Origin of the sequence: Vitreoscilla sp. C1 (assembly GCF_002951955.2) — a bacterium.
Classification (GTDB): domain Bacteria; phylum Pseudomonadota; class Gammaproteobacteria; order Burkholderiales; family Neisseriaceae; genus Vitreoscilla; species Vitreoscilla stercoraria.
On the sequence record NZ_CP019644.2, the window covers coordinates 1,954,135 to 2,069,477 of the forward strand.

Sequence of the window (115,343 nt, forward strand, 5' to 3'; positions counted from 1 at the left end):
AATTCGCTGCCTGCCGACCCAATCCAGTATCAAAATCAGCCATCTACATTTCTCCTCAGTGTCGACTTGACGCGACTTTTTGTATTTGTGCTTACTTCATATCAATACTTGAAAAGGCCATTGCCTCATGCACAACGGCCTTTTTCTCCTTTGAGTCGACTTGGCGCGACTTTTTTTAACCTTATTTAATCAGGCTTGATGTGGCGTCCTGTAAAAACTTTTATAAGACAAAAGCTTCTACAAAACGATGGACTGCAGTTTGATTCAAAGTTTGAGCATCGGCACACAAATCAAAAATAGCATTTGAGCGTTGCGGCACAAAACGCGTTGCCAAATTGGCTTTGAATTTTGCCTCGAGCAATGGAATGCCTTCTTCACGGCGGCGGCGATGTCCAACTGGATATTCAATTTCCACTTGTTCTGTCGAAGTACCATCTTTAAAGAACACTTGCAAAGCATTGGCAATCGAACGCTTGTCACTTTCCAAATACTCGCGGCTGTAACGCTCGTCTTCGACAATTTCCATTTTCTCGCGCAACTCATCAATCAATGGATTCGCCGCATGGAAACCATCTTCGTAATGCTCAGCCACCAAATCACCAAAAATCAATGGCACAGCCGTCATGTATTGCAAGCAATGGTCACGGTCAGCTGGATTGGCCAAATCACCCACTTTAGAAATGATGCGAATGGCAGATTCGTGCGTGGTAATGACAATTTTTTCAATGTCGGCAATGCGGTCTTTGACTTGTGGATGCAAACGAACCGCTGCTTCGCAAGCCGTTTGCGAATGGAATTCCGCTGGGAACGAAATCTTGAACAAAATATTTTCCATCACATACGAATCGAAAGCTTGTGGCAATGAAAATTGACGCTCAGATTCAGATTTCAAAGCCAAATCTTTGTTGGTGTGGCTGAACAAAATGTCATAAAAACCCCATTGTGGCGCAGTCAATACGCCCGGAATACCCATTTCACCACGCAAAGCCACCAACGCTAAGAACACGCCACGACTGGTAGCATCGCCTGCTGCCCAAGATTTGCGTGAGCCAGCATTCGGTGCATGACGGTAAGTGCGCAAAGCCTGACCATCGACAAAGGCATGCGATACCGCCGACAACAATTGCTCACGAGTGGCGCCCAACATTTTGGCAGACACCGCAGTAGAAGCGACCTTCACCAACAAAACATGGTCCAAGCCCACACGATTGAACGAGTTTTCCAAAGCCAACACACCTTGAATTTCGTGGGCTTGAATCATGCCAATCAACACATCTTTCATCGTCAATGGCGCTTCGCCTTGAGCAATGCGTTGTTGTGACAAGTAGTCTGCCACTGCCAAAATCGCACCCAAATTGTCCGATGGATGACCCCATTCCGCTGCCAACCAAGTATCGTTGTAATCCAACCAGCGCACGATGCAACCAATATTCCAAGCGGCCTGAACAGGATCCAAGCAATATGGCGTACCTGGCACACGTGCACCATTTGGCACAAACGTACCCGGAATAATTGGGCCCAAATGTTTGGTACATTCAGGAAAGCGCAAAGCAAGCAAGCCACAGCCCAAAGTGTCCATCAAGCACAAGCGTGCTGTATTGAATGCTTCTTCAGAGAAATTCGGCTCTGCCAAAACATAATCCACGATGGTTTGAATCACGCTATCGTAATCAGGACGGTTATTGACATCGACATTGTGCGACAACAAATCAGCATTATTTGACACTTGCAACTCCTTCACGTTGGGCAATTGGGGTAACAGTACGTTGTTCAGGGCCGGTATATTCGGCACTAGGACGAATGATGCGATTGTCAGCACGTTGTTCAAACACATGCGCCATCCAACCTGTCACTCGTGAGCAAACAAAAATCGGGGTAAACAATGGGGTAGGAATATTCATGAAGTTGTATGCGCTGGCATGGAAAAAGTCTGCATTTGGAAACAGTTTTTTCTCATCCCACATCACTTGCGCAATCGCTTCTGAAATCGGGAACAAGGTTTCATCACCAGTATCCTCAGACAAACGTCGTGACCAAGCTTTGATGACTTCATTGCGAGGATCGAATTCTTTGTAAATGGCATGACCAAAACCCATGATCAAATCTTTATTGGCCAACATTTTCAAAGTGCCATCTACCGCGTCTTGAGGGTCTTTGAATTTGCTGATCATCGCCATCGCCGCTTCGTTCGCACCACCATGCAAAGGACCACGCAAAGAGCCGATTGCAGCAGTCACACAAGAATACAAATCAGACAAAGTCGATGCACAAACACGAGCGGTAAAGGTAGAAGCATTAAATTCATGTTCTGCATACAAAATCAACGACACATTCATCACTTTGGTATGCAATTCAGATGGTTTTTTATCCAACATCAAACGCAGAAAATGACCTGCTAATGTTTTTTCATCGGTTTGCGTATTGATGCGTTTGCCAAAATGGCTGTATTGATACCAATAACATAAAATCGCTGGCAAAATCGCCACCAAACGCACCGCAATGTCTTGTTGTTGGGTGAAAGAATGCTCAGGCTCCAAAGTGCCCAAAACGGAAACACCCGTACGCAAAACGTCCATCGGATGCGCACTCGCTGGCAATTGCTCCAAAGCCAAACGCAAAGCACGTGGCAATTCTCGTTGCAAACGCAATTGTTCTTGGTAATGATTCAATTGTGATTGGGTTGGCAACTCGCCTTTGAGCAGCAAATACGCCACCTCTTCAAACGAACAATGCTCTGCCAATTCACGCACATCGTAACCACGATACGTCAAGCCCGCACCTTCTTTACCCACTGTACACAAAGCGGTTTTGCCTGCCACTTGTCCACGCAAACCTGCACCTGATAAGACTTTTGCTTCTGCCATCTATTTCTCCTTTGTAACTTGTTTTTTGATTCAAAAGATACTTCTGAGACTGTCTAAATATGTGTCGTTTTGTTGTTGATTTTGGTATTAATGACTTGCTACGGGCGGCCTGTAAACCTTTACAGGACGCTTAAAATTGTTATTTGGCTTTGGCTGCAGCATACAGCTCATCTAGTTTGTTTTCATACGAATGGTAATTCAAATAATGGTATAAATCGGCACGCGATTGCATGATATCAATCACACCTTGTTGTGTGCCTTGCTCGCGAATTTCTTGATAAACTTTCAAAGCCGCCGCATTCATCGCACGGTACGCACCGCAACAATACAAAATGATGTCCACATCAGCAGACGCCAATTCATCCCGCGTGAACAAAGGCGTTTGACCAAACTCAGTGATGTTCGCCAAAATCGGCACACCCACCGCCTCACGCACTTTTTTATACATCGCCAAAGTATTAATCGCTTCAGGAAAAATCATGTCCGCCCCCGCTTCGACATACGCCTGACAACGCTCTATCATTTTTTCCAAACCTTCTGAAGCATACGCATCCGAACGCGCCATAATCACAAAACTCTCGTCTGTGCGTGCATCGACTGCGGCCTTAATGCGGTCAACCATTTCTTCTTTAGACACCACCGCTTTGTTCGGACGATGACCACAACGTTTGGTACCTGTTTGGTCCTCCATATGAACTGCCGCCACACCTGCTTTGATAAACGATTTAACCGTGCGAGCAATGTTAAACGCCCCACCCCAACCGGTATCAATGTCTACTAACACAGGCAAGTCCGTTGCATTGGTAATGCGATTGGCATCAATCAACACATCCTCCATCGTCGAAATGCCCAAGTCCGGCAAGCCCAAAGAATTGGCAGACACCGCACCACCTGAAACATACAAAGCTTTGTAACCCACAGCTTCAGCCATGCGTGCGGTATATGCGGTCAAAGTACCGACCACTTGCAAAGGTTGCTCTTCTTGCACAGCATTGCGGAAACGTTGACCTGGGGTAATGTGACTCATACTTGCTCCTCAATAGATGCTTCATTTTTAAAATGACTGGCCATGTTTTGTTTTGAAGCTTGAATGTGGCGGCGCATCAACAATTCTGCCAATTCGCCATCCTTGGCCGCCAATGCGTCCACAATCCGATAATGCTCTTGCAAAGCTTGTACAGGACGCTTAGGCGCGCTCGAAAATCGAATGCGATACATGCGTACCAATTGGTATAACTCATCACACAACATGGTTTTCAAAGTTTGGTTACCACTGGCGACAATGATGCGGTGGTGAAAATCATAATCGCCATCTTGTTCATAATAGGATTTTCCCGCTTGAAACTGTGGATCTTGTTCGTGTACTTTCAACACCGCATACAAGCCATCAATATCTGCTTGCGTCATATTTTCTGCCGCCAAACGACAAGCCATGCCTTCTAATTGAGCGCGCACATCATACAACTCTTCCAATTCACGCAAACTCAAAGACACCACTCGCGCGCCCACATGCGGCATGCGCACCAATAATTTTTGTCCTTCCAAACGGTTCAATGCTTCCCGCAATGGACCTCGACTGATGCCATAGGTATCTGCCAATTCTTGCTCCGATACCTTACTTCCCGGCTCAAGTTCGCCACGAATGATAGCGGCCTGTAACTGTAAAAATACTTGTTCTGCGCGTGTGGCGTTCATTTCTGTGCTTTTCGTCATATTGTTGACAATTTTTATTTTAATGACGCTAATTTACACATTAAATCCAATTTAAACAATATTTATTTTTAATATTGTCTACAATTTTTGATTTTCATCAGCAGATGTCTGTTTTCCAGACGCAAAAAAAGACACCTTTTACAAGGTGTCTTTCACTCGACTCAAAACGAAGATTATTTGTCTTCTTTTTTGTCTTTCACTTCTTCAAAATCAGCATCAACCACATCATCGGCAGCTGCTTTTTTAGGTTCAGCATCAGGCGCTTGACCTGCTTCAGCCTGTGCTTGAGCGTACATCATTTCGCCCAATTTTTGGCTCACAGTACCCAAAGCTTCTGCTTTGGCATCAATCGCTTCTTTGTCTTCACCTTGCAAAACTTCTTCGGTTTCTTTGATGGCTACTTCAATTTTTTCTTTTTCAGCAGCGTCCAATTTGTCACCGTACTCAGTCAAAGATTTTTTCACTGAATGAACCAAACCTTCCGCTTGATTGCGTGAAGCCACCAATTCGGTCAATTTTTTGTCTTCTTCGGCATTCGCTTCAGCATCTTTCACCATGCGCTCGATTTCTTCTTCGCTCAAACCGCTAGAAGCTTGAATGGTGATGTTGGCTTTTTTGCCTGTACCTTTGTCCAAAGCAGACACGTGTAAGATACCATTGGCATCAATATCAAACGTCACTTCAATTTGTGGCATGCCACGAGGAGCAGGAGCAATGTCGCCCAAGTTGAACTGGCCCAAAGATTTGTTAGCAGATGCACGGTCACGCTCACCTTGCAACACATGGATGGTCACAGCATTTTGGTTGTCTTCAGCAGTTGAGAACGTTTGGTTCGCTTTGGTTGGAATGGTGGTGTTTTTGGTGATCAATTTGGTCATCACACCGCCCATGGTCTCAATACCCAAAGACAATGGGGTTACATCCAACAACAACACGTCATTACGACCACCGCTCAACACTTCACCTTGAATCGCCGCGCCCACAGCCACCGCTTCATCAGGGTTCACGTCTTTGCGAGGTTCTTTACCGAAGAAGTCTTTGACAGCGTCCTGTACTTTAGGCATACGGGTTTGACCGCCTACCAAAATCACATCGTCGATGTCGTTCACGCTCAAGCCAGCGTCTTTAATCGCAGTACGGCAAGGCTCAATCGAACGCACGATTAAATCTTCTACCAAGCTTTCAAATTTCGCACGCGTCACTTTCAATGCCAAGTGTTTAGGACCTGTGGCATCCATGGTGATGTATGGCAAGTTGATGTCGGTTTGTTGGCCACTAGACAATTCGATTTTGGCTTTTTCAGCTGCTTCTTTCAAGCGTTGCAAAGCCATGACGTCTTTGGTCAAATCAATGCCTTGTTCTTTTTTGAACTCGTCAATGATGTAGTTAATCAAGCGTTGGTCAAAGTCTTCACCGCCCAAGAATGTGTCACCGTTGGTTGCCAACACTTCAAATTGTTTGTCGCCATCAACATCGGCAATTTCAATGATTGAAATGTCAAAAGTACCACCGCCCAAGTCGTAAACCGCAATTTTACGGTCGCCTGAAGCTGCTTTGTCCATACCGAACGCCAAAGCCGCAGCAGTTGGTTCATTGATGATGCGTTTCACTTCCAAACCAGCGATACGGCCAGCGTCTTTAGTGGCTTGGCGTTGGCTGTCATTGAAGTAAGCAGGAACAGTAATCACTGCTTCAGAAACGGTTTCGCCCAAATGGGCTTCAGCCGCTTGCTTCATTTTGCGCAAGATTTCAGCTGATACTTGTGGTGGCGACAATTCTTTGTCTTGTACTTTCACCCAAGCATCGCCATTAGATGCTTTTACGATTTCAAATGGCAATTTGTCGATGTCTTTTTGTACTTCAGCATCTTCAAAACGGCGACCAATCAAACGTTTTACTGCATAAATAGTGTTTTTAGGATTGGTCACGGCTTGGCGTTTGGCAGGCGCACCCACCAAAATTTCGCCGCCATCAACGTATGCCACCACTGAAGGTGTGGTGCGTGCGCCTTCTGCGTTTTCGATTACTTTGGTTTGGCCATTTTCTGAAATCGCCAAACAAGAGTTGGTTGTACCTAAGTCAATACCAATTACTTTAGCCATGTTTCGTTATCTCCAATACGATGGTCAAACCATCACAAAATCAAAATAAATATGAATTAATCTATGCTAGGAAAATGGGGCATCTGTGTCATATTTCAAGTGTTCAAAACCATTTTGTTTGTAACACCCACACTGCCTATTTCCTTCTTGAAAGACTAAATGGGAAACAAAATCTGAATTTCAAGAGCCTTAAGCAATATTTTTCCAAACCATGCTCTAAAGTCATATAAAAAGCGCCCTGTAAAGTTACAGGACGCTTGATGGGAACTGCCAATCATACCCATATCAAGATTAATTCGAATTTTCCATTAACCATTGCAAATCACGCAAAAATTGTTTGGTATTCTCAACTGGTGCCGATGAATGAGCACACGCCCATAATTCAGGATATGACTGCGTGTTTTGGCAAGTCACTTGTGGCAAAGCTTGCAATTTTTTCAGCAACGCAGGTTGCAAGAAACCACCCACACCGACAATGTTTTCACCTTGATTATAAGCAAACAAATAAGGTGTATTGTCCGCCTCTTCATCGCCATCAATCATATGGTAAGGACCATGAATCACTTGTGCAGGTTGTTTCCAATTGACATCATCCAAATCAAAACGGTTGTTTTTCAAAAACGCCATGCTGCGTTCTGGTGTGATGTTCGCTTGTGACAACAAAGTCACGGCATCTTGCTCCAAACGCTTCATACCAGCGTTGTTGATAATCTCAGCCGATGCCATCGCGCCCATACCCAGTAAAACCACGCTCAATATCATTTTTTTCATCATCGCACTTCAACCTATTTTGTTTGAATTATGATTGCAAACACATTTCACGCCACAACTTGTGGTATACCCCAGAATTGCTGGCACTGTATTTGGTCCATTCTCTGTTGCGACCATTATTGCTACCAATTTGTTGGTTGCCATTGATGTAAAACACCGAAGAATTCGCTATAAATTCTTTGGCATTGCAATCGGCACTGAACCAAACCGTTTCACGAGTGTAATACTTACCCGATGTGGTTTTGACAGGCTTGTCATAATCCAAACGATAATGGGCGCGAATGGTATTGTTCACTTCACGCGCAATGCTGCCAGAGCCACTTTCTTGATAAAACGTTACATTGCCTTGTTTCATCATTCGATCCCAAGTAGCCGCTTGGGCTTGCGCCGCTACCAATAATAACGCCACCATCAAACTTTGTTTCAACATCACTTAACCTCCTAAAAATGATTTGTAATGCTTGCAAATCGCACGCGCGGTAGTGGCATATGAGCCGCTGTCATCGCTGTCGTATTTATTCCAATCTTCATTTTTAGTGTTTTCTTTATGCACCAATTCTCTATTGATAAACCATCTAGGATTGGTGGCAGCATACGCGCCATGCAAACAATCCACTGCAATAGTTTCATTGAGCTGGTTATAGTATTTACCGCTCTTCAATTTTTTTGGTTCAACATAGGTACGGTTAATTGTCGTTTGCAAATAACGATTTTTGTATTCATCCACTTTTGGCTGAATACTGTTAGCGTCCATATACAATGTTACACTTTTGTTATTAAAACTAATTTTTTGCCACTGCGCTTCAGCCATCGCCAAAGTTGCAGTACCAGCCATTACCGCCGCAAGAATCATTGTTTGAACGCGATTCATTACTGTCTCTTAATAAAGTTTCACAAGTAATTAATTATACATTAATCAGATAGCATAAACATTCAAAATGCTTTATTTGCGGCGATTGCACCATAAAAAAGCGTCCTGTAAACCATTACAGGACGCTTTAAATATGCTGAAAAACTATTCAGCAGCTTTAGCCACGACAACCATCGCAGGACGCAACAAGCGACCTGATAAGCTATAACCTTTTTTCATCACAGACACGACAGTATTGGTTTCTTGTTCGCTTTCTACCGCTTGCATCGCTTGGTGTTTATGCGAATCCAATTTTTCACCTACGGCAGGATTGATTTCTTCGATTTGAGCTTTTTCAAAAGCTTTCACCAATTCAGCCAAAGTCATACTCACACCCATTTTCAAGGCATCAAAATTTTGGCTTTGATCGAGCAAAGCCATTTCCAAATAATCTTTGACCGTTAACAATTCAGTGGCAAATTTTTGGCTGGCAAATTTATGTGCGGCTTGAATTTCATCTTGATGGCGGCGAGTCAAATTTTGCACAGCAGCAGCAGAACGCAAACGCTCGTCTTGTAACTGACCTTGCAACTCAGCCACTTCCGCTTCCCAATCCGCCACAGTTTTCTCTACCGCCTCAGCTTCTGGTTGTGCATCTGTTGCATTGACATCCATATGGCCATTTTCTTCAACATTTGCTTTGTTTTCGTTATCCGTCATTTGACTTCCTTTCTCAAATAATTGGGTATGGATACACAATCCATGTTCGCTATTGAACGATAATTGCCTAAATTTGGGCATATCTGTGTAATTCAAGCCAAATACTGACTTCTATCTGAGAACTGCCATTTTGCTTACGTTGCATTGCAAAAAATAAGATAAGTAGATTAATCTTCCATTTCAATCAATAAAATAACAAAACCATCAGACTGAATACCAAGGGAGAAAGTTGTGAAATCTAGATTGACCAACACTCAAGCCAAAGCCATTGCCACCATGGTTTTGGAACACTTTAACCAACATGCCGCCTTATTTATCAACACCGACGAATATATTAAACCCATGTTTGAAGCAGCAAATTGGGAAGGCATCAAGCAAAATCAAACCATTCGAGTCCAAGCATACAAAGACAAAGTTATTCAAATAGCCACCAAGCTGCGCCAAGAAATCGGTGCCAATGCTTTATCCGATGAAGTTTGGCAGCAAGCCAAAGCCGAATACTGCAATTTATTACAACTACATTCTCAATCTGAATGGGCCAAAGCATATTTCAGCTCGGTCACAACTGAAATTTTAAAATGCCATTACTTTGACAATCCTTTTACCTTCAGTAAAACCCACTCATTAACAGAACAATTGGCAACACCATCCAGCATATTTGCCTTATCGAGCACCCATTCAAGCGACCTGAAACCGGTCTGGCACAATATATTGTCTTATTTTGATTGGCAAACCCCGTTTGCTCACCTCGAAACCACACTGACCAACATCATGCAAATGCTCAAGACACATTACCAAAAGCCATCTGTATCACCTACTGAACATTGGCATTTTCAAGTGTTGAATCATCCGATTTATCACAACCAACACGCTTATGTATTCGGTCAAATGATTCAAAATGAGCAACAGCAAACTTTTGCTTTGGTCATCACTCACGATGCCAACGCTTTATTGTGTATAGACACCATTTTATTAGAGCATGAGCAAATTGCTATTTTGTTTTCATCTTTGCAAACATATTTTCTAGCCGACTTGGATTTACCCTCTACTTATGTAGAATTTTTACACACCATGTCACCCAATCAATCCAAAGACGGCTGGTATGCTTTTTTAGAATTGCAAAAATAATGCTTTTTTAAAAGAGGCATAAAAATGGCCATTGATCTGCATTGAATGCCATCACAAAACATGCTCTATCAACACTCTCACCATCATCATTTATCAAGGATATAAAAATGGGACATCATTTTTTAGCAACCCTGCTTGAGACGCTTTGTATAAGCGTCTTTTTTATGCCAGTTTAATGTCCACTCACTCCAACCGAACCATAATCCCCTTTTTTTGCATCAAACCATGTTCAAAAAAAGACATCCAAATTTTTGTCACAATTTTGCAACGCAAAAAACTTTTTTTTCGACTTTTTTACACTAGGCCTAGTTTTTTATGCTTATTGCCACCTTGTGAGAGTGAAAAAATACGAACCAATACACCTGAAAACAATCGCTCACAATCGCACAAACTTTAAATTATGTTGATAGAACATAACAATTATCACCAATATATAACATATATAGTCATTTTTCGAAAACAATGTTCATATTCGCAACATTATGAAATTTAAAAACTTTTTTCAAAAATTGCTTTGCTTTTTCATAAAACACAGGTAAATTTGCTGCATCGCACCACCAAACAAGTGCGTTTCCAAAAACCGATCAGAACAAAGGAATAGTAAGATGACAACACGTGCAGAACGCATTGCAGCCATTGAAAAAGACTGGGCAGAAAATCCTCGCTGGAACGGCATCAAACGCGACTATACCGCAGCAGACGTAGAACGTTTACGTGGCTCTGTTCAAGTAGAACACACTTTGGCACGCAACGGCTCTGAAAAATTATGGAATTTGGTGAACAACGAAGATTTCATCAATTGCTTGGGTGCTTTGACTGGCGGTCAAGCCATGCAACAAGTGAAAGCTGGCATCAAAGCCATTTACTTGTCAGGTTGGCAAGTGGCAGCTGACAACAACAGCTACATGAGCATGTACCCAGACCAATCTTTGTACCCTGTAAACTCTGTTCCTTCAGTGGTTGAGCGCATCAACAACACCTTCACCCGTGCCGATGAAATCCAGCATTCTAAAGGCGTTGAAAAAGGTGACGAAGGCTACACAGATTACTTCGCTCCGATTGTTGCCGATGCTGAAGCAGGTTTTGGTGGTGTATTAAATGCGTTTGAATTGATGAAATCCATGATCAAAGCAGGCGCTGCAGGTGTGCATTTTGAAGACCAATTGGCTTCGGTGAAAAAATGCGGTCACATGGGCGGTAAAGTATTGGTACCGACTCAAGAAGCCGTACAAAAATTGGTTTCTGCACGTTTGGCTGCGGACGTTTTGGGCGTTCCAACCGTATTATTGGCGCGTACTGATGCCAATGCTGCTGACTTGTTGACCAGCGATTGTGATGAATATGACCGTCCATTTGTGACTGGCGAACGCACGGCTGAAGGTTTTTACAAAGTGAATGCTGGCATCGACCAAGCAATTGCACGTGGTTTGGCTTATGCACCTTACGCTGATTTGTTGTGGTGTGAAACTGCGACGCCAGATTTGGAAGAAGCTCGCAAATTTGCTGAAGCGATTCACGCTCAGTTCCCGGGTAAATTGTTGGCTTACAACTGCTCTCCATCATTCAACTGGAAGAAAAACTTGGACGATGCCACCATCGCCAAATTCCAACGCGAATTGGGTGCAATGGGTTACAAATACCAATTCATCACTTTGGCAGGCATTCACAGCATGTGGTACAACATGTTCGACTTGGCTCAAGACTATGCACAACGCGGCATGTCAGCTTATGTTGAAAAAGTACAAGAACCAGAATTTGCAGCCCGTGACCGTGGCTACACATTTGTGTCTCACCAACAAGAAGTGGGCACTGGCTACTTTGACGATGTGACTACTGTGATTCAAGGCGGCAAGTCTAGCGTAACCGCTTTGACTGGTTCTACTGAAGAAGAACAGTTCCACTAAGTCGCTCCTTCAAATCTATGTGTGTCGTTTTGGGCAACCTTCGGGTTGCCTTTTTTATTCCTAGTAAGTATTAAAAAATGCCACCAACATCAAAACAAAGTCAAATTCATTGACAAAATACAATATTAATCATAATGATTAACCATCTACTTCCCAATCAACGATGAAACTTGCATGAGTATTTATCTATTAAAACCTAAATTCCAAGCCTTATTGCGCCCAATTGTTCAAACATTGGCTGCTAAAAACATCACTGCCAACCAAATAACTTTATTGGCTTGCGCTGCCTCTATAATAGTGGGTCTCATTCTTGCCGTATGCATCAGCCAGCAAGCATGGTTAGGATTGTTGCTACTGCCTTTGTTTTTATTCATTCGTATGGCGATGAATGCGGTAGATGGAATGCTCGCACGAGAACACCAACAACAATCTGCTTTAGGTGGCTATTTAAATGAATTGACCGATGTGATTTCAGACAGCGCCCTGTATTTGCCTTTGATATTATTACCGCATACTCATGCTTGGCTGGTGTATTTGCTGGTGTTTCAGGCCGCTTTAACTGAGTTTGCAGGCGTTTTAGGACAAGTTCATGGCAACAGTCGCCGTTATGATGGTCCTATGGGAAAAAGTGATCGCGCTTTCACCATTGGTCTATTGGCCATTGTGGGTTTCTCTTTCCCTCATACTTTGGCTTATCAAAACATTGCCTTCATTCTGATTAATCTTGCTTTGGCTTATACCATTTATCGCCGCATTCACAATGGTTTGCCTCAAACACAGGAATCGACATGACTCAAGCCTCTGAATCTTTTTTTAGCAGCCATGATGGTGTTTCATTGTTTTACCGACATATTGCTGCCACAGCCTCGCATAACGAGTCTAAAGCTTTGATTTTGTTTCACCGTGGCCACGAACATTCAGGACGCATGATGCATGTGGCAAGCGAATTGGCTTTGGATGATTGTGATATTTTTGCTTGGGATGCGCGTGGCCATGGTCACAGCCCGGGAGACAGAGGAGATGCACCCAGCTTTGGTTCTCTGGTCGCAGATGTAGAAGCCTTTATTCAACATATACACCAGCAACACCATATTGCTATAGAAAATATGGTCGTGATTGCCCAAAGTGTGGGTGCGGTTGTGGTTGCCACTTGGTTACACGATTATGCTCCTCATATTCGTGGCGCGGTTTTGGCATCTCCTGCTTTCAAAGTCAAATTGTATGTGCCATTGGCCAAACATGGTTTGAAGCTGATGCAAACTGTTCGAGGCAATTTTTTTGTTCAAAGCTACGTCAAAGCCCATTATCTGAGCCATGACGAAGAGCGCATCCAAAGCTACGACACCGACCCATTGATTACCCGTGCTATTTCTGTGCGTATTTTATTGGGTTTGTATGAAGCTGCTAACCGTGCTGTCAATGATGCTGCCGCCATTACTACGCCCATACAATTATTGATTTCAGGTAGTGATTGGGTGGTACATCATGAACCACAACACCGCTTTTACAATCAACTGGGTTCCTATATCAAAGAACGCCATGTCTTTGAGGGTTTTTACCACGATACTTTAGGCGAAAAGGACCGCCATTTGGCGATAGATGCCATGCGAGGTTTCATTCAACGCCTGTACCAACAACCGCCTCAAACGGTCAATCTGCGTTCAGCCCATTTACACAGTGCCAGCCGCCAAGAATCTGACACCTTAGCCACACCTTTGTCTCTTTTTTCGCCACGTCGATGGTATTGGCAAAGTCAGCGCGCAGGCATTGCCTTGGGCGCACGTTGGTCTGAAGGGTTAAAACTGGGACAACAAACAGGTTTTGATTCAGGTTCAACCTTAGATTATGTCTATCGCAACACGCCTACAGGCCGCAATAAAATGGGTGTATTGATTGATCAAAATTATTTGAATGCCATTGGTTGGCGTGGCATACGTCAACGCAAAATACATTTGCAAATCTTGATTCAGGACGCTTGCCAACGTTTGCACCAAGAAAATCAAGCCATACATGTCTTAGATGTGGCTGCAGGTCATGGTCGTTATGTATTGGATGCATTAAATGGCGATATTTTGCCTGACTCGATACGTTTGCGTGATTACAGCGATGTGAATGTGCAAGCGGGTCAAACCTTAATCGCCTCCCGTCAATTACAACACATGGCTCAATTTGAAACTGCCAATGCTTATGACAGACATGCTTATCAAAATCTGCCCACGCCACCGAGCTTGGGGATTGTATCGGGTTTGTATGAATTGTTTCCTGACAATGATTTGGTCATGCAATCTTTACAAGGCTTCGGCGATGCCATTGCCAGCGGCCACTATCTGATTTACACCAACCAACCTTGGCATCCACAATTGGAAATGATTGCTCGCTGCTTGACCAGCCACAAACAAGGTGAAGCTTGGGTGATGCGCCGTCGCAGCCAAGCCGAAATGGATCAATTGGTTGCTGCGGCAGGCTTTGAAAAAATACGCCAATTGATTGATGAAGACGGTATTTTTACGGTATCGCTAGCACGTAAAAAATAAGCCAATCAGAGCATTTATAGGGTTTATGCACACTGACAACGGCACTCTGATATGTAGATTGTGTATGATGTATCCGTTTCATCCTCTTTTTCACTGCCATTCAATGACAAAAAGGTTGCCATGTCCACACCGAACGCTCGTCTACTTGCTCGATTCTTAGACACCCTATTGTGTTTTTTCACCTCTTTTTTAACAGGTGTCACCTCCAAATCCGCCAGTGATTTGACATTTGGTCCTAAGAATAAAATCTATTATGCCAATCACTCCAGTCATGGCGATTTTATATTGGTATGGATTTCATTACCCAAAAAATGGCGCATGCTCACCCAACCTGTTGCAGGCTCTGATTATTGGCTTAGCAGCAAACTGAAAACATTTATTGCCGAACAAGTCTTTCAAGTCTTGCTCATCGACCGTCAACACGCGCCCAAACAAGCCATTGCAGACATGAGTGCGGCTTTAGAACAAGGGCGATCGTTGATTTTATTTCCTGAAGGCACACGCAATACCACCGACGACCAAATCTTATTGCCATTTAAAAGCGGCCTGTATCATTTGGCTCAAACCAATGAGCATATCGAATTTGTCCCCGTTTGGATTAACAACATCAACCGAGTTTTACCCAAAGGTAAGATTTTGCCGATTCCATTATTGTGTGATGTGCGCATCGGCTCTGCGTTAACCAAATTGCCCGATGAAAGCAAACAAGCCTTTTTAGAACGTACACGCCAAGCTTTATTAGATTTGTCACCGAAGGAGCCAAAATGACTTTACCATTTTCATTGTGGTGGCTGTTTGGTGCCATTTTATTGATACTCGTTATTGCCAGCAGTATAGGCTATGTTTTAGCGCGCCGATATGGTTATCAAAACGCCACCATCAGCAATTTGAATGCTCGCATCAATGCGTGGTGGGTCATGACATTGGTCATCGTTGTGGCATTTCTCACTGGACATATTGGCTCTACCATTTTATTTTTTCTCATTTCATTTGCAGCCTTACGAGAATGTTTAAGCCTGATATACAGTCGACGAGGTGATTATGCGGTGTTGGTGGCTTGCTTTTACATCATCTTGCCCGTGCAATACTATTTTGTTTTAACCAATTGGTATGGCATGTTTGCCATTTTCATCCCTGTGTATGCTTTTTTATTGTTGCCGATTTTGGCAGGCTTATCAGGCGATGCTACCCGTTTTTTAGACCGCACTGCCAAAATTCAATGGGCTTTGATGGTCAGCGTATTTTGTATTTCCCACGTCCCTTTCATTTTGAATTTGGAGTTGAAAAATTTCGACCAAAATATTCTATTGGTCATTTTCTTATTGGCAGTGGTTCAAGCCAGTGATGTGTTGCAATATGTGTGGGGCAAATTATTGGGTAAACACAAAATCGCCCCAACCTTATCCCCTTCTAAAACCGTCGAAGGTTTTGTCGGTGGCGTATTGTCTGCCACGGCTTTGGCAGCCGCTTTGTGGTGGATTACGCCTTTTTCACCTTGGCAAGCGGCGATGATCGGCTTTTTAATTTGCTTAATGGGTTTTGCTGGCGGTTTGGTGATGTCGGCAGTGAAGCGTGATTTTGGCGTGAAAGACTGGGGACAAATGATCAAAGGTCATGGCGGCATGATGGACAGAGTAGATTCCATTTGCTTTGCAGCTCCAATTTTCTTTCATATTTTGCGTTATTACTGGACATAACATCCATCAAAAAGCGTCCTGTAAACTCATTACAGGACGCTTGTTCCATCATCACATTAAAAAATCATTGCGCGGCCAATACCGTTTGTACAGCTGGGTCTGACATCACACGCTCATACAAAGCATTCAAAGCCACCAAATCGCTCAAATCCAGTGCATGCATTTTGGCCCAATTCATGGTGACCGCCACATACACATCGGCAATCGTCAAAGCTTTCTGTGCTTGTGCCTGTAAATGCTGATCCCATAAAGCATACAATTGATGCAATTGTGCTTTGACATTGGCTTTTAAGGACGCTTGCGCTGCATCGGTTTCAACCCATTGAGCGGCCTTAAACAACACACTTATTTTGGAATGAATGTCTGAATTGGTGAACGCAAACCATTGCTGTACTTGCGTTTGCGCTTTGATATCACCACCACCAAACAATTTGGCTTCAGGATAAATCTGATTCAAATAATTCAAAATTGCCATGTTTTGTGTGATTAAAAAACCATTGTCATCCAATAATGGTACGACACCTTGTGGGTTCAAACTCAAATACTCAGGCGTTTTCGTCCCTGCAAAATCCAATTTCACCACTTCATGCTCAGCCTTAGCCCAAGTCAATGCAACTTGAGCCACAATCGAACCTGCATGAGGTAAGGTATAAAGCTTCATGGTCATTCCTTATTTACATTATGCAACTTGAAATTGTGACAAAATTTTACCCACAATTTCACCTGTGTCTTTAGACAAGCTCGCTTGCGCTTGAATACGTTGCAACTGTGCCAACATCAAATTTTGACGCTGCACATCCACACGATTCAAGACATTGAATGCTTGTACCAAACGTGCCGCCACTTGTGGATTATAAGCATCCAATTCAATGATTTTATCGGTTACAAACGCATAACCTATACCCGATTCATGGTGAAAATGACGAGTATTGCGTGTGAACGTGCCAATCAAAGAACGCACTTTATTCGGGTTTTCCATACTAAAACGCGGATGCTTCAAAGCGTCCTGTACACGTTCAAAAGCATCTTCTCGACTGCTGCTGGCCACCAAAGTAAAATATTTATCCATCACCAAAGCATCATGGTCAAATTTTTGAGCAAATTGCTGTAACATTTGGTCACGCAATGGGCTTGTTTCATGATTGATGGCTTGTAAAATACCCCACTCGTGCGTCATATTGAATGTGAGGTTTTCGTATTGTTGATTCAAATACACCAAAACTTCAGGCTGTGCACGCGCAGCATACGAACGTGTGGTACTGATCAGGCTACGCAATTTGGCCAATTCAGGATGGTAATCACGAATATTGGCAATACCACTTTTTTGCTCGGCTTCACGCGCTTTCAAACGCAAATCACTGATTTCTTTCAAACAGGTTTTGGCAATGCTCAACACCAACCATTCACGCGCTTGCCACAACAATACAGGATTCAAATGTTCGAAATCTTGATCCCAAATCTCTTGCTCACTTGGAATGGTCAACATCAAAGCCAACAAGGCAGGGTCTATTTCTTGCTGCATCAATTGCGATAAAGCCTGAATCAAGCCATCGATATTAGGCATCTCTTGCTCAGCACGCAAAGCACACACGGCTTGTTTCATCACGCGGCGGAACAAAGTTTGACCTGCTTCCCAACGTGCAAATGCATCGACATCATTCAGCATCAAAGTCATCAAATCTGCTTCAGAATACGCATATTCCAAATAAATAGGCGCACTGAATCCACGCAATAATGACAAAATAGGTACAGATGCCACTTGCTGAAATTCCCAAGTTTGCTCAAATGCAGTCAATACCAATACCGTTTCATCTGCTTGCTTGCCATCGATGACAAAAGTTTGTGCTTGTCCATCTTGCGTCAACATGCCTACTGTCATCGGAATCATCATGGCTTGTTTTGGCAAAGTGGTATCAGGCGTTGCTGGCAATGTCTGTTGTGCATGGATGCGCAAAACTTGGTTTTGAGCATCGTATTCACTGCGCAGCTTCACTTGCGGTGTACCCGCTTGGCTGTACCACAAAGCAAATTGGCTCAAATCATACGCATTGGCATCGGCCATCGCCAAACGAAAATCATCACATGTAACGGCTTGTCCATCATGACGTTGGAAATACAACTTCATGCCTTTTTGAAAACCTTCTTCACCCAACAAAGTGTGCAACATACGCACCACTTCAGAACCTTTTTCGTATATGGTCAAAGTATAGAAATTGTTCATTTCAGTATACGATGCAGGACGAATCGGATGTGCGGTAGGACCTGCATCTTCAGGGAATTGGTGGCCACGCAAAACCATCACATTTTCAATACGACGCACATCACGATTGGCCATGTCACCTGAAAATTCTTGGTCACGGAAAACCGTCAAACCTTCTTTCAATGACAATTGGAACCAATCACGACAAGTGACACGGTTGCCCGTCCAATTATGGAAATATTCATGACCAATGACCGCTTCAATGTGTTCGAAATCTTTGTCTGTGGCGGTTTGGGCATCGGCAAACACATATTTGGTATTGAAAATATTCAAACCTTTGTTTTCCATCGCACCCATATTAAAGTCGCCAACGGCCACCACCATAAAGATGTCTAAATCATATTCCAGCCCAAAGCGTTCTTCATCCCAACGCATTGAGCGTTTTAAGGCATCAATGGCATAAGGCACTTTGTGTTTGTCTTGCTCGGAAGTGTAAAAATGAATGGCGACCTTACGACCTGATTGAGTCATGAATTCGTCTTTGCTACATGCAAAATCGCCCGCCACCAAAGCAAACAAATAACTTGGCTTGCGAAATGGATCAATCCATTTCACATAATGACGTTTTTTATCAATGTCACCTGCTGCCACTTGATTGCCATTCGATAGCAAAACGGGATAACGTTTTTTATCCGCCACAATCGTCGTACTGAATTTGGTCATCACATCAGGACGGTCTAAATAATAAGTGATTTTACGAAAGCCTTCTGGCTCACATTGGGTATACAAATTGCCATTGGATGCATACAAACCCATCAAGCTTTTGTTTTGCTCAGGATAAACCTTGGTCGTGATTTCCAGCACAAAGCTTTCAACAGGCACATTGGGAATACGCAAGCATTCATCTTGTACTTGGTATACATCGCTGCCTAAAACCTCACCATCTAAAACCACACTCACCAACTGTGCCGAACCATCCAATACTAAAATCGAAGACTGCTCTTGTTTAGGCAATACGAGCATGCGTGCCTTCACTTGAGTATGGGTTTCTTGAATATCAAAGTGCAAGTCTAATTGCGTCACGGTAAATTCAGGACGCTTATAGTCTTTAAGATAATGAACAGTCTGCATTGGAACAGCTCCAAATTAAAGGTCAATCAATGAATGGCTGCATTTTACTGCCATTGAATCATTTTGTCGTTTACTATAATAACAGCATGAAACTTATTGCATAGCTTTACAAAATCCAAAATAAATTTCTAATATATTTTTTTAAAAATATCATGTGAATATAGTCTGGTTAGATTACAACATTTTTGATAAAAATAAATCTGCTGATAAACATGACACGCCAACACTCAATCAAAATAAAATTTCAATTTTTATATCTCATATAAGATATGCCATCATTGAAATAAGCATTCAAAATATCATGTGCATTGAATATCCATGACATGGCATACACCCTCAATCAATCTTTACTATACAATGGCTTCAATTGAATCAGGCCTCATCTAAAAAATGCTGACTTTGTTTCGCCAGATGAAATAAGAATATATCATAACATCAATAAAAAGAGCGTCCTGTAATATTTACAGGACGCTCTTTTTATTGGTATTTGAAACCACAGTTGACACGCCACTCAATCAAACCAATCATATACCTATGAAAACAACCACAGTCATCAAAATTTAACCTAATTACACCATCATATGATAAAAAAATATTAAGACTGCGCTATTACCTATGTATGACAAAATATTCAATCAGATGAAAAAGCCCGGTCTCAAAAAGACCGAGCATTCATGTAACAATTACTTTAGAAGTAGCGTGATTACAGAGTTAGGCAAATATTTTGCCTAACCTTCTTAAAAATAATCTTACAAGATATCAACGATGTTTTTAGCAGCACGCTTGGCATCTAAGAAAATCAAACCTAACTTAGCACCTTCTTTGGCAATCACCGTCAATACAGCATCGTGACCTGCATAACTCATCAAAATATAACCATTGCTACCTTTAACCATCACTTGGTCAAGATCACCACGATTCAATTCACGTGCAGTACGTTCACCCAAGGCCAACATCGCAGCTGCCATTGCACCAACACGATCTTCGTCTACATCTTGAGGTAACAAAGCTGCCATGGTCAAACCATCGGCAGAGATAATAGCAGATGCTTCGATATCTGCTGATGAGCCATTTAAATCACTCAGAATAGACTTGAGCATTTGTTCACGCATTTAAATTCTCCAACTTCTAAAATAAAAATTAAAAACCGTAACGTTGATATAAGATCTCGACCATTTTTACAAATGCATCTGATTGTAACTGGGGAGTGCCTGCAATCACCAATACAAATTTGTATTCACCAAAATACAATGGGTAAAAAGCCAAATGACTTTGTCCCGATGGATCACAAATACCCCATGCACTTTGGTTGATGTTCAAATTGTTACGAATCAATAATGCATGTTGCTCTGATAAACGTATTACTTCACCAGCCAGTGCCGAGATTTCCTCAGCAGACTCATGATGAAATCCTGACTCAGCAATATAGAGACCTGTATCATTGGCCAATAGTGCGCGACCCGTATCCGATAATTGTTTCAATAAGTCTGGCAACGTCGCTTCCATATTATTCGCAGAAACCAATTCAGGCTCTAAAGTGCCTGTAATAAACTCTAGCTTCTGTAAACGATACAAGATATTGACGGCAGACTCTAAATTGTCTGTTTGCCCCCATGCTTGCACTTTTTCAGCGGTCGCATTGATGGGCTTACGCTCTCCTAAAACATTACATAAGAAGGTGCGACTAGGATTTTCTGCATTACCCGAAACCGCAAAATAAGCACCAGCTGGTGTTAGCTTAGGATAAAGCTCTGACTGTAATGAGAATTGTGCTTGCATACGATTAAGCCTCTAAACCAGGGTCAATCGAAAATAATAAAGCCATCACCAAATTTTTAACGTCGTTCTCCTCACGAGCATCAATTTCAAATACTGGCGCATTGATTTTGTTCTCATGTAAATAATTACGATAGACATCCAAATTTGGTTTAGGTTGCAAATCCATTTTTGTCACACCAATCACCATCGGAGCAACCTCAATCAAATCTGCAAAGGCTTCCATAAAAAATGTTAGGTCTTTTAACGGATTAGAACGCGTATTGTCTAACATCAAAATCAAACCGATACTACCTTGGCTTAAAATTTCCCACATAAAGTCAAAACGCTCTTGACCCGGAGTACCATATAAATGCACCTTTGTTGACTCATCCAGACGAATCACACCATAGTCCATCGCCACAGTCGTATTGGCTTTACGTGATAAGGTCATATCAGATGCACGAGCATCTGTTTGAATGGGCGGTTCATCACTGATTGCAGCAATGGCAGTAGTTTTACCAACTCCAACAGGCCCTGTAAAAATAATTTTACTTTCAATCATCGAATCCTACCTTAAATTTTATTTACCTGTTAATTTTTTCAACAAACGCTGCAACATTGAGCTTGGTTGCTGCTTAGGACGTGCTGGCGACGCAACAGGAGCCGCTTGTGTAACCTGATTCTCATTTTCTGACACTTGCTGCGATGCAGAATGATTAGCAGTAGTATGTACAGTTTGTTGCTGACCTTGCGAGCCTAATCCAACTGTAGCTGATGCTGTAACTCCAGCTGATGTAGCAGATGTCATTCGAATCAAGTTTGTGACATGGCATGCAGAGATGAAATTTAGCAAATCTGTTAATTCAACCCGAATCATTTTATACGTCATAGGTAAACTAACTGGCGATTTGGTTAAAAAAGCAGATAAGCGCATCGCATCTGGTATATATGCCAGTCGAGTAATATTTGGCCAACTGTGTAATGAAATCGGCTGATTAACATTCAAATCATTAGGCAATCGACCCTGTGAAGTCCAGATAGCAAACTGCCACAAACACGAATCCATTTGTGCCTTAGCATGTTGTTTCCATTCTGGATGATCACCAATTTTTTTAACCTGAATCACAATATTAGCATCTTGACAAATTTGCTCTAAACGACTTGGAGCCACGGCCAACAATACTCGTTCAATATCAGCAAAATACATCAAAATAGGTTTGTTTTCTACAATCAAAGCCACATTTTCAGCCTGTTTGGCCGCTTGACGCAACGTTCCCAATAAACCTTGATGTGCATCAAATAATTGCAGCTGCTCAACAGGGAAACGCACATCACGCGGTGCCATAGTTGCCACAGGCTCATCAGATAGCGTATTTTTGTAATCTTTGGCTTGTTAAATGACAATCGGTCACGACCAGAACCTTGTTCACCGCCTTCTGTCGCCTTAAATGTCACCAACCCCGACAAAGCAGCTCTTAATACAGGAAATAAAGTTTCTATTTTGATGGGTTTAGGCAAATAAGCAACATCAAATTTAGGCTCCATAATAGATGAGTAGACTTTAGGAATACCTGCGTATTGAGCACAAGCTTTTTCCCATAATTCTTCTCCTCCCATACCATCAACATCAACTACCAAAACATCGGCCTGAGTATTACTTTCTGCCAATTGATAGTTGGTCGCTGAGTGCATTTTGAATGCCATGCTGAAAATTGCAGATTTTCGAGCATCTACCCCTAATAACATTACCTTCACTGAAGGCATATTAGACACTGAGTTCATGATTAGGCCACCATTCCAATATTATTATTTTTGAATTTTTGTACTAGCTTCGCCATCACCAAGATAACTTCCTCTGGTAAGTCATGCACATCGGTACGCAAACGTTTAGAGAATTCTTCTAGGCGCTCCCAACTTTCAGCACGCTCATACAATTCAAACAAATTGACATACAATTGAGGTTCATTTTTATGCAACTTAATACCTTGTTCAAGCGCTTGCATCGCCTCATCTAATTGGCCATACATCAAATAAGCATCGGCCTCTTGCAAAATACTATTTACATCTCGACCCAAGCTTTTCGCCAAGCTAGAACCTGTATCATCACTTACCAATGGTAAACTCATGCTGGCACTTTTAGGCTGCATTCGATAACCAAACTCACGACCAATATCACGTACTTCTTGCTCATTGCTAACCATAGCCAAACGATTTAATACTTCATGATTGCCTAAACTATAGCCCCAGCCTAACATTTTATCTTTAATATTTTGACCATTCTTGCCCAAAATATTATACAACTCCCATAAATGATGGGCGAATGCATCGATATTTTTATTTTGGTAATCCAAGCCCAATGCGTCCACCAATGCAGCTGCTGGATTTTTCAATTTAGACAATGAACGGTCAAATTTATGTGTAAAAGTAGTGTAATCGGCAAAGGTTCTCATCAATTTTACTGCGTGATCATTAGGTAACATCGCAGAAATCACTTGCAACTCTTCATGTGTTACCGGCTGTAAGGAACCATGTCCGACCACCAATTTACCTTCTTCGATGCCAGTAGCAGCACGAGCAACCATCTGAATATTAGAATCATGACTTGCCATACTCTCAGCTGGCATAGCCTGAGATTTTTCTGCAACAACTTGATTCTCATGCTGTTCAGTATGCAAAACCTGCGTATTAATGGTTTCAACATCCCAACTCAACACTTCATCCGCTAATACACGTAATTCTAGGTTATTAGCATCTTGCTCCAAACCAACACGAATGATTTCACCCACTTGCTCATTAGTGAATTCATTTTTGCTGGTTCTTACAAAATCACTCAACGCCTCGTAGTTTTCTAAGCTTAAATATAATGAAGACAATTCTAATAAAATATCTACATTTTTAACTTGGTGAGATTGAATATAAGCATGTAAGGACTCAGCTGCTTTATCCAAATAACCGAATTCTTTATAAACTTTGTATTCTGTTAAAGGATCGACCTCCTCTACAGATACCTTAACAGGTTGGCTCAAATTAATTTGAGTTAGCTGATCTTCAATGTTTTTAGAAGCTGAGTCACTTTCCTCGGTTTCAGAATTGGCATGCTCACCTTTAGCTTGCCTAGACTTATCTGATTTTTGAGCTTCGTTTTTATTTTTTTTCTTCAGCCCTGCTTTTTCAGATGCTTGACTGCCAGCGGCCTTAGATTGCTTTTCCTTCACAATCTTAAAGACCACTAACAAACCAATCAAAGCAACAATTAAAATAATGTGCATTGTTTCCAATTGAATCACCTTAATCAAATATCAATTTGGTATTTTTAACTTTTTAAAAGTTATCAAATATTTAAGATCGATGTTGATAATTATTATATGCCTCATACGCATATTGGTTATTTGCAGATTTTTCTACGCCATTCAAAACAGCACCTTTAACCACAACATTACTACTGTTAAATCGTGAAATAGTATTTTCAATATCTTGTTCGGTTGTCACGCCATAACGTGCCACAATCACAGTACTACCTGCTTGCTGACCCATGATTGCCGCGTCAGTAACTGCCATAATAGGAGGTACATCCAAAATAATATAATCGTATTGACTCATTGCTTCTTTGAGTACATGAGTTAAATCTGAGCTCATCAACAATTCAGCAGGATTATTTGGTAATTCGCCCCTCGTGATAATATCCAAACCATCTATTTCAGTTTTGCGAATAGCATCATTTACGGTACATTTACCAGATAGCACATCACTAAAACCAAAGTCTAATGGCTGTTTAAGCATGGCATGTAAATAGCCATTTCTCATATCTGCATCAACAATTAAAACTTTTTTAGACGATTGCGCCATCACAACAGCCAAGTTCACACTGACAAAGCTTTTACCCAAACCTGAAGTAGCGCCAGACACCATCAAAATATTATTTTTAGCTTCCATCACCATAAAGTAAACACTGGTACGCAATGCTCTAATAGCCTCTACCGTTGCATCAGTTGGCATTTCTTTAGCTAACAAGTAATCTGTACGAGTTGCTTTACTGTTGTTTTTACTTTTAAATAATGTATCTTTGTTTTTTTGCACTGTCGATAATGGAATGCTGGCTAACACATCCACACCCAATTTATTTAAACTCTGCGCTTCCGTAATCGTACGATTAAATAAAGATTTTAATACAAAATAGACAGAAGCCAAACCAGCGAAACCGATTGTTAACAAGAACAATATCAATGATTTTTTCGGTTTAATCGGCTCTTCTAAGGTAACTCCCTCATCTACTACGCGCACTTTACCAGAACTACTTGCCTGTAAAATTGAGAACTCTTGGCGCTTATTCAACAACTGCATATACACTGCCTGCTGTATTTCTACTTCACGACGCAAACGAATAATATCTTGTTGTAGCTGTGGCATAGTGGATACACGCTGCGTCAAACTATCTTTATTACTCATTAAAATTTTTCGTTGTTCCAACAAGGCTTGGTAGTTTGGATGATCTTTGGTAAACAATTCAGCCAACTCGGCTTCTTTAGTCGCCAACATAGTCAAGTCCGCCTCTATTTTCGTGAGGTTCTGTAAAATCGAGGCGGCCTCTACCGTCAGATCAATTGTCGCATTTTTTTCACGGAAAGCATTATATTCATCTTCAGCAATTTGCAAAGACTCTTTGGTTACAGGCAGCTGCTTATTAATAAAATCTAAGCTTTTTCCTGCAGAAGAAATACCAAACTCTTGATCTTGTACCACATAATTTGACACTACCTGATTCAAAATATTTTTAATCAGGGCTTTATCCGTACCCACATAAGAGAAAGCTAAAATACCGGTATCACGCCCAACGTCATTAACTGTTAAATTATTACGCATCGCTTCAATAGCTGCCAGGCGAGACTGTTTTGTTAATAGAAACTTCTGACCCTCTTTGGCGTCAATCTGACTCACAAAGAGTTCAATTCCCGAAGCTTTCAAAGAACTACCTACTTTACCCTCTATCGGATTAGAATCAGCGGCCTTACCATCAATATCTTCAGGTATATAAAGACGATAACTTTTACCATCAATATTTTCTAAAATAAACTCTCGGTTTCTAAGTTGATCGGATATATTAAATACTTTAACCCCTAAAGCTTTATTGGCAGCTATATTGTCACGTGATAATTGGCCTATCAAAGGTAATTCATCATATTGAATTTGCAGATCTATACCCAAATCATCCACAGTCTTGCCTAAAACCATACGGGATCTAGCTAAGTTGATTTCAATATCTGATTTATTACCACCACCACCACCTAACAAACTTGCAGCACCGCCTCCTCCAAGAATCGAATTATTTTGATTTGAACTAACTTGAATCAATGCAGAAGCTTTGTAAACAGGAGACGCCAACATCAAATACACCACTGCTAACAACAATCCTGCCCCTCCTGCTGCAATAATTTTATACTTATTAAAATTAATTACATCCCATAATTGATGTAAATCAATTTCATCATTTCGAGAATTGTTATTACGTGTATTTTCTGCATTAGCCATCAACAATAATCTTCCAAATTTAACCTAATTTTTGTGCCCAATATTTCGCTGCGTCATCAACTTTTTGATAAACCAATGCAAACATTTCATCACTTTTTTGATAAGGATCGGCAATATCTTTATCGCCACCAAGCCACTGGCCAAATAGCATAACCTTGCCTCGAGACATAGGACAAATACCATCAATCACATTAGCGTGCCCAGCTTCCATGACTAAAATCAAATCCGCCTCTTGACACATTTTTTGAGTCAACTGCTTGGCCTCATGCTTAGATAAATCAATATGATGTTCTGCTGCAATAGCTTGAGCTTGTGCATCAGCCTGACTCCCAACCAAAGCCTTGACCCCTGCTGAATCAATTTGACAACGAGTCACATATTTTTTCAACAATGCCTCACCAATAGGCGATCTACAGATATTCCCTACGCATACTACAAGTATTTTATTAAACATACTACCATCACCATGCTACTTATCTTTTTTAGAATTAAAAGCTACCAACCGAATTACTTACCGCCAATAAACTTGATACTGAAGGGAAAATATTAGATAAAACGCGATTCCAACGTGCCACAGGAGCCGCAGTTACATAAACCACATCATTAGGCTCTAGTTGAAACTGCGCTCCCAAGACATGAGCACTGGCATCAGATAAGTCCAGTTGGTAAATTTTACCTATTTTATTATTTGACATACCACTTTCAGCTCTAATCACAAAAACACCTTTGGCATTAGCAATATTATTATTCAAGCCATTGGCTGCACCTAAAGCAGCCGTTAATGTCATGCCAGCGGGTTCCATACGCAACGTTTTTTGCGCCTGTACTTCTCCTAAAATGTGCACTTTCATACGCTCATTATTAGGTACATAAACCACATCGCCATCTTTCAACAATAAGTTTTGGCTTAAATCACCGTGTTGCATCAAATCATACAAAGAAACTGCAAGATCTCGACCATCACGAGTGATTTTAATATTTTGGATGTCCGCATTTTCATTGTAACCGCCCACATTATTAATGGCATCTAACAAAGTTAAAGGAACATTCGTAATAGGCAATTGATTAGATGCCCTCACTGCACCAGAAACATACACTCGTTGCGAACGGTATTGAACCACATCAACTTCAACTTTAGGATTTTTAATATAGCCCGCCAAACGCTGAGTGACGATACGACGAATTTCAGTCGTGGTTTTACCTGCAACAGAAATAGCGCCCACATAAGGATAATAAATCCGACCATCTTCATGTATAACTTGACCAGCAGTTGTTGGCATATCTCTAGAAGATGACACAGGTACAACCCCAACTGGAGCCATCAACTGAGGATGATCCCAAACAGTCACTCTCAATACATCGCCAGCTTGTACACGATATTGGTATTTTTGCTTGGCTTGCAATAATGCAATATTTTCTTTTGAATGCAACGCAGGTTTTTGCAAACGCTGAACCAATAAAGGTGTAATAGGATAAATATCTACCAACTCATCAATACTGACGTGTTGATCTGATTGTGCTACAACATTTTTATTATTAATTTTGAGTGCAGAACCCGGAACCGTACAAGCAGCTAAGCTGGCTACCATGGAACTAATTAAAACAATATTCTTTACTGATTTCACTGTGCGTGTACCCAAAATTTTAAAATTAACATTCAATCGACATCAACCCACTCTACCAACATCACCATACCAAATATATAGTATATGAGCTATAGTCATTTCTGGTGTATGACGAACAAATGAAGAAGGCGTATCCTGTTGATTGATTTCCGACCAAAGATTTCAACCAACAAAAGGAATACGCCATGACTGATTCTAACCCAAATGCATTCGTACAACCACAGCAAACATTCAATGACCCATTGACCGATTTGCTGCGTCAGGGAGCCAGGGAGTTGATTGCCAAAGCAGTTGAAACCGAATTGCAGATTTTGCTGGAGCAACACTCACCCAAGAAACTTCCCGATGGTCGCCAAGCATTGGTCAGAAATGGTTATTTGCCGGAACGAACAGTGCAGACTGGCATTGGTGATGTACAGGTGAAAGTGCCGAAGGTACGAGATCGCAGTGGTGACGGTGTGTGTTTCAACAGTCAATTGTTGCCGCCTTATTTGAAACGTACCAAAAGCATCGAAGAATTGCTGCCATGGCTGTATTTGAAAGGCATTTCCACAGGTGACCACCAACAAGCTTTGGCGGCTGTATTGGGAGAGCAGGCCAAAGGCTTGTCAGCCAATACCATCAGTCGTTTGAAGCAACATTGGACGGACGAACATCGGCAATGGAGCCAGCGGGATTTAAAGGGCAAACGCTATGTGTATTGGTGGGCCGATGGCATTTACAGCAATGTGCGATTGGACGATAGACTGTGTTTGCTGGTCATCATTGGTGTGACTGATCAAGGACATAAAGAGTTGGTGGCGGTTGAAGATGGTTATCGGGAATCTGAAGTCAGTTGGTCAGAAGTGTTGATAGGCTTGCGTTTGAGGGGTTTGGAAACCAGTCCAAAATTGGCGGTCGGCGATGGTGCGTTGGGCTTTTGGAATGCCATGGCCAAGTCTTATCCAGACACCAAACATCAGCGCTGTTGGGTGCACAAAACGGCCAATGTGTTGGCAGCCGTACCCAAATCGGTACAAGGCAAATTGCGAGAGGCTTTGAAAGAAATTTGGATGGCCGAAACCAAAGAAAGTGCAGAACAAGCCTTCAAACAAACAGTGGCTCGCTTTGGTGACAAATACCCCAAAGCCATTAACAAACTGGTGAAGGATGAAGAAGAGTTATTGGCATTCTATGACTTTCCAAATGTGCATTGGACGCACATCCGCACCACCAACCCGATTGAATCCACGTTTGCTACCGTACGATTGCGTAGTAAGCGGGCTAAAAACTGCGGTTCCAGAGAAACCACTTTGGCGATGGTGTACAAATTATTGGAAACGGCCCAAAAGCGTTGGCGCCGGATTCAAGGATTCAACTTATTGACCTTGGTGGTCAACAACGTCATCTTCAAAGATGGCAAGCAGGAAGACGAGCAATCAACAGAGAAAGCGGCCTGAATGCCATACACCAGATTTGACAATAACTCATAGTATATATTGATTTGCATTAATTCTTAGTGGATCAAACAAACGTTTCACTATGGCTTATATATAACACTCACAGCAATGCCAATATTATAGATAGATATATTTATTTAGATTCTAACCGAAATTGCCATCAATGTAACTGTTAGATATCAATTAAGCACCATTACTAAGCCAAATTCCCAACATCTCATAAAAAAAGCGCCCTGTAAAATTACAGGACGCTTTCATTCAATTCAATTACAAAGTTAAGCCACCAGTGACTTCAATGGCTGCACCATTAATATAGCTGGCTTCATCTGACGCCAAGAATGCATATACATTCGCGATTTCACTTGGCTCAGCCAAACGTTTCATCGGAATGTTATCCGCCATACTTTGCAATACTTTTTCTGGCATGGCTTTCAAAATTGGCGTACCTACAAAACCTGGACAAACTGCATTGGCACGAATGCCTTTTTTACCCAATTCGCGCGCCCATGTTTTCACCATACCAATGACACCGAACTTCGTAGCAGCGTAATTGGTTTGGCCAAAGTTGCCGTACACGCCCACAACTGAGCTGGCATTCAAAATCACGCCAGAGCCTTGTGCCACCATAGTGTCTACCAAAGCGCGCGCCATGTTGTAAGAGCCTTTCAAATTGATATCGATGACTTTATCAAATTGGTCTTCAGTCATTTTAATCAATTGCGCATCCAATACGATGCCAGCATTATTAACCAAAATATCAATGCGACCTTTATCAGCTAACAACGCATCGCGCATCGCCGCAATTTGGTCTGTTTTGGTCACATCCAAAATGTAACCGACCGCTTGACCGCCAACAGCCTCAACTTCTTTGATGGCTGCATCAATGGCTTCTTGATTCAAATCACCAATGGCTACAAACGCACCTTCTTGTGCAAATTTGATGGCAGTTGCCAAGCCAATACCACTTGCACCACCCGTAATGATTGCAACTTTATCTTGTAAACGCATTTTATCAGTTTCCTTCTACGAAATTTAGTTTCATTTTTGCTCTGTAGTAGGCGTACCTTAACCGATTTTTTTGCAACGCACAACAAAAAATTTAAGCTGATTTTTTCTTTAACATAAAGCAACAATACTGCGATTCACACTGGTAAAAACCAAAGAAATAATCTATTTAACATACATCATTCCTATCTGGATGAGACATTAATCTCAATCTAACTTTTTTTCCGTGAGTATCAAATACGGTACACCGAAGCCACTCTTAGCTTTAACGCTGTTAACCACCATGCTCACCCAATATCACCAAAATGTTATTTCCAGTCATCTATAAGAATTATTTTCAGATGGTATTCAGATACTATAATCGTACTCAAATTAATCAATTTAAACGTTGCTGTTTTTGCCAAATCCAACCAACCAATGGGCAATACTCTATCACCACATCATAAACACCTTATAAATAAAACAGTTTTCCTCTCAAACACTGTGTATCTTTAACCAAACGCACATCTAATATAATTGTTGTAAATTTCTTACAATTATTCATAAAAAAGCCAATTCGCCTGAATCAATGCCCTCATTGACCAATACGCACCATAAATCCATTGAAAACCAAAGAAAAACGCCTGATATTCAGGCGTTGGGTTTAAGAGCGCTTTTTCTTAAAAAATGCCAGTAGCGCAGTGATGACCAGCATTAAAATTTTATTGTGCACAGTGTTCGGTGTTATAAAAGCGCGCCAAGTCTCTGGATTGACCTCACCCAATTGCCTCACTACCGATACATTGCCCAACAAAGAATGGGATGTTTTCTTACGCAAATGGCGGGCATATTGATTATTCAACATACGCAAGCGAATGATTTGTGCTTCTAACTCCAATAATTCTTTTTCTTCATCAGGTGTCATTTTTCCAACTCCTCAATATGAATGTCACCGTAATTTTTTTGCCCGCGAATATAGGCTAAGTCGTCCTGTAAATCATCCAGTGTGGTTTTTAAAAATGCTTGTTGACTTTGCAAAGCATTCAAAATCATGGCTGTCAAAGAGGCAACGACAATCAGAGCCAAGCCAACCAATCCAAAAAACACCCAAATTTTTGCCACTGGGCTCAATACAGCATTCAAAGCAAACAACAAACAAATAATACCTAGAAATGCGACCACTACCGCAGCAATGGCACACAAGATGATTTTTAACAACGCATCTTTGAAACCCAACAAATCTACCCGAGCCATTTTGGCGCGTATCAACAGCAAATCTAAACCGTCGCCGAGCAAATCTTTTAACAGTGAAAATTGACTTGGATGGTCTTTACTCACAAGCTTCTCCTTTCACATCAGATACAAACTGCCTCAGAATGATGCTCATCCTGAGGCAGACTATTGAGATTATTTCACTTGCGTGTCAACAACACACCCAATAACAAACCCGCAGCTGCCGCAATGCCCAATGCTTGATAAGGTTTTTCATGCACCAATACATCGGCCTGCTTGGCCGTTTCTTTGGCTTTGTCTGCCACAGTCGCTTCTAACGAAGCGTATTTGACCTTGGCATTGTCCAATTGATCTTTCAATTTAGACTTTAATTCTTGCGCTTCGGCAGATCCATCATCTACTGCCGATTTGTACAATGTTTCAGCCTCTTTCAAAACTTCGCGCACATCGTTCAACAATTCATTTTTGCGATTTTCAAATTCTTGTGACATCTTTCATTCCTCCAGAAGTAAACAATCAATCTGCGATGGCAATCAATAACTACACATTTATTGCACTCGCTATATCTTAAGCATACAACAAAAAGCGTCCTGTAAGTTTACAGGACGCTTTTATTTTCAAATCTACACAAACATTTCATTTATGTTGATTTTTATCAAGCCATTACTTAACCATGCCACGTGCTTTTAACACTTCCAACATGGTCGAACCCAACTCAGCAGGGCTACGAGTGTAAGCCATGCCTGCGCGTTCAAAAGCTGCGAATTTCTCATCAGCAGTACCTTTACCGCCAGAAATAATCGCACCAGCATGACCCATGCGTTTGCCTTTAGGCGCAGTCACACCCGCGATGTAACCAACAACAGGTTTGGTCACGTTAGATTGGATGTATTCGGCTGCTTCTTCTTCCGCAGTACCACCGATTTCACCAATCATGATGATTGCGTCAGTATCTGGATCGTTTTGGAACAATTCCAAAGCATCAATTTGGTTCATACCAGGAATCGGGTCACCACCGATACCGATACAAGTAGACTGACCCAAGCCCAATTTGGTGGTTTGCGCCACAGCTTCGTAAGTCAAAGTACCAGAACGAGAAATGATACCGATGCGACCTGGTGTATGAATGTGACCTGGCATAATACCAATTTTACATTCGCCTGGAGTGATCACGCCTGGGCAGTTAGGACCTACCAAACGTGTACCATTACCGTTGGTTTCCAAGTAACGCTTGGCTTTCAACATATCAATCGTTGGCACACCTTCAGTAATCACCACAATCAAGCCTACGCCTGAATCCACGGCTTCAACAATAGAATCCAAAACAAAAGGTGCTGGAACGTAAATTACAGAAGCATCTGCACCTGTTTCAGTAACCGCTTCACGCATGGTGTTGAATACTGGCAAGTTCAAGTGAGATTGACCACCTTTACCAGGAGTCACACCACCGACTACTTGAGTACCATAAGCCAAAGCTTGCTCAGAGTGAAAAGTACCGTTTTTACCGGTAAAACCTTGTACCAATACTTTGGTATTTTTATTGACTAAAACGCTCATTCATTCACTCCTTATTTAACAGCTTCAACGATTTTTTGAGCTGCGTCAGACAAGCCGTCAGCAGGGATCAACTGCAAACCAGAATCACGCAAAATTTGCGCGCCCAATTCTGCATTGTTGCCTTCCAAGCGCACAACCACTGGTACGGTTACGTTCACTTCTTTGACCGCAGCAATAATCGCTTCAGCAATCATGTCGCAACGTACAATACCACCGAAGATATTAACCAATACGCCTTGCACAGAAGGATCAGCCAAAATCAATTTGAACGCTTCAACCACGCGTTCTTTGGTCGCGCCACCACCAACATCCAAGAAGTTTGCAGGTTGGCCACCGTACAATTTGATGATGTCCATGGTTGCCATTGCCAAACCAGCACCGTTCACCATACAGCCGATGTTGCCTTCCAAAGCCACATAGTTCAAATCAAACTCAGAAGCTTTCAATTCACGCTCGTTCTCTTGAGATTTGTCACGTTGAGCAGCCACTTCTGGCAAACGGTACAAAGCATTAGAATCGATGCCGATTTTTGCATCCACACAAGCCAATTCGCCATTTTCACGCACAGACAATGGGTTGATTTCAAACAAAGCAAAATCGTTTTCAACAAAAGCTTGGTAAGAACCTGTCATCAATTTGACGAATTGATTGATTTGCTTGCCTTCCAAACCCAAAGCAAACGCCGTTTCACGCGCTTGGTTAGGCAACAAGCCTACCAATGGATCCACAGTCACTTTGATGATTTTTTCAGGTGTTTCTTCTGCTACTTTTTCAATTTCCACGCCACCTTCAGTTGATGCCATGAAAGTGATACGACGGCTAGAACGATCTACCACTGCACCCAAGTACAACTCACGCGCTACTGGATACATGTCTTCACAAATCAACACGCTGTTAACTGGCTGACCCGCAGCATCTGTTTGGTAAGTCACCAAATTGGTACCAATCAAGCTCTCAGCCACTTCTTTGGCTTCTTCACGGGTTTTAACCACTTTAACACCGCCAGCCTTACCACGACCACCAGCATGGACTTGTGCTTTAACGACCGCAAATTTACCACCCAATTCGTCAAACGCAGCCGCAGCTTCGTCACCATTGGTGGCCAAGATACCACCTTGTACTGGCAAACCGTAATTTGCTAACAAGGCTTTTGCTTGATATTCATGTAAATTCATCAGAGTTTCCTCTATCTAAGTTAAACGAATTGCTTACGCAATCATCAGTTAATACACTCAAAATTCATCATTCAAAGCCGTCTGTACCCAATTAATCAAAGCCATCAGTACAAATTACTATGCTCGATGCATCACTTTTTAACAAACCATACGTCATTAAGCAAGTATTTACATCTTATATCAGACGTTTTTTATTTGAAGGCGGCCTGTAAACCACTCAAAGATGCAGATACCTGCTGATATACCTGAACCAAACTTACTGTCATGACAATGTGGTTGCAAACATCCAATTGAAAATTTATTTACATATAAATAAAAACGCACCCGAAGGTGCGTTTGTTTATTTAGCCGTGCAATGCACGCTTGTCCGTCGCCAATGCGGCCTCATGTAATACTTCCGACAAACTCGGGTGCGCATGAACGATGCGACCGATGTCTTCAGCAGATGCCTTGAACTCCATGGCCATCACGCCTTCAGCAATCAATTCTGAAGCGTTAGGGCCAATGATGTGAACGCCTAATACACGATCGCTTTCAACATCTTTCAAGATTTTAACTGTACCTTGCGCAGAACCTAAGCCCAACGCACGACCATTGGCAGCAAAACCTGAAGTACCTTTGGCATATTTCACGCCTTCGGCTTTCAATTGTTCTTCAGTTTTACCAACCCAAGCCATTTCTGGATGGGTGTATACCACGAATGGAATGGTGTTGAAGTCTAGATGTGGTTTTTGACCCGCGATACGTTCAGCCACAGCCACACCTTCGTCGCTGGCTTTGTGTGCCAACATCGGGCCACGAACCACATCACCAATTGCCCATACATTAGGCAAGTTAGTACGGCAATCGCCATCCACAGTAATGAAACCACGTTCGTCTTTAGCCAAGCCCACTGCTTCAGCATTCAAACCGTTGGTGTTAGGAACGCGGCCAATGGCTACAATCAATTTGTCGAAAGTTTCAGATTTCGCTTCACCTTTGACTTCGTAGTTAACAGTGACATTATCGCCATTGTTCACCACTTCATTGATTTGCACGCCCAACTCGATTTTCATACCTTGTTCTTTGGTCAAAATCTTGAAGGCTTCTTTAGCGATTTGTTGGTCAGCATTGGCCATAAATGTTGGCATCGCTTCCAAAACAGTCACTTCTGAACCCAAACGATTCCAAACAGAACCCATTTCCAAACCAATCACGCCCGAACCAATCAAGCCCAATTTCGCAGGAACCGCAGTCACGTTCAACGCGCCTTCGTTGTCCAAGATGATTTTGTTGTCAACAGGAGCGATAGGCAATGGACGTGGGGTAGAACCGGTAGCGATAATCACATGCTTGGCTTCAACCACAGATTTTTCGCCTTGGTTGTCCACTTCTACTTGCCACAAATCACCGTTTTGCGCTTTTAAAGAACCCAAACCATGGATAGACTCAACTTTGTTCTTTTTGAACAAGAAGCCGATACCACCAGTCAATTTGGTCACGATTTCGTCTTTGCGAGCAATCATGGTTTCAGCGTTGAAGCTGTTAACAGTCACATCGATACCATGAGCTGCAAATTCTTCAGAAGCTTGATGGAAGTTTTCAGAAGATTGCAACAAAGCTTTAGATGGGATGCAACCCACGTTCAAGCAAGTACCGCCCAAAGCTGGCGCGTCACCTGCTTTATTGCGACCTGCATCGATACAAGCTGTTTTAAAACCTAATTGTGCGGCACGGATGGCTGCGATATAACCGCCAGGACCCGCACCAATCACTACTACATCATATTGAGTAGACATTTATTCATCCTTTTTACAGGACGCTTTAAGCGTCCTGTAAGCTTTCATTGTTTGAAATTTAACGACATTTAAATGGGCTGCCCTCAACAGGGATGCCTAAGCGGTTTTTCACCACTACCGAATGTGTATTGCGTTGAGACTGGCAAATCGTTTGTACTGCCAAATCTTGACCTTCTTTATTAAAAGAAAAATTGGTCTTTTTGCTGACTATTTGACCCTTGGCATTCATGGCTTCAGCCGAATAATGCTGCGTCACATGAGAGCCAGTTTGGCAAGCGGCCAACAAACCCAACACACTGGCACATAAAATAAATCGTTTCATCACAAAACCCTCTTTATATTATGGTCAGTCAGGCCACCGCAAGCGATGGCCCACATGCCATTAAATATCCAACAACAAACGTGCAGGATCTTCCAAAGCGTCTTTGATGGCTACCAAAGTCAATACCGCTTCACGACCATCAATCAAACGGTGGTCGTAAGACAATGCCAAGTACATCATTGGCAATGCAACCACTTGACCATTCACAATCATTGCACGCTCTTTAGTAGCATGCATGCCCAAAATCGCAGCTTGTGGTGGGTTGATGATAGGGGTAGACATCATAGAACCAAAAGTACCGCCATTGGTAATACTGAAAGTACCGCCAGTCAAATCTTCCAACGCCAATTTGCCATCTCGTGCTTTTACCGCAAATTCAGCAATTTGTTTTTCGATGTCAGCCAAAGACATTTGGTCAGCATTGCGCAAAATAGGCACTACCAAACCACGTGGGCTACCGATAGCCACACCAATGTCAAAGTAACCATGGTAAACCACGTCTTTGCCATCGATAGAAGCATTCACTACTGGGAATTTTTTCAATGCAGCCACTGCAGCTTTAACAAAGAAAGACATGAAGCCCAATTTAACGCCGTGCTCTTTTTCAAATTTTTCTTTGTATTTCGCGCGCAATTCCATCACAGGTTTCATGTTCAATTCATTGAACGTGGTCAAGATGGCATTTTCAGACTGTGATTGCAACAAGCGCTCAGCAATACGTTGACGCAAACGAGACATTGGTACGCGTTGTTCAGGACGGTCACCTGCAATTTGTACCGCAGGTGTTGGGCTAACAGCAGGCGCAGCAGCAGGAGCTGCAACAGGTGCTTGAGCAGCAGCAACGTCTTCTTTCAACACGCGACCATCACGGCCTGAACCTTGAACGGTAGACACGTCAATGCCTTTTTCAGCCGCTAATTTTGCAGCAGCAGGCATCGCAACACCCGCTTGTGCATTGCTTTGTGGAGCCGCTTCAACAGCAGCTGGCGCAGCCGCAGCAGGTGCAGCAGCAACGTCACCTGCTTTAGCAGCAGTGTCGATGCGAGCGATCAATTGACCAGAAACCACAGTCGCACCATCTTGTTCGATGATTTCAACCAATACACCTGCTTGAGGTGCTGGCAATTCCAACACAACTTTATCGGTTTCCAAATCAATGATGTTTTCATCACGTTCAACCTCATCGCCCACTTTTTTGTTCCAAGTCATCAATGTGGCTTCAGATACGCTCTCAGGCAATACTGGTACAGTAACTTCAATAATAGACATTACATTCTCCTAAATCAGGGGTTGGTCGCCCAATGTATATGGCGACCAAATCTTAGCGACTCATTATTACGCGTCTAAATTGCAAGCAGTTTCAACCAATGCTTTCAATTGTGCCGCATGTTTGCTCATATAACCTACAGCAGGAGACGCGCTGGTTGGGCGGCCTGCAAAAGTCACTTTTTGTTTGTCAGTTGACACAGACTCGATGCGGTGACGGATTTGGTACCATGCACCTTGGTTTTTCGGTTCTTCTTGTGCCCACATAATTTCTGTTGCATTGGTGTAACGGCTTAATTCCGCAGCCAACACTTCGTACGGGAATGGATACAATTGTTCCACACGCACGATAGCGATTTCTTCTTCCGAGCCACGTTCTTTACGACCTGCTACCAAATCATAGTAAACCTGACCTGCACACAATACCACGCGTTTCACATTGGCATCATCACGTTCATGCGCATCACCAATCACCGTACGAAAACCCGAACCTTCAGTGAATTGGCTCAAATCGCTCATAGAGTCTTTGAAACGCAACAAACGTTTAGACATGAAAATAATCAAAGGCTTGCGATATGGACGCAATACTTGACGACGCAACACGTGGAACATTTGCGATGCTTCAGACATCATCACCACTTGCATATTGTGCTCAGAACACAATTGCAACCAACGCTCTAAGCGGGCTGAAGAGTGCTCAGGACCTTGACCATCGTAACCATGTGGCATCAATACGGTCAAACCACACAAGCGACCCCATTTGGTTTCACCCGATGCGATAAATTGGTCAATCGCCACTTGTGCACCATTGGCAAAGTCACCAAATTGCGCTTCCCAAATCACCAATTGCTCAGGAGCCGAACACGCAAAACCATACTCATATGCCAATACCGCTTCTTCATTCAAAATAGAATCGATGACCATAAAGTTGGCTTGGTTTTCAGACATATTGCGCAATGGAATGTAAGCACCGGCATCCCATTTTTCACGACTTTGGTCATGGAATACTGCATGACGGTGTGAGAACGTACCGCGACCTGAATCTTCACCAGAAATGCGCACGCCATTGCCATTGGTCACCAAACTTGCATAAGCCAAGTTTTCTGCCATACCCCAATCAATAGGCATTTCACCAACGCCCATTTTCTTACGACTGTCTAACAATTTTTTAACAGTGTTGTGCAATTGGAAGTCAGCTGGCACTTGAGTCAATTTTTCAGACAAGCGTTGGATGTCAGCTGCAGGCAAAGCTGTTTCAGTCGGATGCGCCCAATGCGTACCCATATATTGCGACCAATCCAAAGCATGCTTGCGTTGGTAATCGGTCAACTTGGTTTGCTCAACGTGTTCGCCTTTGTCCAAAGCGGCACGGTAAGCCTTAATCAAGTTGTCGCTGTCTTCTGCTGAAACCACGCCTTCTTTGGCTAATTTTTCAGCGTAAATGGCGCGTGAACCTGGATGTTGTGCAATTTTTTTGTACATCATTGGTTGAGTCAAATAAGGATCATCGCCCTCGTTATGACCCAGTTTGCGGTAACAAACCAAATCCACAACCACGTCTTTTTTGAACTTCATGCGGTAATCAATGGCCGCCTGCATCACATAGCAAACTGCTTCTGGATCATCACCGTTCACGTGGAAAATCGGTGCATCCACCATTTTGGCAATGTCAGTACAGTACACAGTTGAACGGGTATCGCGTGTGTCTGAAGTGGTAAAACCAATTTGGTTGTTGATAACGATATGCACAGTACCACCAGTGGTATAACCACGGGTTTGTGACAAGTTGAACGTACCTTGGTTAACACCCAAACCAATGAACGCAGAGTCACCATGAATCAATACAGGCATCACTTGTTTTTGACCTTCGTCACCGCGACGGCGTTGACGAGCGCGCACAGAACCTTCTACCACTGGGTTCACGATTTCCAAATGCGATGGGTTAAATGCCAAAGAAATGTGCATCGGACCGTTTGCAGTAGGAATGTCTGAGCTAAAACCATTGTGGTATTTCACGTCACCGCTAGGCAATTGTACAGTGTACTTGCCTTCAAATTCGCTGAACAAATCTTTAGGCGATTTGCCCAAGATATTCACCAACACGTTCAAACGACCACGGTGAGCCATACCAATAATGACTTCTTCCACGCCTTCTTTGGTTGAATTTTGAATCAAATAATCCAACGCAGGAATCGCCGCTTCGCCACCTTCCAAAGAGAAACGTTTTTGACCCACATATTTGGTGTGCAAGTAACGCTCTAAGGTTTCGGCAGCAGTAATTTTACCCAAAATGCGTTTTTTGGTTTCGGTGTTAAAACGAGGGGTAGACAAATCGTTTTCAAAACGGTCTTGCACCCAATGTTTTTCTTCCGAACGAGTGATGTGCATGTATTCCACACCCACCGTACCGCAGTAAGTTTGTTGCAATTTGTTAATAATTTCAGACAACTGCAAACGGTCGCTGCTAGAAAAATTACTAGACGCATTGAACTGAACCGCCATATCTTCGGCTGTCAAGCCGTAAGATGCTGGATCCAATTCTGAATAATATTGTGAGCTCATGCGTTGCAATGGGTCGATGTTCGCATGGCGAGAACCCAAAACACGGTAAGCTGAAATCAAGCGCAATACAGCCACTTGTTTTTTCATGGCATTGGCATCCAACGACGCGCTGGCTGCATGTTGTGTTACAGGACGCTTGGCCATTTCGACAAATGATTGTTGAATCGGCGCATGTGCTACATCTCGTGCAGCCGCTCCCGGTAAGGTAACGATTTCATCAAAATATTGTTTCCAATGACTGTCGACCGAGCTAGGATCTTTCAAGTACATCTCGTACAGCTCTTCAATATATGGTGCATTGGAACCATATAAATACGATAAGCCGAATTCTTCATTCATCATGGCAAAAGACCTTTAATACTGTCTGCCTAAGCAAACTTTAAATGTATAAGACAGCACCGGCTGTCAAGTCGGTGCTGTCAACGACGCTATTAGCGTTTATCTTCAGGGATGTAGTCGCGACGTGGAGAACCAGTATACAACTGACGTGGACGACCAATTTTGTACAACGGGTCAGCAATCATTTCGTGCCAATGGCTGATCCAACCTACAGTACGAGCCAAAGCAAAAATCACAGTGAACATAGAAACTGGGATGCCCAAAGCAGACAATACGATACCAGAGTAGAAGTCTACGTTAGGGTACAATTTGCGCTCAACGAAGTAAGGATCGTTCAATGCAATTTGTTCCAATTCCATAGCCAACTTGAATTTAGGATCGTTTTCCAAGCCCAATTCTTTCAACACTTCATCACACGTTTGTTTCATGATTTTAGCGCGTGGGTCCATGTTTTTGTAAACACGGTGACCGAAGCCCATCAAACGGTGTGTACGGTCTTTAACGCCTTGCATGAATGCAGGAACGTTTTCAACCGAACCGATTTCGTCCAACATTTTCAACACAGCTTCGTTCGCGCCACCGTGAGCAGGACCCCACAAGCAAGCGATACCAGCTGCAATGGCTGCAAACGGGTTAGTGCCAGAAGAACCAGCCAAACGTACAGTAGAAGTAGAAGCATTTTGTTCGTGATCTGCATGCAAGATGAAGATGCGATCCGAAGCTTTCACCAATACTGGGTTTGGTGTGTATTCTTCACATGGTGTAGAGAACATCATGTGCATGAAGTTGGCAGTGTAAGACAAGTCGTTACGTGGGTACACGAAAGGTGCGCCAGTTGAGTAACGGTAGCACATTGCAGCAATCGTAGGGATCTTAGAAATCATGAGGTATTCAGCCACACGACGGTGATCTTGATTGTTGATGTCCAAGCTGTCTTGGTAGAACGCAGCCAATGCGCCAACCACACCAGTCATCATCGCCATAGGGTGAGCATCACGACGGAAACCACGGAAGAACCAAGTCAATTGTTCGTGAACCATAGTGTGTTTTGTGATGGTATTTACAAACTCTTCACTTTGTTGTTTGGTTGGCAATTCACCGTATAACAACAAATAACAAGTTTCTAAATAATCACTGTCTTCAGCCAATTGCTCAATTGGGTAACCACGGTAGTACAACTGACCTTCATCACCATCGATGAACGTGATTTTTGACTCGCAGCTTGCAGTAGAAGTAAAGCCAGGATCGAATGTGAATGCGCCTGTTTCTTTCAACAAGCTACGGATATCGATCACATCAGGGCCCAAAGTACCTTCCAAAATCGGGAAGCTTACTTCTTTATCTTCTACTTTCAATGATGCTTGCTTGGTCATTTTATCTCCTTAGTGTTTTGGTTTTTTCAGGACGCTGGTATTACAAGCGTCCTGTAAAGGATTAAGCCGAACGAATCAGCGTTATCAGTGCCTCAAAACGTTCTTCAGGCACTTCTTGATAGCCATTGACGATGGCTAAAAAGTCTTGGTCTTGCCAATCCAGAATGTCACGGAACACCTCCAACTCACCCTCACTCAAAGCATCAAAATGCGTTTTCATAAAGCGGGTTAAAACAATGTCCAGCTCTAACAATCCACGTCTGGTCAAATAGCGCAGGCGTTTTTTCTCGGCATCGGTCATCATCAGATGGCTCGTTTCAACATCAATTCTTTAATCTTACCAATAGCACGGGTAGGATTTAAGTGTTTAGGACATACGTCCACACAGTTCATGATGGTATGGCAACGGAACAAACGGTATGGATCATTCAAATCATCCAAACGCTCACTGGTGCGCGTGTCACGAGTATCTGCAATGAAACGGTAAGCATTTAACAGGCCAGATGGACCGACAAATTTATCAGGATTCCACCAGAATGATGGACATGCAGTCGAACAACATGCGCACAAAATACATTCGTACAAACCGTCCAACTCTTTGCGCTCTTCTTGCGTTTGCAAGCGTTCGCGGGTCGGAGCTGGTGTGTCATTGATGACATAAGGCTTGATAGAATGGTATTGATTGAAGAACTGAGTCATGTCCACAATCAAGTCACGAATAATCGGCAAACCTGGCAATGGGCGCAATTGAATCGGCTGCTTCAAATCGCGCACGTTGGTCAAACATGCCAAGCCATTTTTACCATTGATATTCATGCCATCAGAACCACAAATGCCTTCACGGCAAGAGCGACGGAAAGACAAGCTGTCGTCTTGTGCTTTTAATTTCACCAAAGCATCCAACAACTTCACATCCGTTGGTTCTAATTCAACTTCATAATCTTGTAAATACCACTTTTCATCTTTATCTGGATTGAAACGCAATACTTGAAATTTAAACTTTTCCATGAGAGGTATCCCTAAATTCTTATTAGTAAACGCGCTTCGCAGGCTTGATGTAATCAACAGTCAGAGGCTTGGTGTGAACTTCTTTGTAAGTCAAAGAGTTGTCTGCCGCATGCCACAAAGTGTGTTTCATCCAAACTTCATCATCACGATCTGGATGGTCATCAGAAGCATGTGCACCACGAGATTCTTTACGCGCTTCAGCAGAAGTCAAAGTTGCTTTCGCCACTTCAATCAAGTTGTCCAATTCCAAAGCCTCAGAACGAGCAGTATTCCATACTTTAGATTTGTCTTTGATCTCGGTTTTTTTCACACGCTCAGCCAAAGCCAATACTTTTTGTACGCCATCTTTTAAAATGGCATCAGTACGGAATACACCTGCATGACTTTGTACCATGCGTTGCAATTCAGTACGCAACGCGTCTACATCTTCACCACCAGTTTGGTTTTCCAAACGAGCCAAACGTTGGCGTGTAAATTCACCCGCATCTGCTGGCAATTCTTTCCAAGTTTCTTGAGTTTGAATGTAAGAAATCATGGTATCGCCTGCGGCTTTACCAAACACCACCAAGTCAAGCAATGAGTTCGTACCCAAACGGTTCGCGCCATGTACAGAAGCACAAGCACACTCACCCGCTGCATAAAAACCATTCACAACCGCTTCAGGATTGTCACCTTGAGGCACAACCACTTGACCACGGTAATTGGTCGGAATACCACCCATCATGTAGTGCGTTGTTGGTACTACTGGAATTGGATCTTTGATTGGGTCAACGCCAGCAAAATTAATCGCAATTTCACGAATACCAGGCAATTTTTCAATAATTTTGTCTGCGCCCAAATGATCCACTTTTAACAACACGTGGTCTTTGTTTTTACCGCAGCCGCGACCTTCAAAAATTTCCATTGCCATGGCGCGAGAAACCACGTCACGAGAAGCCAAATCTTTTACGGTTGGTGCATAACGTTCCATGAAACGCTCACCATTGCAGTTGAGCAAAATACCGCCTTCGCCACGCACACCTTCGGTAATCAATACGCCAGCACCCGCCACACCTGTTGGGTGGAATTGCCAGAACTCCATGTCTTCCAAAGGAATGCCTGCACGAGCAGCCATGCCCAAGCCATCGCCTGTGTTCATAAATGCATTGGTAGAAGATGCGTAAATACGACCGCCACCGCCAGTGGCAAACAATACTGCTTTAGCATGCAAAATGAATACTTCACCAGTTTCCATTTCCAACGCAGTCACGCCAATCACATCACCAGCTTCATTGCGAACCAAGTCCAAAGCCATCCACTCAACGAAAAATTGAGTATTGGCACGCACGTTTTGTTGGTACAAGGTATGCAACATCGCATGACCTGTACGGTCAGCCACAGCACAAGCACGCTCTACAGCACGCTTACCGTGTTCAGCAGTATGGCCACCGAATGGACGTTGGTAAATTTTGCCGCTTTCAACACGGTCAAAAGGCATACCCATGTGTTCCAATTCAATGACAGCATCAGGCGCAGCACGCGTCATGAATTCGATGGCATCTTGGTCACCCAACCAGTCCGAACCCTTAACGGTATCGTACATATGCCAATCCCAACGGTCTTCTTGTACATTGCCCAAAGAAGCAGAAATACCACCTTGAGCCGCCACAGTATGAGAACGGGTTGGGAACACTTTAGATAAAACGGCTGTATTCAAACCAGCTTTTGAAGTTTGTAAGGCAGCACGCAAGCCCGCACCACCGCCACCAACGATAACGGCATCAAAACGACGAACAGGATAAGTCATGCTAACCCCCAAATAACTTTAAATGAATAAATCACACAACCTAGCAACCAAACAATGGTGCCAACGTGTAAGAACAAACGCAAACCAGCAGATTTGCTCAAATAGTCCATCCACAAGTCACGAATACCTACCCATGCGTGCAACGCTACGGCAATGAATGTGATTTGGGTGAACAAACGTACCCAAGTTTGGCCAAAAAATTCACGCCATGCAGCATAGTCACTTGGGATAGTGAACAATAAGACAATCATAGCGACGGTATAAATGGCCATGATGACAGCAGTCACACGCTGCATGATCCAATCGCGCAAGCCATAATGCGCGCCGGTCAAATTACGATTTACCATAACAACGCTCCCAAAACGACAGTCAACGCCAATGCCGCAGCAAATACCAACTTAGCGGTATTACGGGCAGTTTCCAATTCTAAACCTTTGTGCATATCCAACAATAAGAAGCGGATACCAGCCAAGAAATGGTGTAAATAAGCCCACAACAAGCCTAACAATAACAATTTAACAATTGGATTGCCAACCAAAGCTTGATATTGATTAAAAGCATCTTCAGTGCTCAACGTACCTGCAAATAAGCACAGTAGTAATGGTAAGCAAATGAATAAGCCGACGCCACTGACCCTGTGTAAAATTGACACAATACCAGGGATAGGCAGACGCGTCTTTGCGAGGTCTATGTAGACAGGTCTTTGTTTATGCATTGATGGTTCCTTAAAAATTGCGTAAGTTAAATAAGGTAAAACAACTGTTTAAATATAATGTCACTAATACATTAATTTACGCCCAGCGCAATTTACTCTTTTTTAATTTCGGTGAAAAGCCTTTATTATCATATTTTAAACAATGGCATTGCAGACAAGTTCAATTGATAATGGCGCGTGAGTATATAACGTTTTTGCACCATTACCATCTCACTCTTGCTATCAGCACTTTTCATTTGCATGAATAAAACAGGCTCTTCAGCCGAAACTTTCAAAATGCTGGCCTGCTCAGTGTTCAAACCACCTACACCAATCACACAAGCTTGCTCGACGACAGCAACCGAATACTCTTTCAGCAGTAAGTCACCGACGCTCAAACGAGTGCTCAATTGACGACGATTAAAATCAGGCAATCTTTCATATGGCAAATAAACCTCTTCTAAAGCCACCACATGAATTTGATGTCGCCAAACAATCAAAACGCGCCACATCAATGGATTACCCATTCTGACATTAAAGAGCTGGTTGATGTCTGCTCCAACATGAACAGCTGCCACGCTCAAAATCTCATGCTTGGGGAAAATTACATGCGACTCTTTATCAAATACATTGACCAAGCCACATCGTCCCCAATCACCATATTGATCGGCTACAAAAGTGCCCACGCCTTGTTGACGGTACAGCACTTTTTTAGCCACCAATTCTTCCAAACCTTTTCTCACCGTTCCCTGACTAACATCCAATTTTTTTGCCAATTGGAATTCTGTTGGAATGGCTTGATGTGGTTTGTATATCCCTGCTGCAATCTGCTGCCGCACAAAAGCGGCTACTTGCACATACAAAGGATTTTTAGAAGTCGGCTTTGACATAGTGGACATTGTAACGCTTGATATGGAAAAGTGAAATTATGTCTTATATAAGATATAAGAGATTTATTTAAACATATTAATAAAATCTTTTTACGCAAACAGAAAAGTTTTGCTATGATTCAGGTCGGCTCGAACCGCCATGCCATGTAATTTATATGTCTGTAACAGACGGTATCGATACTTTGAATTGTCGTAACTCGTTTATACGTGGAGAAAAAATATGAAAGCACCTGTACGTGTTGCCGTAACCGGCGCAGCTGGCCAAATTGGCTATGCTTTGTTGTTCCGCATTGCTAGCGGTGAAATGTTGGGCAAAGACCAACCTGTTATTTTACAATTATTGGATTTACCACAAGCTCAAAACGCTGTTAAAGGCGTGATGATGGAATTGCAAGACTGTGCATTCCCATTGTTGGCTGGTATGGTTGCCACTGATAATCCAGAAGTTGCATTCAAAGACGCACAAGTTGCGATCTTGGTAGGTGCTCGTCCACGTTCTAAAGGCATGGAACGCGCTGATTTATTGGCTGCAAATGCTGAAATCTTTACTGTTCAAGGCGCTGCATTGAACAAAGTGGCTGACCGTGATGTAAAAGTATTGGTTGTAGGCAACCCAGCTAACACCAACGCTTACATTGCAATGAAATCAGCACCTGATTTAAATCCAAACAATTTCACTGCGATGTTGCGCTTAGACCACAACCGTGCGTTGAGCCAAGTAGCTGAAAAAACTGGTAAAGCTGTTGGCGATATTGAAAAATTGTGTGTTTGGGGCAACCACAGCCCAACCATGTATGCTGACTACCGCTTTGCAACCATCAATGGTGAAAACGTTAAAGATTTGATCAACGACCAAGTATGGAACGCTGAAGTGTTCTTGCCTACCGTTGGCAAACGTGGCGCAGCCATCATTGAAGCGCGTGGCTTGTCTTCTGCTGCTTCTGCTGCAAACGCAGCTATCGACCACATCCACGACTGGTGGTTGGGTACTGATGGCGCTTGGGTAACCATGGGTATTCCTTCTGATGGTTCTTACGGTATTCCTGAAGGCACTATGTTCGGTTTCCCTGTGACTTGCGCTAACGGTCAATACGAAATCGTTCAAGGTTTGGAAATCGATGCATTCAGTCAAGAACGCATCAACATCACTTTGGCTGAATTGGAAGAGGAAAAAGCTGGCGTGGCTCACTTGTTGCCATAATCAAGCGTCCTGTAAAAAAAGCCGCTGAAATTCAGCGGCTTTTTTATTGGTCAAAGCTTATTTACAATTTTGAAATTCGCGCGGCAAACCATTGTCTTTCGCCAAAACCGCACCTTCGCTATTGCATAACATCACATTCGATATTCTCGAACCAATCAGTTTTGTCGTATCATAATCAACAGACATCTCCATCGCTCGCAATGATTCGCTTTGTAAACCCAAGTTCAAACGATAACAGCCTTCGCTACGATGTTTCAAAATCAAACCCCACCAACCAGTTTGTATTTTATCACGACATGATACTGAGCTATATTGGCTCATATTGACTTTAACAGAACTCAAATCACCAATCGCTTTACTAATGACAGTTTTATCTTGTAACTCTGTCAAAATAGCGCTGCGTAACTGTATGTATTGGTAGCCACAAAAAATGGCATACACCAATCCTCCTAAAAACATTACATTGAAAATTGTACGCAAATTCATTCTTGTCAATCTCCCCTATTGGAACCTTTAACCATATCAAATACAAACAAACGGCAATCCAATTTACCATTGAACAGCGGAATCTTGCGTGCAGGCTTCAATCTCACGCCAGTAGGCAATGTGCGGTCGGCCGTAATCAAAGCGACTTTCCAACCTGAGAACTGTTGCTTCAAGACACTGCCCAGTTGTGGGTAAAACCCACGCAAAAAGTGTTCATCTTCCAAACGAATACCATATGGCGGATTAGACACCACAATACCTTCAGCAGCAGGTGCTGTTGCTTGTGCCATATCTTGTACATTAAACACAATCAAATCATCCACACCTGCTTGATGTGCATTGTTCAATGCTGTTTTCAAAACACGTCTGTCCACATCAGATGCTTTTAAAGGTGACACAACATCTGTGACTGCTTGTAAAGCGTTTTGTTTGATAGTCGCCCACAAAGCTTTATCAAAACCTTTTAATTTTTCAAAACCATAATGACGATACAAGCCTGGTGCTTGATTTTTAGCAATTAAGGCCGCCTCAATCGCAATGGTGCCACTGCCACACATCGGATCATAAAATGCTTGGGAGCCATCATAACCTGCCAATAACAACAAACCTGCCGCCAAATTTTCACGCAATGGCGCTTCGCCCGTATCATCACGATAGCCACGTTTAAACAACGCCTCACCACTGGTATCGAGCATCAAGCGCGCTTGTGTACCTTCTACAAACATATGAATGCGCACATCAGGGAAAGTCTTGTCTACGCTTGGACGTTTACCGGTTTTTTCACGGAAAACATCACACACAGCATCTTTGACTTTCAAACCCAAAATATCAATGCGGTTAAAAGGTGTTTTTTTACCCGTCACATTGACTTTGATTAAATCATTAACATCAAACCAATCAGCCCAATTCACCTTAAGCGCCAACTGGTAGGCCGCATCCTCGCGTGGGCAAGCGCCACGCACCAACTCCACCAAAACACGAGAAGCAACTCGAGAATGTAAATTGATTTGATAGACTTGTTTCCATGAGCCTGTACAATCCACACCGCCATCAACCGTATGAATGTATTGCAATGACAAAGCATTCAGCTCATCTACCAAGACACTTTCCAAACCACGTGGACAAGTGATAAAAATTTTCAGTGCGGTCATAACTTCACTTTGTGACAAAATAGCGTTTTATTGTAACTGAATCGTCCCATGTCTTCGGAATCATTTTCATTTAATTTAAACAAAGCTGTCTTTTCAACCACATTACTAAAATGGCAACGCCAACACGGACGAAACGACTTGCCGTGGCAACAACGCAATCCTTATTTGGTTTGGGTGTCAGAAATCATGTTGCAACAAACCCAAGTCAAAACCGTATTAGACTATTATCCTCGCTTTACCGCGCGCTTTCCCGATGTACACACCTTAGCGCAAGCACACAGCGATGATGTCACAGCCTTGTGGGCAGGCTTAGGCTATTACAGTCGAGCCCGCAATTTACACCATGCCGCCAAACAAGTGGTGCAAGACTTCAATGGCCAATTCCCTAGCGAGCGCGAGTCATTACAGCAACTCAAAGGCGTGGGTCGCAGTACGGCTGCCGCCATCAGCGCTTTTGCTTTCCATCAGCGCGAGACCATCTTAGATGGCAATGTCAAACGGGTTTTATGCCGCATTTTTGCACAATTTGGCAACCCTCAAGACAAAGCTTTTGAAAACCAATTATGGACATTGGCAGAAAGCCTCATCCCACAACATCCTCAAGACATGCCTGCTTACACACAAGGCTTGATGGATTTAGGTGCCACCGTTTGCACTCGCAGCAAACCAAAATGTACACAATGCCCGATGCAAAAAGGCTGTGAAGCTTATGCCAAAAACCTAACTGATGTTTTGCCGCAGCGCAAAACTCCCGTCAAAATTCAAGAACTACCCTTAAAATGGCTATGTTTGATTAACCAAAAACAAGAAATCTGGCTACACAAGCGGCCTGAAAGCGGTATTTGGAGTCAATTGTATTGCGTGCCGTCGATTGATGAAAGTGCATGGCTGCCATATCTGCAAAAACATTCTTTACATGAAACCGCCATGACAGCGTTGGCGCCCATCACACACAAGCTGACCCACCGCCATATGCGCATTACCCCATATATTTTGCACACAAACTCAGAACGCATACAGCAAATGCATATAGATGGCCAGTTTTATAGTTTACAGGACGCTTTAAAGCTCGGTTTACCTAAACCTTTACAGCAACACTTGTCGACCTTTATGCATTTGGATTGGATTACAAAATCGCATTAGCGTTTGTAGACATATCGATGTGACCAAATCATCCTAAAAACCCACGCTAATTAGGCTATAATCCTTGTTTCGTTTCAAAACTTCCATGCTCGTAAAGGATGTCGCACGCAATGGTCTCTCTGACTACGGTTAATGCTCCAGAAGAAACCCTGACTCCAGAACAATGGCTTAGCCGTTTTTCCACACAGCTGCCAGAAGAAGAAGTCTGTTTACTCGAAAACGCTTTGAAACTGGCACAAGAGTTCTATCCTGCTGATGCAGTCACACAAATGGGCGAACCCATGTTGTCGCATGTATTAAGCGCCACGTATTTTGTCCATGAATTGAATATTTTCAGCGATGCCATTGCCGCCACGCTTTTGTCTGCTTTGCCTGTTTATTGCGCAGATTGGAAAGAACGTGTTGCCACACAATGCAATGACAGCGTAATGAGATTGGTCGAAGGCATCGATCAGATTCAAAAACTGACCAAATTCTCCAAAGTCGAGAAAATCAGCACGCCGCAAGAAAACCAACAACAAGCCGAATCCATGCGCAAAATGTTGATTGCGATGGTATCTGATATTCGTGTGGTATTGATTAAGCTGGCAATGCGCGCCCGCACGATGCATTATATGGCGCGCATTCCTGACAGCGAAGAAAAGCGCGAATTAGCCAAAGAAACTTTGGACATTTTTGCCCCTTTAGCCAATCGCTTGGGCGTATGGCAATTAAAATGGATTTTAGAAGATTTGGGGTTTCGCTACCAAAAACCCGAAGAATACGTCCAAATTGCCCGCTTGCTCGATGAAAAACGCATTGAGCGCATCGACTATATCAATGATGTTGTGGCTACGATTGAGCGTGAATTAAGTCGCCTCAGCATTCATTGCGAAGTTGCAGGCCGCCCCAAACACATTTATTCCATTTACAAAAAAATGACCAAGAAAAAGCTCGATTTTTCGGGCTTGTACGACATTCGTGCCGTACGGGTTTTGGTTGATACTGTGCCACAGTGTTACACAACTTTGGGCATCATCCACAGCATGTGGCAACCGATTCCAGGTGAATTTGACGATTACATCGCCCACCCCAAATCCAATGATTATCGCAGCTTGCATACTGTGGTCATCGGCCCCAAAGACAAAGGTGTGGAAATTCAAATTCGCACGTTTGACATGCACCAATATGCTGAATTTGGCGTTGCCGCACACTGGCGCTACAAAGAAGGTGGCGAAGGCGACAAGGCTTACGAGCAAAAAATTTCATGGTTGCGTCAATTATTGGATTGGCGTGAAAATGTGGCGGAAGATGACAAAGCCAATGAGTTGGCCGAAGCATTTCAAACCGAACTGTTCAATGACACGATTTATGTGTTAACGCCTCACGGCAAAGTTTTGTCTTTACCCGTTGGCGCAACACCAATCGATTTTGCCTATGCTGTTCATACCGATTTGGGTCATCGCTGCCGTGGTGCGAAAGTCAATGGGCATATTGTGCCCTTGTCTACACCATTGGAAAATGGTCAACGTGTGGACATCATCACCGCCAAAGAAGGCAATCCATCGGTCAACTGGCTGATTGAAGACTGGGTCAAATCGTCCAAAGCCATCAGTAAAATTCGGGCTTTCGTACGAGCGCAAAATTCTGAAGCCGTGCGTGAAGATGGTCGAGCGCAGTTGGACAAACAATTAAACAAATTGCCGCAAAAGCCTAATTTGCAACAACTGGCAGAAGCCTTGAATTTCAGCAAAGTGGATGATTTGTATTTGGCTGTCGGTCATGGTGAAATGACCCCGCGCAGCATCAACATCGCTGCGCGCCAATTATTACATCCTATTGTCGAGCAAACGACCATTACGCCCGATAGCCTCATTCGCAAAAGCCGTGCGCAAACAGACAAAAGTGGTATTTTGGTTGATGGTGAAGATGGCTTATTGTCATTTTTAGCCAAATGTTGCAAACCCGCGCCGCCTGATGAAATTGCAGGTTTTGTCACAAAAGGTCGTGGTATTTCAGTGCATCGCCAAAATTGTGCCGCTTACAAAAACCTAGCCCAAATGCATCCAGACAAAATTGTCTCCACGCAATGGAGTGCCTCGAAAATCGATCAAGTTTTTCCAATTGATGTGGAAATCATGGCACGCGATCGCAATGGTTTGTTGCGTGATGTCTCCGAAGCATTCTCACGCAATAAATTGAACGTCATTGGCGTCAATACCTTGACCAAAGACTCTTTGGCCACGATGCGTTTTACAGTAGAAATCAAACAAGTCGAAGATTTGCCGCGCGTTATCAGCAATTTGAGTGAAATCAAAGGTGTATTCAGCGTCAATCGCTTGTAAGCACCATTAAAAAAGCGTCCTGTAAACATTTACAGGACGCTTTTCATTATCTTAGAACAATGGCAACTTATTCGTCATCTGTCGCAACATCTTCATCACTGCCACGAATGACCAACAATGGCAAATCTGTTTGACGCATCACAGTTTCAGCAAAACTGCCCATCAACAAATGCATCAAGCCAGTACGGCCGTGAGTGCCCAATACCAACAAATCCGCACCACTGTCTACTGAGTAATCAACCAACAATTGCGCCATATCACGCACGCCTTTGATAGAAATCGCAATGTGACGTTGCACTTCGCTCAAACCCAATGATTTTGCCAATTCTTGTGCATCGTCCAACACACGCTCAGCCTGTGCCAAAGCTGTGGCTTCATAACCGTCTTCTTGCAAAAATTCTGGTGCCAAAGCCATGTATTCCGTTGGATTGGCAATATTCACCAAAGTGATTTTACCTTGACCTGCAATCGCAATTTGAGCTGCGTGACGCAAAGCTTTCAAAGAAGTATTACTGCCATCAATGGCTACAACCAAATTCTTGTACATATTTACCGCTCCTTACGGATCATTTTTCATGGTGATGAGTTAAGTGCTATCTCACATACAGTATAATCACAAGCGCCCTGTAAGACACTGAGTGGCCTTACCTAAATGACGATTTATTGACTTGGCTTAAATAATACAACAGCATGGATACACAAACAAACCCTAATCGCCGCTTCGGCGGCATCGAAAGACTTTACGGCACAGCCTCTTGGCAAAAACTGCAACAAGCACACGTGACCATTGTTGGCGTAGGCGGTGTCGGCTCGTGGGTCGTTGAAGCATTGGCACGCTCAGGCGTGGGTCAATTGACTTTGATTGACTTGGACAATGTTGCCGAATCCAATACCAATCGCCAATTGCCTGCTGTGACACCTTTGTTTGGCATGCCTAAAGTGGAAGCACTCAAACAACGGGTATTTGACATCAATACTGAATGCCAAGTCCATATCATTGAAGACTTTGTGGATGAAGACAATATCTCTACTTTGTTCGCTCAAAACGTGGACTTTGTCGTGGATGCCATAGACCAAGTGCGGGTTAAAGCTGCGATGGCAGCATGGTTTGTGCGCCACAAACAAGCGTTTATCGTATCAGGTGCAGCAGGTGGTCAACGCCATCCTGAACACATTCGTGTGGCAGATTTGAGTGCCGTCAAGAATGACAAATTGCTTTCTAATTTGCGTTACACTTTACGCAAACGCCATGGTTTTAGCCGTGATACAGACAAAAAAATGAAAGTGCCATGTGTGTATTCATTGGAAACCGTGATGCCGCCACAAAACGATGGTGCTTGCGATTTGAATGGTTCACAAGGTTTGTCTTGTGCAGGTTATGGCGCCAGCATGTTGGTGACAGCAAGCGTTGGCTTGCAATGCGCACATGCGGCAATTGAACACATTGTGAGCGCATCTCAATGACAGTGACGGAAGTACTGACCTTACAGCCCGAGCCTGCAATTGCTTGGGTGTTTGGTCAACCTGTGGCCGACATACCCAAAGATTTGTTCATTCCACCCGATGCATTGCAAGTGGTTTTGCAAAATTTCGAAGGGCCATTGGATTTGTTGCTGTATCTGATACGCAAACAAAATCTCGATATTTTAGACATTCCCATCACCCAAATTACCGAACAATATTTAAGCTATATTCAACAGCTAAAACACCAGCAATTTGATTTGGCAGCAGAATATTTGTTAATGGCGGCGATGTTGGTAGAAATCAAATCACGCTTGTTATTGCCTAAAACCATCACTATGGACGATGCCGAAGAAATCGATCCACGCCAAGAATTGGCGCTGCGCTTATTAAAATACGAACAAATGCGTTTGGCTGCAATAGGCTTGGATGAGTTGCCACAAGCAGGACGCGATTTTGCATGGGCAGTGCTACATGTCGATGTCCACATTCCCAAAGCTTTACCACAAGTGGATATTGCGGATTTAAAGCAAGCTTGGTTGGCGATTTTATCGCGGGCAAAAAACCATGCAGGGCATCAAGTGATACAAGATGCCGTCTCGGTGCGAGCACAAATGTCACATGTATTGCGTTTGTTAAAAAAACACGGCTCTTGTCGCTTTAATCAATTGTTTGCCGCATCCAGCAGCGTTACCATGTTGGTGGTCAATTTCATCGCCATGTTAGAGTTAATCAAAGAAGGCTTGATTTACGCGGAGCAAAACCATGCTTTTGCCGACATTGATATTTTTTTGAACCCAACCCCATTATCAGAAAGCACACCATGACAGAGCCGGTCAATCTTGTGGTTTATGAAGCACTGAAAAATCATTACGTGCATTTGCCACATTGCAAAATATTGAATTTGCAATTTGAGCACACAATACATCGCAGCCCTACTTTGAGCGTGGGGTGGCGAGAAGATTTAATGGGCAACAGCAGCAATCAAGTCATACATGGCGGCGTGATTACCACTTTGGTTGATGTGGCCTCTGCCACGGCTGTGGCGGCTCATTTGCCTGAGTTTGAAACTTTGGCCACGTTGGACATGCGCATTGATTACTTACATGCCGCCACTCCCAAGCAGCGTATTTATGCCACATCAGATTGTTATCGCTTGAGCGGACAAGTCGCTTTCGTGCACACCACTTGTTATCACGACAATCAAATCGACCATCCTATCGCTTTGGGTATGGCAACATTCATGCGCACGCCGATTCCTGCACATTTAAAAGCTTACATACACAAGGAGTTGGCATTATGAGCGGCTATCAATTGCACCCTGTTTTAACTGAAAAAGCCCACACTCACATGCCTTATACCCATTTAATTGGCTTGCAAATATGGCTCAATGCTGAAGGTGTGCCTTTATTTCATGTTCCATTCAAATCTGACAATATCGGCAACACTTTTTTACCTGCTTTGCATGGCGGCATGATAGGTGGTTTTATTGAAAGTGTGGCAACACTGTTTTTAAAACACCACAGCGGTTTGGATGAATTTGCCAAAGTCATCGACTTTTCAATTGATTATTTGCGTTCAGGCTTGTCCGAAGCCATGTATGCGTCCTGTAGCCTTACCCGTCAAGGCAGCCGTATCGCCCACTTAACCGTCACCGTCTGGCAAAGCGATGCCAAGCGTCCAATTGCCGTGGGACGGGTACATTGCTTGATGCCAGATGCCGCGTGAATGGGCGCAAAGGAATTAAAATGTCATACAAATATGTTTTACAGGCCGCTTGTATTGCTTTGATTGGCCTATTCGTCAATGCCTGTGGCGCAAGTCATGAACAGGCTTTGTCCCAAAACAGTACCGTCTTGATTTTGGGAGACTCCTTAACACAAGGTGTGGGCGCTAGCAGCAAAACTATGGCTTATCCAAGCTTATTGGCGCAATCTAGTGGTTGGAATGTCATCAATGGCGGTGTTTCGGGTAACACCTCTGCCCAAGCTTTAGAACGCTTGCCCGATTTACTCAGCGAATACCAACCAGAACTGGTCATTATCAGCATAGGTGGCAATGATTTTTTACAACAAAAACCCAATACAGAAACCCGCGCCAATATCAGCCAAAGCATACAATTAAGCCAACAAAACGGTGCCAAAGTATTGTTAGTTGCCGTACCTTATTTGAGTCTTGCTGCCGCAATAGGGCATCCTAGCGACCACGATATGTACGAACAATTGGCCAAAGAACACCAAGTGTATTTGTTACAGGACGCTTGGAGCGATGTTTTGGGCGATGAAGATTTGCGCGCAGACACAGTCCATGCCAACGATGCAGGCTATGCCAAATTCCATACTACCTTGGTCAAAAAATTAGAACAAATTGGTTGGTTACCCTAAAGCTTCAACATCCCATTACGAGGTTTTGACAGGGCGATATGTCTTACCCACGGCCGTGGTCTTTTGGCAAATTTCCAACAACTCATGAAAAAATATTCAGTTCGGATATAAGGCAACAACACTTGCACTTGATGATCAGATGGCGGCAAAACACGTGAGCAAATGAGGATGAATTCAGGATAATCGAGAACTTTTTTCTGTTTTGGATGCTTGGGGGTTTCAAGAAAACCGATGGTCTCAACATCTTGCCAGGCAATGAAGTTTTCATGATGATGGCAAACAGGTGGGTATTTTGTTCCCAAACGATAAAAAGATGACCATTCAATCACATCAAAACACCAATGCATCCCTGCTTCATCCAAACGAAACCAACCCATTTCACGATTGATTGTCAACTGCCAAGCCTGTATCAACTTCAAACGCTGCAATCCCAATATCACCACACCCAGCACACCGATGACCACGCAGCTTGCTGTGCGCCAACCAAGCTGACTGAAATCCATATAATACAATCCCAGCCAAGCCATATTAATAAACATTAATAGAAAAATATTTTTTTCAGCAATGCGATAAGTGAAATCATGGTGGATGTTGATTTTCAGTGTGGGAAAGGTATTTTTACCCAAACGTCGATATCGCAATATTTTGTATTCGATGCTGTACATCAAATGAATCAAATAATAGCCGGCAAAATAATAAATAGCGATGCAAACCATACCCAGTAATTTACGCGTCCCATCATTGTCTAAGCCCTCAATGTAAGCCTTTTGCGCAAAAAACCCAAATAAAACCACACCCAAGGTGTGCCACAATTTTTGGTATTTGGCCACACTAGATATCAAAGCCAACACCAACATCGCCCACATGGCACACACCAAAGCCACCCATTCCCAAGGCGCCACCCATTCCCAAGGCGCAAAGCGATTGCCCAAAGCATACCAATACCTAGCAAGCATATCGCTGTACTGGGCTAAAAAACTGATATACCAAGGCACCATACTCACCAGCACCAACAGCCAAATAGGCGTGGTTAAAGCACGAGAAAATTGATTGAATACCATATGCCGGCGCATCCTAATCATCAAAATTTGCAATCAGCATAATGTATCTTAAACATAAAAAAAGCGTCCTGTAAAATTTACAGGACGCTTTTGATTCAACTCAAAGATATTAAAATCTTCAAATTAACGTTTTTTACCAGTGATTGCAGCAATCGCCAAGTTTTCATCACGTTTCAAAGATACGCTTTCAACGCCTTCTGGGAATACGATGTCAGAAATGTGAACGATTTGGCCAGCAGTTGCCGCTTTCAAATCAACAGTCAATTGTGCAGGGATGTTAGCAGCAGGTGCGTAAACTTCGATCGCTTGGATCAAACGGCTTACACGGCCACCTTGCAATTTAACTGCAGGAGATTGTTCAGCGTTGATGTAATGTACAGGTACTTTAACTTTGATGACTTTAGCAGCATCAACAGCTTGGAAATCTACGTGCAAAACGGCTGGTTTGAATGGGTGCATTTGGAAATCACGCACGATCACGTCAACTTCTTTACCATCCAAAGACAATTTCAACAAAGAAGAATGGAAAGATTCTTTTTGCAATGCGTAAAAAATCGCAGTACCGTCAATAGCAACCATAGTTGCTTCTTGGTTTTCACCATAAACAACTGCAGGAACTTGACCAGCGCGACGCAGGCGGCGGCTCGCACCAGTGCCCTGTACGTCACGAACGATAGCTTGAATAGATTGAGACATAATAAAACTCCAGATTAGATAATAACGCCGCCATCGGTCGCGACCAACTTAAGACGGCTCTATCATAGGTTATGGGAGAAAACGCGCTCCCGGCGCGGTAACGTCCTCATTGAAGAGGTACGATACAGATTCTTCATTGCTGATACGACGAACAGTTTCAGCCAACAAACCAGAAATGGTCACTTGGTGAATGCGTTCAGATGCTTCCGCTTGTGCGCTCAATGGAATGGTGTCGGTTACAACGACCAAGTCGATGTCTGAAGACTCAATGCGCGCCACTGCTTCGCCTGAGAATACCGCATGAGAAGCATAAGCCACCACACGCTTAGCACCACGTTCTTTCAACGCAGTCGCTGCTTTGCACAAAGTATTGGCAGTATCGATCATGTCGTCGATAATCAAACAAGTTTTGCCGTTGATATCACCAATGATGTTCATCACTTCAGCGACGTTGGCTTTAGGACGACGCTTGTCAATAATAGCCAAATCAACATTCAACATTTTCGCAGCAGCACGCGCACGCACCACACCACCAATGTCAGGACTCACCACGATTAAGTCTTCAAAACGACGTTGTAAAATGTCGTGAATCAAAATCGGAGTAGCATAAATATTGTCTACAGGAATATCAAAGAAACCTTGAATTTGGTCAGCATGCAAATCCACCGTCAATACACGGTCGATACCTGCTGAATACAACATGTTGGCAACCAATTTCGCAGAAATCGGCACACGTGCAGAACGAGGACGACGGTCTTGACGAGCGTAACCAAAATAAGGAATCGCTGCCGTAATACGACCTGCAGAAGCGCGCTTCAAAGCGTCTGCCATCGCCAAAACTTCCATCAAATTGTCGTTGGTCGGTGCACAAGTAGGTTGTACGATAAACACATCGCGACCACGCACGTTTTCCAATAATTCAATGGCTACTTCACCATCAGAAAACTGGGTTACAGACGCACGGCCTAACGAAATATCCAAGTGTTTCACTACGTTTTCTGCCAATTTCGGGTTGGCATTACCCGTAAATACCATCAAGCTGTCGTATGCTGCCATGTCGTCTTCTGCGCCTTGTTTCAAATGATGAAATTGTGTGTTCATAATGCTGCGTTCCCAATGTAACGGTGACCGCCGCACGGTCAAGCGCGTAATGATACACCATCCCATAGGATAATTTCCACTGCCAATACCAAATTATCAATAAAAATCAACTATTAACCAACAAATTCAAAATGCAAAAAAGCGCATCGGCTTAACCAATGCGCTTTTTCTATTTGGCTGGGGTGGTAGGGATCGAACCTACGAATGCTGGAATCAAAATCCAGTGCCTTACCACTTGGCGACACCCCAATAAACTGGGCGATATAGAAAGATTTTTGGCTGGGGTGGTAGGGATCGAACCTACGAATGCTGGAATCAAAATCCAGTGCCTTACCACTTGGCGACACCCCAAAAAACTCAATCTATTTCTGCAAGAGGATGTTTATCTAGCCCTACAACACAATATGCTTCGAAATGTGATGCAACCGCTGTATACACTTTTTTAGCAGCTGATTCATTCGGCATCGGTAAAAATACACATGCCCCAGAACCCGTCATTAAAGCATCGCCGTATTGTTTTAATACATCCAAAGCTTCTTTGACTTCTGCATACTCTTCCAGAACGACTTGCTGCATATCATTTCTATGCTGCTGCGTCGATTCGAGGATTCGCATTATGCTAGGCTTAGAATCGCGTGTCAAGCGTTCGTGATTAAATATTTTTGCGGTTTGAACATGCACATTGGGCTTAATCACCACATACCATTGATTTTTTAGCACAACTTCGCTCAAAATTTCACCAATACCCGAAGCAAAAGCATTGCGCCCAAAAATAAAAACAGGTACATCTGCACCCAAACGCACGCCTAAATCCATCAACTCTTGGCGTGACAAACCCGTTTGCCATAACTGATTTAAAGCCAACAAAACGGTTGCAGCATCAGACGAGCCACCGCCCAAGCCACCACCCATAGGAATGTTTTTTTCTACCCACAAATCTGCACCCAACACACTGCCCGTGTGTGTTTTAAGTGCAACCGCAGCACGTACACTCAAATCTTGCTCAGGTGCCACGCCGTCTATCAAGGTATGCAAAACAATTTCGCCATCATCACGCACTCGCACATGCACAGTGTCATACAAACCAATAAAACGAAATACCGTTTCCAACAAGTGGTAACCATCCTCACGGCGACCGACAATGTGTAACATCAAATTCAATTTGGCAGGTGCCAAAAAAGCCTGCGCATCGGCAGGCACATTCATCAAAGCCATTTCATATTTTCCATATTCTTCATACTCAAGCGCTGCGCTCGCACACCTCTGTGTCTGGTAAAGTGCTAGGACTTTGGTATTGGCTGAACAACAATCGAATGCTCAATTGTTCACTTTCTAGCAATAACAAACGCGGTTGACCCTCTTCATTCACTTGTCGTTCAATTACCCAACCGTCTTGCAACAAGCGCCCATCTTCAAGCACTGTATGTGGGCTGCGCTCATGCCAATGCCCATGCGCCCACACATCCAAAGCCTCCACAGGAATGGCAAAGCCCATCAAACGCTCGCTCAATTCACTCGCTGTTGCCGCTTCAAAACGTGAGCCATCGCTGGCAACTGCAACCACGCCTTGTGCATCTTGGCACAACTGCCCCACAGTATTGCCCAAAGGCGTGTTCACATCCAATTGTTGCATCTTACCGCTGCTGCTCCAATCGAAATTGGCATAAGAGCCTTTGTCATTTTGTTTGACCGCCAAGCGTCCTGAAGCATCGAATGATGTTTTATTTTCAGGACGCTCATGCCAATCTTTGGCCACAGGCACTGTTTGACACGCTGCCAACAAAACACTAGCTAAAACCACGCCACCGAAGCGCCAATTCATGGCTGTACCTCTTTATTTGGCAACAAATTCAACCGTTTTAAAGTGTCGAGCAATACAGGATGTTCGGGATTGAGTTTCCAACCTTGCTTGGCCAAAGCCCGCGCATTTTTTTCATCGCCCAAAGCATGGTAAGTCTCAACCAAGTGCGCGGCTACTTCTGCATCAGGGTATTTTTCATACGCAAATTTCAAATATGCCAACGCTTTTTCAGGCTGCCCTTTTAAAAAATACGCCCAACCCAAACTGTCATTGATGTGTGGTGCTTGTGGTGACAATTTAAACGCACGTTCTAGCAACACAAAACCTTGCTCACGCGAAGCTGCATTGCTGAGCATCGTATAGCCCAAAGCATTCATGGCATCGGCACTGTCAGGACGCAATTGCAATTGCTTGCCCAAGTCTTGCATCGCCTCTTCAGGACGGTTGAATTTGTCCGCCAACAAAATACCCCGCTCCGCATACAAATCTGCCAAAACCTCTCGATTTGGCGACGCGCTTTTCAATTGCGCCTCAATCAATTGAGTGTATTGCGCATACGCTTCATTGGGCGCTTGCTTGCTAATCCACATCAATTCCAAATGACGCCATTGCTGTTCATCATACAAATGATTGCCTGTGGGTTTATGGTCTTTGGCAAGATCCAAAGCCTTGCGCATCGCATCCCAATCTTTGCGCTCTGCTGCTGCCGTTGCCAAAATCACACTTTTATCAAATTGGAAAGCAGGCGCATCAATTTTATCGGTCCATTGCATCGCCGCTTCGTTTTTCTTTTGTCCAAACGACAACACCGCCAACAAAGTCGCAACACGATTGCGTTCTTCTACATTACCATTTTGATAAGCGCGCTGTAACCAAGCTTCCGCAGCGGCATAATCATTTTTCTTCATCGCCAAAATACCGGCCTGAATCTGTAACTCAGTACGTGGATTTTGACTTAATTCTTGTTGTATCAATTGATATGCTTGCTCAAATTGCTCACTTTTGACCAAAGCATCAATTTGCAATTCTCGCCACACATCCGATAAATATCGAGAATCAGCTTGAGCAAAAAATTGGCTGACTAATTCAGGTTTGCGCTGCGCCAAAATCCCAATAACCACTTGCGTTGCTGGGCTAATATCTGCATCTAATTTGGCCAAACGATTCAACGCCGCAATCGCTTCTTTATCATGGTTAGACAAAGCTGCAAACATCGCCTCTGCCACTGCTGCTTCGGGCAAATTGGCATGATTTTTCACCGCATTGCGCACCGTGTCATAGCCTTGATGGGCCACTTCGCCACCACTCAAACTCAATTGTGCCAACAATAAAAACATGCGTTTGATTTTGATGTCATCCACATATGGCAATACATCATTCAAGTTTGCCAAAGCCGTCTTCGCATCACCACGAGCGGCACTCAATTCCCACGCCACTTGACGCTGTAATACGGTTGGCACAGGTTCAATTTTACGCCAACGGTCTAACAATATCTGCGCTTCAGCATAAGCGCCTTGTCCAATTGAAATCTGAATGGCGCGCTCTGCCATTTCAGGGCGGCCTGTACGCTCAAACAATACCGCATAAGCACCCAATGCCCCACGAGTATTGCCTTCTAATAAAGCCAATTCACTGGCAATCATGCCCGAAAACGCATTGGCATCTTGTGTGACTTGCTGCAAACGCAATTTTTCTTCTGCCGCAGCACGTGCTTTTTTAGCCTCAGGTGACAACGTCTTTGGTGAGATAGTCTCATCCAATTGCACAGTATTGGTATCTGCCTGACTGGCTTCAACCACTGTTTGCGCCCATGTCGTGCCTGTCGAGAGTAAGGTTAAACCAAGTGCCATCGGTAATAACCGTTGTTGCCAACTTGCCATAAACGCCCATCCTTATGTCATTTCAGATTTCAGTATTCATACTTTAACACAGCACAATGTTAGTTTGGGTATGGCAAACTTGGCTCTTGAATCAAAGCTTTTTAACCTTATCTACTTCCACCTATACTTGATGAAAGCCATACCATGCCTGAATTACCAGAAGTTGAAACTACCCGCCGAGGCGTGGCGCCATTTTTGAATGCTCAAATCGTAGACCATGTCATCATTCGCCAATCTAAATTACGCTGGCCTATTCCAACGGATTTGAATGAACACATTGGTGGCTGTCAAATTGAAAAAGTGGAACGCCGCGCCAAATATTTGTTGATTCATTTTGCTCATGGTGTGGTGTTGGTGCATTTAGGCATGTCTGGCAGCTTGCGTGTGTTTGAAGCGGGACAAATACCCGAAGTCGGCAAACACGACCATGTAGACATGGTCTTGCGCAATGGTACCGTGCTGCGTTACCACGATCCGCGTCGTTTTGGTGCATGGCTGTGGTATAGCGGTGCTTTGGAACACCACCCATTGTTAAACAAACTGGGTCCTGAACCTTTATTGCCTGAATTTAACCGCATTTATTTACAGGACGCTTTAAAAACACAAAAGCGAGCAATCAAATTGGCGTTGATGGACAATCATGTGGTCGTTGGTGTGGGCAATATTTATGCCAATGAAGCATTATTTCGTTGCGGCATCTTACCCACACGTCCTGCAAACCAAGTCAATATAGACGAAATCGAAAAATTGGTGATTGAAATCAAACAAGTGCTTACCCAAGCCATTGCCGCTGGCGGTAGCACTTTGCGCGACTTTGTAAACAGTGATGGCAAAAGTGGCTATTTTCAGCAACAATACTTCGTCTATGGGCGTGACAATGAAACATGTCATCGCTGCGCAGGACTGATACACAAAATAGTCATCGGTCAGCGCTCTAGTTTTTACTGTCCTCTTTGCCAACAATGAACAATGCCAAAACATGATTGTTAATCCTCCTGCTCGCCCGATTGCCTTGTTACAACGCTATAAACGCCTTTGGCGTTCATTGTGTTGGTTAATCAACTTGCTCAAAGCTTCACGCAAAGCCAATTTGATGCCACACTCGCTCAAAACCGAACAATTCATGCAAAAAGCATCTCGCGACTTGCTGAATATTTTGAATGTTCGGGTCGAGTTACATGGCAAAATTCCTGAGGATTTAAACGGTTTATTGATCGTCGCCAATCATGTTTCATGGCTTGATATTTTAGCCATGGTGTCGGTACAACCGATGCAATTCATTGCCAAACAAGAAATTCAATCATGGCCTTTATTGGGCAAAGTGGTTGCTGGCGTGGGAACGGTGTTCATCAATCGCTCCCAACGCAAAGACACCGCTAAAATCAATAGCGTCGTCAGCGAACAATTAAAACAAGGTCAAACCGTTGCCTTTTTCCCAGAATCACGCACCTCCGATGGTAAAGGTTTGCGCTCATTCAAAGGTGCATTGTTTCAGGCCGCTATCGATAGCAACAGCACCGTGTTACCCATTGCCTTGCGTTATTTCAATGCCGATGGCAAACGCTCCAGCCACGCCGCTTTTATAGATGGTGTGAGCTTACCCAAATCTTTGTGGATGGTTTTAAGCGAAGAAGAAACCGTTATCCGCATCGACTTCACACACACCTTGTCCAGCAGCACTTCAGACGTGCAAGAGCCTGTCACCCGTTTTAAGCTCAAGCAACAAGCACAACAACAAGTGGCTGACTTGGTTTTAGATGACCGCGACCTAACGCGTTTATCTGAATGGAATTATTTATAATATCTATCACCCAATAAATAATGATAAATACATTTTATATTTGCATTGCAGCATAATGGTTTCAATCAAATTGAAACAAACCTGTTGTAGTTTTTACCTTACTAACCCCAAAAAACCTCTATTAGGAGTTTTACCATGGCATTTGAAAACAAAGAAGGTCAACGCGTACCTAATTGTTCTTTCCCAGTTCGCGTAGGCGACTCTTGGGCTACTTTGACCACTGACGAGATTTTCAACGGCAAAACCGTTGTTGTATTCTCTTTGCCAGGTGCTTTCACACCAACTTGTTCTTCTACTCACTTGCCACGTTACAACGAATTGGCAGCTAAGTTCAAAGAATACGGCGTTGACGAAATCGTTTGTGTATCTGTGAACGACACGTTCGTAATGAACGAATGGAAAAAACAACAAGAAGCTGAAAACGTTTCTGTGATTCCTGATGGCAACTGCGAATTCACTCGCGGTATGGGCATGTTGGTTGCTAAAACTGCCTTGGGCTTCGGTGACCGTTCATGGCGCTATTCTATGTTGGTTAAAGATGGCGTGGTTGCAAAAATGTTCATCGAACCTGAAAAAGACGGCGACCCATTTGAAGTATCTGATGCTGACACCATGATCCGTTACATCAACCCAGATTTCACTGAACAAGCTTCTATCAGCATCTTCACTAAACCTGGTTGCCAATACTGCGCGAAAGCAAAAGAATTGTTGAACGAACAAGGCTTGGCTTACGAAGAAATCGTTTTGGGTACTGATGCTTCTACCGTATCTGTACGTGCGATTACTGGTAAAACTTCTGCACCTCAAGTATTCATCGGTGGTCAATACATCGGTGGCTCTGAAGAGTTGGAAGCTTACTTCGCGACTGCTGAAGCTTAATTTTAGATTGTTTCTAAAATTGAATGCATAAAAAAAGCCATCGCAAGATGGCTTTTCTGAACACCTTTTCAAGGCTGTTCAGTTGATGATTTTGACAGCAGAATCATCAACTCGACGGCTTTATCAAGCCATTGATTGAACTTTAATAAGGACAACTCACATGAAACAAATTCAAGCAGATGTCGTCATCCTCGGCGGCGGTTCGGCTGGCATGGGTGCGTTCCGCTCAGCTCGCAAATCAACCGACAACGTTTACATCGTTGAAGATTACAAATTTGGTACCACTTGCGCCCGCGTTGGCTGCATGCCATCTAAATTGTTGATTGCGGCTGCCGAAGCTGCCCACCATCCGAAACACACTGCTCAATTTGGTGTTCATGTGGAAGGTGACATTCGTGTCGATGGCAAAGCGGTGATGGATCGTGTACGCTCTGAGCGTGACCGTTTCGTAGGCTTTGTAGTAGAAGACGTGAACGAGTGGCCAGAAGACAAACGCATTTTGGGCAAAGCCCGTTTTACCGATGCCAACACTGTTGTTGTGATCAACAACGAAGGCGAAGAAACCCAAATCACTGCCAAACGTGTCGTGATTGCCACAGGTTCACGCCCTATCGTCTTGCCACAATGGGAAGCATTGGGTGATCGTTTGATCATCAATGACGATGTGTTCTCTTGGGAAACCTTGCCTAAATCAGTAGCTGTATTCGGCTCTGGCGTGATTGGCTTGGAATTGGGTCAAGCTTTGGCACGTTTAGGCGTAGACGTTCATGTGTTTGGTTTGGGCAATTTGATTGGCGGCGTGTCTGACCCTAAAGTGGCTGACAAAACCTTGGAAATCTTCCACCAAGAATTGACCATGCATTTGAATGCCAAAACCACGGTTGCTTTGAACGCAGCAGGCAATGTGGTGGTGTCTTACGAACAAGATGGCGAAACAGGCGAATTTGAAGCCGAATATTTGTTGGCTTCTATCGGTCGCAAACCAAACACCGACAACATCGGTTTGGAAAACGTGGCTGGTTTGGAATTGGATACGCGTGGCGTACCTGTTGCCAACCGTTTGACCATGCAAACCAACGTACCGCATATCTTCATCGCGGGCGATGCCTCTAACCAATTGCCATTATTGCACGAAGCCTCTGACCAAGGCGTGATTGCAGGCACGAATGCAGGCGCATTCCCTGTGATTACCGAAGGCTTGCGCCGCAGCGCCATTGGCGTGGTGTTCTCTGACCCACAAATCATGAGCATCGGCTTGAAATACGCACAAGTGGCGGCTCAATACGCTGAAGGCGAATTTGTTGTCGGTGAAGTGTCGTTCCACAACCAAGGTCGCTCGCGTGTGATGGGTGTGAACCGTGGCATGATGCGTGTTTACGCTGAACAAGGCACAGGCTTGTTCTTGGGTGCTGAAATGGTCGGCCCTGCGGCTGAACACATCGCTCACTTGTTGGCTTGGGCTCACCAACAACAAATGACTGTTCCTGCTATGTTAGACATGCCTTTCTACCATCCAGTCATCGAAGAAGGCGTTCGTACCGCTTTGCGTGATGTGAATGCGAAATTGGTTTTGGTAGCACAAGAAGAAGCGGTTGAAGCTTAATCTTAGATTGGGTTTGAACTGATTATATGAAGAGCGGCCTGTAAACTTTACAGGCCGCTTATTTATCAAGATCTACTGAACAAAGAGTCTTTTGTTTCATGAATGCTCACTCTTAGCTCCTTAAAGAATATTTTTTTCTTTTTTAAATTGCGTAATAATCGGTTCTAACTCAGCTTTGCAAAAGTCGATGTATTCACTTGTTAAACCATGACTTCCTGATGGATGAGGCAATCCAACAACAGTACATTGTGTAAACTTATTAATATACGCCAATGGTTTGCCTTCATATCCCTCCATTCTAATCGCTCGTAATGGTTCAATTTGATCACCCATAATCGGTGTAAATTGATCCCATACTTTCTGTGATCGAAGAACTTTTGTTAGTAATTGATTACCCATAAACAAAATAACTTTGGGTTGTAATATTGTGACATGCTCAATGAAATTGGCAATATTTTCATCTTTTAAGTAGTAGCTAATTTTTTTACTTTTAGGACTTGATCCTAATGCCCAATTAGTTTGAATAATACATTTGTCAAAATCATCTCCTAAACCATTTTCATTTAGAGGATGTCCCCAAATTGAAAACCATGTTCTGATTTTTTTATCATATCTCACCCAAGTATGTGCTATCTCACCGTAACGCAATGACTTATTAGAAAATGTACAATCTTTTGACATATCAGGGACAATCTCTTCACCTCCATTTTTACTATCTTCTTCACCATAATCATAACCACAAATCATTAAACCTTCTTTATCATTAAACCCTTCAAATAAAGCATTTCCTAGATTTAAATCAGTCATTACCACTCCCTATCTAAACTATTTGAAATTAAAAATTATTAATAATACATATTTTTTTAAAAATAAACGCCCTGTAAAACCTTACAGGACGCTTTCAAACACACATTCTATCTACATCAAATCACAAAAAATCACAAACCCAACACATATTTAGCCAAAGCTTTTTGCGCTTTCAAAATGTCGCCGCCACGACCAAATTTGGTTTCGATTGGGTCGACGCGTCCTGAAACCCACAATTTCAATTCCGATTCCAAATCAAACGTGCCTGCCGATTCAATCGAAAACGTGACAATGTTTTTATAAGGAATGCTCAAATATTCGGTTTTTTTGCCCGTCACACCTTGTTTGTCGATGAAGATGACACGTTTGTTGGTCAACACCAAAGTATCACGCAACACTTGATACGCACTGTCGACCATTTCGCCATCTGCCAAAATTTGCGCCAAAGCCTCTTGCCATTTTTCGCTTTTCGCCTCACTGGCATTGCCCATCAAGCCACTAAACAAACTCATGTTTCATCCTTTCGCATTCATCCAATACAGATGATATTACCTATAAAAAAGCGTCCTGTAATCTTTTTACAGGACGCTTGCAGCACGATACCAAGCTTAAATATTAAAAGCTTCTTTAATAAATTGAATGCGACCTTCGACCTTGAAGTTCTGCTTGGCAATTTGATTGAGCTTGTCTTTGCGACGGGCTTTTTCTTCGTACGGCAATTTTTCGTTTTCAATCGCTTGTTGCAACTCATTGAGCAAGCTGTCTACTTGCGCTTGAATGCTCACTGCGTATTCATCAATGCTGCCCGATTTCACACCCACGTCAAACTCTGCTTCACTGATAATAGGCTTAATGACGCGAGTATAAATGGCTTCGGCAATTTGACCTGAAATCTTCACCAAATCAACTTGATACAATTCATATTCCACATCATCCGTACCCCAATCAGCAGAAAAAGGCGTTGCCGCAGCACGTTTGACCCAACCCCAAGCGCCCGATTGCTCGATGACTTTGGTACGCATTTCGCTTTTCACAGACGTTTGCTTGAATTCAATTTTATTCACCGAACGCGGTGTCATCGCAAAATGGCTAGGCAACGTCACTTTTAGATCAATGCCTTCATTCGAGAATTTGCGTTTAATGCTGTCAAACGATTGGCGATATTCTTCTTGAATCTCTTCCAAGCCTTGCTGCATGATGCCCAAATGCGTTTGCACCGCTTGAGTTGCATGGTCGTTTGCCATCACCGATAAGCTCAATGTCACATCGTTCATCATTTCAAAGAACGCATCTTTGTCTTGTGCCGACACGGTCAAGATTTTAGAGGTCAATTGATTCTCGCGGCTGTCCTCGCTGGCTGCCAATTGCGCAGCAGCTTCACGGCGCTTGTCTTTAGAAGAAGACACTTCGCCCTCTTCGCCCTCGCCTTTATTGCCTTTGAACATGCGCAAAATCTTAGGCAAACCCGAAGCTTCACGGTATTTTTGCTGTGCATCCAACAAATTTTTGTCCATCTCTGAACTCAATTTGGCAATCGCACGTTGGGTTTGGCTTTCTACGTCAAAAATAATCCGTTGCGCGCTGCGGTTCAAATCTTTTTTCAGTTTCGCCAAGCTGTCTTTGAACTCGTGGGTGAGCTTCTTAGACAATTCATTCACTTTCTTCTGATCTTGCTGCATTTGCACGATGGCGGCTTTAATGCGCTCCAAATCCTGCTCATTGAGCTCAACTTGGCGGCTGAAATAACCATTGATACTGAACACGTTTTTAATGTCGTTAAACACTTTGTCCACATCAACCAAAGCCGAACAAATTGCCAAATAAGGCGCATTGTCGTTGGCGCTGACGATCACTTGCTCCACAGGCTCTTTGATATTCGAACGCTCAAGCAAACGCTCAATACGGCGGTAAATGGTCTTCTCGCTGTATTCTGCCCATTCTTCTTCGTCAATCTCACCAAACGCTTTTTTGGCAAAGTCGGCAACCCAACTGGATTCTACATAAACAGGTTTTTCACGATATACACGCATGTAATTGGACAAACGATTGGCCAAATACGCGTCTTGCGCAGAAATCGGATACACACGATCAATTTGAATACGCCCTGCCAACAAATCCGATGCCACCAATACTTTGGTCATGCGCGCATCGTCAGCATTGGCATTTTTTTGGTCAAATTTGTTCACAAATGTGTACAAACGACTTTGGTCAATTTTTGGAATCTTGCTTAATTGATCACGAACTTCAGCCTCAGCTTCAGACTTCAATTGCGTGTAATCCAAAACCAAAACCACTGCCGAGCTGCGACGCAATTGCTCTTCGAGCATCACTTTCAATTGCGGCTGTTTCGCTTCATTCGGCCCTGGCGTATCAAGCAACATCAAGCGGCCTGAACTCGGTCCTGCATTTTTCAGATAATCAAATTCAACTTCAATAATCGGCAATTGGTGAATGTCACGGTAACTAGAAAACGGAAACTCGACGCCCATTTCCAAAGCTTCAGACAAACGCACCAAATCATTGAAATGCGACAACACATTGAAAACACGCTTAGCACCAGTGCTGTTGTTCTCAAAACGCACGCCTTTTAAAACACCCATACACAATTTTTGTAACTCAGGCTGCAAGTTATCAATCGACTTGGTATTGAGTTTTAAATATTTGTGAACTTGTTCAAGAAAATCGTTAATAGGATGGTTATTGAAGGTAATTCTAGGCTCGGTTTGACCTTTTTTATGACAAATCAAAGTCGGAATCGCCGTCATCGGACGATTGCGATTGGGCATGATTTCTTTGCCAACAATGGCATTGATGGTGGTCGACTTACCTGCCTTCATCGTACCAACAATCGCCAAAATCACATCAAAATTTTGTAACTTGTGTTTTTCACCTTCCAACAGCTTCACCATCTCAGGCAAATGCTTGTCGTCAATCATCAAGTCATGGTTTTCTTTGTGAAACGGCACCAAACCCAAGGCAGTCATTTCGTGCAATAGACTGATTTGGTGGCTCAATACGCGGGTCAACTCATCTCTAAATGCCAACAATTGCTGTGGGTTGTAATTGTTGCTTGGAGCTGGCTGTGTGTGTGTGGTAGTCATAAGCGTCCTTTTTCATGAGACGGGTGTTGTATGGCGGCTATCTTAACGGAATATCATTCTCTTAATATCGATTTAAATCAAACGGCATGCATCAAAAAAAGCGACCCGTAAATAGATCGCTATTATAAGTTTGTCATTATGACGATACAATCTCAAGTAACTCTAATTCAAAGATTAACGTTGAATTAGCACTGATTTCTTTCGATTTATGTTCATCTTTATACGCTAATTCCGATGGAATATACAAGACCCACTTGCTGCCAACAGGCATTAATGGCAATGCTTCTTGATAACCTTGAATCAACTTATTCACTGCAAAAGTTGCTGGCTGACCACGATTCACCGAGCTGTCAAATACTTCACCTTTTAAATTTTGACCATGATAATGACACACTACTTTATCTGCCAGAGTCGGTTTTGAACCAGTACCCTCAATCAAAACAAGGTATTGCAGACCCGAAGGTAAGACGTTCACGCCTTCTTTTTGGGCATTTTCAGCCAAAAAAGCTTGACCTTCTTCTAAGTTTTTCAAAGCTTGAGCCGCTTTCTTTTTGGCCAATATTTCAGCAACTGACATCGTTATTCCTACAAAAAAACTAAACACCGCATTATAACAAGATGTGAATAGCCGCTTCAGATTCACATTTAGATTTTCTGCATACCGCAGCCAAACACACCGAATAGTTACTGTGACATACCGCCTCACAAACCGTCATGATTCATATTGATACATTTTCAAATTCATACTCAAACCCAACAAGCAATCTACTCAATCACTAAGCATTTTTGCCATTTTATAATGAATACATATAGCCTAAAATTCACAACCTTGATTTAATAGATTTTTTTGAATAAAATAGCATCATCTTTCACAACATTTGTTTTTATATGAGTACCTTAAAAAACCGTTTTTCTCATTCATCTACCACTCAAAACCATTCTCATAACATGACATCAGACGCTCATCATGACGATGTCCATCAACCTCCATCATCCCCAATGCGCTGGTGTTTGCCTTGGCTGACATTTGGCAAAGCGTTCATGGCTGTGTCCGAACAGCGCCGCCCGAACCGATAAACTGTCATCACACCAATATTGCCCTTGTGCCATTTGTGGGATTTCTGCTTTAGACTGGTGTACATGTTCCAAACGCTGACCTAAATCAATATCGATATTGCTATAAGGCTGCATTTTCGCCACGATGCGTTTTTGCGTGACATCATCGGCCCAAACCGGTTGGTAATTGTGCGTCTTGTTCGTATCAGACACTGCCAATGGCAAAGGCAATACTTCCGTGGCGACCAATTGATTGCCATTAAACTCCAATTGCAATTGCACCATTAAGCTGTCTTTATCAGATGGATTGCGGTTGCCGCCAAACACAAAATTGGCCAACGAATACACAATCACGCCTTGCTTATACTGCTCTACACCTTGTACGACGTGCGGATGATGCCCCAAAACGGCATGAAAGCCTTGGTCTATGGCATAACGCCCTAAGGCTTGCTGCGTGGCATTTTGTTGGTATTCTCGCTCATTGCCCCAATGAAACGACATGATGTAATAATCAATTTTTTCTTGCTTAAAGAAAGCCAAAGCTCTGTCTACCGATTTTTTACCTTCCTGCACATCCCAACCTTTAGCCCCAGCCATTGCAATGCGCTTGCCTTTAATTTCATATATTTGGTAATGCTCATAACCAAATGCTTGAATGCCGCTGTGTTTTAAGGTCGCTAAAGTATCATCCAAACCTTGTTGCCCATAATCATGGCTGTGATTGTTCGCCACATTCACCGCTTCAATTGAACCGTGTTCCAAAATTTGAACCAATGCAGGTTTGCCTTTGAAAGCAAATTGCTTTGGCGTCGGCACATTCGCTTCGGTTAACGGCCCTTCTAAATTGGCAATGCTCAAGTCATCGTGCGCCAACACATCAGCCACATTTTCTAGGAAATAACTAGAGCCATATTGCTGCCAATAATGTGGCAACAAAGCAGTATTGTCTTGCCCCAAATGACTGCCCAAAGTCATATCGCCCACAGCCGTAATCGTAATCTGGGTTTTCTCCACAACATGGAAGCTGCTAGAAGAAAATGGCGGTAGAAAATCATGTTTGAGGACAATAGGCGGTATTTGCGGCTGCCAAGGTTGCATATACAAAGTCGCTGCAATCACCGCAGTCGACAAGCCAAACCACAGCCACCGATTTGGAAAAAATGGTTTGTCTTGCCAAACATCGTTAATGACGGCATTTTGAATTGGTAAACGTCCTGTATCAGACAGCACTACAATTTTTGACTCTGGTGAAAAATGTTGCTGCCAATGCACATCATAATGTCCACGCAATCTTGGATTGAGCAACCATTTGCGCACCAGCAACCATTCTTGCAAAGACAATTCGCCCCATTTGGCTTGCAATGCTTGGGCAATGTCTTGGCGCGAAGCTGCAGCCGATAAATTCAATTTAGCATAAGCATCCCATCGAGCAATGTTGATTTTTTCAGGCGCTAAAGGATGATGATGTAAGAAAAAATCATATTGTCGTCTTGCCATATCGCTGAGCAAATAATGCTTGGCGGCTTCTAAAATAGGCGCAGGCAATAATTTCGCTTGAGCATGTTGCCCAATCACATTGGCAACTTGCTCAGAATGGGTTTGTGCAGGAATTCCCAATAGAATATAGAAATTGATTTGCTTAAAATCGATCGTCAAGCCTCGCACCTGTCATTATTAAAATTTAATGTCATTTAATTATATGCAAATAAACTAAGCAAAACATCTGTTTCATATAGATTAAATCTAAATATTTGTTTCAATATGAAAAATCAATCTATTCAACGTGTTTTAAAACCCATAAAAAAGCGTCCTGTAAACATTTACAGGACGCTTGATTCCAACCTATTTGTATTCAAACCATTAAAAATCGTAAGACACCGACAACCACAAATTGCGACGCTCAATGAATGTGCCCGCAATGCTTTGTGCCGTATTAGAATACATATAAACTTCTTCAGGCTGACCGTTGAAAGTGTATTTGGCAGTTTCATCAAACTTGCGGTCAAACAAGTTATTAATCGAAGCTGACACTTTCAAATTGTCAGTAAAGCGATAGCTACTACCCAAATTGAATACTGTATAGCCTTTTAATTTGTTACCCGTAGCATCCCACATCGCTTGGTTGGCAGCAGATTGGTCTTTTTTATCGCCTTGGAAACGATTGCGGTCGGCTTTGTATTCACCTTCAAACCAAATTTTCCAACGCTCGTTCACATTGTAAGCAGTATGCAAATTCAAGGCATGACGTGGCGCGCTCACCAATTCTTGACCTCTATTTTCGCCTGAAGTAATTTCGGTTTTCATCCAAGTATAAGCACCTTTCACATACCAATCTTGGGTCAAATTCACACGACTAGACAATTCAAAACCTTTGGTTTCTGCCTCGCCCACATTGTAGCTTTGACCAATGGTTGCTTGAGCTGGGAAATCAGCCAATAGATAACAGTTTGACGTATTGTTAACAGCACAATTATCAACCGTGGTGCTTTCAATTTTGTCTTTGAATTTGTTCAAAAATGCCGTACCCGTCACATCGAAACGCTCGGTTGCATAATTGGCGCTCAATTCAAAATTGGTGGATTTTTCAGGTTTCAAATGTGGTGAACCCACAGTCACAGTTCGACCTTGACCACTCCAACCATTGATGCCTGCATGCAAAGAATTGCTGGTTGGCACTTTGTAACCTGTACTCACACCGCCTTTTAAAGTCAAATTGTCAGTTGTGTTCCAAACCAAATACGCGCGTGGCGTAAAATGACCACCAAAACTGCTGTGATCTTGATAACGCCCACCAACAGTTAAACCCAAAGTTGGCAAGATTTTCCATTGGTCTTCAACGAACATCGCCCAAGAATCTTGGGTGAATTTCACATCTTTACCTGCCGCCAAATCCACCGTTTCATTGTCTGAATATTCAGCACCCACCACCAAATTGTGATTGCCCAATTCGGTTTGGAATTGCGTATTGATGGTCAAATCTTTGTTGGTCAAAGTACGGTCTTCGCCATTAAAACGGTAAGAATCGTCTTTGGTCGTCCAACCGTAAGGCATGGTACGACCACGCGTTTCGGCTTCCGATTGCATCACGTAGCTCTTCCAAGTGCCTGCTTCAAACTCAGAGGTATGACCCAAAGCGTATTGCTCTTTAATCGAAATAATCGCATCTTTATAGCCACTGGCACGCAAACCAGATGGCAAACCTGGACGAGCTGGAGGCAAATTTGGTTTGTCCAACGTGCCCATGCGATTGTCTTCATTGCTATAACGTTGGCGCGAACGATTCAAATCCAACCACAATTCATGGTTTTCATTCAAATTGAAACTTAATTTGGTACCAATATCGTAGTTTTCAGACTCACCCGGACGCGGGTCACGACCTGTACCTTCTGTCATCATGCGCTCAGCATCACCACGGTCAAAATATTTACCACGCAATTGAATGCCGATTTTGTCTTGCACAATCGGACCGCTGGTAGAAAAACCAATTTGGCGGGTATTGCCACCTTCATGTTGGTGCAAAATGGTTTCAGCAGCAATATTGCCGCCCCATTCGCCTGAAGATATTGGTTTGGTAATGATATTAATCACGCCCCCCATCGCATCCGAACCGTACAAAGTAGACATAGGGCCACGAATCACTTCAATGCGCTGAATTTGTGATACAGGCGGCATAGAACCAATGGCAGTATCACCCACACCATTAGGTGTGATAGAACCAGAAGTATTTTGACGGCGACCATCAATCAATACCAAAGTGTAATCCGCAGGCATGCCACGCAATTGCACATTCAAACCACCTGTTTTATTCACACCATTGCGAATGTCTACACCCGGAATACCAGCCAAAGCTTCAGCCAAATTGCTATGGCTTTTTTCTTGTAATTCTTGTGCAGTCAACACAGTGATGCTAGCAGGGGCTTCTTTGATGCGTTGAGCCGTACCCGTAGCAGTCACCACCACTTCGCCCAAATCGGTATCGGCTTCATTGCCCACTGCATCATTGGCAAAAGCAGGCACTGACAATGCCGCTAAAACCAACACAGATAATTTTGAATGTAAAAAATGCTGACGCATGACAGACTTTCCCCCTAAAGGTTAAATATTAGACCCAACACGTTAAATTTCGTTGTGAAGTATAAATGATAGTCATTATTAATATCAAACTTAACTGCTATTTATTCTAATAATGATCCCCTTTTACCAACAGTTATTACTCTAATTTCATTAAAAAAAGCCTCCTGTAAGGTTTACAGGACGCTTGATATGTTGATTGAAATGTATCGTTAGAAACGAGCAGTCACACCCACGAAGAACGTACGACCTTCGATAGAATGGTAGTCTGCTGAAGCCGATTCGTCTTTTTCAGGCTGCTTATTAAACATATTGCTCACACCACCGCGCACAGTGAAATTGTCTGATACGTTGTAATTGGCATTCAAACCAAACGTCCAATACGCTTCCAAAACATCAGGCGTAGACACTTCGGTTTTGTATTGAGAACCTGTGTAACGCGCGTTCGCACCCAAATTCAATTTGTCATTCGGCGACCACAACAAATCGGTGTTATAAGCAAACTTAGGCGTATCAATCAAAGGCTGATCGGTTTCTTCATTTTTGGTTTCAATGAAGTAAGTAGCATTGTGTTTCCAAGACCATTGATCGTTAATATACCAAGTCAAAGAACCTTCCAAACCACGAATCACCGCTTCATCAGCATTGTCCACTGCGGTATACCAAATACCATATGGATAACGGCTTTGGAATGCAGGATTGATATCGCTGCTTGGTGTGTGTTTCACAGGTTTGGTAATTAATTTATTTTCAAAATTAGTATGGAAATACGTCAAGCCTGCATTCAATTTTTCATTTTGGAAATTGAAACCAAACTCATAGTTGGTTGATTCTTCTGCTTTGGCACTCGGGTTACCCGTTGAGTAACAGTTAACAAAACCAGTCAAACTGTTAGAGCTGCGGAAGCCATTAGGATTGGTTTGTGCATCGTAGCGACCAAATTGGGTGTTACAACCACTGCCGCGAGAGCCTGTTGCAAAACCTGCTGCCGTTTGCACCAAATCAGGCGCACGGAAGCCGCGTGAAATACCGCCTTTTAACGTCCAATTGTCGGTCAAATTATAAACTGCATAACCACGAGGTGAGAATTGTGTACCGAAACGGCTGTCATCATCCAAACGACCACCCAAAGTCAAATTGAATTTGTCAGTCAATTTCATCGTGTCTTCTACAAACAATGCCCAAGATTTGCCTTCAACATTGGTATTGCCTGTGTGGTCTTGACCATCAACAGATGGCGCACCATTAGAATTGATGCCCAAAGTACGCGTGTTGGTCAGTTGTTCTTTTTTCCATTGACCACCCACAGTCAAATTGTGCTCAACGCCGAATTGAAATTGGGTATTGATTTTACCGTCAATTACTGTTTGTGAGTTTTCTTGGTCAGTTGGTGACAACACGCCACCGATTTCAACCATTTCATTAGGCTTTTCAAACTCATTGCGGTACACACTCAAAGCACTGCTGCCCCATGCGTATTCGCCTTCCCAAGCAGCACCATAACGACGTGTCACAGTGGTGTCTTTTTCACCTTCGCCACCCAACCAAAATTCACTGGTATCGGCGCCTTCTGCATATGTTGGATTGGTGCTGATTTGTTTACCATAAGTACCAAACACATCCAAAGTGTGACCTTCTACGATTTCCCAAGACAATTTACCATCGATGTTTTGGTTTTTAATGCCTGTGGTTGAATCAGCGAAATCATCGCCCTGTAAACCACTGTCCGCATCACGCTGGGTTTGTGCCACAGTCAAACGTGCACCCAAGTTTTCCAAAATCGGACCAGCTACTGTCACAGCGGTTTGCACTGTATCGCCTGCGGTGCTGTCAGATGGTGCTTTGTAATTGACTGTTGCAGAGCCTGACCATTCTTGTGGAATTTTTTTAGTGATGATATTCACCACGCCACCCATCGCATCCGAACCATACAAAGACGACATTGGGCCTTTCACTACTTCAATGCGTTGAATCGCTTCAGGGCTAATCCAATCCAAATCTTGGCGTGCCAAGTCAGGACGATAAGACACTCGCGAAGAATTGCCAATGCGGCGACCATCAATCAAAATCAAAGAATATTCAGATGGCAAACCACGCAATTTGATTTTGCTGCCTTCAGCATTCAAACCTGTACCACCGCTGACACCCGGCTCTTTACCAATCAATTCACCAATAGACGTCACAGGCTGGCGTTTGATTTCGGTTTCTGAAATCACCGAAATGCTCGCAGGCGCATTTTTAATGTTCACGCCAGAACCGCTGGCAGTCACCACAATTTCGCCCAATTCAGTATCGGCTTCTTTGGTTGCTACTGCAGGTTCGTTGGCAAAAGCACTGGTTGCAAAAGCGGCCAGTAAGGTCGTATACAAAGTAGTGTGTAAAAAACGTTGGTGCATGACAGACATTCTCAATTTTGGATAAAAAAAATATGGATCAAAAATAATGGATTAACCAAACATTACGAATTATAAATGATAGTAATTATGAATATCAATTTAATTTGTGATTATTTTTTTAAAAAATATTGATGAAATATACTAAATTATTATCTTTATTAAACTTTCATGCTCATAAAAACCCAAAAAGCGTCCTGTAAAATTACAGGACGCTTTTTTAAATATCTTTTTTATTTTCAATATATTGAAATGGTTCAAAACCCAATATTGTCAAAAATTTAAGCTTGGAGAACACCCACAGCCATACCAGCTTGTTGCAATAAATCTGCGTTGTTTTGTCCCAATAAAGATGCATCTGATAACATTCGACGCCATTGTCGCGCGCCATTCATACCATGACTCAAACCCAAATAATGACGTGCCATATGGCGCAATAAGGTACCTTTATTGGCTTGAATATGCATATTGGCATAATCATGTAACACAGGAATCAGATTTTCCAAGCTCATGATTTCATGATGATCATCATAAAATAGCGCATCCCATTGTGCCATCATTGTCAAAGGTTGATGGTAAGCCGCTCGCCCAACCATCACGCCATCAACATGTTTTAAATGCTCGGCAATTTGTTCATTATCGGTCACGCCACCATTAATCAAAATTTCCAAATCAGGAAAATCACGCTTCAATTGGTAAACATAATCGTATTTTAATGGCGGGATTTCGCGATTTTCTTTAGGGGACAAACCCTTAAGCCATGCATTGCGCGCATGGACAATGAATGTTTTACAGGACGCTTGCTCTGCCAAATGCCCAACAAAATCACGCACCACACTGTAATCTTCTTGCTGATCCACACCGATACGGTGCTTGACCGTGACATCAATGTCGACCACATCTTGCATCGCTTTGACACCATCAGCAACCAAACCCACTTCATTCATCAAACACGCGCCAAATGCGCCTTTTTGCACGCGCTCGCTTGGGCAACCGCAATTAAGGTTCACTTCATCATAACCATATTCTTCAGCAATTTTGGCACATTGCGCCAAATCCGCCGCATCTGAGCCACCCAATTGCAAAGCCACGGGATGTTCGCATTCATTGAACGCTAAAAAACGCTCACGGTTACCATGAATCAACGCACCGGTGGTCACCATTTCCGTATACAACCACGCATGGTGGGTAATTTGTCTGGCCATGTGACGGTAATGGCGATCGGTCCAATCCAGCATGGGCGCCACAGACAAAGTGCGCGGTGGCAGTTTTTTCGTTGTCATCTGCATCTATTTTTCGAAAAAACGTTTATTATACTAAGTTTTAGCACATTTTCGCAGTAAGTCTTTTCATGAATGCAACAGATTTAATTGGTTTGATGGGCACAGCCGCCTTTACCATCTCAGGCTACCTCGTTGGCTACCGCAAAGGCCTTGATTTATTGGGCGTGATCATTGTCTCGCTGTTAACCGCTATTGGTGGCGGTATCATTCGTGACATGTTGATTGGTCGCCTGCCTGCGGTTTTCACCAGCAATACCTCTTTAATCATGATTGCCATCACTTTGATTTTGGCAATGGTCTTTCACCTAGCCAAGCGCGAGCAACGCATTTTATCGTGGTCGTTTTACATCGCTGACGCCATTGGCTTGGTCGCCTTCAGTATTACAGGTGCACAAATTGGCTTGTTATATGAATTAAATTTGTTTGGCGTAGTGAGTTTGGCTTTTGTGACTGCCGTTGGCGGTGGCATGGTACGAGATACTTTGGTCAACGAAGTGCCTGAAATCTTAACCGAAGGCATTTATGGCACCGTAGCAGTATTGATTGGCTTGTTTATGTTTATGCTCGACACCGTGGCCTATTTGAATGCTTGGACCTTGTATTTCATTGCCAGCTTAGGCTTGATTTTACGCTTGTGGGCAATTGTAGCCAAAATGAATTTGCCAACTTTGCAAAAAAAATCAGATTACAAAAATTAACAATTATTTTTTGAACCGACTTCAATCTGTTACGTCTATGCTATACACATTAATCTTGGTCTAGGTAATGTGGATTGTAATCAGACGTTTTCCTGTAATGCCTTTGCCATTTAATCCTCCCCCCTTGGATTAAATGGCTTCTTTTTTATGCCCATTTTTCAAATTAAATATAAAGCCTACAGCATAAAAATAACGAACAAAATCATCGCAAATCATTGAAAATAAAAAAATCTTACTATCCTTAACAGCAATTAATACTCATAAGCGTATTATAAATTCCATCGCCTCTCTGCTCCGAGGTTGGCGATTGAAGTGAGTAAGACGTTTTCCCCGCAATGAATTGACCACCTAATGGCTTTCTCCCTTGGCTTTAGGTGGTTTTTTTTGTGTTTTTGTTTTGCAATCCACCTAGCTTGCTGAAACTGTTATACTTCTTGCTTTAGTCCGACTATCTAGTGAACCCAATCACCATGCAAGAAAATTACCAAGCTTCAGCCATTGAATCGGCTGCACAAAAATTGTGGGATGATGCCCGCTTGTTCAATGTCGAAATCGACGAATCTAAGCCTAAATACTACAGTTTATCGATGTTTCCTTACCCATCTGGCAAGTTACACATGGGTCATGTGCGCAATTACACCATCACCGACGTTTTATCACGTTACAAATTGTTGAATGGTTTTAACGTGATGCAACCTATGGGTTGGGATGCTTTTGGTTTGCCTGCTGAAAATGCAGCGATGAAACACCAAGTAGCCCCTGCGGCTTGGACGTATTCCAATATTGATTACATGAAAAAGCAATTGCAATCTTTGGGTTTTGCCTTGGATTGGGAACGTGAGATTGCCACTTGTACGCCTGAATATTACAAATGGGAACAATGGTTGTTCACCAAGTTGTTCGAAAAAGGCGTGGTTTACAAGAAAAATGGCGTGGTGAACTGGGATCCGGTTGACCAAACTGTGTTGGCCAATGAGCAAGTGGAAAACGGTCGTGGCTGGCGTTCGGGTGCGTTGATTGAAAAACGCGAAATCCCAATGTATTACTTCAAAATCACCGATTATGCCGAAGAGTTGTTACAAGACTTGGACAAGTTAGAACACTGGCCTGAACAAGTCAAAACCATGCAACGCAATTGGATTGGCAAATCTCGCGGCATGCAAGTTCGTTTTGGCATTGCAAACGACAGCAAAACTGGTTTGCCTGAAGGTTGGAACGAATATTTGCAAGTGTACACCACCCGTCCTGACACGTTGATGGGCGCAACTTATGTCGCAGTAGCCGCAGAGCACCCATTGGCAACGGCTGCTGCCGAAGGCAATACAGAACTGCAAGCGTTCATCGCTGAATGCAAAGCAGGTTCAGTTGCCGAAGCAGACATGGCAACCATGGAGAAAAAAGGCTTGCCTACAGGCCGCTTTGTCGTGAATCCATTGAATGGCGACGTGTTACCTGTATTTGTAGCCAATTATGTATTGTTCAGCTACGGCGACGGTGCGGTGATGGCAGTACCTGCACACGACGAACGTGATTTTGAGTTTGCCAAAAAATACGATTTGCCGATTAAAACCGTAATTCGCCCAAGCGAAGAGGAAGCGTTGGCAGAACCTTTACAGGCCGCTTATACCGAGCATGGCGTGTTGATTAACAGCGGTGAATTCGATGGTTTGGATTTTGCTGCCGCGTTTGATGCGATGGCAGCCAAACTCGAAAGCTTGAACGCTGGCGCACCGAAAACCCAATTCCGCTTGCGTGATTGGGGTATCAGCCGTCAACGCTATTGGGGTTGCCCAATTCCTATCATTCATTGCCCTTGCTGTGGCGATGTGCCTGTGCCTGAAGACCAATTGCCAGTGATTTTGCCTGAAGATGTGGTGCCTGATGGCGCGGGTTCGCCATTGAACAAAATGCCTGAATTCTACGAAACCACTTGTCCTAAATGTGGTGGTGATGCCCGTCGTGAAACCGACACCATGGACACCTTCATGGAATCAAGCTGGTATTTCGCGCGCTACGCTTCGCCTAAATGCGATACTGCCATGGTCGATCCTGCGGCTGGCAAATATTGGATGGCGGTAGATCAATATGTTGGTGGTATTGAGCATGCGATTTTGCATTTATTGTATGCACGTTTCTTCACCAAACTCATGCGTGACGAAGGTTTGTTGAATGTGGATGAGCCGTTCACCCGCTTGTTAACCCAAGGCATGGTGGTGTGCGAAACTTACTACCGCACAGGCGCCAATGACTCCAAAGAATGGATTGCGCCACAAGACGTTGAATTGGTGCGCAATGACAAAGGTCAACCGATTTCAGCCACGCTGATTGCCGATGGTTTGCCAGTTGAAATTGGCGGCATTGAAAAAATGTCCAAATCTAAAAATAATGGCGTTGACCCGCAAGCGTTGATTGATGAATATGGTGCAGATACAGCACGTTTGTTCATGATGTTTGCAGCGCCTCCTGAACAATCTTTGGAATGGTCAGATAACGGTGTAAAAGGCGCTTACAACTTCTTGCGTCGTTTGTGGCGCACAGTGTTTGAATTCCAAAAAGGTGGTTTGGTCACGGCTTTTGCTGGTAACCAAGACGCTTTGGATGCAGGTCTGAAAGATTTGCGCTACAAATTGCACACCACCATTGCCAAAGTCAGCGATGATTATGGTCGCCGCCAACAATTCAATACTGCCATTGCCGCAGTGATGGAATTGATGAACACATTGGACAAAACCGATACATCAAGCGAACAAGGTCGCGCAGTGGCGCAAGAAGTGTTGGAAAACATCATGCGTTTGTTGTGGCCGATTGTGCCGCACGCTTGCCAAGCTTTGTGGCAAATTTTGCGTCCTGAAACCAACTTATGGGATGCCGCTTGGCCGACAGTAGACGAGGCGGCTTTGGTCAAATCGGAAATTGAAGTGATGGTTCAAGTCAATGGCAAATTGCGTGGCAAAATCACCGTTGCGGCCGATGCCAGCAAAGAGGCTTTGGAAGCTGCCGCTTTGGCAAACGAAGGCGCAGTGAAATTCATGGAAGGCAAAACACCTAAAAAAGTGATTGTCGTACCAGGTCGCTTGGTAAATATTGTCGTGTAAGTCAGGAATTGACTTTATGATAGCAGCGTCCTGTAAGTTTACAGGACGCTGTATTTATTCATTGTACGGAACACCAATATGAACATTAAATATCGTATTTTAGTAACCGCCCTAGCTTTACCATTATTATGGTCACCTATGGCTCATAGCGCCAATAACAGCGATTTAAGCGTGGTTTACACACCCAAATTGTTTTATCCCAATGCCGCAAGATTGGCCAAACAAGAAGGCTTGGTGGTGATTTTGGGACAAGTGAATGCGCAAGGCAAAGTCACTCAAGCACACATCAAAACCAGCTCAGGTCATGCCGATTTAGACCAAGCAGCTTTAAAACAAGTCCAAAAAACCCGTTTTAAGCCCTTACCACAAGGTCAAGACAGCGCTGATTTTGAACAACCCATTCAATTTACACTTTAATGTAAAGAATGGATTGATTCCTATATGCCCGCACGATTTCATTTTCTAAATACCCACCCACGCCATTGTCTGAGTATTGTTCGTTCATTGTGGCTGATTTTAACGCTGCATTTATTAAGTGCTTGTGCAAGCTTACCGCCAGCCATTGCGGTTACCGAACCGGTTCAACACATCACCACTACCAACAGTCAACTGGCACAAGTCATTCACTCATTGCGCCAAGACCGCCAAAATCTCACAGGGATTTATCCGTTATCAGACAGCCATGATTCGTTTGCGGCACGAGCCAATTTGATTCATTCGGCAGAATTCACTTTAGATTTACAATATTATATTTGGCATAACGACACTTCAGGCCGCTTATTAGCGCAGGCTTTACAACGTGCCGCCAATCGAGGCGTGAAAGTGCGTTTGTTATTGGACGACAACAATACCGATGGTTTGGATTATTTTTTAAGTGATTTGGATGCACATCCGAACATACAAGTGCGCTTATTCAACCCTTTTCACCATCGCAAGATGCGCTGGATGGGCTATATCACGCAATTTGAACGCTTGAATCATCGCATGCACAACAAAGCGTTTATTGTTGACCAACAAGCGGCTATTTTAGGCGGACGCAATATTGGAGATGAATATTTTGGTGCGGGCGATGGCACGATGTTCATGGATTTGGATGTTTTGGCAGTAGGCAAAGTCGTTGATGACATCAATCAAGATTTTGAACGCTATTGGCGCAGTGAATCCAGTTACTCTTTAGAGCAAGTATTACAACACCGTTCTGTTGCACCGCCACCAGTGGCATTAAGCCCACACCAACAACAAGAACAACAAAATCAAAAACGCAATTATTTAAACCAAGTCGCACAATCTGATTATGCCAATGCCTTGCGTGAGCAACGCTTGCCATTGCAATGGTCAGATGTTGCATTGGTCTCTGATGACCCAGCCAAAGCCTTACAAAGTTTAGGCGCCACGCCAACACACAATATCGTCAATGATTTGTCACGCGAACTAGGTGACCCCAAAGAACAATTATTAATCGTATCGCCTTATTTTGTGCCAACTAAAAATGGGACCAAAGAGCTGGTTCAACTGGCAAAAAATGGCGTTCACATCACCATTTTGACCAACTCCTTAGCCGCAACCGATGTGGCACCTGTGCATGCAGGCTATGCCAAATACCGCAAACCTTTGCTCAAAGCAGGCATTAATCTTTATGAACTCAAGCCCAGCATCATCAAACCCATGATTTTCAAAGACCGTGGTTTGACTGGCAGTTCTGGTTCCAGCTTACATGCCAAAACCATTGCCATCGACAACCGTTCAATGTTCATTGGTTCTTTCAATATGGACCCACGCTCTGCCAATGTGAATACTGAAAATGGTGTTGTCATTCACAATCCACAACTGACCAGCCATTTCAAAGAAACCTTACTCAATAACGTGCCTAGCAATGCCTATGAAGTACAATTAGACAGCAACGGACGTTTGGTGTGGTTAGAACATGGCGATTATGCTGCGATGGTGTATCAAAAAGAGCCTCAAACCACATGGATGAAACGATTTTGGATCAGATTTCTGTCCATTTTACCGATTGAGCCTTTGCTATAAATCCATCAAACGTCCTGTAACTTTACAGGACGCTTGATAAAAATATGCCATCATTGTGCCAAACGCATGATTTCCAATTGATTTTGTTGGTCTAATTTTTGCAATACTTGCAAAAATTTTGGCATATCAGCCACTACAATAGGCTGCTGAGCCTCACTCCAACCTTCCACATTGACCAAACGATTGCTGACATATTCTAAATTCGCAGCAAGTTTGCCATCTGAATAAAAATATTGGCTGCGACCATGCAACATGCCTTGGTCAAATTGATTGACATGAAATACCGTACCGTTTGGATAATAAGCAGTACTGCTACCAACCAATTTTCCTTTGTCATACAAACTGTTTTCCAAACGTGCACCATTGGCATAATACAAAGTCACTTCACTGTCTGTATGCTGGTTGTCAAAGACCTGCAAAGCCTCTTTATTGGTCACTTTCAAAGGATCACTTTGTTTTTGATCATTGCGACTGTAAAAGTCTTGCACGATAAAATGATTATCAGTGGTCGTACCCAGTAATTTGCGATAATAACCATTGGCTACTTTTTGATTGGTAACACTGCCATCCAAATTAAAATGTGCCACCACTTCCTCTTGTTTCACTGCAATTTGTCGATACGCATCATTGTGCATACTGCTTGTGCTGCTACACGCAGCCAAGCCCATTGCCACCGCCACTACTAACATCCATGTTTTCATTGTTCAACCCTTGATTTCCAATGCCACTACATCATAACCAATGTGTCCATCATCGTCATGTATTGACTATGTGTTTGCTTGTAAAGTTTGCGCCAACCACTGTTTGGCTTCAGGCAACACCACACACCCATCTTGCTGCGTAAAATGCCCATAGCCTTGCAAACGGATTAAAGCGGCCTGTAAATGTTGGCTCAAACGTGCAGTAGCTGCGGGCAAAACATCGGTATCATCTTCTGAAAGCAATACCGTTGTTTGTAACGAAATATTCTGTAAAAATGCCCAAGGCAAATCATATTGATTGAATTCATCCAACTCAGGCAATAAAGCTAATTTTTCTGCAAATCCTGCAACCAACAACAAACCACCCAAGCGTGCGCTGGAAGCTTGTTGTGACAAAAAATGCAAAGTCGCCACACAGCCCAAGCTGTGCGCCACAATATAAGTCTGTTCATCCACATCACCAATGGCTTGCTGCAAAGCCTGTTGCCACTCAAGCAAACTGGGCATATGTGAGCTTGGCAAAGCAACAATATGGCTGTTAATGGCAGGAAATTGCTGACACAACCATTCAAACCAATGATTTTGTGGATGGGCTTGATAACCATGAACAATAAACAAACGGGATTTCATAAAAGCAGCTTTCAAAACAAAATACCGCTTGATGATAACAGGGATGAGCCCCATTAAAAGGATTGAATCATGCTATCGAAATTGCTATTGGATATATTAAACAACCATCAAATTAAAAATAAAAAAACGACCAATGGCACAACCACTGCCAAACACCATTGCCATTGATGGGCCACTGAAGCAGATTCCGAGGGTTGGGATGAACCCAATCTTCCATTCAAACTCACACCATGGGCTACCCAGCCCTGCCGCACACCCAAACCTATGGCAAAAACAGCCATCAGCAACATGCTCAGCATGAGAAATTTATTTAACATTCAATACCTTCATGAGATGAATGGAATTTCACAAAAAATCATAAACAAATGCAATGACTTCAATCTTTTGAGATATGGATGCAAAAAACATGCCAAAACAATAAAAATAACCGTAAGTCTATTAATTCATCATTCACGCATCGCATAAAAAAACCGTGACTTAAGTCACGGCTCCATGATGTGATTCTTTATTTTCACTTTAACGCTTAAACAAGCCTTGCTGCTGTAAAAATGGCAACATATGCGGGCGCACAGGTTTACACAAAGTCTTGGCAATCGCATCTTGCCATGTGGCGGGCTCTGCGCCTCGCTCCACATAATATGCTTTTACCTGTGCTTCATAAGCAGCAACAGCATTTAAATCTTGTACTTGATAAGTATTTTCACTGACAAACAATGCCGTTGGCAGTTTTGGCTTCATGTTGGGATTTTGTGCAGGATAGCCCAAACACATACCAAACAAAGGAACGGTTTTTTCAGGCAAAGCCAAAATTTCAGCCGCCTTCACCATATCATTGCGCAAAGCACCAATATACACACCACCCAAACCCAAAGACTCTGCCGCTAATAACACATTTTGCGCCATGATGCCTGCATCAATCGCACCCATAATGCCCACTTCTGCCCAATCGGTTTGTATGTTTTCAACCAACATGCTATGTCTTGCTACATCCAACACAAATACCCAAAATTCAGGTGCTGATTCGACATAAGCTTGATTGGCACACACCTCACGCAGTTGCTGCCGCTTATGTTTATCAGTAATGCGAATAATGTGAGTGGATTGTAAAAAATTAGAAGTCGCTCCAGAAGACGCTGCCGCTAACAATGCATCACAAATTTCTGCTGTCACAGCTTGTTCGGTAAATGCTCTAATGGAACGATGATGCAATTGGGTGGTTAAAGTTGCCTGACTGTTCAAATTCATATACTCATACCATATTAATAGGTGAATTAATGCTGTTTGCCCATTTCCAATTGACGGGCAGTTTGCGCCAAACGCACGCCTTGAGAAAACGCCACTTTTTTCTCTTCAACACTCAAAACAGGATTGCCATTAGCACCTGCCACATGCGATGCACCATATGGTGTGCCGCCTGTTTGAGTGTGACTCATATCCGATTGGCTAAATGGCACACCCAAAACCATCATGCCTTGATGTAATAAAGGCAACATCATCGTCAACAAAGTCGACTCTTGACCGCCATGCATGGTAGAAGTACTGGTAAAAACCACAGCCGGCTTACCAATCAAATCCCCTGATAACCACACACCACTGCTACCATCCAAAAAATACTTCATCGCCGCAGCCATATTACCAAAACGGGTCGGGCTACCCAAAGCCAATGCCGCACATTCACGCAAATCATCCATCGTGGCATACGGTGCACCACTGCTAGGAATATCGGCTTGCACTTGCTCACATACCGTAGAAATTTTCGGCACAGTGCGCAATACCGCTTCACAGCCTTCTACACTTTCAATACCTTTGGCCATTTCTCGTGCCAAATTCAAAACACTGCCATTTTGGCTGTAATACAAAACCAATATTTTCAACATGAGTCTACCTTCTTCATCTATTTCAATGCGATACAGATAATACGCTACAATGCAGACTTATGTGTATTTCAGGACGCTTTATGTTGAAATCCTTCATCGCCCAATCTTGGCAATGTCTGACTGAGCAACGCTTGTGGCAGTTTGCGATATTCATCTTGAAGCGCTGCCAACAACTGCATTTATTTCAAGTTTCATCCAGCCTCACTTTCACCACTTTGCTCGCTTTGGTGCCATTTTTCACCATTGCATTGACGGTGATTTCCGCCTTTCCCATGTTCGAAGGCATTACCCGTCAATTTCAAGATTTCATCACCGACAATTTGGTCCCGCAAGCCAGTTATACCATTATCAATGAATATGTGTTCGGCTTCTTAGACAACGCTTCAAAACTCACCACCATCGGTATCATCATGTTGGTGGCTTCAGCCATTTTATTGATTAACACCATTGAAACGGCCTTCAATCAAATCTGGGGCACCACCAAACTGCGTCCTTGGCATACACGTTTATTGGTCTATTGGGCATTGTTAACCCTAGGACCAGTCATTCTAGGTTTAACCATTTCTCAACTAGGACGCTTAACCAAACAATCTATTTTTGCTTTACATTACCCAACTTGGGCATTGTTACTACAAGTTAGCATCTCTATTTTAGTCAATATGATTTTGTTATGGCTGATGTATCGTGTCGTACCCTCACGCTATGTTCCAGCCAAACATGCATTGGTAGGTGCTTTGTGGAGTGCGGTGATTTTAGAAATTGCCAAGCGCATATTCAGTTCTTATTTCGGACACGTCGGCAATTATCAAGTCATTTATGGCGCATTTGCGGCCGTACCTTTGTTTTTAGTTTGGATCAATGTTTTGTGGGCGATTTTGTTGTCAGGCGCCATCTTAACCAATGCTTTATCCTATTGGAAAGGCGACGCTTTCCACAGACATACAGGGCAACATGGGCGCTTTGATGATATTTTAAAAATATTGATTTTACTTGCCCAAGCCCATGATGAAGGCAAAATTTTACCCACGCGTTCATTTCGAAACCATATCAATATGGGTTATGACGAATTAACCGACATGTTAGAACAATTGCAACACTATGATTATGTTGCTCGCGACAATGATGGTTGGTTACTCAAAACCAATCCACAAAACATCGATTTACGGGCTATTTTTGAATTGTTTGTTTACAGGCCGCATGACAACCAACAAGACCAAATCGGGCAAATGGTACAAAATTTCATGCAACCGAGTATGGAAACATTGAATATGTCATTGGCTGACTTTATGAAGCACTCCAAAGTCCCAACCACGATAGTATAAAAAAAATGCCCAGAGATTTCTGGGCATTTGTCAAAATCAAAACACAATCAACGTTGAATAGGATTCACAGTGATTTCTACACGGCGATTTTCTGCACGACCTGCCACAGTATTGTTACTTGCAACAGGTTGGCGAGAGCCTGCACCAGCAGTCGTAATGCGATTAGATGCAACATTGCGGCTCACCAAATAATTGGCAACAGCAGAAGCACGATTGCGTGACAAAGGTTCATTAATCGCATCGCTACCAGTACTATCGGTATGACCTACAATATTGATAGTAGTATCAGTATATTGAGCCAACACGCTGCTGACTGAGTTCAAGCTAGAAGAAGCTGAACTGTTTAGTTGATAACTACCTGTCGCAAAAGTGATACTTTCTGGCATCACCAAACGAATTTCATCACCCACACGGTTTACTTCCACTTGGGTATTCGCCAAACTTTGACGCAATTGACGCTCTTGATGATCCATATAAGCGCCTACACCTGCGCCAATGGCGCCACATGCCAAAGCCGAATTACGCGCACCTTTACTACCATGAGTCAATGCACCCACAATACCGCAAGTCGCCGCACCACCCAAAGCACCCAAAACCGTATTGTTGCGATCCACTTGACCTGTCATAGGATCGGTTGCACAAGCACTCAAAGCCACTGCTGCAACCGTCGCCATCAAACTGAATTTTTTCCATGCTTTCATTCTAGACTCCTTGAATTATCGTATGCTTTTAATATATTGGCACTAATAACCATATTTCACAATAGCTATGTTTAGAAAATAAATCCTCATAATTAATTTCATAAAACCATTACAAGAGCTTAAAAATTATGTATTAACCATATTTACCCAAATTTTGCATAATTCTAAATTAACGGTATAATGCGCTTCTTATCTAGAGAGGTGGATGAGTGGTTGAAGTCGCACGCCTGGAAAGCGTGTATACGTTTATAGCGTATCGAGGGTTCGAATCCCTTCCTCTCTGCCAATATTACTAAAAGCGTCCTGTAAACTTACAGGACGCTTTTTTCATGCCTTTAACATTCATGTCATCACCATGGACACATCTTGTCCAACGTTGCTCTTACACTGCCTTTCAATCGCTTCTCAAAAGACGAACCATTAAAATACTTTTTTCATACGGCATTGCTACCGCCATATCAACACGCCATCTATAAAAACGCCATATGCATTTTAACAACACAAAAGGATATTCTATGAAAGGTCAAATTTTAGATTTTTCACTACAAAAAGGTGGCGGTTTGATTCAAGCCGAAGATGGCAAACGCTATTTGTTTCGTGCCTCTGAATGGCAGCATACCAATGATCCATCCGCGGGGCAGGTGGTTGAGTTTGTGGCAGCGGATGAAAAATTTGCCATTCAAGTACACCCTATTCTGACCATAAAAAAACCTTCACCTGAGCCAACTCAAAAAATTCAATTTGCACACACAGCGACTCGCACAGCCACAACCACACCCGATGCCATCAGCCTATGGCAACATGCAGTGACCGCCGTCAAAGACAAATACACCCAATTTACAGGACGTTCACGTCGCCGTGAATACTGGGGATTTTTCTTATTTTTCAATCTGATTTCTTTAGGGTTGTTGTATTTGGTTCTGGAGTTATTGTCAAATCTGGTGTATGGCATTCAGGCCGCTTTCTCTGTTGATTGCTCGTCTTCCTGCTTGCCATCTTTGAAGATGACGTTGTTGACCACCAAGGTCAATAAGTTGAATCCTTGAATCCGGCGCCAACGCTTTTGGGCCGTTTCCAATAATTTGTACACCATCGCCAAAGTGGTTTCTCTGGAACCGCAGTTTTTAGCCCGCTTACTACGCAATCGTACGGTAGCAAACGTGGATTCAATCGGGTTGGTGGTGCGGATGTGCGTCCAATGCACATTTGGAAAGTCATAGAATGCCAATAACTCTTCTTCATCCTTCACCAGTTTGTTAATGGCTTTGGGGTATTTGTCACCAAAGCGAGCCACTGTTTGTTTGAAGGCTTGTTCTGCACTTTCTTTGGTTTCGGCCATCCAAATTTCTTTCAAAGCCTCTCGCAATTTGCCTTGTACCGATTTGGGTACGGCTGCCAACACATTGGCCGTTTTGTGCACCCAACAGCGCTGATGTTTGGTGTCTGGATAAGACTTGGCCATGGCATTCCAAAAGCCCAACGCACCATCGCCGACCGCCAATTTTGGACTGGTTTCCAAACCCCTCAAACGCAAGCCTATCAACACTTCTGACCAACTGACTTCAGATTCCCGATAACCATCTTCAACCGCCACCAACTCTTTATGTCCTTGATCAGTCACACCAATGATGACCAGCAAACACAGTCTATCGTCCAATCGCACATTGCTGTAAATGCCATCGGCCCACCAATACACATAGCGTTTGCCCTTTAAATCCCGCTGGCTCCATTGCCGATGTTCGTCCGTCCAATGTTGCTTCAAACGACTGATGGTATTGGCTGACAAGCCTTTGGCCTGCTCTCCCAATACAGCCGCCAAAGCTTGTTGGTGGTCACCTGTGGAAATGCCTTTCAAATACAGCCATGGCAGCAATTCTTCGATGCTTTTGGTACGTTTCAAATAAGGCGGCAACAATTGACTGTTGAAACACACACCGTCACCACTGCGATCTCGTACCTTCGGCACTTTCACCTGTACATCACCAATGCCAGTCTGCACTGTTCGTTCCGGCAAATAACCATTTCTGACCAATGCTTGGCGACCATCGGGAAGTTTCTTGGGTGAGTGTTGCTCCAGCAAAATCTGCAATTCGGTTTCAACTGCTTTGGCAATCAACTCCCTGGCTCCCTGACGCAGCAAATCGGTCAATGGGTCATTGAATGTTTGCTGTGGTTGTACGAATGCATTTGGGTTAGAATCAGTCATGGCGTATTCCTTTTGTTGGTTGAAATCTTTGGTCGGAAATCAATCAACAGGATACGCCTTCTTCATTTGTTCGTCATACACCAGAAATGACTATAGCTCTTGGTTCTGGTCGGGTCAACCATTTCCGAAGAAACTGCAAGTGTCTTATCTTTACCTTATTGGTTATTTTGTGTGGCAGTTTTTTTACCTCAACTTGCGGTCAGCGTACGCAGATTACATGACATCAACAAATCAGGTTGGTGGATATTGATTGGTTTAATACCATTGGTAGGCGGTATTTGGTTCATTATTTTAATGTGTACCGATGGCACACCAGATGACAACCAATTCGGCTCCAATCCTAAAAATATTGAATAAAACATTTCTATGTTAAATAACCTGCTTAAGCGACATAAAAGCTAAATTTTTATGACAAATTTTCCTGTTTGTCATAAAAAATTCTTTACAAGAAAGTATTATGCTGAATAATGAGCTAATATTTAAAGTAATTGGTTCATTTTATTTGTTTCACTACCATTGGGAGTAAATAACATGTCATTCGGCGCTCACTCATTTCAATTAACTTGCCCAAAATGTCAATTGCGTGGTCCCATTCAAAAATCAGAGACCATCACTGGACCTTTAGAATGCTTCAATTGTGATAACACACCATTAGAACGCCAGCCTGTTCACATATTAGATCAGCTGTTTGAACAATACATATCAAAACTTTAAATCTATGTCAGCCAATACCAAAAAACTAGCGGAGCGATTGAGTGCCATCTTGGTGGATTTGCACTCTGGCCAGCGCTTATCTGCCCACGGTTTGGCAGAAAAATATGGAGTGTCCCTCAAAACCATCAAGCGCGATTTGGGTCAGCGACTCGATAATCTGCCATGGTTGGAAACAGGTCCGCAATTTTATCGCCTCGACACCCAAAAAATGCAGCATACCAATTTGGAAACCTTAACCCGTTTTTGTCGGTTTGCTGCAATTAAAGAATTGTTTCCACCCATAGACCAAGCATTCTTAGACAATTTGCTGAAAGACCACATCTTGGTCAAAGGTCTAAAATATGAAAATATTCAAGGTTTAAAACAACAGTTTTTACAATTAGAACAAGCCATTGATTCGTATCATATGGTGTATTTTGATTATTGCAAAATCAATGAAAAACAAGCCAAACCTTATACCATCGCCCCATATGGCTTGGTGAATAAAAACGGCATTTGGTATGTCATCGGTCTTGATCAAGGCAAAGAAAAAACCTACAATTTCAAACAAATATCCAATGTTGAAATTTTGTCGACAACTTTTGAATGTGACCAAAATTTGAAAGAAAAACTGCGTCACAGTGACAGTTTGTATCATGGTAATCAAATTCAACAAATCACTTTACAGGTCAATCACAATATTGCACCGTATTTTCGCCGCCAAGCACAGTTTCCCAATCAAGATATACTCGAAACCTTGCCCAATGGTGATTTGATTATTCAATGTCGAGACATCAATCCTGTAGAGGTATTGCCTATGGTGAAATACTGGTTGCCACATATCACCATTATCAGCCCACGCAGCTTGCAACAAGACATCAAAGACATGTTGAATCAGTATTTACAAGCGTCCTGAAAGACATTGAAAGAGCTTATTTGGTGTTTACAGAATGACCATCCCTATGTTCTCAGAAACCTCGTTTTCTGAGAACATATTCAAATGAATCATACTTACTCATTTGAAATATTACAGCGAGTGGCTCGTATTGATCCCAAACAGCGCAATGATTGAACATCCGATACAATGAACAGCCATTGTTGCTATGGTCAATGAGCAGCAATACACCCCAAAATGGGTACATGAATCAATCTGTTGACAGCTCCGATGTGACTGACAATCAGGCGGCTTGCTATCGATTGCAACAGATGAAACAATTGGAAAATTCAACCCAAATAACACAGCTCAAGACAAGCTGTCTTCCAATACTCGACATTCACCATACCATCTACCTCAAATATACCTCGCCAAACATCACGTTATGTACGACTAATTTTGATTTTTTTAACAAAAAATAACATTCATTTTGACTTTTTTTTTAGCAGATATCTATTTTTAAAAAAATCTTAATAATCTATGAATAAATGCCTTCACCATACAAATCAATCCTTAGTCAATTTATTTCAAAATGAATAAATACATATGCATGTCTTATGATTCCTAATTGGAATGAGTATTGTCTATTTTTTCGTTTGAATTGAATTGTTTAGAATATTAGCCTGAATCCAAACAACAACCCTCAATGTAATAGGAAGACAGGCTATGCACATCATCAAATCAGGATTGTATTTGGGTAGTTTAAGTATCATGGCTCTGGCTTTAGCTGCCTGTGGTCAAAACACAGAAAAAGCTGCTGCGTCAGCAGATGCTAAGCCTGCTAGTGCCACTTCAGGAGAAGGCATTACAGTTTTGATTGGTACGGTGAATCCATTAACAGGCCCATTGACTCACTGGGGCGTAGATTCTGCCAATGGTATTAAATTGGCGATTGAAGATGCCAACAACAAAAAATTGGTTTGGGATGGTAAACCTGTCACATTTGAATTGATTTCAGAAGACGATATGGCAGATCCTCGTGTTGCCACGCAAATGGCAGATCGTTTGGTCGACAAAAAAGTCAGTGCGGTGGTAGGTCACTTTACTTCCAGTACTGCCATTCCTGCGAGTATGACTTATGATACTGCCAAAATTCCACACATCACTTATTCTGTCACTGGTGCCAAATACACCCAACAAGGTTTTGAACATGTTTATCGTGTGATTGCCAGTGATGCGCAACAAGCTGTTGGCATGGCTAAATTTGCGGTTGAAAAATTAGGCATCAAAACCTTCAGCTTGGTACATGACAAAGGTGCTTATGGCGAAGGTTTGGCAACTGACTTTGGTAAAGAAGCTGAAAAATTAGGCGCCAAAATGTTGTCAACCGAATTCACCACCACAACCTCGGCTGAATTCAGCTCGGTTGCAACTGCGATTAAAACCAAACAACCTGATTTTGTCTTATACGGTGGCATGGATGCACAAGCTGGTCCTTTGGCAAAAGAATTGCGCAAACAAGGTGTGACTGCTCAATTTATGGGTTCTGATGGCATTAAAAGCGAAGAAATGTTGAAGATGATTGGTCCAATTGATGGTGTATACGCCTCAACAGCAGGTGCGACCACGGACAAAATGCCTGGTTACAGCGAGTTTGCTACACGCTATCAAGCCGCTTACAACCAACCGATTGCCACATTTGCACCTTACTCTTACGATGCTACCCATGTCATCATTGCAGCTATGGATCAAGCCAAAAGTGCCGACCCTGCCAAATACGCGCCATTGATTCGCAAAACCCAAATGCAAGGCATCACTGGTGCGATTGCATTTGATGAAAAAGGTGATTTAAAAGACAGCGCTCAAACCGTTTACATCGCCAAAGGCGACAAATGGGAAGTGGCTATGTAATAATGCATTTACCATAAAGATGCAATTTTAACAGACTTCATCTCAGCACTTTAGGCACCTTAAACCTGATTTTAAGGTGCCTTAACCTTAAGGGTATATGTGAGCAATTATGAATCCCAACATCCCTCCTTAACCGCACTGCGAGTATTTACCTCAGTCGGTCGCTTTCACAATATCACTCGTGCTGCCAATGAGTTAGGCATTAGCAAAGGTGCCGTTTCCCAGCACTTACATAAATTAGAACAAACATTAGACGTGAAGCTTTTTGAACGTCATGGCAAAGAATTGTCCCTCACCGAACAAGGTCGATTTTATTTAGCCGATTTGCGGCGTGCTTTCGACTTGATTGATCAATCTACCCAACGTCTGACAATCAACCAACGCGAATGGATTATCAGCTGTACGCCCACTTTTGCCGAATGTTGGTTGATTCCACGTTTGTCATCTTTACAACAGCTCTTACAAGGTCCTATCCGCATTATCGCCTCACCACAACGTGCCAATTTTATTGAAGATGGCGTAGACATCGCCATTCGCCAAGACAATCCTCCGTTTAGTGTGGCGCACTCCTCTTATCTTTTATACCATCGTGATTGGGTTTTGGTATGTCATGCTGATTTATACGATGTCTACCACCAAAATATCGCTGAGGAAAAATATTTAAACTTAACTTTTATCGGTGACAGCCACCACTTTGAAACCCACATTCCCGATTTGTCTATGAAGATTCAAAACATGCGCTCTATTCGCATGAGTACCGCAGCATTATCTATGCACACATGCTTAAATAAATTAGGTATGTGCTTGATAGATAGATTTTTTATCCGAGAACACTTAGAAACAGGACGCTTGAAAATCTTAGACAGTTTTCCAGATTTTCAACAAGATGCTTTTTATTTGATTCATGACAAACACAAGCCATTACCTGAAGAATTGATTGCGTGGTTTAAACAGCAAAACTAAACAAAACTCGCATTAAAACTAAACCAAAAACCTTTATCCTGTGAGCATGTATTTTTTAACTGTATCTGACTATTTTCACAGGATAAGTTTTTCATGAAAACACAGACTTGGACTATTTTTGTCATTTTAGGTCTTGTATGGGGATGCAATCCCTATTTCACACAAATGGCACTGCCATATTTGAGTCCCATCGAATTGGTTTGGTGGCGAATTTTGTGTGGCATGGTGCCACTGTTAATCATTGCCATCATCAGCAAAGCCATGTCTTGGCAACATTTGCGCTATGCGCATCACTTTTTTATCATGTCTTTACTGGCAACTTCGTTGTATTACATCTTATATGCTTATGGCACCAAACTCATGCCTTCAGGCATTGCAGGTGTTTTGAGCGCATCAATTCCTTTGTTTACTTTTATCAGCAGTATGATTTTCTTGCGCCAAGAAAGTGTGAGTCGTGCGGCCATGTTGGGAATGGCTTGGGCAAGTGCGGGCATCGTTTTCATTGCAGAACCTTGGAAGGCCGAAGGTGGTATCAATATATTAGGCGTGGCAGCGATATTAAGTGGCTCTTTGCTCATTGGCTTGTCGTTTGTATACGCACGCAAATATTTGGCACCTTTGAAAATCAAGCCCATCGCTTTGTCAGCTTATCAAATGGTTTTTGCTTTTCTCAGCTTATTATTCACCACACCCACTGCCAATTTGGGCAATGTGTTCCAATCCACCCACGCCACCATCGCCTTAATTTTAGGCTTGGGCGTGATGGGCACAGGCATCGCTTATTTGGCTTATTATTATTTGATTGAAACCATGGGTGCAGTCTTGGCATCGACTTCGACTTACTTGCCGCCTGTGGTCGCTCTGGTGATAGGCTATATGTTTGCAGGCGAAACCATCAATTTGATGCAAAGCATCGGTATTTTGATTTTATTAATTGGCGTAGCATGTATTCAATTTGGCGATACCGTTTGGCGCAAATGGCGACCAAAATCCGCTTGTCACAGTGCAGCATCCTGTAACAAATAAAACAGCATCCAATTTTTATTAAGCACATGATCAAGCGTCCTGTAATGTTTACAGGACGCTTGATTCATTTTAAATAAGCACAACAGATAAAAAAGCACAACAGCGTGATGTCATCCACTGTTGTGCTATCAACCCTTAAATGACTAAGGGACCCAAGCAAAAAAATCCATTCAGTCTTACAAACCCAAAACTTTCAAAGCGTCCTGTAAAGATTGTGCACTGTCTTGTGCGTACAAATCCATTTCGCTCAATACTTTTTGCCCCAAATCACGCTCAAACAAATCTTGGTTAGACATAGAACCATAAGCCGAACCACGTGCCGCATCGCCCAAATTCGACTGGAAAATGCCTGCCGCAGACACTGGTAAAAAGTCTTCATAAGTCATCGGTTCAATACTCAAATAACCTTGTTCCAACAATTGTGCCGTGCTCAAAGACGCATCCAATTGACCTGCCAATTCGATGCCTTTTGCACTGGCACGATAATGGTAAAAAGCCAAACCCTCATCATGCAATTGTGCATGCGTATCAGGCAACACGCTGAAAATTTGAGCCAATTCGGTGTAATACGTATCCAAATTCGCTGCCGTTGGCGCCCCACCGATTTTCACACGCACTTCTTCGAGCAATTGGTCGTACATCGCACGACCTTTAGCGGTCAAAGCCACGCCACGCTGCTCAATTTCACCAAAACGAGCCGAATGTTTGCCCATTTCACCTTCAGCTTGATCGGTAAAGCGGATGTCTTCGTTCAACGCTTTGAAACTGGTTTGGCGCAATAAAATCGGGCAGTGACGACGTGGTGGGCCTTCTACTGACAATTTAGCATCAATGCCACGCTCAGGCATTAAACGCTGCACTTCGTCAATGTCCAACGTGCGCGGGGTCAAATGATTAATATGCGGTCCTTTGAATGCCACCACATCCGCAATCAAACGGTGCTGGCTGCTCAACGCATCGTATTCATCTGCGGTAACGGTGGCATCTGAATGCCAACGGAATGTCTCCAAAGCTTCATTGACAAACACATTCGCTTCTTCTTCTGTCAAACCACCATTTTGTTCCGCCACATCGACCAAGCGCAAAGCTTCTTCAGTAAAGATATTGCGTTTGTCCAAAATCGCTTGCGCACGTTCACGCAAATCTTCGTCATCAATCAATTCCAAACGCAACAACGAACAAAATACACGAAATGGACTTTCAGTCATGGCTTCAGCCGTTACCGCACGAAAAGCCGTTGAATGCACAGGCACGCCCGCTGAAGCCAAATCGTAATACGCCACAGGATACATACCCATCACCGCAAACACACGGCGAATATTGAACAATTCTTCAGGCTTGCCCACACGAATGGCGCCATGACGCTCTAAATTTAAGCGTGACAACTCTTGGCTATTGGCCAAAATCAATTCTTCTTGCGGATTTTTGGTCAAATAATCGGCATTCACATCCGCAACCAACTGAATCAAATCGCCATACAAAGGCACTTCTTGTTGGTACATGTCCGACATCGCTTGCGAAAAACGCGCACGGATTTGGTCTGGGCTAATGGTATCGCTGCGTTGAGCGGTCAATTGTGTCATGGGTGGCTCCTGAAAAATCAATGTCGTTATGGTTTACGAAAGGTGTTTCAATAAAGCTTCTACGGGATGTTGCAAACGGGTGTGGCTCAATCGTTTGACTTGGCTGCGGCAAGAATAGCCTGTTGCCAAAACCCGTTTGGTATCCAATGCTTGTGCCAACATTGGCTGCCAAGATTGGCTGTAAATTTTTTTGGAAGTGTCTTGGTGTTCGGCTTCGTGACCATAAGTGCCTGACATGCCACAACAACCTGTGGTGACAGTATTTAAGGTCAGACCAAAATGGGTGAAAATTTGCTGCCATTGGCGTGTGGCGTTCGGTGCATTGGTTTTTTCGGTGCAATGCCCTGCCAATGTGAAGACTTCATTCGGATGTGGCGAGCGCAAAGTCAATTCATCCAAACGCGTCGCCAACCATTCTTGCGGCAACAACACTTCAAATGGCAATTCACGCATGTTCAAAGCTTTGGGATATTCTTGGCGATACACCAAAGTCATCGCAGGGTCCAAACCCACTAGCGGCAAACCTGTTTGTGCCGCACGTTCTAAAAATGCGGTATTTTTGCGCACCAAACGCTCAAACTGGCCCAAAAAACCATGCACTTGCAAGGGCTTGCCATTGGCAGCAAACGGCAACACAAACACTTTAATGCTCAAGCGTTGCAACAAACGCAACCACGCCATCCATACAGGCGTATCAAAATAACGTGTGAAAGCGTCCTGTAATAACAACACGCTGTTGCTAGAATTAAAACGGTGCGCATCAAACTGTGCCAAAGATTTTTCATCCAAAACCGTCACATTGAAATGTGCCCAATCGAGCACCGCTTCATCACTCATGCGTGGTGCATCGACCAATTTCAACACTTTTTCTTGCAAACGTTGCACCCAAGTGTTGTCCATCACCATGTTGTAAGCTTTTGGAAAACGCGTCAGAATCGGCAAACCTGTTTCCAATTGTCCGATGGCAAAGTCACGCAATGGACGGGGATTTTGATGATGATAAAGCTGTAAAAAACGCGCTTTGAAGTCTGGTACATTCACTTTGACAGGACATTGTCCTGCGCAAGACTTACACGACAAACAGCCTTTCATCGCGTCATATACTTCATGTGAAAAATCATCGCTGCGTTTAGAAGCGTCCTGAAAGCGCAAAGCGATTTGATGCATGACAGATTGAAAAGTCGATTGGTTTTGAATGTGGTTTTCTTGCGCCAACACATCGCCTTGCTCACGCAACCACGTTTTCATCAAACTTGCACGCCCTTTGGGCGAATGCACACGATCACGCAAAGCTTTCCAAGATGGACACATCGCATCATGGGTGTCGTAGTTGTAGCACGCACCATTGCCATTGCAATGCACCGCATTGTGAAAACTGTTCCACACAGGCGTGGCAATTTTTTGGTCTAATTCACCTCGAAACGTCACTTCATCCACTGCCGTCAAACGCGCGTGTGGTTGCGTGGTAGGCGTGGCGATTTTTCCCGGATTAAATTGGTTGTGTGGATCAAACAAAGCTTTAACTTGTTGAATCAACGGATACACCGCACCAAAAAACGTCGGCGCATATTCAGAACGCAAACCTTTGCCATGCTCGCCCCACAACACGCCACCGTGTTTGTGCACCAAAGCCACCACCGCATCGGTAATCGGTTTGATTTTGGCCGCATCGCTTGAATTTTTCATGTCCAATGCAGGACGCACATGCAACACGCCTGCATCCACATGCCCAAACATGCCATATTCCACTTGCATCTCATCCAAAACTTGGCGAAATTCGGCAATGTAAGCGGCCAAATTTTGTGGTGGTACAGCGGTGTCTTCCACAAATGGCTGCGGACGACGCTCGCCTTGCACATTGCCAAGCAAACCCACCGAACGCTTGCGCATGCTGTATACCCGCTCAATCGCTACCGCACCTTGCGCTTGCGTCACATTCAAACGTTCAACGCTTGAATCGTCCTGTAAATGCTGTAAAAATTTCTGCACAGTTTGCTGCAATTGCGGCGCATCATCGCCTGCAAACTCAACCAAATTGATGCCCATCACCGCCGCTTTGCCTGCTTGTTCAGGGAAAAATTCCGCTACTTGGTTCCAAACAATATCGGCTTTAGCCAAACCCAATACTTTGGAATCTACTGTTTCAATCGACAACGGCTGCTTGGCCATTAATGCATTGGCATCGTTCAAAGCGTCCTGAAAGTTGGCATAACTGATATTGACCAATATGCGCTGAGTTGGAATGGGCAACACGTTGAGCGTGGCTTCGGCGATCAAGCCAAGTGATCCTTCTGCGCCACACAACACACTGTTGATATTGAATTGATCGCGCTCCAACACATGCGGCAAATCGTAGCCCGTCAAACAGCGATTGAGCTCAGGAAAAGCGTCTTGTATCGCTTGCTGATTTTGATGGACCAATTCATATAAGGATTTGAATTTGTTTTGTAATGACTCAGGCAACTGCACAATGTCTTGTTGCCAAGATGAAACCGACAAAGCTTTGGATTCCAAAACTTCGCCGCCAAGCAATACGGTTTTTAAACCCAAAACATGGTCACGCGTTTTGCCATATGTGCAACTGCCTTGACCGCTGGCATCGGTATTGATCATGCCACCGACGGTGGCGCGGTTGGAGGTGGACAATTCGGGCGCAAAAAACAAGCCATATGGTTTTAAGGCCGCATTCAATTGGTCTTTGACCACACCTGCTTGTACTGTAACCTGACGCTTGGCCACATCAATGTTTAAAATCTGATTCATGTGACGCGACACATCCACGACAATGCCATCGGTCAAAGACTGACCATTCGTCCCCGTACCACCACCACGAGCTGTGATGGTCACACTTTGAAAATGTGGCTGTGCCAACAAACGTGTGATTGCCTGCAAGTCTTGCGTGGTTTTGGGCAACACAATTGCTTGTGGCGTACGCTCATACACCGAATTGTCGGTTGCATAAACCGTCCGTTGTGCATCGCTGGTTTCAATGTCGCCATCAAATCCTTGTTGTTTCAGGACGCTTAAAAACTGTTCGGTCAATGGTTTTGCTGCCACATGAATCGGAATCATCGCAGTGCTACCTTATGCAAGCGTTGCGACAGTTTGCTCTGCCAACAAGCGACCCAGCAATTCCAAACCTTCAACCAACACATCGGTTTCAATCGTCAAAGGCGGCAACAAGCGAATCACGTTGCGGTATTTACCAGATGGCATCAACAACAAACCTTGCTCACGCGCTGCTGGCAAAATTTTCGCCAACAAATCTGTATCGGGCTGACCCTCAGCATCCACCAATTCAATGCCACGCATCGAGCCGACACCGGTCAAACGTCCCACAGGCAAACCTTGCTCTTGCCATTTTTGATGGTAAGCACTCACTACTTCAGAATAGTTGTGTGCCACTTGTGCAAAAAAATCCTCTTGCGACATGATGTCTATTGTTGCCAATGCCGCCGCACACGCCAAAGGATTGCCTGAATATGTGCCGCCCAAACTGCCTTTAGGCAAATCGCCCATCCATTTAACATCACCTGCCACAGCACCCAAAGGCACGCCACCTGCAATACTTTTACCCATCAATAATAAATCTGGCGCCACATTCAAATGTTCAAACGCAAAGCGTTTGCCGCTGCGACCAAAGCCTGATTGCACCTCATCAAAAATCAGCGCAATGCCATTTTCATCACAAAAACGGCGCAAATAGACCGCAAATTCTGGATTTAACAATTGAAAACCACCTTCACCAATAATTGGTTCTACGATGATGGCAGCAATATTATTGATGTCTACTTCCACACTCAAAACACGCTCTAAAGCGATTTTTGCTTGCGCGGCTGTGATACCGTTGTCTTCACTTGGATATGGAATGTGGTAAACAGGACCCGGCAAAGATCCCAATTTGGTTTTGTAAGCCGCAACTTTGCCATTCAAATTCACCGCAGCCAAAGTACGGCCATGAAAACCACCATCAAATGCAATCACGCCTGTACGCCCAGTTTTCAAACGAGCAATTTTCAAGGCATTTTCGGTGGCTTCAGCGCCACTATTGGCCAACAACACATCAAACGGTGTCTTGCTTGGAATGAAATTGCTCAATGCTTGTGCGAGTTGCATATAAGGCTGATGTGGGACAGCATTAAAAGCAGAATGAATCAATTGTGAGGCTTGATTTTGAATCGCAGCGACAATGCGTGGGTGACAATGTCCTAAATTCAATACGCCAATACCACCGACAAAATCAATGTATTGCTTACCCGATACATCCCAAACATGGGCATTTTGACCTTTAATCAATTCAATAGGATGAACAATAGACAAAGCCGAACAAATTGCTGTTTGCATAAAAATTCCTTGATGGGTTTGACCGATGGCGTGGATACGGTCTGTTATCTGGGTCAATCTCTTGTGTGGACTGTTATCAAACCAAAATTACCCATCAGATGACAAACGAAAATAAAACCTCACTTCATTCTATTTTTTCCTATTTCTAATTTTTATAAAACTCAAAATGAATATTAAAATCGAACAAAACCTTTATATAAAATTCTAAAAACATATTTCGATATTGCTTTTTATGTTTTTAATATTGAAACAATCTCATCATTTTTAAAGCCAATACACAAAATAAGACCGTACCATCCAAATAATTTAAATAAACCTACATTTCATGCTGATGAAAAATAAATTTAATGGCATGATAAATACTCAAAAAATGTTGTAATACACAAAGTAGAAAAAGTACCGACTGCCAATAGAAAATATCCTATCGCCATTCCAAAAAAGAATGAGTACAGTCTAATACTTCGTTTGCGAAAATAAATACGGCTGTAATACTCTGCTTAGGCAGAAAATTTGATGTCCATCAAACCATGATGGCTTCAAGCCAATTCATACATGCTTCAAAGACCAAATTTAATTTGACTCACATCACGGAGACACACATGACGCAAACCACATTAAATACTGTCGATATCACCCTTTTCAGTGCATTAAACGTAGATAAAAACATTTACCAAGGCGGTGATCAAATCGTACGCAGTCCTATTGATGGCAGCACCATCGGCTTGGTTAACTATTTACCTGCAGTTGATGTGGCCGCTGTGATCGACCAGTCACAAGCGGCATTTGAACAATGGCGTAAAATCCCGGCTCCACGCCGTGGTGAATTGGTACGCATATTGGGTGAGGTTCTGCGTGAGCACAAAGAAGATTTGGCACAAGTAGTCACACTAGAAGCAGGCAAAATCACTCAAGAAGCTTTGGGTGAAGTGCAAGAAATGATTGATATTTGTGATTTCGCAGTCGGTTTGTCGCGTCAATTGTATGGTCTGACCATCGCATCAGAACGTCCAGGTCACCACATGCGTGAAACTTGGCATCCAGTCGGCCCCGTCGGCATCATCAGTGCATTCAATTTCCCTGTTGCCGTTTGGTCTTGGAATGCAGCCTTGGCTTTGATTGCAGGCAACTCTATTGTTTGGAAACCATCTGAAAAAACCCCATTGACAGCCATCGCTTGCCAAGCCTTGTTTGAAAAAGCAGTTGCTCGTTTTGGCAGTGATGCGCCTGCCAATTTGTCTACGCTGATTGTAGGTGATCGTGATGCAGGCGAAGCTTTGGTGAATGATGAACGTGTGCCATTGATCAGCGCCACAGGCAGCACGCGCATGGGGCGTGAAGTGGGCAAAGCAGTAGCTGCTCGCTTTGGTCGTTCGATTTTGGAATTGGGCGGCAACAACGCCATGATTTTAACGCCAAGTGCCGATTTAGAATTGGCCACCCGCGCGATTTTATTCAGTGCAGTCGGCACAGCGGGTCAACGTTGTACCACTTTGCGTCGCTTGATTGTTCACAAAGACGTTAAAGCCCAAGTATTGGAAAAATTGAAAAAATCTTACCAAACCGTATCCATTGGCAATCCAACTGAAAACAATTTGGTCGGTCCATTGGTAGATGAGGCCAGCTTCAACGCCATGCAGGACGCTTTGGCTCAAGCCAAAGAACAAGGTGGTGAAGTATTCGGTGGTGAGCGTCAATTGGCGGATGTGTATCCAGATGCATACTATGTGGCACCTGCCATTGCAGAAATGCCAGCGCAAACCGACGTGGTGAAACACGAAACCTTTGCCCCAATTTTGTATGTGTTGGAATACGAAAACTTCGAAGAAGCTTTGCGTTTGAACAACGAAGTACCTCAAGGCTTGTCTTCTTGTGTATTTACCACCGATGTTCGTGAAGCAGAAATCTTCCAAAGCGCAGTTGGCAGCGATTGTGGCATTGCCAACGTCAATATCGGTACCAGCGGTGCTGAAATCGGTGGTGCATTTGGTGGTGAAAAAGAAACTGGCGGCGGTCGTGAATCAGGTTCTGATGCATGGAAAGGTTATATGCGTCGCCAAACCAACACCATCAATTACTCACGTGAGTTGCCTTTGGCACAGGGTATCAAATTTGACTAAATTGCATATCTAGTCGGCCTGTAATACTCCATTTCTCTTAAACAAGCTTAGGCTGCTGTTTTCAAAACAGCAGCCTAGGGATGGTATTGCCCTTTTTTAAAGGATTGCAGCATGATTAAGAAATATCGCAATTTAGAGCGTTACCCTTTTTGGTTTGATTTGGCACCTTTACTCATCACCACTGCCATCATGGCAGTGCAATTTTTCATCTTTAAAGATTTCACTCCCCATATTCCTTTGATTATTGGTATTTGCATTACTGGCTTATTCATGGCTCTAAAAGGTCAAACTTGGAGCCATATGGAAAAACAAATGTTCACCGTGATGAAGGTGGGTTTGCCTGCGGTATTGATTTTGATGTGTGTGGGTATGTTGATTTCGGTTTGGATTGCTGCTGGCACTGTACCAACCATCGTCAATGCTGGTTTAGCAGTGTTGTCACCAAGTATTTTCTTGCCTGCGACCTGTATCTTGGCATGTTTGGTATCCTTAGCAACAGGTACATCTTGGGGTACAGTCGGTACTGTTGGCTTGGCGATGATGGGTATTGGGGATGCAATGGGCATCCCTTTATATTGGACAGCTGGTGCGGTGGTTTCAGGCAGCTTTTTTGGTGACAAAATGTCACCTTTGTCTGACACAACCAATTTAACGCCTGCTGTGGCCGATGTGAATCTGTGGGATCACATTCGTGGTATGTTGCCATGTACCGTTCCAGCTTTGGTGATTTCAGTATTGATTTATGCTTATATTGGTCAAGGTTACAGTGAAGCCAATGCTGCCATAACCACGACTGACACCATCAAAAACGCCATGAATGCCAATTTCCAATTGGGTTGGTTAACTTTGATTCCTGCTGCGGTAGTGATTTACATGGGTTACCGCAAATACTCAGCCATGGGTACCATTTGTTTGGGTGTGGCTTTGGGTGCATTGATTGCAATATTTGTTCAAGATGTTCCAGTTAAGGATATCTTTAATATTTTACAAAATGGTTACAAAGCGCAAACAGGCATCAGCACCGTTGACAGTTTGCTGTCTAAAGGTGGTGTCATGTCGATGACATGGACCGTGACTTTGACCATGTTCTCATTGGCATTTGTTGGTGCTTTGGAAACTTATGGCACGTTTGATGCGATTTTGGGTAAATTGGAAAACATCATCAAATCTCGCATGAGCTTGTTGTCAGCCACTTATGGTAGTGGCTTGGCTGTGAGCTTGATTTTGGGTGAGGTTTATACTTCCTTGGTATTGCCAGGTCGCTTGTTGCAAGGAAAATACAAAGAGCTGGGTTATGACCGCACAACCTTGTCTCGAACCTTAGAAGATTGTGGCACCTTGGTATCTCCATTGATTCCTTGGAATATGGGCGGTGGTTTTGTGACTGCCACCTTAGGTGTTCCAACCATTGTGTACGCACCATTCGCTATTTTCTGTTGGTTGTCGCCTTTATTCGGTATTTTATATGCATTAACTGGTTGGTTTGTACCACGTACGGAGCCTGTTTCCAAAGAGCAACTGCAAACAGCTCGTCACGCAGAGTCTTTAATCAGCTGATGAAGCAACCTTCCCAAACTACGTTTGGGAAGGTTTTGTAACACTAAGGACAATAATATGCACATCACCCCAACGCAATTAACACAATTAAGTCACGATATTCTGGCGGCTTACGGCTTCACACCAGAGCACCAAAAAAGCATTACCCATACTTTGGTCACTGCCCAACAAGATCAATGCCATTCACATGGCGCTTGGCGTTTATTAGGTCTGATTGACACGTTAAAACATGGCAAAATTTCCGCTACCGCCACCCCAACCATCACACAAGATGTCGGCTCGATTGTCAAAATCGATGCACACATGGGTTCAGCTACCACAGCATTTTCTGTGGGTTTGCCACGTCTGATCGAAAAAGCCCAACAAAATGGCATCGCTTTATTGGCCATTAACCATTGCGTCCACTTTTCAGCATTATGGGTAGAAATTGAGCAATTGACCCAAGCAGGTTTGATTGCCATCAATTCCACACCTAGCCATGCGTGGGTCGCCCCTGCTGGCAGTACCAAACCCTTATTAGGCACCAACCCATTGGGTTTTGGCTTTCCACGCATCAATCCACAAGAGCCTTATGTATTTGATTTTGCCACCAGTGCCACCGCGCGCGGCGAAATTCAATTGCACCACCGCCATGGCACCCAAATGCCTGAAGGTTTGGCCATTGATGCCCAAGGCAATCCCACTACTGACCCTGCTGCTGCGATGCAAGGGGCGATGCTGACTTTTGGTGGTCACAAAGGCTCGGCCATTTCGACCATGGTGGAATTGCTCGCAGGCATTGCCATTGGCGACATGACCAGTCAAGAATCGATGGCTTTTGCCGATGGCACGCCAACATTGCCTTATGGTGGTGAAATCATCATCGCCATTGATCCTAAAATATTGTTAGGCGATGACTGGACTGCCCACCAACAGCGTAGCGAAGACTTCTTAAACCAATTCAATGCCTCAGGTGCACGCTTGCCTTCACAACGCCGCTTCAAAGCACGCGCCCAAAACCAACAACAAGGCTATATTGAATTGGATGACAATTTGTATGCCGATTTACAAAATTTACTGACACTTGCCAACTGACACACCGCAATCTATGCAGTAGAAGGAACACTCAATGGACTTGAAACACAAATGTTTGTGGCCGGATTTGGTAGACCACATTCCTACTTATGCAGCACTCAAAGAAGACGTACGCACCGATGTTTGCGTGATTGGTGCAGGATTTACAGGCTTGAACGCTGCCATTCGCTTGCGTGAATTGGGCAAAGATGTTCGCGTTTTGGAGGCCACCCATTTGGCTTATGGTGGTTCAGGACGCAATGTCGGCTTGGTCAATGCAGGCTCTTGGATTAAACCTGACGAATTTGAAAAAATCTTAGGTGAAAAAGCAGGTCAAAAATTCAATAAAGCCTTTGGCGAAGTGCCGTATTTGGTATTTGAAATGATTGAAAAATACCAACTTGATGCGCAACACACCCACACAGGCACCTTGCACATGGCGCACAATGCCAAAGGCTCTGCCGACATTGCAGACCGCTATCATCAATGGACGCGTCGTGGTGCAAACATGCGCTTGCTCACAGGTGCTGAGTGCCAAGAATATTGTGGCACAGATAAAATTCCAAGTGCCTTATTGGATTTGCGTTGTGGTACGGTCAATCCATTTGCTTATGCCAAATCTTTGTCTGAAGCTGCCCACAAATTGGGTGCACACCTACACGAACACACCAAAGTGGTTAAAATTGAACGCCAAGGTTCTCAATGGTTGGTACAAACTTCCAATGGCCACAGCGTTTTAGCCGACAAAATCATCATTGCCAGCAATGCTTACACCGAAGGCGATTGGACCAATATCACCTCGGCTTTGTATCCAGGCTATTATTATCAAGTTGCGTCCAAACCATTAACAGGCGCAGCTGCCGACAGTATTTTGCCGCACAAACAAGGCTCTTGGGACACACGCACCGTTTTATCCAGCATTCGTCGTGATAAAGACGGCCGTTTGATTTTGGGCAGCTTGGGTCGTGGCGACAACAAACCTGAATGGTTCTTAAAGAAATGGGCCGATCGCGTACAACAATTTTACTACCCACAACTGGGTAAAAATGTTGAATGGGAATATGTTTGGAGTGGGCGCATTGGCTTTACCGACGACCATATTCCACGCTTGTTTGAACCTGAATTAGGCGTGGTTGCAGCCACAGGCTATAACGGTCGTGGCGTCACCACAGGCACATTAATGGGTCGCTTGATGGCAGAATACGTCATCGAAGGCAATCCAGATATTTTGCCATTGCCATTCAAAGGCGTGAGCGAATGCGAATGCAAAAACAGCAATTTGAAATCTTTGTTTTATGAAACCAGCTTCAGCGCATACCATTTGGGTCAATGTTTGAATTTGGTCAATTAAGATTCAATTTACAGGACGCTTAAAGCGTCCTGTAAAAAATCTAATACGCTTATTTAAAACATTACAGGACGCTTAGAGCGTCCTGTAAACCTTACCAACTCAGACCATCACGCTTGATAACGACTAGGATAAAACGGGCTTTGCTTTTGTACGGTATAATCCACCGACAAAGATTCTTGCAATAATTTTGCTGCCGCCAAGCCAAACGTCCAACCAAACGTACCATGACCTGCATTCACCGACAAACCTGCCAATGGCATTCGACCAATCAAAGGCGGACCATCAGGTGTCATCGGACGCATGCCCATCCAAAATTGGGTTTCTTCCAAATCTGCCGAGCCGGGAAACAAATCGTTCAACACCATTTTCAAAGTCTCTTCATTGTGACTGATTTTGATTTTGTCCCAACCAGAAATTTCTGCAATGCCACCGACCCGAATATGGTCACCCATGCGTGTAATTGCCACTTTGTATTGATAGTCTAAAATAGTAGATTGTGGCGCGCGACTTTCATCTTTAATCGGCACCGTAATCGAATAACCTTTCACAGGATAAATCATTGCATCCAAACCGATGCTTTGTAACAAACGCTTGGTTTGACAACCTGTGGTTAAGACCACATGGTCTGCCAATAAGGTTTTGCCAGCTGCAACCACGCCTGTGACACTTTGACCATCATTTAAAATGGCACTGACGGCATGTTCAAACAAAAATTTGACGCCAAACTGCTCACAATATTGTTTCAATTGTTGCGCAAACAAATGACAATCGCCCGTTTCATCCTCATTCAAACGCAAAGCGCCACTGAATTGGTCAGTGGCGATGGCAGGCTCAAACTCATTGCAATTTTGCGGCTCTAGCAATACATGGGCAATGCCTTGTTGGTTTAAAAAATCAGTGTCATCAACACAAGCTTGATAATCGCCGCTGGCACGAAAAACCTCCAACGTCCCTTGCGCACGACCTGCATAATCCAATGCCAATTCATTTTTCAATTGATGCAACAATTGCAAATTGCGTTTGCCCAATTGATACATGTGTTGACGGTTGCGAGAAAAGTCTTCGGCATTGCAATAACCATACATTTTCCACAACCATTTGACTTGCTCCAAGCTGCCATCAGGCTTGATACACAAAGGCTTGCTCGGCTCACGCAACATTTTCCATGATTGCTTAACCACATTGGGAGCTGCCCAAGGGGCTGCATAACCTTGCGTTAACATACCTGCATTGGCAAAACTGGTTTCTTGTGCCACTTCTGACAAAGCCTCTACCACCGTCACTTGATGCCCTGCTTTGGTCAAATACCAAGCCGTACACACGCCTGCAATTCCCGCTCCAACTACCACGATATTCATTTTGAGTCCGTTTGTTTTAATCATGTGTGAACAAAGAGTATCAAGCGTCCTGTAACAGTCTTCAAACGAATTTTAGTGCTTGGTTCATGCGCTTTTTTCATACAAGTGTTCTTGAATCCAATCGGCAATCGCCATGATTTTCGGTTCTGCCGCAAAATGTTCTGGATACGCCATGTAATAAGCACCAGCACTTTCTAATTTGTGCGCCGACATTTTCACCAAACGCCCCGTCTTCAAATATTTTTGCAATAAAAATTCTGGCACCAACCCCACGCCAAAATCATGCTCTGCCGCAGCCATCAACGATGACCAAGTTTCAAAACGTGGGCCACGATAACCATTAGGATGCTCCAAATCCATACAATCAAAAAACTCTGACCAAGCATCCACTCGAGTACGACATTGCAATAAAGGCTGTTCTAAATACAATTGCTCTATGCCATCTGAGCCATATCGCTCTAACATATCAGGCGAACACACCGGCACCATCACTTCATCAAACAATTTGATGGTCTTCAGATTTTCCCAATGTCCTTCACCATGAATGAATGCCACATCAATGTCTGCGGCGCCCAAGTCGCTTGGATCCACATAATCCTGAAAAGTCAATTCAATATACTGATGTCGCTCTCGAAAGCCTTGCAAGGCTGGAATCAGCCAATTGGTACCAAAACTAGGATGGGTCGCGATGCGAATGCTGTCAGCACGATCATCATAAGACAACATTTCCAAAGAAGCTTCTTCAATCAAAGCCAAGATACGGGTGACCTCTTGAAAATACAATTGTCCAGGTGGCGCCAGTTGCAAACGTTGACGTACTCGGATAAACAATTGAATTTTCAAGGTGTACTCGAGCATGGCAACTTGTTTGCTAACCGCACTTTGCGTCATATTCAATTCTTCTGCTGCCAAGGTAAAACTCAAATGTCGCGCAGCAGCTTCAAAGCAACGCATCGCATGCGTTGAAGGCACTTGCTTACGATAAAGCTTATTATTCATTTCATCTCAATCTGTCATTTGCGCATGATATTATTATGTTTTTTCAATATATCCTATTTTAGATAAATTTAATATTGAAATTTACGCTTTAAGTAAAACAATAAATTGACCCACCCATGAGCCAAAAAAATCATCTGCACAATATGTAAATTTTATGCAGCATTGATTAACCTAGTTTTATATTTCTCTAAGTGAACTCTAAGTTTCACCGCTTAAGATGGTTTCCATCCACAGCAGATAGAACCTAAGGAGTTACTCATGAAGAAATTGATCACCACCGCTATCATTGCCAGTCTAATGAGCATGGTTGCCATACCTGCCATGGCCGCGCCACAACACAGCCAATCTCATTCGTCACATACAAAACCCCACCCATCATACTCACACAAAAACAACAATCAATATCAAGACCAACAAAAAATTGTACCCAAAAAAACACAAGCACACCAAACTTGGAAGCGTGGGCAGGTATTAAACAAAAAATACCGTGGCAAAGCATATTGGGCAGATAGCAAAGAACAACGTCATTTACCCAAAGCAGGTAAAAACCAACGCTGGGTCAAAGTAGATCAAAATTATATTTTGATTAACACCTTAAGCAATGTGATTTTGTCTGTATTCCTGCGTTAATCTATACTATGAACCTCATCGAAATAAAAAAGATGCTTGATCGGCATCTTTTTTCATCTTTACAGGACGCTATTATTGGCAAGATTCCAATGGTTTGTGTTGATAAGCCAATAAATTGCTGTAAAAAGACGATTGGCTAAACACTTCGCAGCGCATTTGCAAATTAGCACGGCTTTGTGCCTCTTCTTCATGCTCAGCAGCATAAATTTCACACCCAGTTTTGTAATATGGCACCCACACTTGATAGTGTTTTTGCACCATCGCTGCCGTCACGCCATGGCTTTTAGAATCTTGCTGTAAATGCTTGACCGTTGCCGCTACACATTTGTCCAAATGCGCTTGTACTTTTTTTTGTATCGGTTTCAATTCAGCTGCCGACATTTTTCCAAACGCTTCACTGGTGACAAAACGCGATAAATCTTCGCCATTGTTATAGTTTTGTGCTTGGGCAAACGCCGTTGCCACCATCAACACACCTGCTGCCAATATTTGCTTCATGCCCCTTACCTTCTTCCCTAGTTCAAAGCCGTTTTAAAGTGGGTATTTTCGCCTGCCAATACGCATAATTCAATGGCTCAGACTCAATTACATAAGCATACATTCGCCCACCCAACAAAACATGCGACAATTCTTTTAATACGCGCAGTTCCAAAAAGCTCAAACCACCTATTTGTGGCGGTAACACCCACACTATTTTCTGTACACCAACATAACGCTGTAAATAAGTCTGCTCATGCCAATAATCTTGCAACAACAAACGCAAACCTTGTTCTAAAATAGGAACATTCCCTACCAAACTGCGTGGATGGGCAAACGCCAATGCCAAATTCCAAGCTTTTTGGTCTGAAGCCAAAACTTTTACCTCATTGTGGAACAAATACACCACCAATAAGCTTGCTTTCATCCAAACCTCCGCCTTCATTCTGTTATCATAACAATAACCCAACCACCGCATCATGCCCACTATCATCATTTTTTAGAATACATCATTATGGCCACCACCCCACAATT

General features: G+C 43.3%; 105 protein-coding genes and 3 tRNA genes (2 of these 108 only partly in view). 37 read left to right on the top strand and 71 right to left on the bottom strand.

Annotated elements, in window-relative coordinates; all coding sequences use genetic code 11:
- The 10 genes from ADP71_RS09620 to grpE all read right to left on the bottom strand — a co-directional run.
- A protein-coding gene (locus tag ADP71_RS09620; protein WP_104932073.1) for an AMP-binding protein crosses the window boundary here: on the bottom strand, window positions 1-43 show its 5' end (the start). 1,589 nt of this gene lie to the left of the window's left edge; 43 of the gene's 1,632 nt are visible here — the first part of the coding sequence; the start codon lies at window positions 41-43; its stop codon lies beyond the left edge, outside the window.
- Window positions 44-220: 177 nt separating this feature from the next.
- Entirely contained in the window at window positions 221-1,726 is a 1,506-nt protein-coding gene (prpD, locus tag ADP71_RS09625; RefSeq protein WP_269467702.1) for a 2-methylcitrate dehydratase, read from the bottom strand.
- Window positions 1,716-2,864, bottom strand: coding sequence for a bifunctional 2-methylcitrate synthase/citrate synthase (gene prpC / locus ADP71_RS09630; protein ID WP_104932074.1), 1,149 nt, complete (start codon window positions 2,862-2,864; stop codon window positions 1,716-1,718). Before prpC ends, prpD begins: the two co-directional genes overlap by 11 nt.
- Window positions 2,865-3,003: 139 nt before the next feature.
- Window positions 3,004-3,891 carry a methylisocitrate lyase gene (prpB, locus tag ADP71_RS09635; protein WP_104932075.1) on the bottom strand — a complete coding sequence of 296 codons (888 nt, stop codon included), beginning with the start codon at window positions 3,889-3,891 and terminating at the stop codon, window positions 3,004-3,006.
- On the bottom strand, window positions 3,888-4,559 hold the full coding sequence (locus ADP71_RS09640; protein ID WP_019957073.1) for a GntR family transcriptional regulator: 672 nt from the start codon (window positions 4,557-4,559) through the stop codon (window positions 3,888-3,890). The genes prpB and ADP71_RS09640 overlap by 4 nt, the downstream gene beginning before the upstream one ends.
- 191 nt (window positions 4,560-4,750) lie before the next feature.
- Window positions 4,751-6,679, bottom strand: a complete 1,929-nt coding sequence (gene dnaK / locus ADP71_RS09645) for a molecular chaperone DnaK (RefSeq protein ID WP_171461115.1) — start codon at window positions 6,677-6,679, stop codon at window positions 4,751-4,753.
- Window positions 6,680-6,970: 291 nt separating this feature from the next.
- On the bottom strand, window positions 6,971-7,453 hold the full coding sequence (locus ADP71_RS09650; protein ID WP_019957071.1) for a hypothetical protein: 483 nt from the start codon (window positions 7,451-7,453) through the stop codon (window positions 6,971-6,973).
- A 25-nt stretch (window positions 7,454-7,478) separates the two neighbouring features.
- The gene (locus ADP71_RS09655) at window positions 7,479-7,880 is read right to left on the bottom strand and encodes a surface-adhesin E family protein (protein WP_019957070.1); all 402 of its coding nucleotides are present in this window, start codon (window positions 7,878-7,880) and stop codon (window positions 7,479-7,481) included.
- 3 nt (window positions 7,881-7,883) lie between these two features.
- Window positions 7,884-8,321 carry a hypothetical protein gene (locus ADP71_RS09660; RefSeq protein WP_019957069.1) on the bottom strand — a complete coding sequence of 146 codons (438 nt, stop codon included), beginning with the start codon at window positions 8,319-8,321 and terminating at the stop codon, window positions 7,884-7,886.
- 144 nt (window positions 8,322-8,465) lie between these two features.
- On the bottom strand, window positions 8,466-9,020 hold the full coding sequence (gene grpE, locus ADP71_RS09665) for a nucleotide exchange factor GrpE (protein WP_019957068.1): 555 nt from the start codon (window positions 9,018-9,020) through the stop codon (window positions 8,466-8,468).
- 231 nt (window positions 9,021-9,251) lie between these two features.
- Between grpE and ADP71_RS09670 the strand changes: the two genes are divergently transcribed.
- The 6 genes from ADP71_RS09670 (at window position 9,252) to ADP71_RS09695 (ending at window position 16,283) form a co-directional block, all read left to right on the top strand.
- Window positions 9,252-10,148 (top strand): isocitrate dehydrogenase kinase/phosphatase AceK regulatory subunit, encoded by an 897-nt coding sequence (locus tag ADP71_RS09670; protein WP_026353348.1) that lies wholly within the window; start codon window positions 9,252-9,254, stop codon window positions 10,146-10,148.
- A 605-nt stretch (window positions 10,149-10,753) separates the two neighbouring features.
- The gene (gene aceA, locus ADP71_RS09675) at window positions 10,754-12,052 is read left to right on the top strand and encodes an isocitrate lyase (RefSeq protein ID WP_019957066.1); all 1,299 of its coding nucleotides are present in this window, start codon (window positions 10,754-10,756) and stop codon (window positions 12,050-12,052) included.
- 174 nt (window positions 12,053-12,226) lie between these two features.
- Window positions 12,227-12,844, top strand: a complete 618-nt coding sequence (locus ADP71_RS09680) for a CDP-alcohol phosphatidyltransferase family protein (protein ID WP_019957065.1) — start codon at window positions 12,227-12,229, stop codon at window positions 12,842-12,844.
- Window positions 12,841-14,586 carry a bifunctional alpha/beta hydrolase/class I SAM-dependent methyltransferase gene (locus ADP71_RS09685; protein ID WP_171461116.1) on the top strand — a complete coding sequence of 582 codons (1,746 nt, stop codon included), beginning with the start codon at window positions 12,841-12,843 and terminating at the stop codon, window positions 14,584-14,586. Before ADP71_RS09680 ends, ADP71_RS09685 begins: the two co-directional genes overlap by 4 nt.
- Before the next feature lie 120 nt (window positions 14,587-14,706).
- The gene (locus tag ADP71_RS09690; protein WP_026353347.1) at window positions 14,707-15,354 is read left to right on the top strand and encodes a lysophospholipid acyltransferase family protein; all 648 of its coding nucleotides are present in this window, start codon (window positions 14,707-14,709) and stop codon (window positions 15,352-15,354) included.
- Window positions 15,351-16,283 (top strand): phosphatidate cytidylyltransferase, encoded by a 933-nt coding sequence (locus ADP71_RS09695; RefSeq protein WP_019957062.1) that lies wholly within the window; start codon window positions 15,351-15,353, stop codon window positions 16,281-16,283. Before ADP71_RS09690 ends, ADP71_RS09695 begins: the two co-directional genes overlap by 4 nt.
- 64 nt (window positions 16,284-16,347) lie before the next feature.
- Here ADP71_RS09695 and ADP71_RS09700 read toward each other — a convergent pair whose 3' ends face one another.
- From ADP71_RS09700 to ADP71_RS09750, 11 genes are all read right to left on the bottom strand, one after another.
- Window positions 16,348-16,944 (bottom strand): glutathione S-transferase family protein, encoded by a 597-nt coding sequence (locus ADP71_RS09700; RefSeq protein WP_019957061.1) that lies wholly within the window; start codon window positions 16,942-16,944, stop codon window positions 16,348-16,350.
- Window positions 16,945-16,962: 18 nt separating this feature from the next.
- A complete protein-coding gene (gene pepN, locus ADP71_RS09705; protein ID WP_171461117.1) occupies window positions 16,963-19,614 on the bottom strand; it encodes an aminopeptidase N in 2,652 nt (883 codons plus the stop codon).
- Window positions 19,615-20,363: 749 nt separating this feature from the next.
- Window positions 20,364-20,726 carry a roadblock/LC7 domain-containing protein gene (locus tag ADP71_RS09710; protein WP_019957059.1) on the bottom strand — a complete coding sequence of 121 codons (363 nt, stop codon included), beginning with the start codon at window positions 20,724-20,726 and terminating at the stop codon, window positions 20,364-20,366.
- A gap of 28 nt (window positions 20,727-20,754) precedes the next feature.
- Window positions 20,755-21,393: a hypothetical protein gene (locus ADP71_RS09715; protein WP_019957058.1), complete on the bottom strand. Its 639-nt coding sequence runs from the start codon at window positions 21,391-21,393 to the stop codon at window positions 20,755-20,757.
- A gap of 4 nt (window positions 21,394-21,397) precedes the next feature.
- Complete coding sequence (locus ADP71_RS09720) at window positions 21,398-21,934, bottom strand: GTP-binding protein (RefSeq protein ID WP_019957057.1); 537 nt, start codon at window positions 21,932-21,934, stop codon at window positions 21,398-21,400.
- Window positions 21,935-21,952: 18 nt separating this feature from the next.
- Window positions 21,953-22,717 (bottom strand): hypothetical protein, encoded by a 765-nt coding sequence (locus ADP71_RS09725; protein WP_171461118.1) that lies wholly within the window; start codon window positions 22,715-22,717, stop codon window positions 21,953-21,955.
- Entirely contained in the window at window positions 22,603-23,154 is a 552-nt protein-coding gene (locus tag ADP71_RS09730; protein WP_171461119.1) for a hypothetical protein, read from the bottom strand. The genes ADP71_RS09725 and ADP71_RS09730 overlap by 115 nt, the downstream gene beginning before the upstream one ends.
- A gap of 2 nt (window positions 23,155-23,156) precedes the next feature.
- The gene (locus ADP71_RS09735) at window positions 23,157-24,650 is read right to left on the bottom strand and encodes a tetratricopeptide repeat protein (protein ID WP_171461120.1); all 1,494 of its coding nucleotides are present in this window, start codon (window positions 24,648-24,650) and stop codon (window positions 23,157-23,159) included.
- A gap of 61 nt (window positions 24,651-24,711) precedes the next feature.
- Complete coding sequence (locus ADP71_RS09740) at window positions 24,712-26,898, bottom strand: polysaccharide biosynthesis tyrosine autokinase (protein WP_171461121.1); 2,187 nt, start codon at window positions 26,896-26,898, stop codon at window positions 24,712-24,714.
- A gap of 19 nt (window positions 26,899-26,917) precedes the next feature.
- Window positions 26,918-27,352, bottom strand: a complete 435-nt coding sequence (locus ADP71_RS09745) for an arsenate reductase/protein-tyrosine-phosphatase family protein (protein ID WP_026353344.1) — start codon at window positions 27,350-27,352, stop codon at window positions 26,918-26,920.
- Window positions 27,353-27,386: 34 nt separating this feature from the next.
- Window positions 27,387-28,523, bottom strand: coding sequence for a polysaccharide export protein (locus tag ADP71_RS09750; RefSeq protein WP_216603996.1), 1,137 nt, complete (start codon window positions 28,521-28,523; stop codon window positions 27,387-27,389).
- 185 nt (window positions 28,524-28,708) lie between these two features.
- On the opposite strand from ADP71_RS09750, the gene ADP71_RS09755 reads away from it, so the two are divergent.
- A complete protein-coding gene (locus ADP71_RS09755) occupies window positions 28,709-29,962 on the top strand; it encodes an IS256 family transposase (protein ID WP_104931213.1) in 1,254 nt (417 codons plus the stop codon).
- Between the two features lie 267 nt (window positions 29,963-30,229).
- On the opposite strand, the gene fabG is transcribed toward ADP71_RS09755, so the two are convergent.
- The 17 genes from fabG to ADP71_RS09840 all read right to left on the bottom strand — a co-directional run bounded on the left by fabG (window position 30,230) and on the right by ADP71_RS09840 (window position 46,938).
- Window positions 30,230-30,970 carry a 3-oxoacyl-ACP reductase FabG gene (fabG, locus tag ADP71_RS09760; protein ID WP_019957051.1) on the bottom strand — a complete coding sequence of 247 codons (741 nt, stop codon included), beginning with the start codon at window positions 30,968-30,970 and terminating at the stop codon, window positions 30,230-30,232.
- Window positions 30,971-31,610: 640 nt separating this feature from the next.
- Complete coding sequence (locus ADP71_RS09765) at window positions 31,611-31,871, bottom strand: hypothetical protein (protein WP_019957050.1); 261 nt, start codon at window positions 31,869-31,871, stop codon at window positions 31,611-31,613.
- Entirely contained in the window at window positions 31,868-32,284 is a 417-nt protein-coding gene (locus tag ADP71_RS09770; RefSeq protein ID WP_019957049.1) for a phage holin family protein, read from the bottom strand. Before ADP71_RS09770 ends, ADP71_RS09765 begins: the two co-directional genes overlap by 4 nt.
- A gap of 74 nt (window positions 32,285-32,358) precedes the next feature.
- Window positions 32,359-32,670 carry a DUF883 family protein gene (locus ADP71_RS09775; protein WP_019957048.1) on the bottom strand — a complete coding sequence of 104 codons (312 nt, stop codon included), beginning with the start codon at window positions 32,668-32,670 and terminating at the stop codon, window positions 32,359-32,361.
- 172 nt (window positions 32,671-32,842) lie between these two features.
- Complete coding sequence (sucD, locus tag ADP71_RS09780) at window positions 32,843-33,736, bottom strand: succinate--CoA ligase subunit alpha (RefSeq protein WP_104932088.1); 894 nt, start codon at window positions 33,734-33,736, stop codon at window positions 32,843-32,845.
- Window positions 33,737-33,747: 11 nt separating this feature from the next.
- Window positions 33,748-34,911 carry an ADP-forming succinate--CoA ligase subunit beta gene (gene sucC, locus ADP71_RS09785; RefSeq protein ID WP_019957046.1) on the bottom strand — a complete coding sequence of 388 codons (1,164 nt, stop codon included), beginning with the start codon at window positions 34,909-34,911 and terminating at the stop codon, window positions 33,748-33,750.
- 344 nt (window positions 34,912-35,255) lie between these two features.
- Complete coding sequence (lpdA, locus tag ADP71_RS09790) at window positions 35,256-36,689, bottom strand: dihydrolipoyl dehydrogenase (RefSeq protein WP_171461122.1); 1,434 nt, start codon at window positions 36,687-36,689, stop codon at window positions 35,256-35,258.
- Between the two features lie 58 nt (window positions 36,690-36,747).
- Window positions 36,748-37,011, bottom strand: a complete 264-nt coding sequence (locus ADP71_RS09795) for a hypothetical protein (protein WP_019957044.1) — start codon at window positions 37,009-37,011, stop codon at window positions 36,748-36,750.
- Between the two features lie 60 nt (window positions 37,012-37,071).
- Window positions 37,072-38,280: a 2-oxoglutarate dehydrogenase complex dihydrolipoyllysine-residue succinyltransferase gene (gene odhB / locus ADP71_RS09800; RefSeq protein WP_171461123.1), complete on the bottom strand. Its 1,209-nt coding sequence runs from the start codon at window positions 38,278-38,280 to the stop codon at window positions 37,072-37,074.
- A gap of 66 nt (window positions 38,281-38,346) precedes the next feature.
- Complete coding sequence (locus tag ADP71_RS09805) at window positions 38,347-41,181, bottom strand: 2-oxoglutarate dehydrogenase E1 component (protein WP_104932089.1); 2,835 nt, start codon at window positions 41,179-41,181, stop codon at window positions 38,347-38,349.
- A gap of 89 nt (window positions 41,182-41,270) precedes the next feature.
- Window positions 41,271-42,551, bottom strand: a complete 1,281-nt coding sequence (gene gltA / locus ADP71_RS09810; protein WP_104932090.1) for a citrate synthase — start codon at window positions 42,549-42,551, stop codon at window positions 41,271-41,273.
- A gap of 61 nt (window positions 42,552-42,612) precedes the next feature.
- Window positions 42,613-42,855, bottom strand: coding sequence for an FAD assembly factor SdhE (locus tag ADP71_RS09815; protein ID WP_019957040.1), 243 nt, complete (start codon window positions 42,853-42,855; stop codon window positions 42,613-42,615).
- The gene (locus tag ADP71_RS09820) at window positions 42,855-43,559 is read right to left on the bottom strand and encodes a succinate dehydrogenase iron-sulfur subunit (RefSeq protein WP_019957039.1); all 705 of its coding nucleotides are present in this window, start codon (window positions 43,557-43,559) and stop codon (window positions 42,855-42,857) included. The genes ADP71_RS09815 and ADP71_RS09820 overlap by 1 nt, the downstream gene beginning before the upstream one ends.
- A gap of 22 nt (window positions 43,560-43,581) precedes the next feature.
- The gene (gene sdhA / locus ADP71_RS09825; RefSeq protein WP_019957038.1) at window positions 43,582-45,345 is read right to left on the bottom strand and encodes a succinate dehydrogenase flavoprotein subunit; all 1,764 of its coding nucleotides are present in this window, start codon (window positions 45,343-45,345) and stop codon (window positions 43,582-43,584) included.
- On the bottom strand, window positions 45,342-45,692 hold the full coding sequence (sdhD, locus tag ADP71_RS09830) for a succinate dehydrogenase, hydrophobic membrane anchor protein (protein WP_019957037.1): 351 nt from the start codon (window positions 45,690-45,692) through the stop codon (window positions 45,342-45,344). Before sdhD ends, sdhA begins: the two co-directional genes overlap by 4 nt.
- A complete protein-coding gene (gene sdhC / locus ADP71_RS09835; protein WP_040755111.1) occupies window positions 45,686-46,060 on the bottom strand; it encodes a succinate dehydrogenase, cytochrome b556 subunit in 375 nt (124 codons plus the stop codon). The genes sdhD and sdhC overlap by 7 nt, the downstream gene beginning before the upstream one ends.
- 128 nt (window positions 46,061-46,188) lie before the next feature.
- Entirely contained in the window at window positions 46,189-46,938 is a 750-nt protein-coding gene (locus tag ADP71_RS09840) for a GntR family transcriptional regulator (RefSeq protein WP_104932091.1), read from the bottom strand.
- Between the two features lie 211 nt (window positions 46,939-47,149).
- Between ADP71_RS09840 and ADP71_RS09845 the strand changes: the two genes are divergently transcribed.
- A complete protein-coding gene (locus tag ADP71_RS09845; RefSeq protein WP_171461124.1) occupies window positions 47,150-48,130 on the top strand; it encodes a malate dehydrogenase in 981 nt (326 codons plus the stop codon).
- A 57-nt stretch (window positions 48,131-48,187) separates the two neighbouring features.
- On the opposite strand, the gene ADP71_RS09850 is transcribed toward ADP71_RS09845, so the two are convergent.
- Both ADP71_RS09850 and ADP71_RS09855 read right to left on the bottom strand, forming a co-directional pair.
- Entirely contained in the window at window positions 48,188-48,616 is a 429-nt protein-coding gene (locus tag ADP71_RS09850; protein WP_019957033.1) for a hypothetical protein, read from the bottom strand.
- Between the two features lie 5 nt (window positions 48,617-48,621).
- Entirely contained in the window at window positions 48,622-49,767 is a 1,146-nt protein-coding gene (locus ADP71_RS09855) for a THUMP domain-containing class I SAM-dependent RNA methyltransferase (protein ID WP_104932406.1), read from the bottom strand.
- A 48-nt stretch (window positions 49,768-49,815) separates the two neighbouring features.
- Between ADP71_RS09855 and mutY the strand changes: the two genes are divergently transcribed.
- Both mutY and ADP71_RS09865 read left to right on the top strand, forming a co-directional pair.
- Window positions 49,816-50,910: an A/G-specific adenine glycosylase gene (mutY, locus tag ADP71_RS09860; RefSeq protein ID WP_171461125.1), complete on the top strand. Its 1,095-nt coding sequence runs from the start codon at window positions 49,816-49,818 to the stop codon at window positions 50,908-50,910.
- A gap of 110 nt (window positions 50,911-51,020) precedes the next feature.
- A complete protein-coding gene (locus tag ADP71_RS09865; RefSeq protein WP_171461126.1) occupies window positions 51,021-53,234 on the top strand; it encodes a RelA/SpoT family protein in 2,214 nt (737 codons plus the stop codon).
- Between the two features lie 67 nt (window positions 53,235-53,301).
- Here the strand turns inward: ADP71_RS09865 and ADP71_RS09870 are convergent, their stop codons facing one another.
- A complete protein-coding gene (locus tag ADP71_RS09870; protein WP_019957029.1) occupies window positions 53,302-53,781 on the bottom strand; it encodes a universal stress protein in 480 nt (159 codons plus the stop codon).
- A 143-nt stretch (window positions 53,782-53,924) separates the two neighbouring features.
- On the opposite strand from ADP71_RS09870, the gene ADP71_RS09875 reads away from it, so the two are divergent.
- Genes ADP71_RS09875 through ADP71_RS09895 form a run of 5 tightly spaced genes read left to right on the top strand, consistent with a single transcriptional unit; the run spans window position 53,925 to window position 57,079 of the window.
- The gene (locus ADP71_RS09875) at window positions 53,925-54,698 is read left to right on the top strand and encodes a tRNA threonylcarbamoyladenosine dehydratase (protein WP_171461127.1); all 774 of its coding nucleotides are present in this window, start codon (window positions 53,925-53,927) and stop codon (window positions 54,696-54,698) included.
- Window positions 54,695-55,522, top strand: a complete 828-nt coding sequence (locus ADP71_RS09880) for a segregation and condensation protein A (RefSeq protein ID WP_019957027.1) — start codon at window positions 54,695-54,697, stop codon at window positions 55,520-55,522. Before ADP71_RS09875 ends, ADP71_RS09880 begins: the two co-directional genes overlap by 4 nt.
- On the top strand, window positions 55,519-55,998 hold the full coding sequence (locus ADP71_RS09885) for a PaaI family thioesterase (protein WP_019957026.1): 480 nt from the start codon (window positions 55,519-55,521) through the stop codon (window positions 55,996-55,998). The genes ADP71_RS09880 and ADP71_RS09885 overlap by 4 nt, the downstream gene beginning before the upstream one ends.
- On the top strand, window positions 55,995-56,423 hold the full coding sequence (locus ADP71_RS09890; RefSeq protein ID WP_019957025.1) for a PaaI family thioesterase: 429 nt from the start codon (window positions 55,995-55,997) through the stop codon (window positions 56,421-56,423). Before ADP71_RS09885 ends, ADP71_RS09890 begins: the two co-directional genes overlap by 4 nt.
- Window positions 56,424-56,443: 20 nt before the next feature.
- Window positions 56,444-57,079 (top strand): GDSL-type esterase/lipase family protein, encoded by a 636-nt coding sequence (locus ADP71_RS09895; RefSeq protein ID WP_019957024.1) that lies wholly within the window; start codon window positions 56,444-56,446, stop codon window positions 57,077-57,079.
- On the opposite strand, the gene ADP71_RS09900 is transcribed toward ADP71_RS09895, so the two are convergent.
- From ADP71_RS09900 to ADP71_RS09935, 8 genes are all read right to left on the bottom strand, one after another.
- On the bottom strand, window positions 57,076-58,140 hold the full coding sequence (locus ADP71_RS09900; protein WP_171461128.1) for a hypothetical protein: 1,065 nt from the start codon (window positions 58,138-58,140) through the stop codon (window positions 57,076-57,078). The two genes, ADP71_RS09895 and ADP71_RS09900, sit on opposite strands and share 4 nt — an antisense overlap.
- A 123-nt stretch (window positions 58,141-58,263) precedes the next feature.
- A complete protein-coding gene (locus ADP71_RS09905; protein WP_019957022.1) occupies window positions 58,264-58,836 on the bottom strand; it encodes a 50S ribosomal protein L25/general stress protein Ctc in 573 nt (190 codons plus the stop codon).
- 69 nt (window positions 58,837-58,905) lie between these two features.
- Entirely contained in the window at window positions 58,906-59,892 is a 987-nt protein-coding gene (locus ADP71_RS09910; RefSeq protein ID WP_026353339.1) for a ribose-phosphate pyrophosphokinase, read from the bottom strand.
- A 219-nt stretch (window positions 59,893-60,111) separates the two neighbouring features.
- Window positions 60,112-60,186 (bottom strand) — tRNA-Gln (locus ADP71_RS09915).
- 27 nt (window positions 60,187-60,213) lie between these two features.
- Window positions 60,214-60,288: transfer RNA gene (locus ADP71_RS09920), tRNA-Gln, on the bottom strand.
- Window positions 60,289-60,294: 6 nt separating this feature from the next.
- Window positions 60,295-61,143: a 4-(cytidine 5'-diphospho)-2-C-methyl-D-erythritol kinase gene (ispE, locus tag ADP71_RS09925; protein ID WP_026353338.1), complete on the bottom strand. Its 849-nt coding sequence runs from the start codon at window positions 61,141-61,143 to the stop codon at window positions 60,295-60,297.
- A gap of 34 nt (window positions 61,144-61,177) precedes the next feature.
- A complete protein-coding gene (locus tag ADP71_RS09930; protein WP_019957019.1) occupies window positions 61,178-61,759 on the bottom strand; it encodes an outer membrane lipoprotein LolB in 582 nt (193 codons plus the stop codon).
- Window positions 61,756-63,618 (bottom strand): tetratricopeptide repeat protein, encoded by a 1,863-nt coding sequence (locus ADP71_RS09935; protein WP_019957018.1) that lies wholly within the window; start codon window positions 63,616-63,618, stop codon window positions 61,756-61,758. The genes ADP71_RS09930 and ADP71_RS09935 overlap by 4 nt, the downstream gene beginning before the upstream one ends.
- 144 nt (window positions 63,619-63,762) lie before the next feature.
- On the opposite strand from ADP71_RS09935, the gene mutM reads away from it, so the two are divergent.
- The 4 genes from mutM (at window position 63,763) to ADP71_RS09955 (ending at window position 67,901) form a co-directional block, all read left to right on the top strand.
- Window positions 63,763-64,584: a bifunctional DNA-formamidopyrimidine glycosylase/DNA-(apurinic or apyrimidinic site) lyase gene (mutM, locus tag ADP71_RS09940; protein WP_019957017.1), complete on the top strand. Its 822-nt coding sequence runs from the start codon at window positions 63,763-63,765 to the stop codon at window positions 64,582-64,584.
- Between the two features lie 13 nt (window positions 64,585-64,597).
- Window positions 64,598-65,419, top strand: a complete 822-nt coding sequence (locus tag ADP71_RS09945) for a lysophospholipid acyltransferase family protein (protein WP_019957016.1) — start codon at window positions 64,598-64,600, stop codon at window positions 65,417-65,419.
- Window positions 65,420-65,554: 135 nt separating this feature from the next.
- Complete coding sequence (locus ADP71_RS09950; protein WP_019957015.1) at window positions 65,555-66,298, top strand: glutathione peroxidase; 744 nt, start codon at window positions 65,555-65,557, stop codon at window positions 66,296-66,298.
- Between the two features lie 160 nt (window positions 66,299-66,458).
- The gene (locus tag ADP71_RS09955; RefSeq protein WP_104932100.1) at window positions 66,459-67,901 is read left to right on the top strand and encodes a dihydrolipoyl dehydrogenase; all 1,443 of its coding nucleotides are present in this window, start codon (window positions 66,459-66,461) and stop codon (window positions 67,899-67,901) included.
- 120 nt (window positions 67,902-68,021) lie between these two features.
- Here ADP71_RS09955 and ADP71_RS09960 read toward each other — a convergent pair whose 3' ends face one another.
- From ADP71_RS09960 to dusA, 8 genes are all read right to left on the bottom strand, one after another.
- The gene (locus ADP71_RS09960; protein WP_171461129.1) at window positions 68,022-68,708 is read right to left on the bottom strand and encodes a hypothetical protein; all 687 of its coding nucleotides are present in this window, start codon (window positions 68,706-68,708) and stop codon (window positions 68,022-68,024) included.
- A gap of 131 nt (window positions 68,709-68,839) precedes the next feature.
- Complete coding sequence (locus ADP71_RS09965; protein WP_171461130.1) at window positions 68,840-69,220, bottom strand: PH domain-containing protein; 381 nt, start codon at window positions 69,218-69,220, stop codon at window positions 68,840-68,842.
- Window positions 69,221-69,316: 96 nt separating this feature from the next.
- A complete protein-coding gene (locus ADP71_RS09970; protein WP_171461131.1) occupies window positions 69,317-71,809 on the bottom strand; it encodes a dynamin family protein in 2,493 nt (830 codons plus the stop codon).
- Between the two features lie 136 nt (window positions 71,810-71,945).
- Entirely contained in the window at window positions 71,946-72,386 is a 441-nt protein-coding gene (locus ADP71_RS09975) for an FKBP-type peptidyl-prolyl cis-trans isomerase (protein ID WP_171461132.1), read from the bottom strand.
- A gap of 413 nt (window positions 72,387-72,799) precedes the next feature.
- Window positions 72,800-74,521 carry a CapA family protein gene (locus ADP71_RS09980; protein ID WP_155970349.1) on the bottom strand — a complete coding sequence of 574 codons (1,722 nt, stop codon included), beginning with the start codon at window positions 74,519-74,521 and terminating at the stop codon, window positions 72,800-72,802.
- A 204-nt stretch (window positions 74,522-74,725) separates the two neighbouring features.
- Window positions 74,726-76,939 (bottom strand): TonB-dependent receptor domain-containing protein, encoded by a 2,214-nt coding sequence (locus ADP71_RS09985; RefSeq protein WP_104932107.1) that lies wholly within the window; start codon window positions 76,937-76,939, stop codon window positions 74,726-74,728.
- Window positions 76,940-77,148: 209 nt separating this feature from the next.
- Window positions 77,149-79,332 (bottom strand): TonB-dependent receptor domain-containing protein, encoded by a 2,184-nt coding sequence (locus ADP71_RS09990; protein ID WP_171461133.1) that lies wholly within the window; start codon window positions 79,330-79,332, stop codon window positions 77,149-77,151.
- A 278-nt stretch (window positions 79,333-79,610) separates the two neighbouring features.
- On the bottom strand, window positions 79,611-80,618 hold the full coding sequence (gene dusA, locus ADP71_RS09995) for a tRNA dihydrouridine(20/20a) synthase DusA (protein WP_026353337.1): 1,008 nt from the start codon (window positions 80,616-80,618) through the stop codon (window positions 79,611-79,613).
- A gap of 62 nt (window positions 80,619-80,680) precedes the next feature.
- Between dusA and ADP71_RS10000 the strand changes: the two genes are divergently transcribed.
- From ADP71_RS10000 to ADP71_RS10015, 4 genes are all read left to right on the top strand, one after another.
- Window positions 80,681-81,310 carry a trimeric intracellular cation channel family protein gene (locus ADP71_RS10000; protein WP_104932109.1) on the top strand — a complete coding sequence of 210 codons (630 nt, stop codon included), beginning with the start codon at window positions 80,681-80,683 and terminating at the stop codon, window positions 81,308-81,310.
- A 470-nt stretch (window positions 81,311-81,780) separates the two neighbouring features.
- Window positions 81,781-84,405, top strand: a complete 2,625-nt coding sequence (gene leuS / locus ADP71_RS10005) for a leucine--tRNA ligase (protein WP_171461134.1) — start codon at window positions 81,781-81,783, stop codon at window positions 84,403-84,405.
- A gap of 78 nt (window positions 84,406-84,483) precedes the next feature.
- Window positions 84,484-84,822, top strand: a complete 339-nt coding sequence (locus ADP71_RS10010; RefSeq protein WP_104932110.1) for an energy transducer TonB — start codon at window positions 84,484-84,486, stop codon at window positions 84,820-84,822.
- Between the two features lie 24 nt (window positions 84,823-84,846).
- Window positions 84,847-86,436 (top strand): phospholipase D family protein, encoded by a 1,590-nt coding sequence (locus ADP71_RS10015; protein ID WP_104932111.1) that lies wholly within the window; start codon window positions 84,847-84,849, stop codon window positions 86,434-86,436.
- A 50-nt stretch (window positions 86,437-86,486) separates the two neighbouring features.
- Here the strand turns inward: ADP71_RS10015 and ADP71_RS10020 are convergent, their stop codons facing one another.
- The 5 genes from ADP71_RS10020 to wrbA all read right to left on the bottom strand — a co-directional run bounded on the left by ADP71_RS10020 (window position 86,487) and on the right by wrbA (window position 89,644).
- Window positions 86,487-87,137: a toxin-antitoxin system YwqK family antitoxin gene (locus ADP71_RS10020; RefSeq protein ID WP_155970346.1), complete on the bottom strand. Its 651-nt coding sequence runs from the start codon at window positions 87,135-87,137 to the stop codon at window positions 86,487-86,489.
- Window positions 87,138-87,203: 66 nt separating this feature from the next.
- On the bottom strand, window positions 87,204-87,767 hold the full coding sequence (locus ADP71_RS10025) for an RBBP9/YdeN family alpha/beta hydrolase (RefSeq protein ID WP_040755446.1): 564 nt from the start codon (window positions 87,765-87,767) through the stop codon (window positions 87,204-87,206).
- A 107-nt stretch (window positions 87,768-87,874) separates the two neighbouring features.
- On the bottom strand, window positions 87,875-88,084 hold the full coding sequence (locus ADP71_RS10030) for a hypothetical protein (protein WP_019956999.1): 210 nt from the start codon (window positions 88,082-88,084) through the stop codon (window positions 87,875-87,877).
- Between the two features lie 199 nt (window positions 88,085-88,283).
- Window positions 88,284-89,012 carry an oxygen-insensitive NADPH nitroreductase gene (nfsA, locus tag ADP71_RS10035; protein ID WP_171461135.1) on the bottom strand — a complete coding sequence of 243 codons (729 nt, stop codon included), beginning with the start codon at window positions 89,010-89,012 and terminating at the stop codon, window positions 88,284-88,286.
- Between the two features lie 26 nt (window positions 89,013-89,038).
- Complete coding sequence (gene wrbA, locus ADP71_RS10040; protein ID WP_019956997.1) at window positions 89,039-89,644, bottom strand: NAD(P)H:quinone oxidoreductase; 606 nt, start codon at window positions 89,642-89,644, stop codon at window positions 89,039-89,041.
- An 80-nt stretch (window positions 89,645-89,724) separates the two neighbouring features.
- Between wrbA and ADP71_RS10045 the strand changes: the two genes are divergently transcribed.
- The gene (locus tag ADP71_RS10045; RefSeq protein ID WP_104932113.1) at window positions 89,725-90,966 is read left to right on the top strand and encodes a YihY family inner membrane protein; all 1,242 of its coding nucleotides are present in this window, start codon (window positions 89,725-89,727) and stop codon (window positions 90,964-90,966) included.
- A 47-nt stretch (window positions 90,967-91,013) separates the two neighbouring features.
- On the opposite strand, the gene ADP71_RS10050 is transcribed toward ADP71_RS10045, so the two are convergent.
- Window positions 91,014-91,667 (bottom strand): OmpA family protein, encoded by a 654-nt coding sequence (locus ADP71_RS10050; protein ID WP_019956995.1) that lies wholly within the window; start codon window positions 91,665-91,667, stop codon window positions 91,014-91,016.
- A gap of 195 nt (window positions 91,668-91,862) precedes the next feature.
- Between ADP71_RS10050 and ADP71_RS10055 the strand changes: the two genes are divergently transcribed.
- Both ADP71_RS10055 and ADP71_RS10060 read left to right on the top strand, forming a co-directional pair.
- Window positions 91,863-91,953, top strand: a tRNA-Ser gene (locus ADP71_RS10055).
- Window positions 91,954-92,182: 229 nt separating this feature from the next.
- Entirely contained in the window at window positions 92,183-92,713 is a 531-nt protein-coding gene (locus ADP71_RS10060) for a DUF805 domain-containing protein (RefSeq protein WP_104932114.1), read from the top strand.
- Here the strand turns inward: ADP71_RS10060 and ADP71_RS10065 are convergent.
- Entirely contained in the window at window positions 92,620-93,873 is a 1,254-nt protein-coding gene (locus tag ADP71_RS10065; protein ID WP_104931213.1) for an IS256 family transposase, read from the bottom strand. The genes ADP71_RS10060 and ADP71_RS10065 overlap by 94 nt on opposite strands.
- 99 nt (window positions 93,874-93,972) lie before the next feature.
- Here ADP71_RS10065 and ADP71_RS10070 point away from each other — a divergent pair, with 99 nt between their 5' ends.
- The 5 genes from ADP71_RS10070 (at window position 93,973) to ADP71_RS10090 (ending at window position 99,340) form a co-directional block, all read left to right on the top strand.
- Window positions 93,973-94,230 (top strand): DUF805 domain-containing protein, encoded by a 258-nt coding sequence (locus tag ADP71_RS10070; protein WP_104932115.1) that lies wholly within the window; start codon window positions 93,973-93,975, stop codon window positions 94,228-94,230.
- 361 nt (window positions 94,231-94,591) lie between these two features.
- Complete coding sequence (locus tag ADP71_RS10075; RefSeq protein ID WP_104932116.1) at window positions 94,592-95,482, top strand: helix-turn-helix transcriptional regulator; 891 nt, start codon at window positions 94,592-94,594, stop codon at window positions 95,480-95,482.
- A 684-nt stretch (window positions 95,483-96,166) separates the two neighbouring features.
- On the top strand, window positions 96,167-97,351 hold the full coding sequence (locus tag ADP71_RS10080) for a branched-chain amino acid ABC transporter substrate-binding protein (protein ID WP_019958010.1): 1,185 nt from the start codon (window positions 96,167-96,169) through the stop codon (window positions 97,349-97,351).
- Window positions 97,352-97,450: 99 nt separating this feature from the next.
- Window positions 97,451-98,314 carry a LysR family transcriptional regulator gene (locus ADP71_RS10085; RefSeq protein ID WP_019958009.1) on the top strand — a complete coding sequence of 288 codons (864 nt, stop codon included), beginning with the start codon at window positions 97,451-97,453 and terminating at the stop codon, window positions 98,312-98,314.
- Between the two features lie 93 nt (window positions 98,315-98,407).
- Window positions 98,408-99,340, top strand: a complete 933-nt coding sequence (locus ADP71_RS10090; RefSeq protein ID WP_081619548.1) for a DMT family transporter — start codon at window positions 98,408-98,410, stop codon at window positions 99,338-99,340.
- Between the two features lie 176 nt (window positions 99,341-99,516).
- On the opposite strand, the gene hglS is transcribed toward ADP71_RS10090, so the two are convergent.
- The 3 genes from hglS to ADP71_RS10105 are packed head-to-tail and all read right to left on the bottom strand — an operon-like array spanning window position 99,517 to window position 105,267.
- A complete protein-coding gene (hglS, locus tag ADP71_RS10095; protein WP_104932119.1) occupies window positions 99,517-100,923 on the bottom strand; it encodes a 2-oxoadipate dioxygenase/decarboxylase HglS in 1,407 nt (468 codons plus the stop codon).
- 33 nt (window positions 100,924-100,956) lie between these two features.
- Complete coding sequence (ydiJ, locus tag ADP71_RS10100; protein WP_104932120.1) at window positions 100,957-103,995, bottom strand: D-2-hydroxyglutarate dehydrogenase YdiJ; 3,039 nt, start codon at window positions 103,993-103,995, stop codon at window positions 100,957-100,959.
- A gap of 12 nt (window positions 103,996-104,007) precedes the next feature.
- Window positions 104,008-105,267, bottom strand: coding sequence for a 2-aminoadipate transaminase (locus ADP71_RS10105; RefSeq protein WP_019958005.1), 1,260 nt, complete (start codon window positions 105,265-105,267; stop codon window positions 104,008-104,010).
- 599 nt (window positions 105,268-105,866) lie between these two features.
- On the opposite strand from ADP71_RS10105, the gene amaB reads away from it, so the two are divergent.
- The 4 genes from amaB to amaA all read left to right on the top strand — a co-directional run bounded on the left by amaB (window position 105,867) and on the right by amaA (window position 111,345).
- Complete coding sequence (amaB, locus tag ADP71_RS10110) at window positions 105,867-107,384, top strand: L-piperidine-6-carboxylate dehydrogenase (RefSeq protein ID WP_237343009.1); 1,518 nt, start codon at window positions 105,867-105,869, stop codon at window positions 107,382-107,384.
- 111 nt (window positions 107,385-107,495) lie between these two features.
- Window positions 107,496-108,941 carry a Na+/H+ antiporter NhaC gene (gene nhaC, locus ADP71_RS10115; protein WP_104932121.1) on the top strand — a complete coding sequence of 482 codons (1,446 nt, stop codon included), beginning with the start codon at window positions 107,496-107,498 and terminating at the stop codon, window positions 108,939-108,941.
- A gap of 57 nt (window positions 108,942-108,998) precedes the next feature.
- Window positions 108,999-110,015, top strand: a complete 1,017-nt coding sequence (locus tag ADP71_RS10120; protein ID WP_171461136.1) for an Ldh family oxidoreductase — start codon at window positions 108,999-109,001, stop codon at window positions 110,013-110,015.
- A gap of 34 nt (window positions 110,016-110,049) precedes the next feature.
- Window positions 110,050-111,345: an L-pipecolate oxidase gene (gene amaA / locus ADP71_RS10125; protein WP_019958001.1), complete on the top strand. Its 1,296-nt coding sequence runs from the start codon at window positions 110,050-110,052 to the stop codon at window positions 111,343-111,345.
- Between the two features lie 107 nt (window positions 111,346-111,452).
- Here amaA and ADP71_RS10130 read toward each other — a convergent pair whose 3' ends face one another.
- Both ADP71_RS10130 and ADP71_RS10135 read right to left on the bottom strand, forming a co-directional pair.
- Window positions 111,453-112,703 (bottom strand): D-amino acid dehydrogenase, encoded by a 1,251-nt coding sequence (locus tag ADP71_RS10130; RefSeq protein ID WP_158667249.1) that lies wholly within the window; start codon window positions 112,701-112,703, stop codon window positions 111,453-111,455.
- Window positions 112,704-112,787: 84 nt separating this feature from the next.
- Window positions 112,788-113,702: a LysR substrate-binding domain-containing protein gene (locus ADP71_RS10135; protein ID WP_019957999.1), complete on the bottom strand. Its 915-nt coding sequence runs from the start codon at window positions 113,700-113,702 to the stop codon at window positions 112,788-112,790.
- Between the two features lie 258 nt (window positions 113,703-113,960).
- Between ADP71_RS10135 and ADP71_RS10140 the strand changes: the two genes are divergently transcribed.
- Window positions 113,961-114,332, top strand: a complete 372-nt coding sequence (locus ADP71_RS10140) for an RcnB family protein (RefSeq protein ID WP_171461137.1) — start codon at window positions 113,961-113,963, stop codon at window positions 114,330-114,332.
- A 72-nt stretch (window positions 114,333-114,404) separates the two neighbouring features.
- Here the strand turns inward: ADP71_RS10140 and ADP71_RS10145 are convergent, their stop codons facing one another.
- Together ADP71_RS10145 and ADP71_RS10150 are read right to left on the bottom strand one after the other, a co-directional pair.
- Window positions 114,405-114,830: a hypothetical protein gene (locus ADP71_RS10145; RefSeq protein WP_104932126.1), complete on the bottom strand. Its 426-nt coding sequence runs from the start codon at window positions 114,828-114,830 to the stop codon at window positions 114,405-114,407.
- A 22-nt stretch (window positions 114,831-114,852) separates the two neighbouring features.
- Window positions 114,853-115,236, bottom strand: a complete 384-nt coding sequence (locus tag ADP71_RS10150; RefSeq protein ID WP_019957996.1) for a hypothetical protein — start codon at window positions 115,234-115,236, stop codon at window positions 114,853-114,855.
- A gap of 87 nt (window positions 115,237-115,323) precedes the next feature.
- Between ADP71_RS10150 and ADP71_RS10155 the strand changes: the two genes are divergently transcribed.
- Window positions 115,324-115,343, top strand: the 5' end (the start) of a protein-coding gene (locus ADP71_RS10155; protein WP_019957995.1) for a class I SAM-dependent methyltransferase. It continues 637 nt past the right edge of the window; only the first 20 of its 657 coding nucleotides appear in the window; it begins with the start codon at window positions 115,324-115,326; its stop codon lies beyond the right edge, outside the window.

What these genes read in the sequence shown, in the direction of transcription:
- prpC (WP_104932074.1), bottom strand. Translation starts at nt 2,864, where the DNA reads ATGGCAGAAGCAAAAGTCTTATCAGGTGCAGGTTTGCGTGGACAAGTG.
- prpB (WP_104932075.1), bottom strand. Translation starts at nt 3,891, where the DNA reads ATGAGTCACATTACCCCAGGTCAACGTTTCCGCAATGCTGTGCAAGAA.
- ADP71_RS09640 (WP_019957073.1), bottom strand. Translation starts at nt 4,559, where the DNA reads ATGAACGCCACACGCGCAGAACAAGTATTTTTACAGTTACAGGCCGCT.
- dnaK (WP_171461115.1), bottom strand. Translation starts at nt 6,679, where the DNA reads ATGGCTAAAGTAATTGGTATTGACTTAGGTACAACCAACTCTTGTTTG.
- ADP71_RS09650 (WP_019957071.1), bottom strand. Translation starts at nt 7,453, where the DNA reads ATGATGAAAAAAATGATATTGAGCGTGGTTTTACTGGGTATGGGCGCG.
- ADP71_RS09655 (WP_019957070.1), bottom strand. Translation starts at nt 7,880, where the DNA reads ATGTTGAAACAAAGTTTGATGGTGGCGTTATTATTGGTAGCGGCGCAA.
- ADP71_RS09660 (WP_019957069.1), bottom strand. Translation starts at nt 8,321, where the DNA reads ATGAATCGCGTTCAAACAATGATTCTTGCGGCGGTAATGGCTGGTACT.
- grpE (WP_019957068.1), bottom strand. Translation starts at nt 9,020, where the DNA reads ATGACGGATAACGAAAACAAAGCAAATGTTGAAGAAAATGGCCATATG.
- aceA (WP_019957066.1), top strand. Translation starts at nt 10,754, where the DNA reads ATGACAACACGTGCAGAACGCATTGCAGCCATTGAAAAAGACTGGGCA.
- ADP71_RS09680 (WP_019957065.1), top strand. Translation starts at nt 12,227, where the DNA reads ATGAGTATTTATCTATTAAAACCTAAATTCCAAGCCTTATTGCGCCCA.
- ADP71_RS09685 (WP_171461116.1), top strand. Translation starts at nt 12,841, where the DNA reads ATGACTCAAGCCTCTGAATCTTTTTTTAGCAGCCATGATGGTGTTTCA.
- ADP71_RS09690 (WP_026353347.1), top strand. Translation starts at nt 14,707, where the DNA reads ATGTCCACACCGAACGCTCGTCTACTTGCTCGATTCTTAGACACCCTA.
- ADP71_RS09695 (WP_019957062.1), top strand. Translation starts at nt 15,351, where the DNA reads ATGACTTTACCATTTTCATTGTGGTGGCTGTTTGGTGCCATTTTATTG.
- ADP71_RS09700 (WP_019957061.1), bottom strand. Translation starts at nt 16,944, where the DNA reads ATGAAGCTTTATACCTTACCTCATGCAGGTTCGATTGTGGCTCAAGTT.
- pepN (WP_171461117.1), bottom strand. Translation starts at nt 19,614, where the DNA reads ATGCAGACTGTTCATTATCTTAAAGACTATAAGCGTCCTGAATTTACC.
- ADP71_RS09710 (WP_019957059.1), bottom strand. Translation starts at nt 20,726, where the DNA reads ATGCGTGAACAAATGCTCAAGTCTATTCTGAGTGATTTAAATGGCTCA.
- ADP71_RS09715 (WP_019957058.1), bottom strand. Translation starts at nt 21,393, where the DNA reads ATGCAAGCACAATTCTCATTACAGTCAGAGCTTTATCCTAAGCTAACA.
- ADP71_RS09720 (WP_019957057.1), bottom strand. Translation starts at nt 21,934, where the DNA reads ATGATTGAAAGTAAAATTATTTTTACAGGGCCTGTTGGAGTTGGTAAA.
- ADP71_RS09725 (WP_171461118.1), bottom strand. Translation starts at nt 22,717, where the DNA reads ATGGCACCGCGTGATGTGCGTTTCCCTGTTGAGCAGCTGCAATTATTT.
- ADP71_RS09730 (WP_171461119.1), bottom strand. Translation starts at nt 23,154, where the DNA reads ATGAACTCAGTGTCTAATATGCCTTCAGTGAAGGTAATGTTATTAGGG.
- ADP71_RS09740 (WP_171461121.1), bottom strand. Translation starts at nt 26,898, where the DNA reads ATGGCTAATGCAGAAAATACACGTAATAACAATTCTCGAAATGATGAA.
- ADP71_RS09745 (WP_026353344.1), bottom strand. Translation starts at nt 27,352, where the DNA reads ATGTTTAATAAAATACTTGTAGTATGCGTAGGGAATATCTGTAGATCG.
- ADP71_RS09755 (WP_104931213.1), top strand. Translation starts at nt 28,709, where the DNA reads ATGACTGATTCTAACCCAAATGCATTCGTACAACCACAGCAAACATTC.
- fabG (WP_019957051.1), bottom strand. Translation starts at nt 30,970, where the DNA reads ATGCGTTTACAAGATAAAGTTGCAATCATTACGGGTGGTGCAAGTGGT.
- ADP71_RS09765 (WP_019957050.1), bottom strand. Translation starts at nt 31,871, where the DNA reads ATGACACCTGATGAAGAAAAAGAATTATTGGAGTTAGAAGCACAAATC.
- ADP71_RS09775 (WP_019957048.1), bottom strand. Translation starts at nt 32,670, where the DNA reads ATGTCACAAGAATTTGAAAATCGCAAAAATGAATTGTTGAACGATGTG.
- sucD (WP_104932088.1), bottom strand. Translation starts at nt 33,736, where the DNA reads ATGAGCGTTTTAGTCAATAAAAATACCAAAGTATTGGTACAAGGTTTT.
- sucC (WP_019957046.1), bottom strand. Translation starts at nt 34,911, where the DNA reads ATGAATTTACATGAATATCAAGCAAAAGCCTTGTTAGCAAATTACGGT.
- lpdA (WP_171461122.1), bottom strand. Translation starts at nt 36,689, where the DNA reads ATGTCTACTCAATATGATGTAGTAGTGATTGGTGCGGGTCCTGGCGGT.
- ADP71_RS09795 (WP_019957044.1), bottom strand. Translation starts at nt 37,011, where the DNA reads ATGAAACGATTTATTTTATGTGCCAGTGTGTTGGGTTTGTTGGCCGCT.
- odhB (WP_171461123.1), bottom strand. Translation starts at nt 38,280, where the DNA reads ATGTCTATTATTGAAGTTACTGTACCAGTATTGCCTGAGAGCGTATCT.
- ADP71_RS09805 (WP_104932089.1), bottom strand. Translation starts at nt 41,181, where the DNA reads ATGATGAATGAAGAATTCGGCTTATCGTATTTATATGGTTCCAATGCA.
- gltA (WP_104932090.1), bottom strand. Translation starts at nt 42,551, where the DNA reads ATGACCAAGCAAGCATCATTGAAAGTAGAAGATAAAGAAGTAAGCTTC.
- ADP71_RS09815 (WP_019957040.1), bottom strand. Translation starts at nt 42,855, where the DNA reads ATGATGACCGATGCCGAGAAAAAACGCCTGCGCTATTTGACCAGACGT.
- ADP71_RS09820 (WP_019957039.1), bottom strand. Translation starts at nt 43,559, where the DNA reads ATGGAAAAGTTTAAATTTCAAGTATTGCGTTTCAATCCAGATAAAGAT.
- sdhA (WP_019957038.1), bottom strand. Translation starts at nt 45,345, where the DNA reads ATGACTTATCCTGTTCGTCGTTTTGATGCCGTTATCGTTGGTGGCGGT.
- sdhD (WP_019957037.1), bottom strand. Translation starts at nt 45,692, where the DNA reads ATGGTAAATCGTAATTTGACCGGCGCGCATTATGGCTTGCGCGATTGG.
- sdhC (WP_040755111.1), bottom strand. Translation starts at nt 46,060, where the DNA reads ATGCATAAACAAAGACCTGTCTACATAGACCTCGCAAAGACGCGTCTG.
- ADP71_RS09840 (WP_104932091.1), bottom strand. Translation starts at nt 46,938, where the DNA reads ATGTCCACTATGTCAAAGCCGACTTCTAAAAATCCTTTGTATGTGCAA.
- ADP71_RS09845 (WP_171461124.1), top strand. Translation starts at nt 47,150, where the DNA reads ATGAAAGCACCTGTACGTGTTGCCGTAACCGGCGCAGCTGGCCAAATT.
- ADP71_RS09850 (WP_019957033.1), bottom strand. Translation starts at nt 48,616, where the DNA reads ATGAATTTGCGTACAATTTTCAATGTAATGTTTTTAGGAGGATTGGTG.
- ADP71_RS09855 (WP_104932406.1), bottom strand. Translation starts at nt 49,767, where the DNA reads ATGACCGCACTGAAAATTTTTATCACTTGTCCACGTGGTTTGGAAAGT.
- mutY (WP_171461125.1), top strand. Translation starts at nt 49,816, where the DNA reads ATGTCTTCGGAATCATTTTCATTTAATTTAAACAAAGCTGTCTTTTCA.
- ADP71_RS09865 (WP_171461126.1), top strand. Translation starts at nt 51,021, where the DNA reads ATGGTCTCTCTGACTACGGTTAATGCTCCAGAAGAAACCCTGACTCCA.
- ADP71_RS09870 (WP_019957029.1), bottom strand. Translation starts at nt 53,781, where the DNA reads ATGTACAAGAATTTGGTTGTAGCCATTGATGGCAGTAATACTTCTTTG.
- ADP71_RS09875 (WP_171461127.1), top strand. Translation starts at nt 53,925, where the DNA reads ATGGATACACAAACAAACCCTAATCGCCGCTTCGGCGGCATCGAAAGA.
- ADP71_RS09880 (WP_019957027.1), top strand. Translation starts at nt 54,695, where the DNA reads ATGACAGTGACGGAAGTACTGACCTTACAGCCCGAGCCTGCAATTGCT.
- ADP71_RS09885 (WP_019957026.1), top strand. Translation starts at nt 55,519, where the DNA reads ATGACAGAGCCGGTCAATCTTGTGGTTTATGAAGCACTGAAAAATCAT.
- ADP71_RS09890 (WP_019957025.1), top strand. Translation starts at nt 55,995, where the DNA reads ATGAGCGGCTATCAATTGCACCCTGTTTTAACTGAAAAAGCCCACACT.
- ADP71_RS09895 (WP_019957024.1), top strand. Translation starts at nt 56,444, where the DNA reads ATGTCATACAAATATGTTTTACAGGCCGCTTGTATTGCTTTGATTGGC.
- ADP71_RS09900 (WP_171461128.1), bottom strand. Translation starts at nt 58,140, where the DNA reads ATGGTATTCAATCAATTTTCTCGTGCTTTAACCACGCCTATTTGGCTG.
- ADP71_RS09905 (WP_019957022.1), bottom strand. Translation starts at nt 58,836, where the DNA reads ATGTCTCAATCTATTCAAGCTATCGTTCGTGACGTACAGGGCACTGGT.
- ADP71_RS09910 (WP_026353339.1), bottom strand. Translation starts at nt 59,892, where the DNA reads ATGGCAGCATACGACAGCTTGATGGTATTTACGGGTAATGCCAACCCG.
- ispE (WP_026353338.1), bottom strand. Translation starts at nt 61,143, where the DNA reads ATGAATGTGCCTGCCGATGCGCAGGCTTTTTTGGCACCTGCCAAATTG.
- ADP71_RS09930 (WP_019957019.1), bottom strand. Translation starts at nt 61,759, where the DNA reads ATGAATTGGCGCTTCGGTGGCGTGGTTTTAGCTAGTGTTTTGTTGGCA.
- ADP71_RS09935 (WP_019957018.1), bottom strand. Translation starts at nt 63,618, where the DNA reads ATGGCAAGTTGGCAACAACGGTTATTACCGATGGCACTTGGTTTAACC.
- mutM (WP_019957017.1), top strand. Translation starts at nt 63,763, where the DNA reads ATGCCTGAATTACCAGAAGTTGAAACTACCCGCCGAGGCGTGGCGCCA.
- ADP71_RS09945 (WP_019957016.1), top strand. Translation starts at nt 64,598, where the DNA reads ATGATTGTTAATCCTCCTGCTCGCCCGATTGCCTTGTTACAACGCTAT.
- ADP71_RS09950 (WP_019957015.1), top strand. Translation starts at nt 65,555, where the DNA reads ATGGCATTTGAAAACAAAGAAGGTCAACGCGTACCTAATTGTTCTTTC.
- ADP71_RS09955 (WP_104932100.1), top strand. Translation starts at nt 66,459, where the DNA reads ATGAAACAAATTCAAGCAGATGTCGTCATCCTCGGCGGCGGTTCGGCT.
- ADP71_RS09960 (WP_171461129.1), bottom strand. Translation starts at nt 68,708, where the DNA reads ATGACTGATTTAAATCTAGGAAATGCTTTATTTGAAGGGTTTAATGAT.
- ADP71_RS09965 (WP_171461130.1), bottom strand. Translation starts at nt 69,220, where the DNA reads ATGAGTTTGTTTAGTGGCTTGATGGGCAATGCCAGTGAGGCGAAAAGC.
- ADP71_RS09970 (WP_171461131.1), bottom strand. Translation starts at nt 71,809, where the DNA reads ATGACTACCACACACACACAGCCAGCTCCAAGCAACAATTACAACCCA.
- ADP71_RS09975 (WP_171461132.1), bottom strand. Translation starts at nt 72,386, where the DNA reads ATGTCAGTTGCTGAAATATTGGCCAAAAAGAAAGCGGCTCAAGCTTTG.
- ADP71_RS09985 (WP_104932107.1), bottom strand. Translation starts at nt 76,939, where the DNA reads ATGCGTCAGCATTTTTTACATTCAAAATTATCTGTGTTGGTTTTAGCG.
- ADP71_RS09990 (WP_171461133.1), bottom strand. Translation starts at nt 79,332, where the DNA reads ATGCACCAACGTTTTTTACACACTACTTTGTATACGACCTTACTGGCC.
- dusA (WP_026353337.1), bottom strand. Translation starts at nt 80,618, where the DNA reads ATGCAGATGACAACGAAAAAACTGCCACCGCGCACTTTGTCTGTGGCG.
- ADP71_RS10000 (WP_104932109.1), top strand. Translation starts at nt 80,681, where the DNA reads ATGAATGCAACAGATTTAATTGGTTTGATGGGCACAGCCGCCTTTACC.
- leuS (WP_171461134.1), top strand. Translation starts at nt 81,781, where the DNA reads ATGCAAGAAAATTACCAAGCTTCAGCCATTGAATCGGCTGCACAAAAA.
- ADP71_RS10010 (WP_104932110.1), top strand. Translation starts at nt 84,484, where the DNA reads ATGAACATTAAATATCGTATTTTAGTAACCGCCCTAGCTTTACCATTA.
- ADP71_RS10015 (WP_104932111.1), top strand. Translation starts at nt 84,847, where the DNA reads ATGCCCGCACGATTTCATTTTCTAAATACCCACCCACGCCATTGTCTG.
- ADP71_RS10020 (WP_155970346.1), bottom strand. Translation starts at nt 87,137, where the DNA reads ATGAAAACATGGATGTTAGTAGTGGCGGTGGCAATGGGCTTGGCTGCG.
- ADP71_RS10025 (WP_040755446.1), bottom strand. Translation starts at nt 87,767, where the DNA reads ATGAAATCCCGTTTGTTTATTGTTCATGGTTATCAAGCCCATCCACAA.
- ADP71_RS10030 (WP_019956999.1), bottom strand. Translation starts at nt 88,084, where the DNA reads ATGTTAAATAAATTTCTCATGCTGAGCATGTTGCTGATGGCTGTTTTT.
- nfsA (WP_171461135.1), bottom strand. Translation starts at nt 89,012, where the DNA reads ATGAATTTGAACAGTCAGGCAACTTTAACCACCCAATTGCATCATCGT.
- wrbA (WP_019956997.1), bottom strand. Translation starts at nt 89,644, where the DNA reads ATGTTGAAAATATTGGTTTTGTATTACAGCCAAAATGGCAGTGTTTTG.
- ADP71_RS10045 (WP_104932113.1), top strand. Translation starts at nt 89,725, where the DNA reads ATGTTGAAATCCTTCATCGCCCAATCTTGGCAATGTCTGACTGAGCAA.
- ADP71_RS10050 (WP_019956995.1), bottom strand. Translation starts at nt 91,667, where the DNA reads ATGAAAGCATGGAAAAAATTCAGTTTGATGGCGACGGTTGCAGCAGTG.
- ADP71_RS10060 (WP_104932114.1), top strand. Translation starts at nt 92,183, where the DNA reads ATGAAAGGTCAAATTTTAGATTTTTCACTACAAAAAGGTGGCGGTTTG.
- ADP71_RS10065 (WP_104931213.1), bottom strand. Translation starts at nt 93,873, where the DNA reads ATGACTGATTCTAACCCAAATGCATTCGTACAACCACAGCAAACATTC.
- ADP71_RS10075 (WP_104932116.1), top strand. Translation starts at nt 94,592, where the DNA reads ATGTCAGCCAATACCAAAAAACTAGCGGAGCGATTGAGTGCCATCTTG.
- ADP71_RS10080 (WP_019958010.1), top strand. Translation starts at nt 96,167, where the DNA reads ATGCACATCATCAAATCAGGATTGTATTTGGGTAGTTTAAGTATCATG.
- ADP71_RS10090 (WP_081619548.1), top strand. Translation starts at nt 98,408, where the DNA reads ATGAAAACACAGACTTGGACTATTTTTGTCATTTTAGGTCTTGTATGG.
- hglS (WP_104932119.1), bottom strand. Translation starts at nt 100,923, where the DNA reads ATGACACAATTGACCGCTCAACGCAGCGATACCATTAGCCCAGACCAA.
- ydiJ (WP_104932120.1), bottom strand. Translation starts at nt 103,995, where the DNA reads ATGATTCCGATTCATGTGGCAGCAAAACCATTGACCGAACAGTTTTTA.
- ADP71_RS10105 (WP_019958005.1), bottom strand. Translation starts at nt 105,267, where the DNA reads ATGCAAACAGCAATTTGTTCGGCTTTGTCTATTGTTCATCCTATTGAA.
- amaB (WP_237343009.1), top strand. Translation starts at nt 105,867, where the DNA reads ATGACGCAAACCACATTAAATACTGTCGATATCACCCTTTTCAGTGCA.
- nhaC (WP_104932121.1), top strand. Translation starts at nt 107,496, where the DNA reads ATGATTAAGAAATATCGCAATTTAGAGCGTTACCCTTTTTGGTTTGAT.
- ADP71_RS10120 (WP_171461136.1), top strand. Translation starts at nt 108,999, where the DNA reads ATGCACATCACCCCAACGCAATTAACACAATTAAGTCACGATATTCTG.
- amaA (WP_019958001.1), top strand. Translation starts at nt 110,050, where the DNA reads ATGGACTTGAAACACAAATGTTTGTGGCCGGATTTGGTAGACCACATT.
- ADP71_RS10130 (WP_158667249.1), bottom strand. Translation starts at nt 112,703, where the DNA reads ATGAATATCGTGGTAGTTGGAGCGGGAATTGCAGGCGTGTGTACGGCT.
- ADP71_RS10135 (WP_019957999.1), bottom strand. Translation starts at nt 113,702, where the DNA reads ATGAATAATAAGCTTTATCGTAAGCAAGTGCCTTCAACGCATGCGATG.
- ADP71_RS10140 (WP_171461137.1), top strand. Translation starts at nt 113,961, where the DNA reads ATGAAGAAATTGATCACCACCGCTATCATTGCCAGTCTAATGAGCATG.
- ADP71_RS10145 (WP_104932126.1), bottom strand. Translation starts at nt 114,830, where the DNA reads ATGAAGCAAATATTGGCAGCAGGTGTGTTGATGGTGGCAACGGCGTTT.
- ADP71_RS10150 (WP_019957996.1), bottom strand. Translation starts at nt 115,236, where the DNA reads ATGAAAGCAAGCTTATTGGTGGTGTATTTGTTCCACAATGAGGTAAAA.